91 protein-coding genes, 2 tRNA genes, 8 rRNA genes and 3 pseudogenes are annotated in these 115343 nt (G+C 57.7%); 61 read left to right on the top strand and 43 right to left on the bottom strand.

Annotation, left to right across the window (positions count from 1 at the left end; translation table 11 throughout):
* Positions 1–444 (top strand): pyridoxamine 5'-phosphate oxidase family protein, encoded by a 444-nt coding sequence (locus DV706_RS20870; RefSeq protein ID WP_083902028.1) that lies wholly within the window; start codon positions 1–3, stop codon positions 442–444.
* Between the two features lie 91 nt (positions 445–535).
* Here DV706_RS20870 and DV706_RS20875 read toward each other — a convergent pair whose 3' ends face one another.
* A complete protein-coding gene (locus DV706_RS20875; protein ID WP_006065860.1) occupies positions 536–1000 on the bottom strand; it encodes a pyridoxamine 5'-phosphate oxidase family protein in 465 nt (154 codons plus the stop codon).
* Positions 1001–1230: 230 nt separating this feature from the next.
* On the opposite strand from DV706_RS20875, the gene DV706_RS22205 reads away from it, so the two are divergent.
* From DV706_RS22205 to DV706_RS20895, 9 genes and pseudogenes are all read left to right on the top strand, one after another.
* Positions 1231–2043, top strand: coding sequence for a hypothetical protein (locus tag DV706_RS22205; protein WP_240756965.1), 813 nt, complete (start codon positions 1231–1233; stop codon positions 2041–2043).
* Positions 2016–2552 (top strand): annotated as a pseudogene (locus tag DV706_RS22210) (type II/IV secretion system ATPase subunit); the annotation flags it as partial. The gene DV706_RS22205 and the pseudogene DV706_RS22210, both read left to right, overlap by 28 nt.
* A gap of 209 nt (positions 2553–2761) precedes the next feature.
* Positions 2762–2809, top strand: a pseudogene (locus DV706_RS22610) (hypothetical protein); the annotation flags it as partial.
* A 733-nt stretch (positions 2810–3542) separates the two neighbouring features.
* Positions 3543–4796: a type II secretion system F family protein gene (locus DV706_RS22215; RefSeq protein WP_240756967.1), complete on the top strand. Its 1254-nt coding sequence runs from the start codon at positions 3543–3545 to the stop codon at positions 4794–4796.
* Complete coding sequence (locus DV706_RS22220) at positions 4789–5013, top strand: hypothetical protein (RefSeq protein WP_240756969.1); 225 nt, start codon at positions 4789–4791, stop codon at positions 5011–5013. The genes DV706_RS22215 and DV706_RS22220 overlap by 8 nt, the downstream gene beginning before the upstream one ends.
* The gene (locus DV706_RS22225; RefSeq protein ID WP_240756971.1) at positions 5010–5177 is read left to right on the top strand and encodes an archaellin/type IV pilin N-terminal domain-containing protein; all 168 of its coding nucleotides are present in this window, start codon (positions 5010–5012) and stop codon (positions 5175–5177) included. Before DV706_RS22220 ends, DV706_RS22225 begins: the two co-directional genes overlap by 4 nt.
* 98 nt (positions 5178–5275) lie before the next feature.
* Entirely contained in the window at positions 5276–6118 is an 843-nt protein-coding gene (locus tag DV706_RS22230; protein WP_240756973.1) for a hypothetical protein, read from the top strand.
* Between the two features lie 49 nt (positions 6119–6167).
* The gene (locus DV706_RS22235) at positions 6168–6575 is read left to right on the top strand and encodes a hypothetical protein (RefSeq protein ID WP_240756975.1); all 408 of its coding nucleotides are present in this window, start codon (positions 6168–6170) and stop codon (positions 6573–6575) included.
* Positions 6576–6653: 78 nt separating this feature from the next.
* The gene (locus DV706_RS20895) at positions 6654–8171 is read left to right on the top strand and encodes an RAD55 family ATPase (protein WP_006065856.1); all 1518 of its coding nucleotides are present in this window, start codon (positions 6654–6656) and stop codon (positions 8169–8171) included.
* Between the two features lie 222 nt (positions 8172–8393).
* Here DV706_RS20895 and DV706_RS20900 read toward each other — a convergent pair whose 3' ends face one another.
* Positions 8394–8744 (bottom strand): cupin domain-containing protein, encoded by a 351-nt coding sequence (locus DV706_RS20900; RefSeq protein WP_006065855.1) that lies wholly within the window; start codon positions 8742–8744, stop codon positions 8394–8396.
* A gap of 113 nt (positions 8745–8857) precedes the next feature.
* Here DV706_RS20900 and DV706_RS22615 point away from each other — a divergent pair, with 113 nt between their 5' ends.
* Positions 8858–9553 (top strand): hypothetical protein, encoded by a 696-nt coding sequence (locus DV706_RS22615; RefSeq protein WP_240756980.1) that lies wholly within the window; start codon positions 8858–8860, stop codon positions 9551–9553.
* The gene (locus DV706_RS22620; protein ID WP_240756977.1) at positions 9499–9972 is read left to right on the top strand and encodes a transposase; all 474 of its coding nucleotides are present in this window, start codon (positions 9499–9501) and stop codon (positions 9970–9972) included. The genes DV706_RS22615 and DV706_RS22620 overlap by 55 nt, the downstream gene beginning before the upstream one ends.
* Positions 9973–10504: 532 nt before the next feature.
* On the opposite strand, the gene DV706_RS20915 is transcribed toward DV706_RS22620, so the two are convergent.
* Positions 10505–11149, bottom strand: a complete 645-nt coding sequence (locus DV706_RS20915) for a nitrous oxide reductase accessory protein NosL (protein WP_006065854.1) — start codon at positions 11147–11149, stop codon at positions 10505–10507.
* Between the two features lie 213 nt (positions 11150–11362).
* Between DV706_RS20915 and DV706_RS20920 the strand changes: the two genes are divergently transcribed.
* A complete protein-coding gene (locus DV706_RS20920; RefSeq protein WP_006065853.1) occupies positions 11363–12178 on the top strand; it encodes an SDR family NAD(P)-dependent oxidoreductase in 816 nt (271 codons plus the stop codon).
* A gap of 142 nt (positions 12179–12320) precedes the next feature.
* On the opposite strand, the gene DV706_RS20925 is transcribed toward DV706_RS20920, so the two are convergent.
* Both DV706_RS20925 and DV706_RS20930 read right to left on the bottom strand, forming a co-directional pair.
* Positions 12321–13118, bottom strand: a complete 798-nt coding sequence (locus tag DV706_RS20925; protein WP_083902027.1) for a DUF429 domain-containing protein — start codon at positions 13116–13118, stop codon at positions 12321–12323.
* Between the two features lie 1333 nt (positions 13119–14451).
* Complete coding sequence (locus DV706_RS20930; RefSeq protein WP_006065851.1) at positions 14452–14766, bottom strand: hypothetical protein; 315 nt, start codon at positions 14764–14766, stop codon at positions 14452–14454.
* A gap of 338 nt (positions 14767–15104) precedes the next feature.
* Between DV706_RS20930 and DV706_RS20935 the strand changes: the two genes are divergently transcribed.
* On the top strand, positions 15105–16307 hold the full coding sequence (locus tag DV706_RS20935; RefSeq protein ID WP_006065850.1) for a Cdc6/Cdc18 family protein: 1203 nt from the start codon (positions 15105–15107) through the stop codon (positions 16305–16307).
* Positions 16308–16618: 311 nt separating this feature from the next.
* Here the strand turns inward: DV706_RS20935 and DV706_RS20940 are convergent, their stop codons facing one another.
* On the bottom strand, positions 16619–17779 hold the full coding sequence (locus DV706_RS20940; protein ID WP_006065849.1) for a tyrosine-type recombinase/integrase: 1161 nt from the start codon (positions 17777–17779) through the stop codon (positions 16619–16621).
* 721 nt (positions 17780–18500) lie between these two features.
* Here DV706_RS20940 and DV706_RS20945 point away from each other — a divergent pair.
* Complete coding sequence (locus DV706_RS20945; protein WP_006065848.1) at positions 18501–19760, top strand: orc1/cdc6 family replication initiation protein; 1260 nt, start codon at positions 18501–18503, stop codon at positions 19758–19760.
* Positions 19761–20067: 307 nt separating this feature from the next.
* Here the strand turns inward: DV706_RS20945 and DV706_RS20950 are convergent, their stop codons facing one another.
* Positions 20068–21129: a zinc-dependent alcohol dehydrogenase family protein gene (locus DV706_RS20950; protein WP_049889756.1), complete on the bottom strand. Its 1062-nt coding sequence runs from the start codon at positions 21127–21129 to the stop codon at positions 20068–20070.
* 376 nt (positions 21130–21505) lie between these two features.
* On the opposite strand from DV706_RS20950, the gene DV706_RS20955 reads away from it, so the two are divergent.
* Together DV706_RS20955 and DV706_RS20960 are read left to right on the top strand one after the other, a co-directional pair.
* Positions 21506–22393 (top strand): ParA family protein, encoded by an 888-nt coding sequence (locus DV706_RS20955; protein ID WP_006065846.1) that lies wholly within the window; start codon positions 21506–21508, stop codon positions 22391–22393.
* Entirely contained in the window at positions 22390–22773 is a 384-nt protein-coding gene (locus DV706_RS20960) for a hypothetical protein (RefSeq protein WP_006065845.1), read from the top strand. The genes DV706_RS20955 and DV706_RS20960 overlap by 4 nt, the downstream gene beginning before the upstream one ends.
* A gap of 211 nt (positions 22774–22984) precedes the next feature.
* Here the strand turns inward: DV706_RS20960 and DV706_RS20965 are convergent, their stop codons facing one another.
* Positions 22985–23851 carry an EamA family transporter gene (locus DV706_RS20965; protein WP_006065844.1) on the bottom strand — a complete coding sequence of 289 codons (867 nt, stop codon included), beginning with the start codon at positions 23849–23851 and terminating at the stop codon, positions 22985–22987.
* A gap of 250 nt (positions 23852–24101) precedes the next feature.
* Between DV706_RS20965 and DV706_RS20970 the strand changes: the two genes are divergently transcribed.
* Entirely contained in the window at positions 24102–24593 is a 492-nt protein-coding gene (locus DV706_RS20970; protein WP_006065843.1) for a pyridoxamine 5'-phosphate oxidase family protein, read from the top strand.
* 310 nt (positions 24594–24903) lie between these two features.
* Here DV706_RS20970 and DV706_RS22530 read toward each other — a convergent pair whose 3' ends face one another.
* Complete coding sequence (locus tag DV706_RS22530; RefSeq protein WP_083902026.1) at positions 24904–25281, bottom strand: bacterio-opsin activator domain-containing protein; 378 nt, start codon at positions 25279–25281, stop codon at positions 24904–24906.
* 80 nt (positions 25282–25361) lie between these two features.
* Between DV706_RS22530 and DV706_RS20980 the strand changes: the two genes are divergently transcribed.
* The 6 genes from DV706_RS20980 (at position 25362) to rrf (DV706_RS21005) (ending at position 33035) form a co-directional block, all read left to right on the top strand.
* A complete protein-coding gene (locus DV706_RS20980; protein ID WP_136350973.1) occupies positions 25362–26408 on the top strand; it encodes an IS630 family transposase in 1047 nt (348 codons plus the stop codon).
* Positions 26409–27749: 1341 nt separating this feature from the next.
* A 16S ribosomal RNA gene (locus DV706_RS20985) occupies positions 27750–29224 on the top strand.
* A gap of 152 nt (positions 29225–29376) precedes the next feature.
* Positions 29377–29448 (top strand) — tRNA-Ala (locus tag DV706_RS20990).
* A 226-nt stretch (positions 29449–29674) separates the two neighbouring features.
* Positions 29675–32592, top strand: a 23S ribosomal RNA gene (locus DV706_RS20995).
* Between the two features lie 125 nt (positions 32593–32717).
* Positions 32718–32839, top strand: a 5S ribosomal RNA gene (rrf, locus tag DV706_RS21000).
* A 74-nt stretch (positions 32840–32913) separates the two neighbouring features.
* Positions 32914–33035: ribosomal RNA gene (gene rrf, locus DV706_RS21005) — 5S ribosomal RNA — on the top strand.
* A 391-nt stretch (positions 33036–33426) separates the two neighbouring features.
* Here rrf (DV706_RS21005) and DV706_RS22250 read toward each other — a convergent pair.
* Positions 33427–33608 (bottom strand): annotated as a pseudogene (locus tag DV706_RS22250) (IS630 family transposase); the annotation flags it as partial.
* 639 nt (positions 33609–34247) lie between these two features.
* On the opposite strand from DV706_RS22250, the gene DV706_RS21015 reads away from it, so the two are divergent.
* The 4 genes from DV706_RS21015 to DV706_RS21030 all read left to right on the top strand — a co-directional run bounded on the left by DV706_RS21015 (position 34248) and on the right by DV706_RS21030 (position 38568).
* Positions 34248–35351 carry a rhodanese-like domain-containing protein gene (locus tag DV706_RS21015; protein WP_049889860.1) on the top strand — a complete coding sequence of 368 codons (1104 nt, stop codon included), beginning with the start codon at positions 34248–34250 and terminating at the stop codon, positions 35349–35351.
* A 292-nt stretch (positions 35352–35643) separates the two neighbouring features.
* Complete coding sequence (locus tag DV706_RS21020; RefSeq protein WP_083902049.1) at positions 35644–36816, top strand: NAD(P)/FAD-dependent oxidoreductase; 1173 nt, start codon at positions 35644–35646, stop codon at positions 36814–36816.
* Positions 36817–36819: 3 nt separating this feature from the next.
* Positions 36820–37665 carry a DUF1641 domain-containing protein gene (locus DV706_RS21025; protein WP_006066852.1) on the top strand — a complete coding sequence of 282 codons (846 nt, stop codon included), beginning with the start codon at positions 36820–36822 and terminating at the stop codon, positions 37663–37665.
* A 228-nt stretch (positions 37666–37893) separates the two neighbouring features.
* Complete coding sequence (locus tag DV706_RS21030; protein WP_006066851.1) at positions 37894–38568, top strand: peroxiredoxin; 675 nt, start codon at positions 37894–37896, stop codon at positions 38566–38568.
* A gap of 331 nt (positions 38569–38899) precedes the next feature.
* Here the strand turns inward: DV706_RS21030 and DV706_RS21035 are convergent, their stop codons facing one another.
* On the bottom strand, positions 38900–39226 hold the full coding sequence (locus tag DV706_RS21035; protein WP_006066850.1) for a hypothetical protein: 327 nt from the start codon (positions 39224–39226) through the stop codon (positions 38900–38902).
* A 194-nt stretch (positions 39227–39420) separates the two neighbouring features.
* Between DV706_RS21035 and DV706_RS21040 the strand changes: the two genes are divergently transcribed.
* The 5 genes from DV706_RS21040 to DV706_RS21055 all read left to right on the top strand — a co-directional run bounded on the left by DV706_RS21040 (position 39421) and on the right by DV706_RS21055 (position 45001).
* Positions 39421–40485 (top strand): NAD(P)/FAD-dependent oxidoreductase, encoded by a 1065-nt coding sequence (locus tag DV706_RS21040; protein WP_006066849.1) that lies wholly within the window; start codon positions 39421–39423, stop codon positions 40483–40485.
* A gap of 216 nt (positions 40486–40701) precedes the next feature.
* A complete protein-coding gene (locus DV706_RS21045; RefSeq protein WP_006066848.1) occupies positions 40702–41877 on the top strand; it encodes an MBL fold metallo-hydrolase in 1176 nt (391 codons plus the stop codon).
* A gap of 27 nt (positions 41878–41904) precedes the next feature.
* On the top strand, positions 41905–42042 hold the full coding sequence (locus DV706_RS21915; protein ID WP_006066847.1) for a DUF7512 family protein: 138 nt from the start codon (positions 41905–41907) through the stop codon (positions 42040–42042).
* A gap of 3 nt (positions 42043–42045) precedes the next feature.
* On the top strand, positions 42046–43074 hold the full coding sequence (locus DV706_RS21050; RefSeq protein ID WP_136351021.1) for a sulfite exporter TauE/SafE family protein: 1029 nt from the start codon (positions 42046–42048) through the stop codon (positions 43072–43074).
* A gap of 76 nt (positions 43075–43150) precedes the next feature.
* Positions 43151–45001, top strand: a complete 1851-nt coding sequence (locus tag DV706_RS21055; protein WP_136351022.1) for a cation:proton antiporter domain-containing protein — start codon at positions 43151–43153, stop codon at positions 44999–45001.
* Between the two features lie 191 nt (positions 45002–45192).
* On the opposite strand, the gene DV706_RS21060 is transcribed toward DV706_RS21055, so the two are convergent.
* On the bottom strand, positions 45193–46038 hold the full coding sequence (locus DV706_RS21060) for a universal stress protein (protein ID WP_006068058.1): 846 nt from the start codon (positions 46036–46038) through the stop codon (positions 45193–45195).
* 298 nt (positions 46039–46336) lie between these two features.
* On the opposite strand from DV706_RS21060, the gene DV706_RS21065 reads away from it, so the two are divergent.
* Complete coding sequence (locus tag DV706_RS21065; RefSeq protein WP_006068059.1) at positions 46337–47101, top strand: helix-turn-helix domain-containing protein; 765 nt, start codon at positions 46337–46339, stop codon at positions 47099–47101.
* Between the two features lie 73 nt (positions 47102–47174).
* On the opposite strand, the gene tsaA is transcribed toward DV706_RS21065, so the two are convergent.
* The gene (gene tsaA, locus DV706_RS21070; RefSeq protein ID WP_006068060.1) at positions 47175–47609 is read right to left on the bottom strand and encodes a tRNA (N6-threonylcarbamoyladenosine(37)-N6)-methyltransferase TrmO; all 435 of its coding nucleotides are present in this window, start codon (positions 47607–47609) and stop codon (positions 47175–47177) included.
* Between the two features lie 308 nt (positions 47610–47917).
* Here tsaA and DV706_RS21075 point away from each other — a divergent pair, with 308 nt between their 5' ends.
* From DV706_RS21075 to DV706_RS21105, 7 genes are all read left to right on the top strand, one after another.
* A complete protein-coding gene (locus tag DV706_RS21075) occupies positions 47918–49393 on the top strand; it encodes a cytochrome ubiquinol oxidase subunit I (RefSeq protein WP_006068061.1) in 1476 nt (491 codons plus the stop codon).
* On the top strand, positions 49386–50381 hold the full coding sequence (locus DV706_RS21080) for a cytochrome d ubiquinol oxidase subunit II (RefSeq protein WP_006068062.1): 996 nt from the start codon (positions 49386–49388) through the stop codon (positions 50379–50381). The genes DV706_RS21075 and DV706_RS21080 overlap by 8 nt, the downstream gene beginning before the upstream one ends.
* 979 nt (positions 50382–51360) lie before the next feature.
* The gene (locus DV706_RS21085) at positions 51361–52878 is read left to right on the top strand and encodes a methyl-accepting chemotaxis protein (protein WP_006068064.1); all 1518 of its coding nucleotides are present in this window, start codon (positions 51361–51363) and stop codon (positions 52876–52878) included.
* Between the two features lie 151 nt (positions 52879–53029).
* Positions 53030–54373 (top strand): FAD-dependent oxidoreductase, encoded by a 1344-nt coding sequence (locus tag DV706_RS21090; RefSeq protein ID WP_006068065.1) that lies wholly within the window; start codon positions 53030–53032, stop codon positions 54371–54373.
* A 142-nt stretch (positions 54374–54515) separates the two neighbouring features.
* A complete protein-coding gene (gene proC, locus DV706_RS21095) occupies positions 54516–55292 on the top strand; it encodes a pyrroline-5-carboxylate reductase (protein ID WP_049890010.1) in 777 nt (258 codons plus the stop codon).
* Positions 55285–56124, top strand: a complete 840-nt coding sequence (gene proB, locus DV706_RS21100) for a glutamate 5-kinase (protein ID WP_006068067.1) — start codon at positions 55285–55287, stop codon at positions 56122–56124. Before proC ends, proB begins: the two co-directional genes overlap by 8 nt.
* Positions 56117–57445 carry a glutamate-5-semialdehyde dehydrogenase gene (locus tag DV706_RS21105; protein ID WP_136351023.1) on the top strand — a complete coding sequence of 443 codons (1329 nt, stop codon included), beginning with the start codon at positions 56117–56119 and terminating at the stop codon, positions 57443–57445. The genes proB and DV706_RS21105 overlap by 8 nt, the downstream gene beginning before the upstream one ends.
* 14 nt (positions 57446–57459) lie before the next feature.
* Here the strand turns inward: DV706_RS21105 and DV706_RS21110 are convergent, their stop codons facing one another.
* From DV706_RS21110 to DV706_RS21125, 4 genes are all read right to left on the bottom strand, one after another.
* Entirely contained in the window at positions 57460–58704 is a 1245-nt protein-coding gene (locus DV706_RS21110; RefSeq protein WP_240756979.1) for an MFS transporter, read from the bottom strand.
* 179 nt (positions 58705–58883) lie between these two features.
* Positions 58884–59273 (bottom strand): ArsR/SmtB family transcription factor, encoded by a 390-nt coding sequence (locus tag DV706_RS21115; RefSeq protein WP_006068069.1) that lies wholly within the window; start codon positions 59271–59273, stop codon positions 58884–58886.
* Between the two features lie 93 nt (positions 59274–59366).
* Positions 59367–59969 carry an HdeD family acid-resistance protein gene (locus DV706_RS21120; RefSeq protein ID WP_006068070.1) on the bottom strand — a complete coding sequence of 201 codons (603 nt, stop codon included), beginning with the start codon at positions 59967–59969 and terminating at the stop codon, positions 59367–59369.
* 249 nt (positions 59970–60218) lie between these two features.
* Positions 60219–60695: an Lrp/AsnC family transcriptional regulator gene (locus tag DV706_RS21125; RefSeq protein WP_049890011.1), complete on the bottom strand. Its 477-nt coding sequence runs from the start codon at positions 60693–60695 to the stop codon at positions 60219–60221.
* Positions 60696–60900: 205 nt separating this feature from the next.
* Between DV706_RS21125 and DV706_RS21130 the strand changes: the two genes are divergently transcribed.
* On the top strand, positions 60901–61176 hold the full coding sequence (locus DV706_RS21130) for a HalOD1 output domain-containing protein (RefSeq protein ID WP_006068072.1): 276 nt from the start codon (positions 60901–60903) through the stop codon (positions 61174–61176).
* Between the two features lie 140 nt (positions 61177–61316).
* On the opposite strand, the gene DV706_RS21135 is transcribed toward DV706_RS21130, so the two are convergent.
* The 4 genes from DV706_RS21135 to DV706_RS21150 all read right to left on the bottom strand — a co-directional run bounded on the left by DV706_RS21135 (position 61317) and on the right by DV706_RS21150 (position 65811).
* Entirely contained in the window at positions 61317–61877 is a 561-nt protein-coding gene (locus DV706_RS21135) for a TATA-box-binding protein (RefSeq protein ID WP_136351024.1), read from the bottom strand.
* Between the two features lie 322 nt (positions 61878–62199).
* On the bottom strand, positions 62200–64488 hold the full coding sequence (locus DV706_RS21140) for a heavy metal translocating P-type ATPase (RefSeq protein ID WP_049890013.1): 2289 nt from the start codon (positions 64486–64488) through the stop codon (positions 62200–62202).
* Positions 64489–64807: 319 nt separating this feature from the next.
* Entirely contained in the window at positions 64808–65164 is a 357-nt protein-coding gene (locus DV706_RS21145; protein WP_006068074.1) for an SHOCT domain-containing protein, read from the bottom strand.
* Between the two features lie 167 nt (positions 65165–65331).
* Positions 65332–65811, bottom strand: a complete 480-nt coding sequence (locus DV706_RS21150) for a hypothetical protein (RefSeq protein ID WP_006068075.1) — start codon at positions 65809–65811, stop codon at positions 65332–65334.
* A 283-nt stretch (positions 65812–66094) separates the two neighbouring features.
* On the opposite strand from DV706_RS21150, the gene DV706_RS21155 reads away from it, so the two are divergent.
* From DV706_RS21155 to DV706_RS21165, 3 genes are all read left to right on the top strand, one after another.
* Positions 66095–67345 (top strand): tyrosine-type recombinase/integrase, encoded by a 1251-nt coding sequence (locus tag DV706_RS21155; RefSeq protein ID WP_006068076.1) that lies wholly within the window; start codon positions 66095–66097, stop codon positions 67343–67345.
* 589 nt (positions 67346–67934) lie between these two features.
* On the top strand, positions 67935–69062 hold the full coding sequence (locus DV706_RS21160; RefSeq protein WP_006068077.1) for an ABC transporter ATP-binding protein: 1128 nt from the start codon (positions 67935–67937) through the stop codon (positions 69060–69062).
* 2 nt (positions 69063–69064) lie between these two features.
* Complete coding sequence (locus tag DV706_RS21165) at positions 69065–70267, top strand: ABC transporter ATP-binding protein (protein ID WP_049890014.1); 1203 nt, start codon at positions 69065–69067, stop codon at positions 70265–70267.
* A gap of 35 nt (positions 70268–70302) precedes the next feature.
* On the opposite strand, the gene DV706_RS21170 is transcribed toward DV706_RS21165, so the two are convergent.
* The 3 genes from DV706_RS21170 to DV706_RS21180 are packed head-to-tail and all read right to left on the bottom strand — an operon-like array spanning position 70303 to position 72536.
* Complete coding sequence (locus tag DV706_RS21170; RefSeq protein ID WP_006068079.1) at positions 70303–70749, bottom strand: DUF3830 family protein; 447 nt, start codon at positions 70747–70749, stop codon at positions 70303–70305.
* The gene (locus tag DV706_RS21175; protein ID WP_006068080.1) at positions 70746–71519 is read right to left on the bottom strand and encodes an SDR family NAD(P)-dependent oxidoreductase; all 774 of its coding nucleotides are present in this window, start codon (positions 71517–71519) and stop codon (positions 70746–70748) included. The genes DV706_RS21170 and DV706_RS21175 overlap by 4 nt, the downstream gene beginning before the upstream one ends.
* Positions 71520–71552: 33 nt before the next feature.
* Positions 71553–72536 carry an asparaginase gene (locus tag DV706_RS21180; protein WP_006068081.1) on the bottom strand — a complete coding sequence of 328 codons (984 nt, stop codon included), beginning with the start codon at positions 72534–72536 and terminating at the stop codon, positions 71553–71555.
* A 154-nt stretch (positions 72537–72690) separates the two neighbouring features.
* Here DV706_RS21180 and DV706_RS21185 point away from each other — a divergent pair, with 154 nt between their 5' ends.
* Both DV706_RS21185 and DV706_RS21190 read left to right on the top strand, forming a co-directional pair.
* On the top strand, positions 72691–74019 hold the full coding sequence (locus DV706_RS21185) for a spermidine/putrescine ABC transporter substrate-binding protein (RefSeq protein WP_240756962.1): 1329 nt from the start codon (positions 72691–72693) through the stop codon (positions 74017–74019).
* A gap of 47 nt (positions 74020–74066) precedes the next feature.
* Positions 74067–74975, top strand: coding sequence for an ABC transporter permease (locus tag DV706_RS21190; RefSeq protein ID WP_006068083.1), 909 nt, complete (start codon positions 74067–74069; stop codon positions 74973–74975).
* A gap of 123 nt (positions 74976–75098) precedes the next feature.
* On the opposite strand, the gene DV706_RS21195 is transcribed toward DV706_RS21190, so the two are convergent.
* Positions 75099–76868: a TCP-1/cpn60 chaperonin family protein gene (locus tag DV706_RS21195; RefSeq protein ID WP_006068084.1), complete on the bottom strand. Its 1770-nt coding sequence runs from the start codon at positions 76866–76868 to the stop codon at positions 75099–75101.
* Positions 76869–77037: 169 nt separating this feature from the next.
* Between DV706_RS21195 and DV706_RS21200 the strand changes: the two genes are divergently transcribed.
* Together DV706_RS21200 and DV706_RS21205 are read left to right on the top strand one after the other, a co-directional pair.
* Positions 77038–77853, top strand: coding sequence for an ABC transporter permease (locus DV706_RS21200; protein WP_006068085.1), 816 nt, complete (start codon positions 77038–77040; stop codon positions 77851–77853).
* A gap of 183 nt (positions 77854–78036) precedes the next feature.
* Positions 78037–78798: a polysaccharide deacetylase family protein gene (locus tag DV706_RS21205; RefSeq protein WP_049890015.1), complete on the top strand. Its 762-nt coding sequence runs from the start codon at positions 78037–78039 to the stop codon at positions 78796–78798.
* A gap of 18 nt (positions 78799–78816) precedes the next feature.
* Here the strand turns inward: DV706_RS21205 and DV706_RS21210 are convergent, their stop codons facing one another.
* The gene (locus DV706_RS21210) at positions 78817–79443 is read right to left on the bottom strand and encodes an SHOCT domain-containing protein (protein ID WP_136351025.1); all 627 of its coding nucleotides are present in this window, start codon (positions 79441–79443) and stop codon (positions 78817–78819) included.
* Positions 79444–79710: 267 nt separating this feature from the next.
* On the opposite strand from DV706_RS21210, the gene DV706_RS21215 reads away from it, so the two are divergent.
* The 3 genes from DV706_RS21215 (at position 79711) to DV706_RS21225 (ending at position 82534) form a co-directional block, all read left to right on the top strand.
* Positions 79711–80277 (top strand): MaoC family dehydratase, encoded by a 567-nt coding sequence (locus DV706_RS21215; RefSeq protein ID WP_049890028.1) that lies wholly within the window; start codon positions 79711–79713, stop codon positions 80275–80277.
* On the top strand, positions 80274–81716 hold the full coding sequence (locus tag DV706_RS21220; RefSeq protein WP_006068089.1) for an acetyl-CoA hydrolase/transferase C-terminal domain-containing protein: 1443 nt from the start codon (positions 80274–80276) through the stop codon (positions 81714–81716). Before DV706_RS21215 ends, DV706_RS21220 begins: the two co-directional genes overlap by 4 nt.
* Positions 81717–81796: 80 nt before the next feature.
* A complete protein-coding gene (locus tag DV706_RS21225; RefSeq protein ID WP_006068090.1) occupies positions 81797–82534 on the top strand; it encodes an aspartate/glutamate racemase family protein in 738 nt (245 codons plus the stop codon).
* Positions 82535–83557: 1023 nt separating this feature from the next.
* Here the strand turns inward: DV706_RS21225 and DV706_RS21230 are convergent.
* Positions 83558–84763 (bottom strand): acyl-CoA dehydrogenase family protein, encoded by a 1206-nt coding sequence (locus tag DV706_RS21230; protein WP_006068091.1) that lies wholly within the window; start codon positions 84761–84763, stop codon positions 83558–83560.
* Positions 84764–84891: 128 nt separating this feature from the next.
* Here DV706_RS21230 and DV706_RS21235 point away from each other — a divergent pair, with 128 nt between their 5' ends.
* Together DV706_RS21235 and DV706_RS21240 are read left to right on the top strand one after the other, a co-directional pair.
* Positions 84892–86991, top strand: a complete 2100-nt coding sequence (locus DV706_RS21235) for a hydantoinase/oxoprolinase family protein (RefSeq protein WP_006068092.1) — start codon at positions 84892–84894, stop codon at positions 86989–86991.
* Entirely contained in the window at positions 86988–88820 is a 1833-nt protein-coding gene (locus DV706_RS21240) for a hydantoinase B/oxoprolinase family protein (RefSeq protein ID WP_006068093.1), read from the top strand. The genes DV706_RS21235 and DV706_RS21240 overlap by 4 nt, the downstream gene beginning before the upstream one ends.
* Positions 88821–88879: 59 nt before the next feature.
* Here the strand turns inward: DV706_RS21240 and DV706_RS21245 are convergent, their stop codons facing one another.
* Positions 88880–90313 carry an amidase gene (locus DV706_RS21245; protein ID WP_006068094.1) on the bottom strand — a complete coding sequence of 478 codons (1434 nt, stop codon included), beginning with the start codon at positions 90311–90313 and terminating at the stop codon, positions 88880–88882.
* A 174-nt stretch (positions 90314–90487) separates the two neighbouring features.
* On the opposite strand from DV706_RS21245, the gene DV706_RS21250 reads away from it, so the two are divergent.
* The 3 genes from DV706_RS21250 to DV706_RS21260 all read left to right on the top strand — a co-directional run bounded on the left by DV706_RS21250 (position 90488) and on the right by DV706_RS21260 (position 95091).
* On the top strand, positions 90488–92512 hold the full coding sequence (locus DV706_RS21250) for a hydantoinase/oxoprolinase family protein (protein WP_006068095.1): 2025 nt from the start codon (positions 90488–90490) through the stop codon (positions 92510–92512).
* Between the two features lie 2 nt (positions 92513–92514).
* Positions 92515–94488 carry a hydantoinase B/oxoprolinase family protein gene (locus DV706_RS21255; RefSeq protein WP_006068096.1) on the top strand — a complete coding sequence of 658 codons (1974 nt, stop codon included), beginning with the start codon at positions 92515–92517 and terminating at the stop codon, positions 94486–94488.
* Positions 94489–94632: 144 nt separating this feature from the next.
* Positions 94633–95091, top strand: coding sequence for a GNAT family N-acetyltransferase (locus tag DV706_RS21260; protein WP_006068097.1), 459 nt, complete (start codon positions 94633–94635; stop codon positions 95089–95091).
* A 21-nt stretch (positions 95092–95112) separates the two neighbouring features.
* Here the strand turns inward: DV706_RS21260 and DV706_RS21265 are convergent, their stop codons facing one another.
* Together DV706_RS21265 and DV706_RS21270 are read right to left on the bottom strand one after the other, a co-directional pair.
* Positions 95113–95628 carry an Lrp/AsnC family transcriptional regulator gene (locus DV706_RS21265; protein ID WP_006068098.1) on the bottom strand — a complete coding sequence of 172 codons (516 nt, stop codon included), beginning with the start codon at positions 95626–95628 and terminating at the stop codon, positions 95113–95115.
* A gap of 103 nt (positions 95629–95731) precedes the next feature.
* The gene (locus DV706_RS21270) at positions 95732–97078 is read right to left on the bottom strand and encodes an aminotransferase family protein (protein ID WP_006068099.1); all 1347 of its coding nucleotides are present in this window, start codon (positions 97076–97078) and stop codon (positions 95732–95734) included.
* A gap of 177 nt (positions 97079–97255) precedes the next feature.
* Here DV706_RS21270 and DV706_RS21275 point away from each other — a divergent pair, with 177 nt between their 5' ends.
* Positions 97256–98737, top strand: a complete 1482-nt coding sequence (locus DV706_RS21275) for a CoA-acylating methylmalonate-semialdehyde dehydrogenase (protein ID WP_006068100.1) — start codon at positions 97256–97258, stop codon at positions 98735–98737.
* A gap of 91 nt (positions 98738–98828) precedes the next feature.
* On the opposite strand, the gene DV706_RS21280 is transcribed toward DV706_RS21275, so the two are convergent.
* The 3 genes from DV706_RS21280 to DV706_RS21290 form a co-directional block, all read right to left on the bottom strand.
* Positions 98829–99866 carry an LLM class flavin-dependent oxidoreductase gene (locus DV706_RS21280; RefSeq protein ID WP_006068101.1) on the bottom strand — a complete coding sequence of 346 codons (1038 nt, stop codon included), beginning with the start codon at positions 99864–99866 and terminating at the stop codon, positions 98829–98831.
* Positions 99863–101101 (bottom strand): Zn-dependent hydrolase, encoded by a 1239-nt coding sequence (locus tag DV706_RS21285; protein ID WP_049890016.1) that lies wholly within the window; start codon positions 101099–101101, stop codon positions 99863–99865. Before DV706_RS21285 ends, DV706_RS21280 begins: the two co-directional genes overlap by 4 nt.
* A 79-nt stretch (positions 101102–101180) precedes the next feature.
* A complete protein-coding gene (locus tag DV706_RS21290; RefSeq protein ID WP_006068103.1) occupies positions 101181–101948 on the bottom strand; it encodes an IclR family transcriptional regulator in 768 nt (255 codons plus the stop codon).
* A 237-nt stretch (positions 101949–102185) separates the two neighbouring features.
* On the opposite strand from DV706_RS21290, the gene DV706_RS21295 reads away from it, so the two are divergent.
* A complete protein-coding gene (locus DV706_RS21295; protein WP_049890029.1) occupies positions 102186–102815 on the top strand; it encodes an isochorismatase family protein in 630 nt (209 codons plus the stop codon).
* A gap of 8 nt (positions 102816–102823) precedes the next feature.
* On the opposite strand, the gene DV706_RS21300 is transcribed toward DV706_RS21295, so the two are convergent.
* Positions 102824–103576, bottom strand: a complete 753-nt coding sequence (locus tag DV706_RS21300; RefSeq protein ID WP_006068105.1) for an SDR family NAD(P)-dependent oxidoreductase — start codon at positions 103574–103576, stop codon at positions 102824–102826.
* 137 nt (positions 103577–103713) lie between these two features.
* On the opposite strand from DV706_RS21300, the gene DV706_RS21305 reads away from it, so the two are divergent.
* Complete coding sequence (locus DV706_RS21305) at positions 103714–105129, top strand: dihydroorotase (RefSeq protein ID WP_006068106.1); 1416 nt, start codon at positions 103714–103716, stop codon at positions 105127–105129.
* A 142-nt stretch (positions 105130–105271) separates the two neighbouring features.
* On the opposite strand, the gene DV706_RS21310 is transcribed toward DV706_RS21305, so the two are convergent.
* From DV706_RS21310 to DV706_RS21340, 7 genes are all read right to left on the bottom strand, one after another.
* The gene (locus DV706_RS21310; RefSeq protein WP_006068107.1) at positions 105272–107047 is read right to left on the bottom strand and encodes a nitrite/sulfite reductase; all 1776 of its coding nucleotides are present in this window, start codon (positions 107045–107047) and stop codon (positions 105272–105274) included.
* Positions 107048–107181: 134 nt separating this feature from the next.
* Positions 107182–107496 carry a hypothetical protein gene (locus DV706_RS21315; RefSeq protein WP_006068108.1) on the bottom strand — a complete coding sequence of 105 codons (315 nt, stop codon included), beginning with the start codon at positions 107494–107496 and terminating at the stop codon, positions 107182–107184.
* Positions 107497–107729: 233 nt separating this feature from the next.
* Positions 107730–107851: ribosomal RNA gene (gene rrf / locus DV706_RS21320) — 5S ribosomal RNA — on the bottom strand.
* Between the two features lie 74 nt (positions 107852–107925).
* Positions 107926–108047: ribosomal RNA gene (rrf, locus tag DV706_RS21325) — 5S ribosomal RNA — on the bottom strand.
* A gap of 125 nt (positions 108048–108172) precedes the next feature.
* A 23S ribosomal RNA gene (locus DV706_RS21330) occupies positions 108173–111090 on the bottom strand.
* A gap of 225 nt (positions 111091–111315) precedes the next feature.
* Positions 111316–111387, bottom strand: a tRNA-Ala gene (locus tag DV706_RS21335).
* A 152-nt stretch (positions 111388–111539) separates the two neighbouring features.
* Positions 111540–113014, bottom strand: a 16S ribosomal RNA gene (locus DV706_RS21340).
* Positions 113015–113347: 333 nt separating this feature from the next.
* Here DV706_RS21340 and DV706_RS21345 point away from each other — a divergent pair.
* Positions 113348–113647, top strand: coding sequence for a DUF6360 family protein (locus DV706_RS21345; protein WP_193787984.1), 300 nt, complete (start codon positions 113348–113350; stop codon positions 113645–113647).
* A 45-nt stretch (positions 113648–113692) separates the two neighbouring features.
* Here DV706_RS21345 and DV706_RS21350 read toward each other — a convergent pair whose 3' ends face one another.
* Both DV706_RS21350 and DV706_RS21355 read right to left on the bottom strand, forming a co-directional pair.
* Positions 113693–114034 carry a CBS domain-containing protein gene (locus DV706_RS21350; protein ID WP_049889758.1) on the bottom strand — a complete coding sequence of 114 codons (342 nt, stop codon included), beginning with the start codon at positions 114032–114034 and terminating at the stop codon, positions 113693–113695.
* A gap of 515 nt (positions 114035–114549) precedes the next feature.
* Positions 114550–115284, bottom strand: a complete 735-nt coding sequence (locus DV706_RS21355) for an MBL fold metallo-hydrolase (RefSeq protein ID WP_006065862.1) — start codon at positions 115282–115284, stop codon at positions 114550–114552.
* Positions 115285–115343: the final 59 nt, after the last annotated feature.

Raw genomic sequence — 115343 nt, forward strand, 5'->3', positions numbered from 1 at the left:
ATGAGAGAATTATCACGCGACGAAATTGATGAGATGCTCGTTCGGAACGGAATCGGAGTCCTAGCGGTGGTTGACGAGGGGATTCCGTACGCGATTCCAATGTCGTTTGGGTATCAGGGTGACGAAATGACGTTTGCGATGCAGTGGGGAACCGGGTATGGAGGACGGAAAAGCAAAGCAATTCGATCAAATTCGAACGTCTGCTTCACCATCTACGAACAGGATTCAGACGTACCTGAGACATGGCGCAGTGTGGTTGTTACTGGCGAAATATACGAGATTTCTGAGGAGAATCAGGTTGAGGCGTTTTCGAGTTTAGCCACAAATGCTGAGTTCGCTTCTGATTTAGAAATGTGGGGAATCCCATTTGAAGAGATTGAGATGAGCCTATTTGGGTTGAACACCGAAGACTGTGAAGGGCGTGAGTTTTCATCGATTAAGTAGAGCGGCTTCTTGTGACATCCTCCCACCGACTAAAGTCGTGGGTTTTCTCGCCTAATGTGTATAAGCATCGTCCGTCAGGGCAAGCAGTATGTCAATTTTCTTGTGTCGGCACGTTTTCACCGCGACGGCCGGACAGCGTCTCGATTTCGATTTCGTACCAGGATTTGTCAAACGTCTCTTTGTCCATCCAGCGGACATCACCCGCAGCGTCGTCGGCGCGACTGAAAAACAGGGCAGCAACTCGGTTCGAGACTTTTTCTGGCGGGATACGGTGAATCGACCCAGTTACGATGACACTCGCCCATGTCGTCTGATCTTGGAAGTCGTATGTCGAGAGCGTTACCTCTTCGCTCGTTGAGGCGAACTGCTCTTTTTTGCTCGAGTCAGTCGAGACGAACTCTATTACGATTCGATCGTAGGCCTCGTCGTAGCCATACGAGATTGGTAGTCCGTACGCCCGGTTTTCGTTCGCCAGAGAGAGCGTTCCGTTCCCTCGCTGCTCGAGAAACGCGATCGCTTCAGCAGTCGACAGCGAGTAGCCAATTTGGTCGTGCATGCCACTAGCGTATCAGCAAGGCAGAAAAAGACCACGGTGGTGGTGTCGGTGCAACGACTTACAGAAATTCGAGGCAAAAGCCTCGTCGTTCACTGAGAAGAGAACGCTGATCCGTAGAGTGACTGTTTGTTTGGTCTCAAACGGGTTTAAGTCTATAAGTTAGTAATCGACACTATTCAACTCCCTGTTGATTGTGATGCGACCCAACTGCATGGACTCTACATACGAACATGGCTGACGAGACGCCCGCATTCGAGCGTGAACACGACGACAATGGGACCGACAGGGAAGAGAGTGTGTCAACAGAATCGACTGTATTTGAGTCGATCACCAACGGTGCGACAAGCGACGCTATTGATGAGATTCTCTCATCGGCACAAACGCACTCGAGACCGCTGTTCGAGAAGGACCCGCTCGAACCGCCCCATGAGCCAACAATCGACGAGACGTTTTTTGAGTTCGACTACCTCGAGCAATACCGCTGTGAGGAGTGGACTTGGGTCAACGAGCCCTACGCCTACCTTGCAACCGTCTTCGACAGTTCGACAGAGGAGCCTCATCTCTGGGTCGTCGAACCAACCTTAGATCAGTTCGAGCAGTACGTTCGTGACGACCTCGAGGAGACACTACGACGCAAACTACTGTACGCCGACGAGACCGGCGAAGGACCGTCTCAGCAGGTTTTCGACAAAAAAGCGAGACAGCTTATTCAAAAACAGGCTGAATCGGTCTCAGAGACATCGCTGCACAAGATTCTCTACTATCTGCGTCGGGACTTCATTGGCTACGGGACTATCGATCCGTTGATGCGTGCCGAAGCAGTCGAAGACATTTCGTGTAGCGGCGCAGACATTCCGTTGTACGTCTATCACCGCGAACACGGAAACGTGGCGACAAACCGTCGACTCGGTGCAGACCAACTCGATTCGTACGTCCTACGACTCGCCAACGAGCCGGAAAACATCTCTCAGTATCGACTCCGCTCGTCGATGCGAGTCTTCCTGATGGGTCTCGCATGCAGGCAACGCTGGGTGGCGACGTGACGACACGAGGATCGAACTTCACGATCCGAAACTTTACCGACACGCCGTTTACTCCAGTCGAGTTGGTCGACTTCGGTACGTTCAGCGTCGAGCAGATGGCCTTTTTCTGGTTTGCCGTCCAGAACAACCGTTCGTTGTTGTTCGCCGGGGCGACAGGATCGGGAAAGACGACGAGCATGAACTCAATGTCGTTTTTTATCCCACCGCAGAGCAAGGTCGTCTCTATCGAGGATACGCCCGAGCTGTCGTTACCACACGACAACTGGATTCAAAGCGTCTCACGAGAGCCGACTGGCGATCGGGAACGCGGCGAAGTGTCGATGTACAACCTCCTAAACTCGAGTCTACGACAGCGACCCGAATACATCCTTGTCGGAGAGATTCGAACGGATCCGCGGGTCGCCTCGACGTTTTTCCAGGCGATTTCGACTGGCCACACGGCGTATACGACGTTCCACGCGAACTCGATACAGGGGCTATTGAGTCGGATGCAAAACGAGCCTCTGGCCGTTCCCGGACAGATGCTTGCCGAACTCGACCTCGTCTCGATCCAGAAGCAGGTCCGTGTCGATGGACAAACCGTCCGCCGAAACGACGAAATCGTCGAGATCATCTCCCGAAATGACGACCCGGGACGTTACAGACCAGTGCGGTCTTCGAGCGTGATCCGGCTGCCGACCGGTTCGACCAAGCACGGACCTCACGAACACTCGAGGACATCCGCGAGGAACGTGGCTGGTCATCGAACCGCGTCGAAACCGAACTCCAGCGGCGACGGGACGTCCTCGAGTATCTACTCGAGAACGGTCTCGATGACTACGATGTGGTCGTCCGAGCAACGACGATGTTCGCCCGCCAGCCCGATACCGTCGTCGACCTCGTCCACGACAACGTCCTCGAGACCAGACTTCGTGAGTCGATGGAGGAGCCAACGTGAGCGGAGACACGTGGCGTGTCGACGACGATCAGTCGCTCGACGGGACTGCTGGCGATGACGAGCCGAACGGCGTCGACGACAGGTCAACGGCAGCTGAGCGAGGCCGAGCTGCGTTCAGTAACGACCACGGTCGGCTACGTTCGTGGTTCAAACGGCGTTCGGAGCGGTATACTGGATTGGAGCGACAGCTCGCACAGGCTCGGCTTTCAACGGCCGTCGATGCGTACCTCGCAGAGAGTGCCGTGGCGAGTCTGAAAGCCGCTCTCGGCGGCGCGATGCTCATCACTGTCGTACTCACCGTTGTGGCCCTGGCTGATGCTTTTATATTTGAGGGGGCTGGCCTCACATCGGTGAACGGCAGCGCTGGCCGTCGGCTCCGTCTCGGCCGGAGCGCTCGCTTGTGGCAGCGCAGTGTGGGCCTTTCGGGTTCATTACCAGCCACGTCGCCTCGTTGCAGCGCGTCGAAGCGAGATTGGGCTTGGACTGCCCTCAGCAGTTACATTTCTGTATGCCATGACCGGCGGCGGCGTCGATATCATCACCGCGATCCGGTCGCTGGCGGATGAAGACGAGGTATGGAGAGATTGCAGCTGAGTTCAGCCAGATCGTTCGCGAGATGGATCTCCTCGGTGCCGACTTCCAGACTGCGATTGCTCGAGCAAGCGATCAAACGCCGAGCGAGAATCTTCAACAGTTCTTGGACAATATCCTCGGTGTACTGGAGTCGGGCGGAGACGTCAGCAGATTTCTCGAGGATGAAATCGACGAACAGGCCGAGCTCGCCCTCCAGCAACAGGAGACGTTTATCGAACGGCTCGGTTTACTGAGCGAGGTGTTCATCGCCGCGTTCGTCGCCGGGCCGTTGTTTCTGATCATCACGCTGTTAGTCATCGGCCTACTCGGCGGGATCAGCGTTCTCGAGATCATCGTTGTGATCTATGTCGTCTTGCCGTTGTGTGCGGCTGGATTCTTCCTGCTGGTCGATCTGGTCGCACAACCACAGCAGCTGACCCCATCAGTGTCGAGTGACACATCACAGCGAACGAACGGTCACAGTGAGGGCAGCCCGGTCACAACCGATTCGTCGCTGGACGACGACCCTCGATATCAGGCGTACCAACAGACCCGCTTCCGGGCGAGAGTCCGCGAGCGACTCTCGAATGCAGTCGAATACGTTACCCGACAGCCGGCATACGGATTCGGCCTGACAGCGCCACTTGGGATTCTTTTTGCCGCCGGTGTCATCCTCGCCGGCGTGGTTCAGCCAACGGCCACCGAAACCGTTGCACGACCAGTGTGGACGACGGTCTGGCTGGCTATTCTCCCGGGCCTCATCACGACTGTTCCCATCTCATTACTGTACGAACGCAACCGCCGGCGTGAGCGCGCCGTTATCGACCAGTTCCCGGACGTCCTGGAGACACTGGCGAACGCAAACCGCATGGGCGTTCCGCTCACTGCCGCGTTCAAACAAGTATCACGTTCGGGCGGCAGTCCATTGCAGGGCGAACTTACGACGGTTCGAAACGATATTGTCTGGAACCAAGATCCCTCGAAGGCGTTCCGTCGCCTCGCTGATCGGTTGCCGATCCCTCGAGTCGCCCCGACGTTGACGATCGTCGCCGAGGGTAATCGAATCAGTGGCGAACTGCACGAGGTCCTCGAAATCGCAGGCAAGGAGTTGCGGATTTACGCACGTCAGGAGTCGGCTCGACGAAGTGAAGTGAGCCCATACCTGGCGATCGTCTTCATCGGATCTTGTCTACCTGTTCGTCATCGTCGTATTGAACGCAAGCTTCCTTGGACCGATGGCTGAGACTACTGTTCCCGACACTGACCAAGCAGCGATGGCGCCAGCAACACTCTCGATCGACGTCGACGTGTATCGAACGGTCTTCTTTCATTCGGCACTTATTCAGGGGATCGTGGCCGGACTGATCGGTGGCAAGCTCACCGAAAACAGCCTTCTGAGTGGCCTGAAGTATGCGATTGCGCTGACGGTACTCATCACCGGGGTGTTTCTCATCGTATGACCTTCCACAACGGATTCGACGATCGTGCCGTCTCGCCGCTTATCGGTGCCATTCTCTTACTCGCGATCCTCGTCGCCTTACTTGGTCTGTTACAGCTAAATGCGGTGCCCGCCCTGACGGTCAGACAGAGTTCGAGCACAACCAACACGTCCAGGGCGAACTGAAAGACCTCACAGCAGGCATCGAGCGAACGGCGACGACCGGGACAGGTGAGTCCGTCGCGATCACCCCTGGCGTGCGCTATCCGTCTCGAGTGGTGCTGGTGAATCCACCACCGGCATCTGGCACTATCAGAACAGCGTCGGCGAGCAATCTAACTATCGACGGCGCCCACGCGAACGGTGCGACGGGCGACTACTGGAACGGCTCGAACAAGTCGATCCCGACGCGTCAGATCATCTACGAGCCACACTACAACGAGTACGACAACGCTCCGGAAACGGTGCTCGAACTGGGTGCCGTGTACAACCGAGTTGATGACACGACGATCGCAACCGGAGACCGCGGCGTCATCGACGGTCGAACACTCTCACTCACGAGCGTTTCGGGTGAGTACCGCCACACTGGCGTCGATCGAACGCTCGTCGATCTCACTCCCTCGAGCACCGAGACCAGAACGGTCACCGTTACCGACCGCGAGAACCCGATCACGCTGACGCTCCCAACCGACCTCGACGAATCCGAGTGGGAGTCACTGCTCGAGTCCGAGTACGATCCGGACGGTGACGAGGACAACGACCGCTACGTCACCGACTACAGCTGTACGAGCGAGGCGCCTGGGTCGTGTGGCGAACTCACCGTGACGTTACAGCCAGATGCGACCTATGAACTCCACCTCGCTCAGGTTGGCGTGGGCCACAGCTCGGTGGCACAGACACCGACATACCTCACCGATGTAGTAGGAACGAGACGAGTATCCGTGCGGGAACCCAGCAACGACTCGTCACTGAAGCCCGAGACGAACTCGACAATCCGGTTAGCGGCGTCTCGGTCACCGCCGATGTCGTCTCCGGTCCGGGTACGGTTCGAACACCCGATCAGCGCTCGGATACCGACGGCCGGACGGCCTTCATTTATGACGCACCCGAGATTGTCGACGGTGTGAACCAGTAACTGTCGAGGCAACGTTTGGGGACGGTGCCGCCGAGCGAACAGTGACGTTTACGTTTCATGTCTGGGGTGAGTCAACTGAAGAGGAATTAGAAGATCCTGCTGATGAATCGGAGCCAGATGATCCATCTGAACGGGACGGTCCGACAATACAGATCACGAACGTCGACGATCAGAGCAATCCAGTGTTCGATAGTTACGAGGTGACAGCTGAGATGGAGAGTGTCGAGGCTGATCTCTCACGTGTCGAGTTCGAGCTCATCGATTCGACGACCGGCGACGTCCTCGAGACAGAGATCGATTCGACGGTTTCTGGCACCAGTGCGACGGTCACACAACGACTCGAGCGACGAGCGGGCCCCGGATCCAGTAGCGAGTATCGAATCAGTGCGGTCGTCTACACTACCGATGGTATGAGTACGTCCGACGAGTGGGTGCCTGACTCACCGTAGCGATTCACCGCAATTTGTTCATTCAAACCAGACATTCAACACCCTCGAGATTATTACAACTGGATTCATAGAGACGGTATGGCTGTTTCGACGGGGATCGATAAGTTAGACGAGATCCTCGATGGTGGGTTCCAAGAGAATCGAACGGTCCTCGTTACTGGGCCACCGGGAACCGGCAAATCGACACTCTCGATGAACTTCTTACAGGCTGGACTCGAGGAGGGATCACCCTGTACGTACGTAAGTACCGAACAGACACTTGATGAGTTGCGTGATACATTCGAGCCGTTCTCGTTCGATCTCGAAAACGAGCTGCTGACCGTCATCTCACTCCATGCTCGTCCGGGAAGTGGATCCGAACAGTATGAACGGGGAACGATCGTCGAGACGCACGGCACGGATCGATCTGACGACGGGGAACAGTATCTCCTCCGAACGCTAGAGGGAACCAACGAGATTGACGACCACCGCATTGAGTTCTCCCCGTCGAACCTTCGCGAGTTCTTTCGGTTGAACGTGTCTGGCGATCGTGTAGTCATCGACAGCATCTCCGGCCTCCAAAGCGTCAGTCAAAACGACAACACGTACCGTCGACTCCTGTTGGACCTTATCCAACTCCTGAACAATCATCACGACGCGACAGCGGTGTTCACTGCGGAATCATCACAGCCACAGTACGACAACAATCCCCTCGGCCAGTTCTCCGCCGATGAACTGACCCAATACAACTTACACGGCGTTATTCGCCTCCATCGCGAGCGGCTCCGCGGGTCAGACCGGCGCTTGCTCGAAGTCACAAAGATGCGCGGTGTCGATTACGATTCTCGACAGTTCGAGTTAGTCTTCGACAACGGCGGTATTCGTATCCTCCCGGAAAACCGGACGTTCAGTTCCGAGTTTCTGGTCGCCAACCACATTCCAACCGGCATTGACGGATTGGATTCATTACTTGGCGGCGGATTCTTAGCTGGCGAGAGTACGGTTCTCCAGCACGATGGAAAGGCCGAGGTCGGTGGGATTCTCTACATCATTCTCTCGAATCTACTTTCATCGGACATGTCGGTCGCGCTCTTGCCCCGTATCGACTCACAGCCACTGTTCCCACAGTCGGTTTTCGAGCGCCTTGGCACGTCGATGGACGACCTCCTTGATGCCGATCGGCTGTTCGTCTTCGACCACAACGGCGTATGGGAAGACCACCAGAATATCTTCAAATCTATCGCGGACGAGCGTGGCATCAAAGACGCAATGACGACGGTCCATAACCGTTCCCGTGGCGACGGGGTCGTCATGGCACTCGATACGAACACGCTGGCACACATGCTCGGCGCGGAACCAACGCGACGGGTTTGCTCGTGGCTCCAATCAACTGTCCTCTCCCCGTCTGATACCGTCGTCGACATTCATAATCCAGCACTCCTACAGGAAGATCTCACAACGTTTCATGTCGATACCGCATCACAGGTTCTCGAGACGTGGTTGAACGACAGCGGACTACAGTACGTCCAACTCCGGAAGAGTTCGACCGGGGATGTTGGGGCCGTTCGACTCATCGAATATCTCGATAGGTCGCCGTACGTCAGAGTCGTCACGTGATCAGAGTCGAGGACTTCCGCTATTTTATATGCGGAGCAGGCGCAAAACACCGCCGTTCACTCTAGAAGAGTGTCATAGAAGTCTTCCCACAGTGGCGATTCCACTCGCTCTTTCGGTGAACTGGTCCCCAAGAAGATCTGTGAACTGACTTTCAATTGGTCAACTGCCCCGATCTCAAGGGTCAGGGTTTCCGCCCTGTACCGCCTATGAATATCCTAATATTCAGGTGTCTTTCTCACGAATACTGTACGAGGTGGGGTTAATCGTCGGCCCCAACATAATCAGGACGGTAATATCTTCGGTAATCTTGAAAAAGTCGTGTTCGAGGGCGGGTTCGACGTGGACGAGGTCGCCCGCTTCGATATCATAAGTCTCATCGCCGATCCTCATTTTGCCCGACCCCGAAAGTACGTAATACAGTTCCACCTCGTTGTGAGGGTTCTTCGGGGCAGCGGTGTCGGCGGGGTACTTACCAACTTCAACGGTGATCGGCCCAGCATCGAGGACATCTCTGTGTTGGAGTGCGTCCGGTTCAAGATCATTGATTGTCTCAGTAATTGAAACGCAAGTCATGCAATATCGCTTCAGGACTGGATCGGCTTAACGCTTCTACGACAGTTGACATCCTCCCCGCTCTGAACAGTAGACGCCGAACCTAATTCACAATGCTGCTGGTGAGGGTGTCTATGGTGAAGACAACCGAAGCAAAACAGGTCTGTCACGCCGCATCGCCCCTTCTTTATCCAGAACTTGACTTTGAGATCAAATCCTGTGGGACGTACACGAGAGAGGACTTTCTCGAAGTCCTCTCTCGTATCGCTTTCGAGCAGGAATTTGCCAACACAGGCGGAAAAACACACCAGTTGAATCGGAATGAGCCGGTTGACGTCACATCCACAGCTCGAAACCCACTTGGAAAATCACTCCTTTACCACCTTCGAAATCTGGAAGCGGACGCCATCGACGAGCAGTTCGATGGCGTCCGCGATGATCTCTTCGAGGTCCTTCGGAAACGTCGACTGTTGACCAGCTGTGTCGACGTCGCGATCGACCTTCACGAATGGCGGTTCTATGGCTCAGCCGAGACAGATCATGTTCTCGTCACTTATCCTGACCAGGAAACGAATCGGACGTATTGTTTTGCAACACTGTGTATCGTGGCACCTAGAACACGATTTACGCTTGCGGTGCTCCCGCTCGAAGAGAACGGCTTTCGCGCCAAGCGCGAAGCCGTTCGAACGCTGCTGGATACCGCCCAGCAGTACATCTCACTCAGACACATATCTATCTCGACCGTGGCTTCTACCAGGTCCACGTTGTCGCAGAATTGGAACAGCTCGGTGTCGATTACATCGTTCGTGCGCGTCCGAGCAAAGGAATGAAAGACCGTCTCAGCGCCGGCGCTGAGACTGTTGTCGACGACTATCTCATGCAGCGCAAGCGGAAACCGACCGCATCGGCACCTGTAACAGTCTTTGCAGTCCCTCATCGCTCAAAAGAGGACGAGCACGTGTGGTTTGTCACGAATCGAGAGATAGCACCTGAGGCCGCTCGAGCGTACGCGGCGGCGTTCCGCCGCCGCTGGGGAATTGAAACCTCCTATCGCCAAATCGGAGACTTTCTTCCGAGAACGTCGTCGCCGACGTTCTCGGTGCGGCTGTTCTACTTTCTATTCGCAGTTGCGCTGTACAATCTCTGTGTTCTGGCGAACGTTCTCGTTACAGAGGGAGCGATTCCAGGAAAACCATCGATCTCGACGAGGACCTTCCGTGAATTCGTGCTCCTGACCGGCTACGGATAGACCGCTCTCTGAGTCGACCGAGCAGATCGGTCAGGAAGAAGCAAAGCGAGTGACAACGCTTCGGAGCGCCGCTGTACGGCGCTCCTTCGCTTCTTTGATCGTGACGCTTCAGCTATCGCATGCTGGTACCACCAACTACTGGAACGAACAAAAGATTCTCAGATTGTTTGGACCGTTGCTTCGGCAACTACTGTGAAGGGCGGGGTTTTGCGCCTGTTCATCCCATAACCGGCACGGTGGGCAGTTCGAGTGCCAATCGTGTGGGAAGTCGAACTACGCGGATTACCAGAAATGAGGCGAAGAACGTTGCGGAGTTGTATCTCCGGCGGGGCCATCAGCCGTCCAGTCGGAGGAGCGTCAGTCAATACGCTCTGAAGTCAGGAGCGAGGACGCCGAGTCAGTCGGATACACCGACTCACCCTTTAGGGGTTAGAGGCCGAGTTCACTGACAAGCCCCGCACCACCGTGCGCGGGGCAGTTGACAGCGAAAAACAGACCCGGCTGCTGACGCGATCTGGCTCACCGAGGATGCTCAACCGCTCATCTCCTCGAGGCGGGGCTCCCTGTAGAACTCCGCGACCTCACGGTCGACGTCCTCGAGGGTGATTACGTGATCGTCCTCGTTGAGGTCGTCGTAGTCCTCGACGTAGGAAACGGCGTCCTCACGATCGCTGAAGGCGAGGGGGCTCCCCATCGGCATCGGGAAGTCCTGACGGTCCCTGTCCTGTTCGTAGACGAAGTACGCCTCGGTGGCGTCGATGAGTTCGCCACTCAGGAAACACGTCGCCCAGACGCCGGCGATTTCCTCGTCGGGGTCACCACTGGTGAATTTCTCGGGGGCGAAGTAGTAGGCCGTCAGGCAGCCTTTCGAACACATGTACTCCCGGTGGCCGTCCTCGTGGACGACCTGTGCGTTCCAGTCGGGGTACTCCGCGGCGACCATACTGCAGACCGCACACTCCCCTTCGTCCTCGTCTTCGGGAAAGTCGACGGGTTCGGAGAGGGTCGACTCGTCGCCGTTGGCCTCGTCACCGTTCCTGTTGTCGTCACCATCGTCGATCCCTTCGGTGTCGTCGTCATCGTCGTCGCCGAGGCAGCCAGCGAGCCCGGCCGCTGCACCGATACCAATCGTTCCGAGTACCCAGCGTCTGTCGACTGCGCGTTCCCCAGATGTCATACACTGTCCAGTATCCACCGATGCGGTAAATCGAATATGGTCCACACGTCGAACGATTTCGAGGAATGAACCACAACTGTTTCACGCTACTTGTGGAAATATTATGGTTTGTCGCATCTCGAGTTGGTAATCCTCGTTCAAACGAGGGGGTGCCCGCCACTAGGACACGCCCACTGGAGGAAGTATTAGGTCGGCCCACGCACAGTCCTACCCATGAACGATCGATCCGCAGGTTCGAGTCGGCCCGAACGGCTCGGCGTCGCGCTTGTGACCGGCGCGGCTTCCGGTATCGGTCGCGAGTTGAGCCGGCAGTTTGCCCGAAACGGCCACGATGTGATCGCCGTCGATCTCGACGAGGCGGGTCTGGCCGCTCTCGAGCGCGATCTCGCGTCCGAACCCGGGACCGTCGTGGCAACTGTCGCACTCGACCTGACTGATCCGGACGCGCCCGCTCGCATCGCTGATCGAGTGGCGGAGACGGGTCGTGTGGTCGACACGCTGGTCAACAATGCCGGCGTCCCCGTCTACGGACCCTTCGCCGAGACCGACTGGGCCGACGAGCGCGCGATGATCCGACTCAACGTCGAGGCGCTGACGTCGCTGACCGACCACTTCCTCGAGGGGATGTGCGAGCGCGGCCGTGGACGGATCCTCAACGTCGCGTCGATGGCAGGGGTCGTCCCGACGCCGACGGCAGCCGTCTACGGTGCGACGAAGGCGTACGTCCGCTCGTTCTCGCTGGCGCTGGCCGAGGAACTCTCTGAGGAAGGGATCACGGTGACAGCGCTCTGTCCCGGCGAGACGGATACGGCGTTCATGCAACGCGGCGGGATGGAACGCTCGGCGGTCGCCCGCGGCGACTTGCTCGAGGCCGAGCTCGTGGCCAAGGCTGGCTACGAGGGAGCGATGGCCGGGAAACAAATCGTTGTCCCCGGCCGACGGGATCGGCTTCGTTATTACCTCTCCCGGCTGCTCCCCCGTCGACTCGCCGCCAAGATCACCCGGCGGCTGTGGTCGGGTTCCCAGTGATCACGTCACGAGCTGAGCATCGGCCGCCAGATCGATGCGCCCATCAGGTGGACGCAGTGAACACGGAGGTACTAGTTAGCTGAATCGAGGCGCTAAGCCCCCTTTCTGAGCGAGCGAAGCGAGCAGGGAGGGGATACAGCGCCTACTCGTGAGTGAGTTGAGTTTCACTTCGGTAGACCATTTGCATCGGCAGCCCTTCGGCGTCAGTACGTGGCGGGTCCGATGGGAGTCGGCGGAACTCCGCTACTGGAGCACAGGCTGTGAGTGCGAGCACAAATGCATCTAACACGTCATCGAGGCCGATTCTGTGCCCCTCTCTTCCAAGCTCTCGAGCAACCCTCTGCCAGTCTTCACATGTGTACTCATCGACGCCTCTAAGCACAGCAAGTCGTTCCTCGACACCAGCTGCGGTATGTTTGCTGTGCTCGAGTGGTGAGCCACTCAGTGCACGAAAGCACACTTCCGGATGTCCTTCGACCAGAACCTCTGGGTTGCCATCGCACAGGAGGAGGTCATCCACCTCGACGATTCCCGCTGAGATACTGGCTGCCTGTTGTGTCAGCCGTTTTCCGGTCAGTTCTTCGTTCCTATCGCTGATTTCGCTATGATCTGCACCAGCTGCGGCTAACTTTGCGGCTTCTCGTGCCGGCGCAGTGAACACCGACCTGTATCGTGATCCGATAACGGTCCTGGCGAGGTCGTCACACCGCCGAGAGAGTTCTCCGTCTTCCTCGACGCACGAACACGCATCTGATTCGAGCGATTCACAGAGCCCGATCGGGACGTCGACGACAATGCGACGCGCGGATGTGCCATAGTGATCCCACACCTCAGCAATTTCATCGAATACCGCAACTGATGGGGGGTCTGACTCTTCCGTATACGCTATCGAAACCCACTCACCAGATGACCAGTCAACCCCAACGTATTGTGAACACATCCGTACCTTGACTCTATGGCTAACTGACTTCTATCTATGGCCGGGCAACAGATTATTCGACGGTGTTCGTCCGTGTGCTACAGATTCTCATCGAGAACCTCGACGGTGAACTGAATCTGGATGGTCCGAACACGCTCGCGGAACGACTCACTGATAGTCGAAGGAGGGTTGCAGATGGCAGCAGAACCGCAAGCAGATGTTTTTATCAGTTCCCCCAACTAGTACATTACCAGGTTTCTTTATTCAGATTGAGGAACCACTGCTCGTGAACGCACATCTCCGTCGGTGAAATTGTCTGATCAGTAAGATATTCAATAGTCAGCACCTCTCGCTACCGCTCGTTCTATTGCAATGCACTGACTGGCACTGTTTTTCAGTCCAACAAACCGTCCTCAAAGAGACCGTAGTAACAGTTCGAAGATCCTCGAGGTTCACACAGCGGCGCGGCCACTCTTCAATCCACCGGCCATCATTAGTCCAACAGGAGTCTCTAGTTCTTTCTCACTGAACCGTTTTTTCCGACGGATTGAGTATCTTGCTGGTCTTGGATTGTGACTTCCTGGTGAGAACAGACAACAAACATCGCCGCAAATCGCATCACAATTCTATGGGTGACTTCTGATATTTTGAGTTCGGATTCTCATCGTTTGATAGCCCATCGGTTAGAGAGAGACAGCGGCGTTTGCACCGTTGTACCCTAGCCTTTCTTTGGATGATTCTGGAGGTACAGGACAGCCTAAACGGCTTCAAATAAGCTAATAGCCCCGTCGGGCACTTCTTAGGACGTAATAAGGAGGTCGACGTGATTCAGAATACAGTCTAAGCCAGGAATTGTACCCGACGGAGTAGTAAAACCCTTGAAATCGAAAGAGTAGAGATCAGAACGAGACTGAAATTTGTCACTACAAAATAATCGCAAATGACGGCACCTATGCCGTTACTGCTGGAGCTCCGCTTCTTCTGTCGAAACTGAGCAATACAGCGGCTGAAAAGTGCACGACGGACCTCTGAGCACATTGACCCATCTCCCTCACCGAATATGTAGAAAATATTATAATAATTCTATGTATGTCTGTATTCTAGTTATATCAAAGATTTGGTTAGAGCCAGTACAATTGAACTGAGTCAAACCCTTACTATTACGTTTTCAGAGATTATAACAGTATTGTGAGCTATAATATTTGTAATTTAGAAAACTGCAAATAAGTACACGTAGTTATCGAACTGCCCGATTGAGTTTAATGTATGATTCTAAGTAAAGTGATTGTACTACTAGCTACTGTTACACAACCTCATGGAGAATCGTTTCTAACTCGTTCTCCAACTCAGAAGCCTAAAGAATGGCAATCTCGCGATCAGATTGTTTTTCGAGTGAGGCAGTCTCCTCAGCGAGATCTTGAACCACCAGAAGACTGTTCCACTCAGAGCCGAAGTAATCCCCGTCCTCGTTGGAACCATTCTTCACCTCGACGATCAGGTACTCGCACTCACGCTTGTCCTCCGAGATGATCTCGAGGACGATGACGTCGGAACGACCGTACCTGGTCGGTCCGAAAGGGATTATCTTTGTCTTCGCTCGGGACGGCGACGAAAGAGGGTTTCCGATCTCGAAGTGGAAGTAACGTGAACACCCGAGTCGAGACGACACGACGCTGGATTTCGCCCCCTCCCCCCACTTTTCACGAGAGTTAGAAACAGAAGGTTAGAACAGAAACAATGTCTGAGAGTTCTTTTAGAGACTTTCGTCTGGTGAAAAAAGAATTATATCGTTACTACGTGTCTGGTTGTCTTCATAGTGTCTTATAATTTTCCCAGATTAAATATCTCTGATCCCAAAGTTTCCCCTCCACTCGGTGCTAAACACTCGTGAAATGTGGGGGGTGGGGGTGGAGTAAGATGGTATCCCGTTCATCGAATGAGACTCGTGAAACTCGTGAAACTCGTGAACAAGTGGTTTTATTATAGAGAGGTTGAATGTTATTCGCAATGGGACTTGAGCCGTTTACTCGTGACTCGACCATTTTTCAAGACGAGAACGTCCTCCGCGATAGTCACACCCCACAGACGTTAATCGAACGAGATGAGGAGTTGATGGCTTATCAATCCGCTCTCCGGCCAGTCGTGAATGGTGCCCAACCGAAGAACCTCTTTCTCTACGGACAGACCGGCGTTGGGAAGACGCTCGCAACAAAATTGGTTCTCGAGCGCCTTTCCACTGATCTCGAGTCGATGAAAGATGTCGATCTACACACTGTCTTTCTCAACTGCAAATCGCTGTCTTCAAGCTATCAAGTCGCCGCAAATCTCATAAACGAGTTTCGGCAACCCGATGACAAGATAAAGACTACTGGCTACCCCACGGGGATGATCAATCAGATGCTCTGGGACCATCTAAACGATCTCGAGGCTACTCACTGCCTGATTGTGTTAGACGAAGTGGACTCGATTGGAAACGACGACGATATTCTCTACCAGGTTCCGCGGGCAAACGACAATAATCTCGTTGAGAGTACCCAGATCGGCGTTATCGGAATCTCTAACGATTTCACATTTCGAGATAATCTCTCGGCTCGAGTGAAAGACTCGCTTTGTGATGAAGAGATTTTGTTTTCACCGTACGACGCGAATCAGCTTCGGCGCATTCTTGAGCAGCGATCTGGCAAAGCGTTCCATGAGGACGTCCTCGACGAGAACGTAATCCCGTTAGCTGCGGCATTCGCCGGGCAGAGTAGTGGATCGGCACGGCAGGCGCTTCGCCGACTGTATAAAGCGGGAGATCTCGCTCGAGATGAAGACGCAGAAATGGTGACTGAGCGTCATGTGCGAGAGGCCGATCGAGCAGTAGAACGCGACAAGGTATGGGAGGAGTTGTTGCGAGTACCAACACATTCGAAGCTTACATTATACGCATTGTTGGTGCTCGAAGCCGAAGACGAACTCCCAGCGAAGCGATCAGCGATTTACAAGCGGTATCGGATCGCAGCGAACCAGATCGATATCGATCCCCGTACCGATCGGACGGTTCACGATCGTCTCTCCCAGTTGACGTTGAAAGGCTTCCTTGATGTCGAAGAAAAGAACAAGGGTCCGAAAGGCGGCTCATACTACCAGTATCAATTTTCGATTCGGTCAGAACTGGTTACTGAAGCGCTCTCTGAAGACTCTCGAGCCAGAGATCTTTTTGAGTGACATCCTCGCCCGTTGAGCAAACCGGAGGTTTGTGATGCCCATCAGAACGCTTGCGTTCTGAGGACGGCGTGAACGCCGGGGCTTCCACCACGGGTGGAATACCAGCAATGTGCTGGATTGAGAACGCTGTGGGATCTGTTCCTGCAAGTTTTGAGACAGAAACAGGAAGCTCTGTCCTCAACAAGCGAGGACCGAGTAGGCCCGAACGCGGTAGGGCGGAGTGGTTCACCGTACTACCCACAGGCGTCAGCAGTGGGTGCAAGCCATGCTACTCGAGTGTGGACACACCCGAGTTCACACAGGAGAAGCGGTCACTCGTTTTCAAACACGGCAGTGTTGTCCTCAGCTAATTCGCTTGTTTCGATATGCGAGTACATTTCACTCGTCGTCTGGGGATCAGCGTGTCGAAGCGTCCGCTGGGCCTGCTCGTGGCTCACCTCTCGATACAGGAGTTCGCCGACGCCACGCCGCCCACCGTGGAGCGTGAGATACTCGCCGTCCTCGAGCGCTAACCCGGGGACAGCCGCCTGCCTGCTCAGTCGCTTCAGCACGGATCGACCACCCTCAGTCGTGATCGCAGGCGGCGTAACGCCATACTCGAGCGCGATCTCCCAGTGATGGTGCTGTGCAACCAGCTGATCGCGTTCGTCGGCGCCAAGCGCCGTCCGAATCCGTCTCGAAAGCGTCGGGACATGCATCGAAGGAAAGACTGGCCACGCATCGCTTGGCGGATCGTACGCACCACGCCAGCGCTCGAGCGGCGCTACGACCTGGCCCGGAAGCTGGGCCGGCTCACGGTTCTGGTTTTTACCGAGGATCCAGCAGACACCCTCCTCGAGGTCGACGTCGCTCCACTGCAGTCCAGTTCGGCGCGAGTCGGCCGGATCCTTCAGGACCTCACCTCCACGGACGCCCGAAAAGGCGATCATCGCAACGAGTGCACGATCCCGAAGGCGCTTGTGCAAGATCGGTTTCGGGGCGACTGGGTCCTGGTAGGCGCTGGCAGCACGCTGTTGGACGTATTCTAAGATGGCCTGTCGCTGCTCGGGCTGCCAGAACTGTCGATCGTACTCGCCACTCGAGGGACGGTCGGGCATGCTATCTCGAGCCTGTGCTTTCTCGGCTGGGTTGTCAGCGATGTAGCCCCATTTGACTGCCCACGACAGGAACGCCGAGACGTAATCGTAGTACGTCCAGGCCGTCGTCTCAGTGATCCCACCGTCGACATCGTTGGATTTGCCGGCCTCGATACGCCGTGCGAGGTAACTCGCATAGCCAGCCATCGTTCGATCGGTGACAGCGCCAATCGTCTCGACGTCACGGCGTTCACAGAATCCGATCCAGTCAGTGACGACCCGCTCGAAGTTCTGGCGATAGTTCGGCGACAGTGTCCCTTTGTTCTCGAGACACGCCACGAGAACGTCCTCGAGCGGATCCCCCTGAGAAAGTGGTCCAGAGCTGCTTGGTGCCATCAGCTACGGTGACTCAACGGAATTGTAGACAATAAGCGTGCATGTACCCATGCGTAGCGATCAGCGTCCAACGGACGAGTCGTCTCGGAACCGAGTCTCGAGTCGCCCGCTCAATGGGAGCATGAAATAAAAGAACACACCATCACGTCCGCTGTTCTTGACACGATTTGGGCTCTGTCACGAAGAACAGCGGACATAGTGGTGTGTTGAGAGAGATGAGAGAACGGTAATTCGATCTGGAATTGGACCACTCATCTATAGAGAGAACAAGCGTATATGGCCTCGAGATGTGCTTTGGTCGGGAAAGAGCTTGAGGGGGAACCGAGACAAAAGAACGAGAGAAGTCACCGGGAGTTCGAGAAGGTATAAAAAGATGCGGACGACAACACCCTCCCCCCACTTTGTCCGCTGTTCTTGCGAACAAAGGGGGGACCCCCGAGAAACGATCTGCTTTCTAGCTAGGATTGGTTTGATCTAGTACACTAGTCTGTAGCAACTCAGCTGTAAAACTGCATTACGGACTAACTCTCTTTGTGGTGTCTTAAAACCTTCCCTATTCAAAGACCTCCGCACACCCCCACCCCCACCTTCGCAGCTAGTTACTGCGGACAAAGTGGGGGGAGGGTGTTTCGAGAATTGTTATAAAAGAATAGAACAGCGGACACTCCGGACAGGGTGGTTTTATAAACACTCCCGAAAAACACTCACAGAGTGACCACGAATGGGGTTGTTCGAACGAGATACTGAAATCTACAAAAACCGCGATGCGTTGCGGGAAGACTATCAACCGGAGCGGCTCGTCGGTCGTGACGAAGAAATTCAGATGTATCAGACCGCACTCCAACCGGTGATCAACGGTGAACAACCGAACAATGTCTTTCTCTACGGCAAAACTGGCGTCGGAAAGACTGCGGCGACCCGGTATCTCCTCTCTCATCTCGAGGAAGATGCGAGCCAGTACGACGATATCGATCTGCATCTCACGTTTCTCAACTGTGATGGGCTCACATCGTCATATCAGATCGCAACACGCCTCGTCAACGAACTCCGTGACGAAACGAATCAGATCAGCACGACTGGCTACCCACGCGCAACCGTCTACGAAATGTTGTGGGACGATCTCGACGAAATCGCCGGCACCAATCTCATCGTTCTCGACGAAGTTGACCACGTCGAGGATGACTCGATTCTCTATCAGCTCCCTCGTGCACGCGCGAACAACAATCTCTCTGCGGCGAAGATCGGGATCATTGGGATCTCGAACGATTTCTCCTTCCGCGATGATCTCTCACCTAAAGTGAAGAGTTCGCTCTGTGAGCAGGAGATCCATTTCCCTGCCTACGACGCCGGCGATCTCCAGAAAATTCTCGAGCAACGTGCTGCTGTTGCGTTCCACGACGACGTCCTCGACGACGCAGTGATTCCACTCTGTGCTGCCTACGGAGCGAAAGACGCTGGCGACGCCCGACAGTCGATCGATCTCCTGATGAAAGCTGGCGATCTCGCTCGAGAAGAAGAAGAGACGACCACCGTCACAGAAGACCACGTTGAGGCAGGTCGTCACGACTTGGAACGGGGCCGTATCGAAGAGGGGATTAGCGGACTGACTCAGCATGGCCACCTCGTTTTGTACTCGTTGCTTACACTCCATCTTCAGAACGAAACTCCGATTCGGTCTCGAGATGTTCGACCGCGGTACACGAGCTTTGCTCAGCGAGCTGGTCGTGATCCGCTTGTCCCACGGCGGATGCGCGATCATCTCTCTGAACTCGCCATGCTCGGTCTCGTCTCGGTCACCGAGCGAAACGAGGGTCGCCGGGGTGGCACCTATCGCGAGTACACACTCGATATGGATCTCGAACTCGTGCTCTCTGCGTTAGATGACGTTCTTGACGACGTCGGTGTTCACGATTCTCTCCAGAATCATTTCGACGAACTCGATTCGATTAACGGGAACACGTCGCTAACCGAATTTCACTAACTCCCTTGGCTCGCTGCAAACGTGTCTTTCGATTTGACACCACGATGTCCGCTGTTCTTACCCCATGAGAACAGCGGACATGGTGGTGTTTGGGGAAGCGTTGACAAAACTTCTCAGTTGTCGTGACTCTACTGGCCAATAGCGTCATTGCCGGCTTCAGCTGGTGTTCTTCGACAGGAACGGTTTGCGCGGCCAAATTTGTACGGACTCTCTGTGGGCCGTATCCGTTCTATGCTTGGATTCATCTGCTGTCCGACACCTACACCAGCGTAATCAGCTTGTTAAAATAAGAGACGATGCCTGGCTCTCAAAACTCGTTACAGACTGGAATCCCCATTGTGTCGTAATCACTCATCGCCGCGAGTTTGTCCGGCACCGCCTCGATGGCGATCGTTTCGGAGACGAGTTCCTTGGGATCGATTTTTCCGGTTTTGATCATGTCGAGCATCTCGGGGTAACGGGACGGTTGTAGTCCAAGCGATCCCCGGAAGTCGATCTCTTTTGCGACGAACTCATCAGTCGGAAGCGACACTTTCCCTTCCTCTTCGGACGTGGTCAACCCGATCTGAACATGGCGACCACCTTTTCCAAGTGAGTTGACCGCATTCTGGCACGTCGTCGCGATTCCGAGTGCGTCAACCGAGCAGTCTGCACCTCCGTCGGTAATATCACGGACCTCCTTCGCTGGATCGTCTACTTCCGAAGCGTTGACCGTCGTAACGGCACCGAGCTGTTCGGCTTTCTCTAACTTCTCCTCGAAGAGGTCGACGCCGATGACGTTCGCACCGAGGGCATTCGCGATGTGAACCGCTGACAGCCCGATACCGCCCAGTCCGTGGACGACAACATCTTCGCCGTTACCCACGTTACCTCGGTGGGCCATCCCGTGGTACGACGTCATGAAGCGACAGCCAATTCCGGCAGCTGTATCCGGGTCGATTTCGTCCGGCAGCGGGACTGCGTTTATATCGGCGTTTGGGACATGGACTTCTTCTGCGAAGGCTCCTGGTGCCTCGTTCATGAATCCAAGTCCGACGTGATTTTCGCAGATGTTTTCGCGTCCGTTCCGACAGAGTTCGCACTTTCCACACGCGAAATTAAACGGAATGGCGATGTGATCTCCTTCGGAGACCGTTTCGACGTCTTCGCCGACTTCTACGATGGTTCCACAGGGTTCGTGGCCCAGAATGTGTGGTGGGTCGGGTCTGTATCCGAACCAGTCCCAGTCACCTTGCCAACAGTGCCAATCACTCCGACAGACGCCACAGCCATTGACTTTCGCTACGACCCCATCCGGCTCTGGTTCTGGACGCTCGACGTCCTGGACTTCCAGGGGCTCTTGGAACTCTTCTAACATTACTGCTTTCATGATGCGTCAACATTTACCATGACATTCTATATAATGTTAGGGGGATGGATCGGACTCGAGTGAGCCGCCGATAGATGTCGGGTGACTCCATCCAACAGTCGTCTCTCTGCTTTCGGTAGGAGAACATTGATCTTACTGACGGCGTCGATAAACCTCAATATGGTGCAATAGGTACAATAGGTGCAATAGGTACCTTGCCTAACTCACCTGTCTTGCCTGGCTCATCTAAGCCACCTTGCCCACACGAGGTAGCTAAGCTACCTATTGCAACTACCTACAGTAGAACTAAGTGTGATTGTCTGAATATACGAACTGTCCGCTAAAACAGGCATTCGCTGTACAATAGGTGCCTATTGTTGGCGGACGGAGTCACACTATGGCAGCAGAACACGAGCCACGCGCAGTAAGTGTCGTTATCCTCAAAGGCGGCGTTGGCAAATCAACGACCTCGATGAACCTCGCCCGACAGCTCGCCGAGCGGGGCGAAACGTTGTTCGCGGACCTCGATCCGAACGGTCATGCAACGAATGGTCTCGGCTTCGAGGACGCGTACCAGGGCGAGGTAAACCTCGGCGATGTCATCCTCGAGGGAACGGCGACGCCGCATGATCTTATCCAGCCAACCGAGTACGAGTTCGATCTGCTGCCGTCGTCGAACACGCTCGAGGACGTCGAGAACGATCTCGCCGGTGCGATGCAAGGATCGGCCCGTGTCAAATCAAAGATTGTCGACCCACTTCTCGGCGACGAGTACGAGTACATCGTTTTTGACTGCCCGGCATATCCAGGAATGTTGAACAACAATGCGCTGGTCGCGACGGGCAACGTCATGATTCCGATCGAACCGGGTTCGAGTGCGATCGGGGGCTACAAACGAACGATGGAACGACTCATCGAACCGGCTCGCGAATACATCGATGTCGACGTGCTTGCAGTTGTCCCGAACAAACTCTCGGACCGTATCGACCAACAGACCGAAGACCGGGAACTGCTCGAGAACCTGAACACGGCGAGCTATGAGGTCAACCCGGGCCAGCCACTCAAGGAGGCTGTGCCGGAGTTTGCCCGGATCACGGCCACCGAGTTCGAACGGATCGACGCAGGCGAGATATCCACACCGAAACCGGGAATCCGATACCGATCCTCGCTCTCGCGGTCGCTCCAAGAAAACAAGCCACTTCAGGAGTACGACCCAGAAAGCGATCAAATCGAGTGCTACGAGGAACTCGCGGCGATCGTTGCCAACGGAGGGATCGATCGATGACGAACCCCTTCGATGATCTTGGAAGCGACGATGCCGACGGCGACGAGCCGGTCGACGACCCTGCGACAGCCGATGACTCGAGTCAGTCGGAGACGACGACCGCTCAAACCGCATCCACACAGGCACACGACAATGACAAAGCGGCGTCGACCGGCCCAGCCTTCGAATACAGCGATGTTCGTCAGAAGCCACTGTACGCCCGTGGCGAGACGTGGGATGATCTCGAGGACCAACTCGGGATCGTCGTGACGCCCGAACTTCGACGGATGGGTATTCGTGACGACGAAACTCGCGAAGTCCACGACGCGCTTTTGAAAGTCGCTCTCGAGCATATTGACGAAGTCCCAGAACAGATCCGCAAGACGCGCCGACAAGCGTAGCTTCCCGTCCTGTTTTCGTGTCGCTATTCGGCAGCTGGTCCTGAAGATAACTGGCCACGGGAAGGAAATGTAGTCGGCACGGACACCACCGTGTCCGTTGTTTCTGTCACTGTTGTCACTGCTCTCGATAGAACGTGGTGATGTAGAACTGCGGACATGGTGGTGTTTTCAGGGTGTCGATTTACTCTCGCTCTCGTTATGAACTCACGTGTCAGGATCCCTCGAGCTGGATGAGGATAACGCCTATAATAACGAGTAGCCCACCGACGGCCGTTACGATTGTGACTGCCTCTCCTAACACGAGTACCCCGAGTGTGACTGTAACGACCGGTTCGGCTGTGCTGATAATGCTTGCACGACTGGCTCCGATTTTCGCGATGCCAGCGAAGAAGGTGAGAACGGGAACTACTGTCGCGAAGATCGCGATCGCGAGGATGACTCCCCAGGCGGAGACGCTGCCCGGCATCGCGAGTGTGTCTGTGCCCACACCGAATGCAATGAAACTGCCGGCTGCAGCCGGTAGCACGAACGCTGTTAGTACCTCGGCGTCGGTCGTCACAAGCGCTCGCTGGCTTACGACGATGTACAGTGAGTACGCAACCGCTGCTCCAAGTACGATCGCGATCCCGCGAGGGTCGACGCCGACGGGATCTGCACCGGTAATGAGCACGACGCCGCCGATCGAGAGACCGAGTGCGATCAACAGTCGTTTCGTAACTCGACTCGGGTTCGTGATCGCGACGATACAGACGACGAACGCCGGATAGGTGTAGAGCACGATCGCAACCATCCCGGCTGTCAGAAACTCGAGGCCGAGAAAGTAGAGCCCGCTCTGAGTGGCGTACCCAACTCCGCCAAGTGCGAGTGCGATCCCGAGCGTTCGACCGGTAAGTAATCGAAATCGGCCCCGCAGTCGGAGAACCATCCAGAGGACGACTGTTGCGAGCCCAAACCGCAACGCGAGTACCGTCGGAATCGAGACCCCTTCTTCGGCAGCGAGCATCCCGAAGATGCCGAGCGTGCCGAACCCAATCGCAGAGATCAGCACGAGAACGATCCCGACCGTTTCATCGTTCATACTCTGTGACTATTTCAGACCGCAAAAAGCGCTCTGTCTTGGAGAATGTTGACTCCGTCCACAGGCCGATTAAGGCGCATTTCGGTGTTTGGCCTCGAGGCGTTTCACGGTCCTGTCGCCGTGCTATTTCAGTCAGATCGAGAGACCGCTGTCGCCGAACCGTCGTGGCCGTCTGTGAGGGATCAGCGCTCTGAACAGTATGTGAGAATCCAACAAACAGCTTAGGAGGCCCATCTCATTTTTTCATCCGATGACCGTTGACGAGCTCAGCGACTATGGCATGGTTGAAATGGATGATGATGAGATACAGGGGTTTCTGTCGAGCCAGACCGTCGGGGTGCTTGGACTCTCGACAGATGACGCACCGATTATGCGTCCCCTGTCTTTTTCTTTCGATGGGGAGTCATGTCTCTACATCCTGTATGTCCTCGGCTCCAGTAGTCGGAAAGCAGAACTGACCGATCATGCGGACGCCGCTCGATTTCTCGTCTACCGAGCGGACACACCGTTTAATTGGTCGAGCGTCCTTCTTACTGGTACCATCGACGAGGTCTCAGCGGACGAACGAGACGAGATTCAGGACGACATTGAACTCCGGTGGCGTCCGGATGTGTTCGAACGGGCCAGTGCATCGGAGAACACCAAACTGTATCAGTTCACGATCGAAGATCAGGTTGGTCTCAAACATATCGGCCTTCCCCCCGAGCTTGAACCTGACTCCGAAGAAGAGTCGTCTGGCTAGTATTTCCAACACCATTCTAGCCAGCTGATCAAACTACATACCACTTCGTCGCCTCCCATGACTGGAGACGCGATAGGCCATCAGCTGGCAATTACGTGTTTGTCGCATCCGAACAACTGCTCGAGAAATCACTGCTACTCCGTTTGGAGACGGCGGTTGGCTATCGTTGGCTATTTTTTGCACCTCCCAATCTCTTCGCCTGTACTCTTCTGTAGCCGGTCAGAAACCCAGTGCAGTCGGCAGTTTTGAGTGTCTCGAGCAGACCTTCTATCAGATAGACTAACACTATGTCACAAGTTCTTTTTTGGTGTTAATCTCCGCTGGCCGCCACGTTTGCGGATAAGTTCGACGCTTGGTGCTGGTCGGCCAGCGTCTCAACGAACACCGGCATATCACCCACCTGTGAACCGTCAGCCACCGTCTCGAGACCTGTTTCGATGGTCCCTATCGATCGCGGATGTACACCATGTCGCCCGTATTTCGAGGCGGTGGCGACACCGGCGACCATTGTCTCGAATCGACACCGGTCACCCGACTCGTTGCTCAGGTCGTGGTTCCGCACGGAGACGTGGTTTTTGAAAACTGTGTCGGCATCTTCCTCGCTCGTTATAAAGAATAAGCGCGGTTTCATCGACCGAATGCGTCGCGAGCTCTTTGTCCTCGAGATAGCGAGCGTTGCGGTTGACATCCTTCTGCGCCTGAAGACGTCCCCAGAACGCGGGAGTGGTCGGCGCTATGTTTGAATCTGCAGGGTGCGTATAGACTCTGATGAAGACAACCCGTCGGACTGAAATGGTGAAGCATCTGTCGGAAAAACAGCTTGACGAAGCAATCAATGAAGCCCAGAAGGCGGACGAGACCCGTCTCGTCCGACGACTCTGCTTCATCAAGAACGTCTCTCTCGGCGACACTGACAAAATGGCTGCACGACGTGTCGGTGCGTCCCAACCAACCGGTGGACGCTGGCTCAAAGCCTGGAACGAAGGTGGAGTCGATGGACTTCGACCGAGCTTCGCGGGCGGCCGCCCCGCGAAGCTCTCCTCTGAACAGTTTGACGAGTTCTTTACACTCCTCGAAGACGGTCAACCGTGGACACCACAGGAGATCGACGATCTTCTTTGGGACCGATACGGCGTGACGTACGATCGATCCCACCTTGCTCGAATTCTCCGTGGTGATGGAATGCAGTACGCAAAACCACGACCGATGGACCCGCGACAATCACCGGATGCTGAGAAGGATTTTCGTGAGCGCCTGGGAGAGGCGCTCACGAAAGAAAATGGTGATGAACCACTCGTTCTCGGCTTCTTCGACGCTTCGTGGCCACAACCGTTCGAGAACTCCCAGCGAATGTGGTCGTACGATCGAACCGTGGAAATCGACAAACCACTGGTGACAGTCCCCTGGAAAACGCTTGGCTTCTACGCATTACTCGGCAAGAGTACGCTCATCTTTCGGAAACGAACGACGAAAGAGAGTATTTGCGCAGCGTTAGAGGCAATCCGTGAGCAGAATCCGGTTGGGCGGATTCTGCTCATCGCAGACAACGATGGCGGTCATCATGCGAAACTCACCCAGCAACGGGCCGACGAACTCGGCATCGAGTTCGTCTTTCTCCCGCCGTACTCGCCGATGTTCAATGCCATCGAACCGCTCTGGAAGACGCTCAAACGGAAGATTTCGCCAGAAGTCTTCGAAGGAAAGGACCACTTCAAGCAGTTCGTTACTAACACCTTCCTGGACCTATCCAAACGCGTCAGCTTCGCCGACAACTGGATCAAAACATTCCTCCCGGATATTCAAAAGTTATGCTGACCACTCGAGCGTTCTGGTGTACGAACGAGACGCAAGAGTGATCGGGGTTTGGTTTGAATACTCGTTTCAGACGCGTTCGCTCGAGTCGCCGGATTCGAATAGCGTACCGGCGTAGCCACGATTCAGCAGTGATGCAGACCACTCACGCGTCTCGTTAACGCAGGAATCCCGAGCGGTGGGAGTTTCAGGTTTGCAACCATGGACGCCGCCACTTCACGGGGCCCGTTTAACCCAGTCGTCGTGGTCGGTGGCTGACTGGCGTTCACGAGAACGGAGTTCTCGTGCAGCCCATCAGAAATCGGAGATTTCTGAGGACGGTGCCAAACCGCTGTTACTCCTATCCTCCGCGTCGTTGACTCCCATCTGTTGTTTTTGCCAGTAGGGGGATGCTGACACTTCGACGGATTCAGAGGTATCGTGGATTTTCTCGACCGACGGGCACCGAGACGAACCCTTCAAGGGTTCGCGTTCACCACGTCGGCGTTTCGGATACTGCCTCGTTGAACGGGCGGGCAGGCCGCCTCCGAAGGTCGTTCGGAAACCGCTCCGTTCCAACCTGACCTTGTCATCGTGTAGTTTTTATAACTTGAAGGTTTGGATTGGAAACTCGGTCTATGCTCTCGTCGGTGGAAAGCGCCATCAAGTGACGGCGCGTGTCCACGCCGTAAACGACGTGGTATTGCGCCTGTTCAGCGTATAACCTGTTTGAGGACCGCCCCTGCCGTGTCAACCTAGGATGTGGATTCAGTTGGATGTATAATCTCAGTTACTCCAATTGTCCGCGCGTGCGCGCGAGTATCCGGCAGAAAGGATGCCAGAACCAAGATGTGCTCGTGTCGAATCGGATCCCAGGTCGAGCCAGTGAATTCGGTATACTTCGTCTGTGGCCATTGTACTGTCGGATGAGACGGTTTGTACGTCTCGTTCTCCGGCGACTCGTTTCGTACTATCTCGTGCTTACTGAACTTAATAGTGTGGTCGCTCGAAAAGCCGATGTTGTCTGTTCCACTATTGGATCGGCTTATTTTTCCTGTTAGTTGAGTGGTCCGAGTACATACTGCTGTAAATGTCTTTTAATCGTGGTTGGTACTCACTCTCGTTGGACGGTTGGTTCGCAGGCCTTATATAGGAACCGGGGATTATGGATTAATACGCAGAAGATGAGGACTCCACACCTGCGGTCCGCCGTATAGATGGGGTCTGATGTTAGCCTTGGTAGTTCGGTGACGCCTGATCGGTCGTCGATCGTGGTCACCGAACGTGGACCCATTTATGTGTGAGTGTGTATTCGAACATTCACCGCCAAATGAACCCTCCCAACAGTGGTTGGGAGTAGATAGCATTCCGGTTGATCCTGCCGGAGGTCATTGCTATTGGAGTCCGATTTAGCCATGCTAGTTGTACGAGTTTGTACTCGTAGCAGATAGCTCAGTAACACGTGGCCAAACTACCCTATGGATCCGGATAACCTCGGGAAACTGAGGCCAATCCGGAATACGATTCCCAAGCTGGAACTGCTGGGAATCCGAAACGCTCAGGCGCCATAGGATGTGGCTGCGGCCGATTAGGTAGACGGTGGGGTAACGGCCCACCGTGCCAATAATCGGTACGGGTTGTGAGAGCAAGAGCCCGGAGACGGTATCTGAGACAAGATACCGGGCCCTACGGGGCGCAGCAGGCGCGAAACCTTTACACTGCACGCCAGTGCGATAAGGGGACTCCGAGTGCGAGGGCATATAGTCCTCGCTTTTCACCACCGTAAGGAGGTGGTAGAATAAGTGCTGGGCAAGACCGGTGCCAGCCGCCGCGGTAATACCGGCAGCACGAGTGATGACCGCTATTATTGGGCCTAAAGCGTCCGTAGCTGGCCGTGCAAGTCTATCGGGAAATCTGTGTGCCTAACACACAGGCGTCCGGTGGAAACTGCTCGGCTTGGGACCGGAAGACCAGAGGGGTACGTCTGGGGTAGGAGTGAAATCCCGTAATCCTGGACGGACCACCGGTGGCGAAAGCGCCTCTGGAAGACGGATCCGACGGTGAGGGACGAAAGCTCGGGTCACGAACCGGATTAGATACCCGGGTAGTCCGAGCTGTAAACGATGTCTGCTAGGTGTGACGCAAACTACGAGTTTGCGTTGTGCCGTAGGGAAGCCGTGAAGCAGACCGCCTGGGAAGTACGTCCGCAAGGATGAAACTTAAAGGAATTGGCGGGGGAGCACTACAACCGGAGGAGCCTGCGGTTTAATTGGACTCAACGCCGGACATCTCACCAGCATCGACAATGTGCAGTGACGGTCAGTGTGATGAGCTTACCTGAGCCATTGAGAGGAGGTGCATGGCCGCCGTCAGCTCGTACCGTGAGGCGTCCTGTTAAGTCAGGCAACGAGCGAGACCCGCATGCCTAATTGCCAGCAGTACCCTTGAGGTAGCTGGGTACATTAGGTAGACTGCCAGTGCCAAACTGGAGGAAGGAACGGGCAACGGTAGGTCAGTATGCCCCGAATGTGCTGGGCGACACGCGGGCTACAATGGCCACGACAGTGGGATGCAACCCCGAAAGGGGACGCTAATCTCCGAAACGTGGTCGTAGTTCGGATTGAGGGCTGAAACTCGCCCTCATGAAGCTGGATTCGGTAGTAATCGCGCCTCAGAAGGGCGCGGTGAATACGTCCCTGCTCCTTGCACACACCGCCCGTCAAAGCACCCGAGTGAGGTCCGGATGAGGCCGCCGCAACGGCGGTCGAATCTGGGCTTCGCAAGGGGGCTTAAGTCGTAACAAGGTAGCCGTAGGGGAATCTGCGGCTGGATCACCTCCACAGACCGGGACTGGGGCGATGCCCCAGCCCAGAAGTCATAGCGCTTTGCGCTATGCAATCCACGTTCGATTGACCCATCGCTGGGCCGATCGGGCACCTTAGAACTACCGAGGCTAACACGTATATCTCTGTCCGCCCGTCTGGGCGGACGTGGGCCCATAGCTCAGTGGTAGAGTGCCTCCTTTGCAAGGAGGATGCCCAGGGTTCGAATCCCTGTGGGTCCATGACTCGTACCGGTCACAGATCCGTGCCCTTAAGTGGGAGACGGGATTGTGATCGAGTACGACTGAACTGATGCACCACCCCGCGTAAGTGTGGGTGGGAAGGGTCAATGCAGGCCGGCCGTCTACCGGCGTGCAGATGAGACCGTGTGTACGTGTAGTCCAGGCGTCCACTGGACCCGTTCCCGGGTCACTATAACGTTGCGACTTTGTCGCAACGCCGATCCGATGAACGTGGCTACTGTGCCAGCTGGTGGATCGCTCGGCTTGAGAGCTGAAGAAGGACGTGCCAAGCTGCGATAAGCCCAAGGGAGCCGCACGGAGGCAAAGAACTTGGGATCTCCGAATGGGAATCCCCACCGCAATTGCTTCGCGCAATGGGGAACGTCGAGAATTGAAACATCTTAGTATCGACAGGAAAAGAAAACGAACGTGATGTCGTTAGTAATGGCGAATGAACGCGACACAGTCCAAACCGAAGCCTTCGGGCAATGTGGTGTTCGGACTGACGATCACTTCTCGAAAGACGACAGGAAGTCTCTTGGAATAGAGCACGAAACAGGGTGACAGTCCCGTAGTGTCGTCGAGTACGGAACGAGTCAGCTCCAGAGTATCGGGGGTTGGATATCCCTCGTGAATATCGCGGGCATCGACCGCGAAGACTAAACACTCCTCAAGACCGATAGCGAACAAGTAGTGTGAACGAACGCTGAAAAGCACCCCACAAAGGGAGGTGCAATAGGGCGTGAACTCAGTTGGCGATAGAGCGACAGGGCACAAAAGGTCCCGTATCAAATGAATCAGGCGCGAGCCTGTAGTAAGCCGTATGGGAAGCCGGTGTTCTGTCGTACGTTTTGAAAAACGAACCAGGGAGTGTGCCTGTTTGACGAGTCTAACCTGATCATCAGGGAAGGCGCAGGGAAACCGATATGACCGCAGTGCTTTGCACCAGGGTCACCGTGTTCAAGCGCGGGGAGTCAAACGGGCACGACCCGAAACCGGACGATCTAGGCGTGGACAAGGTGAAGCGTGCCGAAAGGCACGTGGAGGCCTGTTAGAGTTGGTGTCCTACAATACCCTCTCGTGATCTACGTCTAGGGGTGAAAGGCCCATCGAGTCCGGAAACAGCTGGTTCCAACCGAAACATGTCGAAGCATGACCTCTGCCGAGGTAGTTCGTGGGGTAGAGCAACGGATTGGGGGACCGCACTCCGAGAGGAGTGCGCCCCCCTGTCCAACTCCGAACCTACGAACGCCGTTTGACGCAGGGAGTCCGGTGCGCGGGGTAAGCCTGTGTACCGTGAGGGAGACAACCCAGAGCTGGGTTAAGGTCCCCAAGTGTGGACTAAGTGCGATCGAAGGTGGTCTCAAGCCCTAGACAGCCGGGAGGTGAGCTTAGAAGCAGCTACCCTCTAAGAAAAGCGTAACAGCTTACCGGCCGAGGTTTGAGGCGCCCAAAATGATCGGGGCTCAAGTCCACCACCGAGACCTAGCGGCATCCTTGATCGGATGATCCCGTAGGTTGGCGTTCTGTTCGGGCGGAAGCATGGTCGAGAGATCATGTGGACCGTTCAGTAACGAAAATCCTGGTCATAGTAGCAGCGTTAGTCGGGTTAGAACCCCGACGGCCGAACGAGTAAGGGTTCCTCAGCAATGCTGATCAGCTGAGGGTTAGCCGGTCCTAAGTCAGCCCGTAAGTCGAAGCTGACAACAGGGAAATAGGTTAATATTCCTATGCCAGTGTGCACTCAAAGCCAACGCTTTGGGGCCGCCTGAGCTGGGCTTTCGCCCAGTCGAACTGTCAAAGTTCGTGGAAGCCGTAATGGCACGAAGCGAGCGAACGGCAGGATAGCGCAAGTCAGGTCAACCCAGAGCCCGTGAAAAGGCGAGCACACTGTCCGTACCGAGATCCGACACAGGTACTCGTGGCGGCGAAAGCCAAGGTCTGTCGGGAGCAACCGACGTTAGGGAATTCGGCAAGTTAGTCCCGTACGTTCGCAATAAGGGATGCCTGCCTCGCGAAGAGGCAGGTCGCAGTGACTCGGGCGCTCCGACTGTCTAGTAACAACATAGGTGACCGCAAATCCGAAAGGACTCGTACGGTCACTGAATCCTGCCCAGTGCGGGTATCTGAACACCCCTTACAAGGGGACGAAGGACCCGTTAACGGCGGGGGTAACTATGACCCTCTTAAGGTAGCGTAGTACCTTGCCGCTTTAGTAGCGGCTTGCATGAATGGATCAACGAGAGCGCCACTGTCCCAACGTTGGGCCCGGTGAACTGTACGTTCCAGTGCGGAGTCTGGAGACCCCCAAGGGGAAGCGAAGACCCTATAGAGCTTTACTGCAGGCTGTCACTGAGACGTGGTCGCCATTGTGCAGCATAGGTAGGAGCCGTTACACAGGTACCCGCGCTAGCGGGCCACCGAGGCAACATTGAAATACTACCCGATGGTGACTGCGACTCTCACTCCTGGCGGAGGACACTGGTAGCCGGGCAGTTTGACTGGGGCGGTACGCGCTTGAAAAGATATCGAGCGCGCCCCAAGATTTCCTCACTCGGGTCGGAGACCCGAGAAAGAGCGCAAGAGCATAAGGAAGTCTGACAGTGTCCGGCACAACGACGGACGCTGACGCGAAAGCGTGGTCTAGCGAACCAATTAGGCTGCTTGATGCGGCCAATTGCTGACAAAAAAGCTACCTTAGGGATAACAGAGTCGTCACCCGCAAGAGCACATATCGACCGGGTGGCTTGCTACCTCGATGTCGGTTCCCTCCATCCTGCCCGTGCAGAAGCGGGCAAGGGTGAGGTTGTTCGCCTATTAAAGGAGGTCGTGAGCTGGGTTTAGACCGTCGTGAGACAGGTCGGCTGCTATCTATTGGGGGTGTGAGGTATCTGACGGGAACGTTCGTATAGTACGAGAGGAACTACGAATGGGTGCCACTGGTGTACCGGTTGTTCGAAAGAGCACGTGCCGGGCAGCCACGCACCACGGGGTAAGAGCTGAACGCATCTAAGCTCGAAACCCACCTGGAAAAGAGATACCACTGAGGCCACTCGTAGAAGACGAGATCGATAGACTCGGGATGTACGCGCCAAGGCAACGAGGCGTTGAGTCCGCGAGCACTAATCGGCCAAGCCACACATTCATATCACATCGCATTGGATCCGTGACGCGAGAACGGGTCCGGACGCAAACTGGACTACACATACACTCGGTCAGAGAGACCACCGATTACGGTTTGACGACGGTTCGATTCCGTTGATCGGCGTTACGGCGGCCACAGCGGCGGGGTTCCTCCCGTACCCATCCCGAACACGGAAGATAAGCCTGCCTGCGTTCCGGCGAGTACTGGAGTGCGCGAGCCTCTGGGAAATCCGTTTCGCCGCCTCCATTCATATCGCGTGATACCCAGATGGGTATCGACCGACAGTGGGCTGACGGCGGTTCGATTCCGCCGGTCGGCATTACAGCGGCCACAGCGGCGGGGTTCCTCCCGTACCCATCCCGAACACGGAAGATAAGCCCGCCTGCGTTCCGGCGAGTACTGGAGTGCGCGAGCCTCTGGGAAATCCGTTTCGCCGCTTTCATTCATACTTCATTTACCGCAGACAGCTACAGCTGTAGCCGTCTGCGGTTTTTGTATTTATGACAAATGCTAGTCTTATTTTCATATAAGCCATATTCAGCAACGATATCTTCTCAGTACGCGGCCGGTCCATCATCACCATCAAAACAGTGACATAGATTTCCGGATTCTGTCCGAATCGGTAAGCGTTGCACAAGGCGATGGAGGAAGGCTTCTGGCGAGCATACGGCATGTATGCCGATCGCACTGCGAACGTTAGACGACGGTGCGTGGATCAGCGTCAACGATTCTCGCCAGGTGAGCGTAAGCGACGTCTGGACACTTTCTCGAGGGGTGTTTTGTAACTGCGAACCTGCGTACGTTCTTCTCGAGGGGTTTCTTGATGTTCGTGTCGTTCCGGTTGATTCAGACTTGCCAACCCGGTTAGCTGCTTCTTCAAGCGTATCTCTTTCATAGAGATTCTTCACGAAGGTAAGACGGCGGATGACCTTGGACCGTCCGCCTCAGTCAGGAGTCGATCAAGGTCCTCATCAGAAAGATGTCGAACAACATCCTTTCGACGATCGCTGCTCACTGTTCATCAGTCATCTCACTCCAGCCCCAAAACTTCTCTCACGTACTAGAGCAGGTTCGCGGCGCTCGTCTCCGAACGAAACACTTCAACTGGGAACATAGTTGGGTGATGCCGACGCATCACCCTTGCCCGCTACGCTTTCACAGCGCCAGCTCTGTTCGACCAACAATCTGCTTCCGAAGAGCGATTCTCGAAGTAGACAATGGACGCCGCTCTTCGGATTTATGATGAAGGTGAAGGGCCGTTGTTGGCCCACGAGCAGTCGGTGATTACTGCTCGTAAGAGGTGAATACGTTCAACGGCAGTTGTTTATTTGTGCGATGTGAATATTAGCATAATGGTTTAGTATTCGAACGCCTAACATTGAGAAAATGATCTACCACAGAGTTAATTACTACAGTTCTTAATTTGATATAATATTTGATAGATACAATCCCCATCGCGGCTTAGGAAGGTGAAATTATTGCGGGAACAAGTATCGGATTACATGGGTGTGCGTGTAAAGAGATTCGCAATATTTCCGTAAGTTGGTAAGCTAACGATCGAATCAATGTGAAAGCAGTTCGTGATCGTAGCTGTGGTTGGATCGGGGACGAAAGAATTGTATATGCGGACGCACTAATCCGCTATAGACCAGCCATGGCGGATAACCACACTAAAGCCGCACTCGAGGATTTGCCGCCGAGCTCAAAATTTATTTATAAAACACTCGAAGACGCCGGCCCAATGACACTTAAGGGATTGACGGAGGAGACGATGCTCTCTTCGCGAACGGCGCGATATGGGCTGGATCAACTCGACGAAGCTGATCTTATCGATTCATCTCCTGCGCTTCACGATGGGCGCCAGACTTGCTACAAACTCAATACCGATTCTTGCGGTGCTGGGAGTGATACCGGATCCTCAGTTCTTGTTTCGCCGGAGTGGGTGGAAGACCGCCTCTCGGAATTTGAACAGGACGATCCGGAACTTCGACTTGTAGAGGCAGACGCCGAGTACGATCAGGGACACATCCCAGGGGCTATCCAGGTCGATATCCTCGGTGATCTTGTCGACGTTGATGGCTGTGGAGTCGCTGACAAGCGGTGTTTCGAAAAGTATGTCGGTGCGCGTGGAATCACACAAGAGAGTACGGTCGTAATCTACAGCACCCACCACAATCAGTATGCGGCGTATCTCTACTGGCTCTTCAAGTATTATCGCCACACCGACGTTAGACTCCTCGATGGTGGAAAGCAACGGTGGACCGAGTCTGGCTATCCGATGACGACTGAAGAGCCTGAGATAACTCCACAGGAGTACAGCGCACACGCTCCCGATGAGCGGATTCGTGCCTATCGAGCTGACATCGAAACGGCGCTCGCACAGGATGTCGCTATCGTTGACGTACGCTCCTCACCGGAGTATCATGGTGATATAACACAACCGCCAAACAAGGATCTGCCCGAGGCTCGCACTGCAGGTCATATCCCAGGCACGATCCACATAACGTGGTCTGAGGTAATTGACGAAAACGGACAGTTCAAAGATCAATCAACGCTCGAGCAACTGTTCCGAAACCACGGTAGCACCCCCGAGACGGAGACCATCGTCTACTGCCATGTCGGGGAACGATCGTCGATCGTCTGGTTTGTGCTCTCAGAACTGCTCGAGTACCAGATAGTTTCTAACTACGATGGCTCGTGGATCGAGTGGGGGAACCTGATCAATGCGCCAGTCGAATCCGATACCGAAGAGTCCTAGCGGGTTCGAAGCGAGCGTTTGAACTGCTTGAAAACCACCTGTGAATATCCGCTGTGGACGTAGCCTATAGTAGCTACTGGCCGTCACGGCATACCTATTCGCCCGACGGGAGCGCGGCCAGTGCGGTGGGTGTGTCAACCGGTTCAGTTGTTACTATAGCCAGCAACTGCCACGTCGACGCGACGGATGACTAGGCAATATTTTCGGTATAATCGTCGCTTCGCTCTTTCTCACACAATTGTTTCTCAAAGACGTGTGTTTAGATGCCCTAGACTGTAATATTCATGTGTACATGGTTAAAATAGCCATACTGGGTGCCGGTTCCGGCGGAGCCATGACGGCAAATATCCTCCGTCGCAAACTGGATGACGACGAAGCTGAGATCACTGTAGTTGATAAAAGCACTGACCACTTCTATCAGCCGTCGTTCTATCTGGTTCCGTTCGGGTACCTCGAGCCTGACCAGTCTCGGAATATCAATGACCTTCTTAAGCCGGGTGTCGAGTTCGTTCACGACGCCGTAACGGGTGTCGACCCTGACGGACAGACCGTTTCCCTCGCGGACGGTGACGAACTCGAGTACGATTATCTCGTTGTTGCGACTGGCCACCGACTCGATCCGAGCGCGATGCCCGGATTGACCGAGGCTTGGGAAGACCACGACGATGTCTACCCGTTCTACCACTACGAGGCGGCGCTCGAGATGCGCGACGCACTCGAGAACTTCGACGGGGGGACGTTCCTCGTCACTCAGCCCGACACGCCGATCAAGTGTCCTGGCGCGCCGCTGAAGATGGCGATGCTCGCGGAGGACTACTTCCAGCGACAGGGCATTCGTGACGATGTCGAGGTCATCATGACGCGAAACGCCGAACACCACTTTGGTGTCCAGCCGTATCGTGACAAGCTCTACGAGATCTGGAACGACCGTGATATCGAGTTTAAGGAGAACTTCTCGGTCGAAAAGGTCGACCCCGACGCGGGCGTCGTCTACGGTGCGGACGGTGAAGAGATCGAATACGATCTCTACGCACCAGTTACCCCGCAGTTCGGCCAGGAGCCGATCACCGACAACTCGCCGCTGACCGAGGGCTCCGAGGATGGCGAGTACGTCACCATCGATCAGCACACGTGCCAGCACGATGAGTACGACAACGTCTTCGCGCTGGGTGACTGTGAGAACGCACCCCACTCCAAGACGGCCGCAGCCGCCCGCAAACAGGCCCACATCGTCGGCAAGAACCTCACGTCGGCTATCCGTGATATGCCCCTGCGCGCAGAGTACGACGGCTACGCTGCCTGTCCACTACTGACGAAGAAGGGGAAGGCCCTGATCGCCGAGTTCGATTACGAGGGCCCCATCTCTGCGCCTGTCGAGAGCAAGATGAACTGGATCATGGACGTCAACGTCCTTCCATCCGTCTACTGGGATGCCTGGATGAAAGGCTACGACCCCCTTCCGTAAACAATGGCACAGAAAGATCAATCGGTCGACGGCGACTTCGATGGCACCGCCTTCGAGTCCGCCGAAGTAAACAAACTCGCTCGGACGCTCGAGGAAAACGACGAGGAACTCGCGGAACTCCTCGAACTCCTCGTCGTTGTCCAGGACCTCTCCGAGGATCTTGCGCCAGAACTTCGCGAGGCCGCACACGACTCTCGGGAGCCGATCGCGGAGTTACGTATGGCCTTGGAGAGCGAGGACACGCTCGTCCTCGTCCAGCGTGTCGGTGAGAACGCTGACATGCTCGTCGAACTCCTCGAAACGCTCGAGGTTGCAGACGACCTCGTGAGCGATCTTGCTCCGGAGTTTCAGACGATCGTTCGCGAGAACCGTGAGACGCTCGCTCGACTGCGGGTTGCCTTGGAGCGCGAGGAGACGCTCGTCTTGCTCGAGCGACTCGGTGAGAACACCGACACGCTCATCGAGTTGCTCGAGTTGCTCGACGTCACCTACGACCTAGCCGAAGACATCATCCCGGAGGCCGTCAACGTCGCTCGTGAGAACAGAAAACCGATCGCGGAGCTGCGGATGATGGTCGCCGGCTTCGCCAGCACCTATGCTGAGGCCGACCTCGAGCCACACCAGCTCGGACAGAACCTCGGAAACATGCTCGTGCTCGGCTGCAAACTCGGCGATGAGGAACTCATCGACGCCGTCGAGTCGGGGCTCGGTGCATTCACCGAAGAGGAACCGCCGAAGAAGGTCGGTATGTTTGGGATGCTCGGTGCGCTTCGAGACGACGATGTCAAACAGGGACTCGGTGTGCTCATCGAGTTCCTCCGACGCATGGGTGCCTCGAAAGCGAAGTGACCGACCACGGGTCGAATGACTTAGAGCGCCTCCCGGAGCCGATCGGGACGCTCGACCGAATTGGTTGCCACTTTTTTGCTGGCCGTGGTGTGTGTATGGTACTCTATAGTATGTCACTCGAAAATAGCAGAGGGATTTTTTCACCATTCTCCGCTCTTCTCTTCGGAATACGAAAAAATATCTTTTTGAAAAGGGATTATAGTTGCTAGGGTCCTAACCGTAGATGTAATGTCCGAAGACGAAAGCGACACGAGTGGATTTCCGCTTATTGGGGATCAGTTCCCTGAACTCGAGGTAGAAACGACGCACGGATCCAAGACGATCCCTGACGACTACGAGGGTCAGTGGTTCGTCCTCTTTAGCCACCCTGGCGACTTTACGCCGGTCTGTACAACTGAGTTCGTCGGCTTCGAGCAGCGACGTGAGGAGTTCGAAGCACTCAACGCTGAACTGATCGGTCTCTCGATCGACCGCGTTCACTCCCACATCAAGTGGACCGAGTGGATCGACGAAGAACTCGACGAGGATATCGGCTTCCCGATCATCGCCGACGAGAGCGGCGACGTCGCCGACGCGCTCGGTATGGTCCACCCTGGACAGGGCACCTCGACGGTTCGCGCCGTCTTCATCGTTGACCCCGAGGGAGTTACCCGTCAGGTTCTCTACTACCCCAAGGAGATCGGCCGCAACGTCGACGAAGTCCTTCGCTCGCTCGAGGCACTCCAGACCTCTGACGAAGAAGGTGTCGCGCTGCCGGCTAACTGGCCAGAGAACGACAACTTCGGCGACAAGGCGCTGCTTTCGCCACCAGGAACCGTCGACGAGGCGGAAGCGCGGACGGCCGAGGCTAGCCAGGAGGGGTATGAGTCGTACGATTGGTGGTTCACGCTGAAAGAGATTTAAAGCCACCCGATCGCGTCACATCAACTCATCTCCTGAGGAGCATGCCGTCTGGCTATCGGACTCGCACTCGCGATCGTCCGTGCTGATGGACTGTCCCTCCTCGACATCAAGAGCCTGGGTTTCGAATACACGGTACTCGTGGGCTACCTGTGCCGTTCAACGGAGCAGACCCTGGTTCTAATCCGATTTCGACGCGACAAACCACGATCCGTTCCGTTTTGCCACCACAGAGAGTCTGTCCGACGGATCGGATCTCCCGTTTTGAGTACTCAGTACTCAATCTAGTGGCAGCTCCTTGCTAGACCTCTGCACTGCCCAGTGACGTCTAATCTCAGACTGCCGCGTTTTGTTTGATGTATTCTACGACAGTTTCCTCTGAGATATCGTTCCGTCCCGTTACGGTCATGATCAGTGCGGTCCCAGCCGGGGTGACGTCGGCTTCGGCGAGTGCGAGGGCTTCTGCCTCGGCGTCTGAAAGATCGTGTTCGTAGTACAGTTCGTTGATCCGGTCGTGGTGTTGCTGGACGAGTTCGAGTGCAAGCTGTTTCGTCGACTCCTCGTTCTGATCGTCGACAGCGAGGTGAACACCATCAGCCGCCAGTTGGTTGAGCTGTTCGGATAACTGGAGGGAGTCACTGCTATCGGTAGCGTCTGACATACGCAAAACTCGGTAGAGGAGATACTTATATGCTTTCGATGGGTCCCATTGGCCGTTGTCGCCGGTGAACTGATCAGAACCCTCGTCCAATCTGCGCTCCAGTTGTCTGTCAGGAGCGCGGTTGCTCCTCTTTGTGTGTGAAACGTACGCTGAAGACACATTTTTATCCGCCGGTCAACAGCCTCTAAGCACGAATGCACACGGAAAACGGGTTTGACTACGACGTTGCGGTCGTCGGCGGTGGGCCAGCCGGCCTGACGAGTGCGCTCTACACCACGCGGCTGGGGCTCGATACGATTGTCATCGATCGTGGCGGCGGTCGCGCAGCGATGATGCGCGAGACGCACAACGTCATCGGAATCGGCGAGGAAATATCCGGAAACGAACTGTTACAGACCGCTCGAGAACAGATTCAGGGCTACGGGGCGGAGTACCAGCGAGGGCTCGTCGAGGACGTTACGCCACTCGGCGACGATGTGGACGACGGCTACCGTGTGTCGACGGGTGAGGAGAGCTACGATGTCTGTCGCGTCGTCCTCGCAATGGGCTTTACTGACAACCGCCCAGAGCCGCCGCTGCCCCCGACTGGCAGGGGATTGCACTACTGTCTCCACTGTGACGCGTACATGTTCGTCGACAACCCAGTCTACGTGATGGGGACCGGCGATGCTGCCGCATACGTCGCGATGATTATGCTGAACTACACCGACGACGTGGATCTCCTCACCCGTGGCGAAGAGCCCGAGTGGAGCGACGACACCGCCACGATGCTCGAGCATCACCCCGTCGACGTCGTCACCGCAGAGATCACCGGGATGAACAAAGGCGAGAACGGCTGGCTCGAGTCGTTCGAGTTCGACGATGGGCAGGTCCGAGCGTACAGTGGCGGCTTCCCGATGTACGGCTCTGACTATCACGACGATATCGTCGACTCGCTCGATCTCGAGCGCACCGACGATGGAGCCGTCGCCGTCGACGAGCACGGCCAGACCTCCGTTGCGGGAGTGTACGCGGTCGGCGATCTCACGCCCGGTCACAACCAGATCCCAGTCGCGATGGGTGAGGGAGCAAACGCGGGGATCGCCATCCACAAAGAGTTGCGGGCGTTTCCGCGATCGCTCGAGGAAATCGAAGCACAGGGAAGCGTTACGGATGCGGACGTTCCGTCGATCTCGTCGACTCTTGCGTCGACGGCTGTCGACCACGAGAGTAACGCCGGCGCCTCTGACGACCGGTCCAAGACTGCTGCTGACGACTGAACGCAGCGACTGGATCCGATCTCTCTCGAGTAGTTTGACCTGTTTTCGACTGTCACTGCTGCCCTCGGTTCGGCGATCGAGAAGCAGATCTCTCCAGCCAGTGGTGGCGGCAACTTATGCAGATTCTTTCCGGCAGACGACCTGTGGTGCTCCGAAGGGAACAATTATTCTGGGTGCTCGAACCCTTAATATTGGACATCTCAAAGGCTCTCTCGTATGGTTGAGACCATTTCGGCAGCGGACCTTCGCGACCGAATCGAAGCGGCAGATTTTGATGTGCTCTTTGACACGCGAGCGCCAGAAGACTTCGAAGACTGGCGGATCGCCGAAGCGAAAAACGTCGAATACTCGGGCTCGGACGACAAACTCATCGGCGAGTTCGATCCGAGCGAGTACGAGACAGACGACGAAGTCGTCGTCACCTGTGCAACTGGCCGCTCCGCTGGAAAGTTCGCTGCGTTTCTCGAGGAGGTCGAAGGGTTCGAGAACGTCGCGCACGTCGAAGGTGGAATGGAAGACTGGAGCTTAGTCTACGACGTCGTCCCGATCGCAACCGAGCGTGAGGACCTCGAACTCCTGCAGCTCCAGCGTCGTGCAAAGGGCTGTCTCGGCTATCTCATCGGTTCGAAACGAACTGGAAAGGCCGCACTCGTCGACGTTACTCGTGCGACGGATGCCTTCGAAAGAGCCGCCGCAGACCGCGGCTACGAGATCGACCGCGTTTTCGATACCCACATCCACGCAGATCACATCTCCGCGGGCCGCGACCTCGCCGAGAAACACGGCGTCCCGTATCACCTCGGCGAACCCGCAAGCACGCGTGATCCACAGTTCGAGTTCGACGGCATCGAGCCCAACGAGACGGTTATGGTCGGCGACATTCCCGTCAAGGCGGTTCATACGCCGGGTCACACGACCGGCATGACCTCCTATCTCGTCGACGGTGAGGCGCTGCTGACCGGTGACACGCTCTTCGTCGAGTCGATCGGCCGAACTGAACTCCAGTTTGCCGGCGACGACGCGAAAGCCGGTGCTCGCGTCCAGTACGAGACGCTCCACCACAAGATCGGAACGCTCCCGGACCACGTCAAGATCCTGCCTGGACACTTCTCGCTGACCAACTGCGGCGAGTACATCGACGTCGAGCCCGGCATGCCGATGTTCTCGACTGTCGGTGAGATCTGGGCGAAAAACGAGATCATTCAGCTCGATGAAGACGAGTTCGTCGAGCACATGTTCAACAACCTTCCATCGAAGCCACCGAACTACGAGAAGGTCATCAAAACGAATCTCGGCGTTTACGAGCCCGAGGACGAAGACGAGCGCAACGAACTCGAGCTCGGACCGAACCGCTGTGCAGCAACTGAAGACAGCGCCGTGGCTGACGACTGATACGAGGATACGCCTATCTATACGACTATGCTCGGAATCGAAGGTGGATTGACCGGCGCGTTCGCTGTCGTCGGTTTCATCCTCGTACAGGCGGTCGCCCTCTACGTCGCCTACGGCGTGCTCGAGTCGATCGCCAAGCGGGTGCGCTCTGAACTGGTGAACTAACTGATGGAGATACTCGGACTCACCTTGCCGCTGCTCGTGTTGTTCGTGAGCTTCGGCTTCATGGTGGGGGTGTTGTTCGGCTTCTTCGGAATGGGCGGCTCATTCCTGATTACGCCAACTCTCCTGATCCTTGGCTATCCCGCTTCCGTTGCGATCGGGAGTGGGCTGGCATTTTATTTCGGCACCTCCGTCATCGCCGTGATCAAACATTACGACGTGGGGCAGGTAGATTATAAACTCGGTGCGATCCTGTTCGTCGTCCTCTCTATTGGGATCGAACTTGGCAGTCGGCTCGTGTTCGGCCTCGAGGCACTGGGGATCGCCGAACTCGTCACAGGAATCGCGTACATCGTCCTGTTGGCAGGTATCGGCCTGCTGTTCCTGCGACGAGCTTACAACCTCGAAGACGACGATGACGACGAGGCTGACGAGGACGCCAGCGACGATATTCCACCGATCGGTCAGAAGATCCAGTCGTACAACGTTCCGCCGATGATCTCACTGACCTCCGGCGGTCGGGCCTCGGTGTGGACGATATCCGGAGCGGGCGGCGGTGTCGGCCTTGTCTCGGGGCTGATCGGCGTCGGTGGCGGCTTCATCCGGATGCCAGCGATACACTACCTGATCGGGACGCCACTGACTGCAGCGGTCGGGACAAGCCTGTTCGCCGGGTTGTTCTCGGGTGCATTCGGGACGTTCACCTACGGGATGTCCGGCAGCGTCGACCTGACGGTCGTCTCTCTGCTGTTGGTCGGCAGCGCCCTTGGTGCGAAGATCGGCTCGGCGGCGACCACGATGGTCGAGGAGAACGACGTCATCGTCTATTTCGGGATGATGATGCTGTTTGCCAGTGCGGGGATCGCACTGAGCGAACTCGCCGACTGGATCGGCATCGGTGGACTCGAGATGCTGAGTGTCCTCCTGTTGGTCGGCTCGTCGTTCTTCGTCGCCTTGATGATCCTGTATCAGGTCGCTCAAACGGTCAGTACGGACGGATCGCACGCGCAAACCGCTCCCGAAGGGGGTGACTGATGTCACCTGGGGAGCGACAGCACAGCGCCGAAAAAACCAGTAATTCCATCAGCACACTGCTGCGTGTTTCGCCGTGATGCTCGTCGCAATCGTCGCTCTCATCCTGGCACTCGGTGTTGCCTCCCGCGTACTCGCGGACCGACTGCGGATCCCGAGTGTCCTCTTCCTGATCTTCGCCGGGATCGCGATCGGTCCCGAACTGCTCGGTCTCGTCTCTCAGGAGACGTTTGGAGACGGGCTCCCGGCAATGGTCGGCGTTAGTGTCGCGATTATCCTCTTCGAGGGCGGCTATCACCTCCGTCTCGACAAACTCCGAGAGAGTCCAACAGCGCTGTTCCGGCTCACCACCGTCGGCGCAGTGATCACCTGGCTCGGGACGGCTGCCGCCGTCGTTTTCTTCCTCGAGACGAGTCTCGAGGTTGGATTACTTGTCGGCGCGTTGCTGATCGCGACCGGCCCAACGGTTATCGGCCCGATCTTGCAGGTCGTCACCGTCCGGGATCACGTCGCTTCCGTCCTCGAGGGTGAGGGTGTGATCAACGACGTGACGGCGGCGGTGTTAGTGGTCGTCGTCTTCGAGGTCCTCATCGCAGGTGACGGCGGTCTCGGCCACCTCGTCGTGAATTTCGTCGGGCGGCTAGTCATCGGACTGGCGTTCGGCGCACTGGTTGCCGGGCTCGTCTGGCTCGCGCTTAGCCGTAGCACCCTCACGCCGAGAACCGGGCCGCTGCACGCGCGATTGATCGTCCTCGCTGGGATCGTCGTCGCCTACAGCGGTGCCGAAATCATCGCCAGCGAGACGGGGATCGCCGCCGCTGCCATGGCGGGATTCGCCCTCGGGAACGTCGATCTCCCACACCACGAGGAGGTGATCGACTTTCTCGATGATCTCTCCGTTGTTGTCCTCTCGTTTGTCTTCGTCGCGCTGGCGGCGCTGATCGACTTCGGAGACATTCTCCAACTCGGCATTGCCGGCATCGCCATCGTCGCCGCGATTACGCTCGTTCTTCGCCCGGCAGTGATCTATCTCTCGACGACCGCCGAGCGCTTTACGCGCAACGAACGGCTCTTTCTCAGCGCTGTTGGCCCGCGGGGAATCATCCCTGCCAGCGTCGCAACGCTGTTTGCCGTCGAACTGCAGGCGCTTGGCCGCACACAGGAGGCTCAGCTGCTGGCTGGCACCGTTTTCTTGATTATCTTCGCGACGGTTGTCCTCCAGGCTGGCCTCGCACGACAGATCGCGAACTACCTCGAAGTTTCACCAATGCGTACACTCATCGTCGGCGGGGGACGGGTCGGCCTCTCCCTCGCAGAACGACTCGAACAGGATGGAGAGAACGTACTGCTTATCGATTCGGACTCAGAGGCGGTTGAAACGGCGCGCAAACGAGGGTTCAGAGCGGTTGAGGGCGACGGCACCGACGCCGACGTCCTCGAGCGCGCCGGTGCGTCGAAGGCGAAAACGGTCATCGCGACCACGCCCGACGACGACGTCAACCTGCTGGTATGCCAGCTTTCGAAGACGACTTTCGGAACGTCGAAGGTCGCCTCGCGGGTCAACCAGCCCGACAATCTCGACGCCTTCGAATCGCTGGGCGTCCGGGCGATCGACCTCTCGATGGCGACGGCGTGGTCGCTCGAGAACGTCTTAGAGCGGCCGTCGCTGTCGGCGTGGATGAACGAACTCGGTCGAACTGGCGACGTCCAAGAGATTGAAGTTACAGCCGGCGACCTCGTCGGAAAGACGATCGCCGAACTCAACGCCGAAATTCCCGACGGCTGCATCGTCGGCTTGCTCACCCACCGGAACGGAACGACCGAGGTCCCGACTGGCAACCACCGGCTCCGAGATGGCGACCGTGTGACGTTCCTCGGCCAAACGGAGGCGGTCGACCGAGCCAGCAAGCGGTTTCACCCACACGACTGATACGGACTGCTGTCGTCAATTCCCGCTGATCACCGGCCCCATCTCTGGTGATCGGTACAGCAGACCGTATGAGACCGCTCGATCCGCTGTTGATCACAGCGACACAACACGGATCTCACCCGCTTTTGAGTGGAGGCAAGGTGTCCGTTCCGTTGTACAGCCCACGAAGCACATGAAAAACAGCGACCGGCTCAGACGATTCGGTTCGGCGGCACGATGAACACGTTTCCGGCTGCGTTTGCAACGATCGATTCGGAGACGCTGCCAAGGAGGAGCCGTCGGAGTCTGCTCTGTCCGCGTGAGCCAACCAGTGTCGTCGTCGGCTCGTGGGCTGTCTCTGCTGCGAGAATTTCGTCAGCTGGACTGCCCTCTCGGATATCGATGGTGACGTCCATCTCCCACTCCTCGAGGCGATCTGCGAGTTCGGCGAGTCGTTGCTCAGGGTCGCCGTCGCCGTCAGGGCCCGGGCTCCCAGGTGTTTGGACGTGAACGAGCGTCGCTTCTTGGGTCGCGTGACGGAGATAGGAGAACGCCTCGAAGGCCCGGTCGGCGTTCCCGGAGAAGTCGGTCGCATACAGCATTCGTTCGAACAGGTGTTTCTCGACGAGTTCCGGCTCGTCGGTGTCGCGCTCGATACGGTTGACGAGCAACGGAACGACCGAGGTTCGTGCGAGATTCCGTGTTGTCGAGCCAATGAGACGGTTCTCGAGCGGGCTCTTCCCGCGAGAGCCGACGATGGACATGTCGGCATCGATCATTTCGGCGATCCCATTGATGCGCCGGTGGGGTGTCCCCCGGACGACGTACGTCTCGACATCGAAGCCGGCGTCCTCGATCGACTGCTGGTAGCGCCGAAGCGCCCGCCGCCGTCGTTTCTCGTGGTCAATTCCAGGTGTTCCGGCATGGACGTTGTCCGGAACGACCGTAACGAGGTGGAGTTCTTCGACACCGATTCGTCCGAGACAGTCGAGGCAAGTCTCAGTCTCGATGGCGGCTTCACTAGCCGCAGATAGGTCTGTTGCATAGACCGCTTTCATACGTATCGCTCCATTCGGACGGCTAATATTGTTGGTGGTTTGGTTGCCGAACGCCCATGACAGCGGCTGAGAGAGCGCCTACTGTCTGTCCACTATGTGTGAGCAATATTTTCTGATAGCGGTATCGTTCATCCCTCACCCCTTCGAAAATCGTCCGGTTCGAGCCCTTTAGGCGTTGTAAGCGACTAGCTTCGAATGGGATGGTCACTACCGCTACGTTCGCCGATGGGTCGGATCGAACGACACCTCCGCTGTCGAACCACGCCCCGACTGCGTTACTGCTCCAACGGATAGTACGATGAGTGTCTCAACAGACCGCCTCCGCGAGTTTACGTTTACACTCGAGTACGAGCCCGGTGAAGACGAGGTTGCGGACCTCTTTCGCGACCATCCGAATCTCAGGGCATCGATGATCGACATCAACACTGGCGACCGGTCGTACGTTCGCCTCGTGCAACTCACTGGCCCACCCGAAGCGACCGATCACCTCCAGACGATGCTCGAGGACCGAGAGTACCTTCCGCGTGCGGTCGGCTCCGACCGGTGTTGTGGTACGAGCACGGCCTATCGCCTCGAGTGTGCGCCGAGACAGCGACTCGTCTATGCGTACGTCGATAGAATCTGTGACTGCCAGTCGATCCACAACATTGCCTCGGCGTATCTCGATCGGGGGACCATCTTCGAGTGCAGACACCACGCTGGTCGAGAGCGGTGGCGTCTGTTGATGCGTTCCGACGAGGCAGTCGGTGAACTCCTCGAGCATATCGAGGCTGCCTGTCGAGATGGCGTCACCGTCGAAGTCGGCCATCTTGGGGAGGCGACAGAGTGGCACGGTGAGGCGTTCGTCGATGCTGATCTGACGGGCTCACAGCGGGAGGCGATCGCGCAAGCGGCTGCCAGAGGCTACTACGAACGTCCCCGCGAAGTCACGATCGGCGAACTCGCGGATGAACTCGACATTCCGGAGTCGACGCTTTCCTACCGGCTTCGAATGGCCGAGTCGCGACTCGTCAAGCGATGTCTGAATCGGTACGCCGAAAACGACGACGCCCTGCACACGTGAGCGATGGAACAGAGACACGCCAGCGGCGTGCCACCGAACTCTGTCCGTTGTACTTTGAGACGTGGGTCACTCCTCAGTTCTCGAGCCATCCGAGCTCGAGGTGTTCGTTGTCGACCGACGGCACGTACGGTTTCACATCGAGGACCGGTGTTCCATCGAGGAGGTCGAGACCCTTGACGGACAGTCGTCTTCCGTCTCGGTCACACAGTTCGACGACGGTCTCTGCGATCGGGTTCGGGCGGTGTGGACTCCGCGTTGCGAACACCCCAACCTCGACATCGTCGGCGTGTGGCGGTCGGGAGGCCAGCTGTGCCACTTCGACTTCGTCAAGATGGGCGACGATGACGATGTGAGAGAACTCCTCGAGTCCGTCGAGGCCGCGTTCGTACTCCATCTCGAGGACGATTTCACCCGTCGTTTCATCGACCTCGTCGTGTGAAACGTCAGCGGGGGAGTCATAGGGCGAGCGAACGTGTCCGATCGGCGTGTAGTTAACATCGACTGTCATAACTGAACGTAGTCAGCAGCTCCAGATAAACATCTGGTTGGTCCCCAATATGATGTCTTCGAAGACGGGAGCGGAAAGAACTGACAATTTGTGGCAGAAACGGCTGCTTTGCTAGCGTCACTCCCCGCCGGTTGAGCCGTCATCGAGCCGCGAGAAGTAACGATTTGTGAAATATAGTTGTAGTCCATACCTCGAATATGAACTCTTTTACCAGTATTAGTTCTGGTTTATGCATCGAAACTTGGCGATGACCGAAGCGCTGCTTACCGTCCCTGAACTCCTATCGGTGACTAGCAGGTGAGCATGATATGCACGCGAGTCGAACGATAGTGGCAACCGATCCGACACTCACAGCAGTGATAACCGAGCTTGGGCCGCTGCTGGCGTTTCTCACGCCGGAGTTAGCCAGCAGGATCCAGTTCGGCTGGACGATCACGATCCATATTATTTTTGCAGCACTCTCCGTCGGACTTGCGCCGTTTCTCGTCTATTTTACCGTCCAGGAGGTCAGAACTGGTGAGAACCGATACGCACGTCTTCGGAAGTTCTGGACGAAAATCTTCGCGGTCGGCTTCATTATGGGTACCGTTACCGGTATTCCGATGGGCTTTATGTTCGGCACGAACTTCGCGGCGTTCTCGACAACCGCCGGTGAGATGATCGGTGGGCCGCTCTCGTTCGAAGCGAAGATGGCGTTTATGCTCGAGGCCGTCTTCCTCGGTGTGTTGCTGTTCGGCCGTGAGCGTGTCTCCGATGGGTTCTACGCGCTCTCGTCGTTTTTCGTCGCGCTCGGCGCGTGGCTCTCTGCGTTCTGGATCCTCGTCGTCAACTCCTGGATGCAGACGCCACGTGGGTACGAGGTCGTGATGGAAGACGGTGTTCCAATCGCACAACTCACCGACCCGATGGCGGCGTTTTTCAACCCCCGATTCCCGTGGATGTACGTCCACATGCAAAACGCCGCGATCATCTCCGTCACGCTCCTCATCGCGGGGATTGCCGCCTACTTCGTCTGGAAAAACCGCGAGAGCAAGGTGTGGCGGACCGCGCTGCAGGTCGCCGTCGTCGTCTTGCTGGTTTCGTCGGCTTTCCAGGCAGTCCACGGCGATATGTACGGCCGACACGTCGCTGAGACACAGCCACACAAGTTCGCCGCCATGGAGGCCCACTACGAGACCGGCCAGGCTGACCTCCACATCATCGCGATCCCGACCGACCTCGAGGCGATCACTGACCCTCGAGCTGATAACCTCTATACAATAAGCATTCCTCAGCTTGGGTCGTTCCTCGCCAGCGGGGGTGATCCGACCGCCGAGGTAACCGGCCTTAACGACTTCGAGTACGAGTCCCCGCCCGTGGCGTGGGTGTTCTGGTCGTTCCGGATCATGGTCGGGCTCGGCTTCTGGTTTATCGGGCTGGGTGCCTGGGGCACGTACCGACTCTGGAAGGGCGGTCTCTACGATGACGAGCGCTACCTGCAGGCGCTGATGCTCTCTTCGCCGCTGGGCTTCGTTGCGCTGATCACTGGCTGGTACGTCGCTGAGATCGGCCGTCAGCCGTGGATCATCCAGGACGTGCTCACGACTGCAGACGGCGTCTCCCCACCGTTGTCCTCGACGGAAGCGACGCTCACGCTGATCGCGTTCGTGATCGGCTATCTGCTGTTGTTCGGCGTCTTCCTGTACGTCCTCAAGCGGATCATCGACGAGGAGGCCGACCGACACACGGTCGGCATCGAGGAAGACGACCGACCCGACACACCGGGGGTGATCGCTGATGACTAACATCCTCTCTGATTCGGCGTACGTCGTCGAATCGCTGCCCGAACTCTGGTTCGGCCTTGTCATGATCAGCCTCGGCGTCTATCTGCTGCTCGATGGCTTCGATTTCGGCCTCGGCATGCTGTTTGTCGAGGCCGACGAGACCGAACGGGAGCGCATGCTCGCTGCCTTCGGCCCGCTGTGGAAGGCCAACGAGGTCTGGCTCGTCCTGTTCGGGACAGTGCTGTTTGCCGGTTTCCCGGCGGTCTACGCCAACATCCTGTCCCGTCACTACCTGCTGGTTTTTGCAATCTTGCTGGCACTCAGTCTCCGTGGACTGGGGTCGAAACTCCGTGAGGAGCGCGACGACGACCAGTGGGTTCGCTTCTGGGACGCCTGTTTCGTCGTCGGCAGCACCACCTCGCCGTTCTTGCTCGGGGTGTTCGTTGCGAGTTGGGTACTCGGTGAACCGTCAGCGCTCGCTGTGGCCCCGATCGTCGTCGGTGTTACCGTTGTCGCGCTTTCTATCGTCCTCGGAGCGACGTTCCTTGGCATCAAGACCAGAGGAGCACTTCGCGAGCGAGTCGTCCGCCGGGGCCAGGCGGCGACTGCGGTCTACGTCGGGCTGTTCGCACTTACAGCGGCCGTGTTGTTCGTTCGCTATCCCGAACTGCAACCGGTGCTACAGTCGATCCCGACTGCGGCGATGGTTCTCGCCACGCTCGTGTTTGCTACGCTCAGTGTCGGTGCCATGTCCAACGGCTACTACCACGGTGCGTTTCTCTCGGCAGCAGGGCTGGCAGCCGTGTTCGTCCTCTTTATCAGCACTCTCCTGTATCCCGCGGTCGATCCCGCAGCAGGGCTCTCGATTACCGACGCAGTTGTCTCCCCGCTTTCGCTCAATCTGACGGCCGTTTTTGCAGCCGTGTTCCTCCCGATTATTGGCTTCTACTTCGTATTTCTGTATACGCTGTTTAGCGGCCCAGCAAGCCCCGAAACCAGCTATCACTGACACAGCTTTCGCTCTCGACTGTTTTTGAACTGTGCTGATCAGTTCTCTGACCCACCTCGTGGTCTCCTTGCTTGCAGTCTGCGCTTGGCTGTTGTGCTCGAGGATGCTCTTGGAGTTTGCCAACCACGAGGCAGGTGGGTCGACGACCTACATGCTGATTGACTGGCAACAGTTCGTATGTCTCTTTGCGACGATTGAACTGTAGACTAACAATTCTCACAACTACTCAGATCAGAAAACAGTTTGAAAAGTAGAGAAACTGATGTAGCAAACAGTGTCTTCTAGCTCTGTAAACATGTCCCATAGCTTGTCCGTGGAGTTGACCCAGCTCACATCTCGCTCGAGCAGAGTATGATCTGAGGTGATCGACACTAGCTGAATGGTGCCGACGATTCGAAACCGGATAGTACCGCTCATAAGCGGCTGCACTCGAGTTTTTGGGCGCTTTTACCGAGAATTAGCCGTTTAGCGCAACTCAAGACAGTGTGCCGAGGTGACGGCGGTGCTTGTTGAAACTCCGTGCCAGCTTCAGACTGGATCTTGACGGTGAACACTCTGGTTTCGGGCTGGAAACAAAAGAGTTGGAACGCAACCAACCAAACAGATAACTGATAAGATAGTAAATATGTAATCTACCAAGGTATATAAATTTTCCTACATTATTCACTCTTGATCTGTACTCCAGAATGCTTAGAAGTCACTCAAATTGATAAATCAACACCATTTCTCTGAGAATATATGATGCTTTACTCTTCTCAGAGTTGAAATAATACTATTTTCCTCTTGCTAATCTGTTCGATCTTCCCAACAAAAATAAGTATGAGTATTGTGATATGTGCTACATACTGATGTTCGAACAAGCGCTTTCGGGGGCACTCGAGGCGGGGGGAAAACGGTGTTCGATGGCAGTGCGGTCGAAGGGAACAACGGTGCACAGATCGTCTACGCGTAGGGCTGTCAATAGTGGTGGAGCATAACGATGGATGTGTCAGTGCTCGTCTCGTTGCTGATCGTCTCGGGTTCGATCGTGATGCTCGGTTCGATTCTGTATACGAGAACGCTGCTTCACCAGCTTACGGAGACCACGTATCGACGACGGTGGCGAGGACTGTTCGCACTGATGGCACTTTTTTTGGTTGGATACGTCGCTGCGATTTGGATCTCAGTTACTGGACACGAGGTGCTTTTCCAGATCCTTACTGGACTCGTGTTCCTGTTCGGTGCGATGTTCGTTTTTCTTGTGGTCAACACTGGGCTACTGACGATCAGCGACCTTCAGGAGAAAAGCGAGTCACTCCAGACGAAGATGGAAGATGCAGAGGCGGCGCGACGTGAGGCTGTTCGCCTGCGCGAAGAAACGGATCAGCTCAACACTCATCTCGAGCAGAAAGCCGACGAGTACGCCGACGTGATGCAAGCGTGTGCAACTGGTGACCTGACTCGCCGTATGAGCCCCGAGAGCGAAAATGATGCAATGTGCCAGATCGCAACCGAATTCAACGAGATGGTCGACAGAATCGAGTCGACTGTCGAGAATCTCAAGCGGTTCTCGGACGACGTTGCCGTCGCCTCCGAGCAAGCGACAGCCAACTCCGAGGAAGTTCGATCGGCGTCAGCGCAAGTCACGGAGTCTATCCAATCGATCTCGACCGGTGCAGAGCGACAACACGAACGACTGCAGTCAGTCGACCACGAGATCGGCGGCCTCTCGAGTACGATCGAGGAGATCGCATCCTCATCGAATCAGGTGGCAGATATTGCAGAACGAACCGCCCAGACCAGCGACGACGGGCACGAAGCTGCCCAGTCGACGATCGACGGAATGAACGAGATCGAAGCTGAATCCGAACAGGCACTCGAGGAAATCGAACTGCTGCAGTCCGAAATCGACCAGATCGACGAGTTAGTCGAGGTTATCACAGCAGTCGCAGAGCAGACGAACATGCTGGCGCTCAATGCGAATATCGAGGTTGCCAGATCGGCTGACGCTGGCGGTGATGGGTTCGGTGCGGTCGCAAACGAGGTCAAAGATCTCGCCGCGGAGACCAAAGACGCGGCCGAGGACATCGAACTGCTTATCGACGAAATCAAAGGCCAGACCGACCGCACGGCCGAACGGGTTCGGGCAACTCGCGAGACAGTCGGCGACCACTGTGAGTCGGTCGAGAACGTCGCAGACTCACTCGAGGAAATCGCAATGTACGCACAGACCACGAACGATGGCGTTCAGGATATCTCCGCGGCGACCCAACAGCAGGCTGCCTCGACTCAGCAGGTCGTCGCGATGGTCGACGAGGCGACTGTGATTTCGGAGACGACCACCACTGAGGCAGAGACCGTTGCTACAGCAGCCGAAGAACAGACGGGCGCGCTCTCTGAAATGTCACAGACTGTTAGCGACCTCGCCCAGCAAGCGTCACTGCTCTCCGAGGAACTCGAGACGTTCACGACCGGTACCAGCGTGGCTGCGACACCGAACGCACCGCACTCGACTTAATTGGTCGTTTAATGGGGGTCAAACGCTGTTCTATCCCATTTTGTCCTCGAGCCGTCGACGCGTCTTTCGACGGTTGTCGAAAACCCGATCGAAAAAATATGAGTTATCTGTTTCGAGTACACTGGTCGAAATAGCTACCCGAAAAATAACAATGTCTGGCAAATATGACCTCGTCATCGTCGGTGGCGGTATCAGTGGTGCATCTCTGTTGTACACGACCGCCAAGTTCACTGATATCGACTCCATCGCGCTGATCGAGAAGGAACCCGAGATCGCGGCGATCAACTCCCACCACACGAACAACTCCCAGACGCTCCACTTCGGAGACATCGAGACCAACTACACCCTCGAAAAAGCCGAAGAGGTCAAAGAGGGTGCAGAACTCCTCGCGGGCTATCTGGAGAACTACGACCCCGACCGAGAAATGCACGCAAAGCGCTCCAAGATGGTTCTTGGAGTCGGCGACGAGGAAGTCGCAGAGCTAGAAGAGCGGTATGAGGACGAAGGCTTCGGCGACCTCTTCCCGAAACTCCGACCGATTGGCCGCGAGGAAATCGGCGAACTCGAACCCAAAGTCGTCGAGGGCCGCGATCCAACCAAGGAGATGCTTGCGTTGCAGACACCTGACGGCTACGTCGTCGACTACGGTGAGACGACGAAATCGTTCGTCAACGAAGCGAGCGAGGAAGCAAACGTCGACGTCTACACCGGCACGGAAGTCAAAGACATCACGCCGACGCTCGACGGCTACACGATTGAGACGACCCACGGCCGGTTCGACTGTGACGCCACCGTCGTCGCTGCTGGCTCACACAGCCTGCAGATCGCAAAGGAGCTTGGCTACGGCCAAGACAAGGTCTTGCTCCCCATCGCCGGGAGCTTCTTCCTCGCTGACGACCTCCTGAACGGGAAGGTCTACACGCTCCAGATGAAGAAACTGCCGTTCGCCGCCGTCCACGGCGACGCAGACGTTCATGACAGCAGTGTCACCCGATTCGGTCCGACCGCGAAGCTCGTCCCGGCGCTCGAGCGCGGCCGCATCTCGACTGTCAAAGACTTCCTCGACGTGTTCGGGCTGAACGCTGCGGCGTTCCTCAGCTACGCCAACATCCTCTCGGACCGTATCCTGCTCCCGTACGTGCTCCGGAACCTCGTCTATGACCTCCCCAACGTCGGACGGAAGCAGTTCCTGCCGAACGTCCAGAAGGTCGTTCCAAGCGTCGAACTCGAGGACATCGAGCGTGCGAAAGGCTACGGCGGCGTTCGACCACAGATCGTCGACACGAAGAACAAGTCCCTCGACATGGGTGAGGCCAAGATCGTCGGCGAAGACATCATCTTCAACATCACGCCGTCGCCAGGTGCGTCGACGTGTCTCAAAAACGCTATGCGGGATACGCATACGCTGATCGACTTCCTCGGCGACGACTACGAGTTCGACGAGTCGGCGTTCCGTGAGGACACGATCGGAAACTTCCCTCGTCTGGACGAGTGAACACGCCCGCGATCTGAGACTGTCGGCAGTCTCGGGTGACTGCCTTTTGAGTTAGCCACGAGTGAACAGTTTCGCGATCGACTCGTGGCCGCGAAGCGAAACCAAAGGTGTATGTCTCTCTTGTCGCCTCAACTGTAATAGGATGACAGATGTTAGCGTCATCGGGTGCGGAAATATGGGGAGTGCCCTCGTGAAGGGGCTCTCGAAGGCAGATGATTACACTCTGACAGCGTGTGATCTGGACCCAGACGCGCTCGACTCGGTAGCTGAGTATTGTTCGACGACGACATCGGACCCCGACGTGGCAGCGGAATCCGATATCGTTATCGTCGCGTTGAAACCTGATATCGTTCAGCACGTCGTTGGCGATCTCGATCTCTCAGCGGACCAGACGCTGGTCACGCTCGCCGCAGGGGTCTCGACGGACACGCTCGAGCCACACACCGATGCGACGGTCGTTCGGGTCATGCCAAACCTCGCGGCTGAGACGGGGAACATGGCGGCAGCTGTGACCCAACACAGTGTCAACGACGACGTCAGAGAAATCCTCGACGCTGTCGGTGAGTTCGTCGAGGTCGACGAACAACAGATGGACATCGCAACGGCCGTCAACGGAAGCGGACCGGCGTTCGTGTTCTATCTCCTGAACGCGATGAAGCAGGCAGGCGTCGAGGGCGGCCTCGAGGACGACGAGGCCAAAACGCTTGCCGCACAGACGTTCAAAGGAGCTGCCGAGACCGTCTTGCAGTCCGACCAGAGCATCGACGACCTGATCGATGCGGTCTGTTCGCCCAAAGGGACGACCATCGAAGGTATGGACGTGCTGTGGGACAGCGACGCTGACGAAGCGGTTGTCGACGCAGTCAGTGCGGCTGAACGCCGATCCAAAGAACTGGCAACGGAGTCGGAAAATGAGTAGCGTAACCGAAATCAACACTGCGGAAGTCGATCAGACGCGACAACTCGCCGCCGACGCCGAGCGCGTAATCGTCAAAGCCGGCACCAACTCCCTCACCGACGAGGAATCGAATCTCGACGACGAGAAACTCGACAAGCTCGTCGATGATCTCGCTGACCTCCTCGAGCGCGGGAAAGAAGTGATTCTCGTCTCCTCGGGCGCGGTCGGCGCGGGCGTGGGGCGAATCGGTTACACCGGTGAGACCGTCGAGGAATCGCAGGCGCTCGCAACGGTCGGCCAGAGCCACCTCATGCGGCGCTACACGGAGAGCTTCGAACGCTACGACCAGAAGGTCGCGCAGCTTTTGCTCACCCAGCACGACCTCGAGAACCCCGAGCGCTTTACGAACGTCCACAACACGATCGAAACCCTCCTCGAGTGGGGCGTCGTCCCAATCATCAACGAAAACGACGCAGTCGCAACTCAGGAGATTCGAATCGGAGACAACGATATGCTCTCCTCGTCAGTCGCTCTTGGCATCGATGTCGATCTACTGGTCACGCTCACCGACGTCGGCGGCGTCTACACTGGGAATCCCAAAGAAGACGCCGACGCAGAACGCATCGAGGCTGTTGGCCGGAACTACGACGAAGTGCAGTCGATCATCGACGAGAGCTCGAGCTCCCAGTTCGGCGGTATCCAGACGAAAGTGCAGGGCGCACGTGAGGTCAGCGAACACGGCGTCCCAGCGATCATCGCCCGATCGACCGAGGAAGACATCCTCGAAAAAATCGCTGCTGCCAAGCCCGTGGGGACACTATTCGTTCCTATAAACGGTGTCACCGATGACTGAGAAATCGACGCAAGCCAAAGTCGACGAGGCACAGACTGCTGCTCTCGAACTCGCAAAGCTCGACGATGACGAGCGCAGTGCGGGCCTGAAAGCGATCGCTGATGCGATCGATGCCCGCCATGAAGAGATTCTTGAGGCCAACGAGAAAGACGTCGAAGAGGCCGAGACACTGCTCGAAGAGGGCAAGTACAGCCAGGCGCTTGTCGACCGTCTCAAGCTCTCGGAATCGAAACTCGAGTCGATCACCGAGATGGTCAGAAGCGTCGCCGAGCAGGATGACCCGCTCGAGAAAACCCTCGCCTCGCGACGCCTCGATGACGACCTCGAACTGTACAAGGTCGCCGTCCCGATCGGCGTCATTGGAACGGTCTTCGAGTCCCGACCCGACGCGCTGGTCCAGATCGCCGCGCTCAGCCTTAAATCCGGCAACGCCGTCATGCTGAAAGGCGGCAGCGAGGCGAGCCACTCGAACCGGGTGCTCTACGAGATCATCGTAGAGGCCACGGCCGACAAGCCCGACGGCTGGGCTCAGCTCATCGAAGCTCGCGAAGACGTCAACGCCATGCTCGAGATGGACGATTCGATCGACCTGCTCATGCCGCGTGGCAGCTCCGAGTTCGTCCGCTACATCCAGGACAACACGAGCATCCCCGTCCTCGGCCACACTGAAGGTGTCTGTCACGTCTACGTCGACACCGACGCTGATCTCGAGATGGCCACCGAGATTGCCTACGACGCGAAGGTTCAGTACCCGGCCGTCTGTAACGCCGTCGAGACGCTGCTGATCCACGAGGACGTCGCCGAAACGTTCCTGCCCGAAATCGCCGCCCGGTATGAGGACGCAGACGTCGAGTTGCGCGGCGACGAAGCATCCCAGGAACTCGTCGAGATGGAGGCCGCGACCGAAGACGACTGGTCGACTGAGTACGGCGACCTGATCCTCTCGATCAAGATCGTCGACTCGCTCGAGGCAGCTCTCGATCACATCACCGAGTACAGTTCCAAGCACACGGAGTCGATCGTCACCGAGGACGCCGACCGAGCCAGTACGTTCATGCGCAGTCTCGACTCGGCGAGTGTCTTCCACAACGCTTCGACGCGGTTCAGTGACGGATTCCGATTTGGTCTCGGTGCGGAAGTCGGGATCAGCACTGGAAAGATCCACGCCCGCGGTCCGGTTGGCCTCGAGGGGCTGACGACCTACAAGTACCACCTCGAAGGCGATGGACAGATCGTTGGGACGTACGCTGGTGCGGATGCAAAGCCGTTTCTCCACGAGGAGTTCGACGGCGAGTGGACGCCGGGCCGTCTCTCCGAGTAGCCTCGAGAGCTGCGCTACTCTCTTGTCACGAGTGCGATCGCGAACAGTGCCCCACTCACGGCACATCCTGCGAGCACGATGAACACGAGCGACGCAGAGCCGTAGGTAAGTACCGTTCCGACGACCGCTGCGCCGAGCGCCCCGATTCCGAAGATCGCGAGGTACGTGTAGCCGAACGATAGTCCTCGAGATTCCGGCATCGAGTACCTTGCGATCGTCGCCTGCGTAAGCGGCTGCATCGCGAACAGAGCGAAACCGAGTATGAAACTGATCCCAAGCAGCCCCCAGAGTCCTGTTCCCGCTGCGGGAACGAACAGGAGCCCGATGATCGTAAGGCTAGTGAGCATGATGATGAGTCCACGCTCGGGCTCGATCAGGTCTGTGAGTCGGCCTCCGAGATACTGGCCACCGATGCCGACCAGTAGCAACCCGGCGTAGAGATACTGGGCGAGATCGAACTCCTCGGCCAGTGGGCTGTCGGGATCGAAGATGCCTGGCTGGACGTCCCCGATGGCTGCTGTCAGGAAGTCACCGAGTAAATCCGGTAAAAACGTCAGCACACCTCGGTAGTACAGCCCGTTGAACGAGACGATAACGAAGACGAGCAGGAAGCCGATGGTGAACAGCCGTCGTGTTTCACTGATGAACTCGCCAGGTGACGATGGCGGCCGTCGTTCACGCTCGCCGTCGGTCAACTCGACTGCAGCGGTTGGATCGAATGTGATGGTCAAGCCAACGATAGCGGCGATCAAGGCGGGAACTGCAAGGATAATCGAGACGATCCGCCAGTCGAACGCGAGCAACAAGACGGCGGTCAAAAGCGGTCCGCCGGCGATGCCGACGTTGCCGGCCATGCCATGATATGCAAACCCTCGACCACGTTCTTCGACACCGTTGCTGATGAGCGTCAGTCCAGCAGGGTGATACACACTCGCTGTGGCTCCCCAGAGAGACAGTGCAACTGCGACCCCCACGATATTCGGTGCAAGACTCAACGCCAGAAACGAGAGACCCATCCCTGCGAGACAGGCACTGATCAGTACCCGTGAGCCAAATCTATCAACTAACAGTCCACCCGGGAGGGCACCAATGCCGAACAGTCCGTAGCCGAGAGCGACCACGGCACCCAACACTGCTGTCGTTGTCGAAAACTCCAGCAGCCAGATCGTCATCAAAATCGGTATCGACAGCTCGTAGGTGTGCACCATCGCGTGACCGACCATTACGAACCCGGTGATAGATCGATCATTGTCGTTCACGGCATCCGATACTCAGTGACGCCGTGATATGTGTTCTGGTGGCCCCTCGAGGGCAAGTCCAAGACGGTTTCCCGAACTGTTCGGAAATCCCTCTGTACAGTGGTCAACGGAACGACAAGCGAGCAGCGTTCACTCGAGGCGCGAACGGCGTCAGCAGTGATCGAGTAGTCGGAAGTGATTCACCGCGATCCGTCGAGAACAGTAAGCAGTGCGCTTGCCCGACTGGTTGCGCGATACTTCCGCCAGCGGCCGTCTTTCCGTTTCGTGACGAGGTCAGCGTCTGCGAGATTTGAGAGCGCATGACTGACAGCACTATCGCTGACGTCGACGAGGGGTGTGATCTCACAGACGCACAGTTCCTCATCTGCTTCGACCAGCAACCGCACGAGCCGATATCGCGTCTCGTTGCCGAGTGCTGAGAGCGTTTGGACGTCGCTCGACATAATCTCCGGATCAAGCACTGCTTCGAGGTCGTCGAGGGCTTCTAGTCGCGCCTTGAGGTCCTCGCTTTGACACTCGCCGAGTTCGTCCTCGAGATAGCGACGAAGCCGATCTGCTGTTTCGGACACTGCAGTGCAATTGTGCATTCTCTCAAATAAGCGTTCCGCAGCTATCGATGTCGCCGAAACGACAGACACCTGATCTGAATCGGAAGCAGGCGTTCAGGCCTTGGGTGAATCGGATATCGATGCGTCGAACTCTTGTGTGAGGCGCTTCCCGGACCGGGAGACGAGCATCATCGAGACGCCCGTCGTCAGGAGACTGATCCCGACCAGAAGGCCGATTGCCCAGGCCGCACTCGCGGGGAAGCCAGCCCAAAGGAGCCCCGCAAGAACCAGCGAGAGAACGCCACTGACAGCGACGTAGAGACTTCCTTCCTGACCACCCATACGAACACTCGCAACGAGTTCTACAACCCCTTCCACCAACAGATATGCGATCACCAACACGGTAAGCGTCGCAAGACCAACGACTGGATTAATGAGCAGACTGAGCCCCGCGAGGACGGCAACGACCCCAAGTACGAGTTGCCAGATCCGTCCTTTCCAGCCACGGGTAGAAAACAGGGCTGCGCCGTGAACGATTCCGACACCGAGGAGCAAGAACCCGAGGAGAACGGTCAGTGACAGTCCCGTCAGATACGGGAACGCGATCGCAATGATGCCGAAGGCGGCGATAATACCACCGGCGACGGTGAGTGTTCCCCAATTCATCTCGAGGAGGGTGTCGTCGACTGCTTCGTTGTCTGCTGGTGTTGTTGCCATATTATTTCCCAAATCAATTAGGTCTTGCAAGTACATATACAGCTCTTCTCGGATTGTGGTAACTCGGAAAAATTAGTGCATCAGATCGCATGATAAATCCGAAGAAACGAGCGTTTTCGAAATATAACCTATCCGAACAGAACGCGATTAACGCTCACGTCTCACCGTGACCGTGGAAAAGTGTCGCTTCCGAAGCTGGGGCTGACGTCACTCCGACTTATAAGTCAAATCGACAGTCTCCCCTTCAGGCTACTCTTCGTCTTCAGCGAACCCGAACTCGGTCCAGGGGCGAGTATGGTGATTGGTGATGATTTCGGAGGACTCGATACTGAAGCCCATCGAAGCGAGTCCGTTGGTGATTTCGGTCAGGTCCCGGGTATCCGTGGCGATGACCTCGATATGGATGTTGCGCGTGCTGGTGAGCATCTCACGGACATCAACCACCCCGTGACAATCCAGTGCGTCGGCGGCCAGCGTCTCGCGCTCGTCAGCGGGGGCACTGCAGACGAACAGCACGTGCAACGGGTAGTTCGCCAGTTCGTAGTTGATTTTCGGGAAGTACCCCTCGATGATGCCTGTTTCCTCTAACTCCTCGATTCGGTTGCGAACGGTGCTAGCAGAGACGTCGACCCTCTCTGCAATCTCAGCGATGGTGGTGTTCCGGGCGTCCTCCTGCAGCAAGAACAGAATTCCGCGGTCGACGTCGTCGAGTGTGATTTGACTCATGGGTCCGTACAGAGCCGCCATCTGCAAGAATCTTCGTTCGCGTCGCGGAAATCAACAACCGGTAGTGCACTATACGGCAAGGAGGCGAGTTGAAGCTGCTCGTCCGAAAGTTGAACTGCGATTTTTGCAGTTTCAGCACCTATATTTGCGGAATGCGTTCTGTAGGGGGCAATATTTATACATCATCATCGCCCCAAGACGGGCAATGGTTTCACACGTCCCATCGTATCGGGTTGTCGAGGCGGTAGCTCAAAAGGAGGGCGTCTTGCCGACCGAGTTATGCCCACCACTGTTTAGCGTCGTCGACCCCGAGGCACTGGATGCGCTCGTCCAGCCAGCCGCAGACTCGAGCACTGGTCAGGTAGAGATTGAATTTACGTATCTGGACTACGTCGTTCAGGTCCAAAACGACCCCAGAATGGGTATCTCGGTCCAGATTGGAGACGCACCGACAGACACTCCTGAGTCCTCGCCCGAATAGTGAGTCAACCTCGAGGAGTTATAATTTGGTTGAATTTTTGGCTCTGCTGAAAAGACACAGGTCGAAACGGCAACTCACTGGCGATGATCCTCCGAGCGTTCACAGAGCCAGTGAAGCGGTTCACCGTAGACGAAGCTGCGTTACTCGAGCAGACCGAGTTCCTCGAGTCGTTTGACGATTACGTCGACGGCCTGTCTGGCGTCTTCGACCTGTTTTCCGCCAGTGACGACCAGTTTTCCGGAGCCAAAGAGCAGAGCGACGACCTCCGGTTCGTCAAGTCGGTACACCAGTCCGGGGAACTGCTCTGGTTCGTACTCGATGTTCTCGAGGCCGAGTCCGATGGCGATTGCGTTCAGGTTGAGGTTGCGCCCGAGGTCGGCACTGCTGACGATGTTCTGGACGACAATCTCGGGATCATCTTCGACCTGAATCTGGAGGTCACGGAGCTCGTCGAAGACGATCTGCAGACTCTCATGAACGTCATCGGTGCTTTTCGCGCCGGTGCAGACGATCTTCCCCGACCGGAAGATCAGCGCGGCGGATTTGGGATTCTGGGTTCGGTAAACGAGACCAGGAAACTGCTCAGGGTCGTAATCGGCCCCTTCTAGGTCCATTGCGACACTCTGCAGATCGAGTTCCTGTCCGATACCGGTCGACGCTACGACGTTTTCAATGTTGATGGATTCCTTCGGGTCCGTCATCAGTCGCTCAAAAAGACGCAAGTATACTTTATAAAGCCCCGTACTACTATCGTGATCATGTCTCGATCTGCGCCACTGTATGGCGCATCGGCACTGACGAGAGTATCAAGTAGTGGTCGCAAGGTGTGATCTCCTCCGCAGCCTAAACCCGCTGCTTCGCAGAGTAGCCATCACTTGACCTTCTCCACGCCCTGAAGGACGTGGAATCATGCGGAGTTTCCTGAGGAGTGTTCGCTCGTGAAACTAGTGCTCACAGTCTGTTTCTGGTGTTTGATGGATTGTGGGTTGAACGGTATCGAAACGAAAGGAGAGGTGAGGTCGGCTACAGCTCGAGGTTCCCGAGACGAGCGGAGTTCGTGATGACTGACAGGCTCGAGGTGAACATCGCGATCACTGCGATCACCGGGTGGAGCAGGCCGAAGAAGGCAATCGGGAGTGCCAGCGTATTGTAGATGAACGCCCAGAAGAGGTTCTGCTTGATCTTCGAGAAGATCCGCTCGGAGAGAGTAAAGGCATCGACGAGTCCCTCGAGGGAGCCCCGAACGAGGCTGACGTCGCTGGCCTGGATCGCGATGTCGGTGCCGGTGCCGATCGCGACGCCGACGTTGGCCTGTTTCAACGCGGGGGCGTCGTTGATGCCGTCGCCCACCATTGCCACGTTCTTGCCCTCCTCTTGGAGGTCACGGACTTTCTCGATCTTGTCCTGGGGCAGGACGCCGGCCATGACGCGGTCGGGATCGATGTCGACCTCTTCGGCGATCGCGCGGGCGGTCCGCTCGTTGTCGCCGGTGATCATCCACGTCTCGATCCCGCGGTCGTGAAGCGTCTCGATGGGGATGTAGGAGTCGTCTTTGATCGTGTCCGCCGTACTCACGATGCCGACGACCTCGTCCTCGACGCCGACGAGTATCGTCGTTTTCCCCTCACCCTCGAGTTCGTCGAGTCTCGACCCGTAGAACGGCGGGATCTCGATCCCGACTTCCTCGAAGAACGTCACGTTCCCGACGTACACTCGGCTACCGTTGATGGTTGCCTCGACGCCTTTCCCGGGAACGCTATCGAACTCCTCGAGTTCGGCGAGTTCGATGCTCTCCTCCCCGGCGTACTCGATGATCGCCTGGCCGATCGGGTGTTCGCTCCCACGCTCGGCCGACGCCGCGAGGCGGACGACCTCGCGTTCATCGAGGACATCTCCTGATTCGACGACGCCGCCGTCGCTCTGAACGCCGGCCTCGCCGGCGACCACGTCCGTCACGGAGTGATCTCCTTCCGTGATCGTCCCTGTCTTGTCGAGCACGACGGTGTCGATGTCCTTCATTGTCTGAATCGCCTCGCCGTCCCGGAAGAGGACGCCGTTTTCTGCGGCCTTGCCGGTCCCAGCCATTAGTGCAGTCGGCGTCGCCAGCCCGAGCGCACACGGACAGGCGATGACCAGCACCGCCACCGAGGCGAAGATGGCGAGCGTCAGTGGCTCCAGTGCCAGGTCGACCCACGGCAGGTACGGCGCGCCGATTCCAGCGACGACCGCCATCGCGTCGGGGAACAGATACCACGCCAGAAACGAAAGCGCCGCGATTGTCAGCACGGTTGGGACGAAGACGTTCGTGACGCGGTCGGTGAGCGCCTGTATCGGTACTTTCGTCCCCTGGGCTTCCTCTACGAGATCGACGACCTGCGAGAGGAACGTGTCGTCGCCGATCTTCTCCGCCTCGACTTTGAGCATCCCGGCTCCGTTGACCGTGGAGCCGATGACCTCGTTGCCTTCCGCTTTCGTGACGGGATCGGACTCGCCGGTCACCATCGACTCGTCGACGCTGCTGCGGCCTTCGACGACGACGCCGTCGACGGGAACCTTCTCGCCCGGCCGGACGACCAGCACGTCGCCGACCTCGACCTCCTCGATCGGGACCTCGATCTCCTCGCCATCACGGAGCACTCGAGCGGTCTCGGCTTGCATCGAGAGCAGCCCCTCGATAGCGGCACTCGCCCGGCCTTTTGCCCGATCCTCGAGGTACGAGCCAACGAGGTGAGAGGCCATGATCATCGCGCCGACGCCGGCGTAGTTCTCCATCGGTGTGACGAAGACCATGACACCGGTCGCCCACGCGACGATCGTTCCGAGCGCAATCAGCGAGTCCATGTTGAACGTGCCGTTGCCTAACGCACGCAGCGCCGACGCGATCGTGGTTCGGCCGTAGTAGAACACCACGGGCGTCGCAAAGACGAGCAACAGCACGTCGATCTGGAACCCCGTGAGCGGATCGAGTGGGGTCCACATGAAGACCATCAGGAGGAGGATCGGTGACGTGACGATCCACGCCCGGATCGCCATCTGCCGGCGCGTCTGCAGTTCCTCTTCGCCTTCCATCCCCTTCTCGAGTGACTCCTCGCGGACGCCGTAGCCAGCGGAATCGACAGCCTCGACCAGCGTCTCGGCGTCGACGTCCGGATCGTGATGGACGTCGGCCCGCTCGGTCGCGAAGTTGACCGACGCCTCCTCGACCCCGTCGACATCATCGAGGTGCTCCTCGATCGTCGAGGCACACGTCGCACACGACATTCCCGACAGGGAGAGGTCGGTGTGCTCGAGTTCTGATTGTGGAGATGTCATTGTGGATCCCTCAGTGTAGAATACGGGCTTGTCCTTCAAGCGGTTTCTCGTTAAAAAACCTCGAGCGAAGACGGAGCAAATCTTCGAATCAAAAGGCTATGCTTCGGCTAGCTCGAGTATAGATGCAATCGCTCGTAACGCAGTTCGTGTTTTCGTGTGCTGTATACGTTGACGTCCTCCTGCGCCTAAAGTCGCAGGAATCCCGTGGTATTGCGCCTGTTCAGCGTATAATACTACCAAGCCACTCCAGTTACAGAGGGGGCTACCAATACGCGTTACCGCACCTTCGAAACCCAAATCCTAATACAGAGTGACAATATTATCTCTCCCGTTCCAGACGCTCTCGGCGTTGCTCAAATTCTTCATCGGAAAGGTCGCCACGTGCGTAAGCTGCTCGTAGCTCTTCAACTGCTGGATCTGTCTGTCGTGACTGTGACTGACGAAGGACACTGTAGAGTAAATATCCGATTCCAAGAATCACGAATAACGGAATGACCGACATCATAAACCACATCCACGTAGCTCCGGTTCCATCCCACATCCCGCCGTTCCACATATGTCCCCCACCCCACAGACCCATCAGCGGTATCATGAGTGCCATCAGGAGAAACGACAAGAAAAGAATCGCAGCGACCACGATAAAAAACGTTCGTACCAGTGAATCGTCAGTTGCCATGTCTACAACCACATTGACTCCAGTCTTGAAACTGTGGGGGGCAGGATTGTGGAAATTTACATCCCGAACTCGTGCTCGCTGAACGGATTGTGTGGTTGCGAATACCCGGTATTTGCTGAACGGGATTGTCTTCAGGTTGCTAAACCACGACACGTATGAGAAGGTCGTTACCGGGTATACGTACAATACACCCTGAGACTGACGGACAGTCCTCCAACAACAGCGGGAGTAAGGACTATTCCGACGAGAAAGAAAAACTGAACTCCGCCAACTTCCGCAGGTGAGACAAACCAATTCCTGTCAAGTACAAAGTAGGCAACACCGTTGAGTAGTGCAACGAACGAAAGGCCGACGAGAAGTAGAATGACAACGGTTCCGATGGTTCCGATGAATGGTAGCCACTTATGTTCGTTTCGGTAGGTGTCTATTTGACTTGTCCCGTTCTTCACGATGTATTTGGTGACAGATAACGATATAGCCCCAAGAAAACAAGTGCCTGCCAGTACCAACGGGATTTCGGCAACCGGGTTACTCATCGCCGATTGTTTGACTCCAATCCACAGCACGACGCCGATTGTTCCGATCAGGAGTAACACGGAAGGCGTTCGTTCGACGAATGGAACGTTATTTTCGATATCTTCTCCCATAGAACTATCTTCCGATAAATAATACAGGCATTAGTAATTTAGGTAAGTTAACGTATTCCGTTCAGCAATCTTGGCATCCGCAACTACAGCAGATTTCTTTAATATAGCAATATAGGATTTATTAAAATTGGACTGGTCTTCATCATCACGTTGTGTATCTTGGTTGTCCCAGTTGCGACAACAAAGTATACAGTATTTATTAGTGATTGTCATGAACACGTAGCTGTACGAAAATGGCGATCTTAGAATCACGACAGCACAGCGGAGTCGGGGTCTCGAGCCCATGACCGGAGAGTCGGACACGATCCGCTGGTCACACAAATCTTTCGAGGAGTTACAGACGTTCTGGAATACACAGATCGAACCGGCACTGCAACGCGCCGGCCACGATCTCGACGAGCGTCCGACCTATCAGGATCTTCTCGACACCGGCTACGGTGGCATTCAGTACACGCTCCGAGAACACCACGAGATGACGCTCGGAGCATTTCTCGAGACTGTCGGCTACGCTGATGGCCCCAGTGCGGACGGCGGCTATCCGTGGATGATCGATGACGAGACGACGATCGATGAACTCGAGTTGTATCTCGAAAGCCTCGAGCGACGACGCAATCTGGCCGAGTCGACGATCAAGAGCAAGCAGGCCCGGTTGGCGACCTACGCGCGAGTGTACCGGGATCTCCACGGACAGGCAACACTCGTGACTCGAGTCGCTGCTCCTGACGACGAAGCTGATGAGATTCAGCGAGTGCTTGCTGTCTTCGATGAACTCAATCAGGAGTTGGGAAGCGATGAGTCCAAACTTCGGTATCTGAGCGATATTCAGCAGTTCTATGAACATCTCCAACGGCGAGCAAAAGCCAGTTTCAACCCGACTGCATCGATTGCGGCCGAATACGGCTGGACGCGAACGAAAAAGGACAATCAGCCGCTTTCGAGTCAGCAGGTTCGGCGGCTGTACGGCGTCACGGAGACGGCCAGTGAACAACTGCTCGTGCTTGCGCTGTGTGCATGGGGACTCCGTCGGAGCGAAGTAGCCGCGTTGCACGTCTCTCAGCTCGTCCTCGAGGGTGAACAACCACATATCGCGTTCGATGACGATCGAAAGAACGGCCCCGGAACCGTTGCGCTGATCTACGGTGTGCCCGAACTATCCGACCGGATTGACGCGCTCAGCAGTGGGACGCAAGAGTGGAACGGGTATCTGTTCCCCTCGAAAGCGTCCTCGAGCGGCCATATTACGGGCGAAACGGTACAGGCACGGTTCAAGCGACTCGCTGATCGGGCAGCCGTTCGTGTCCGTGGTGAGCAACCGACGTCGAAGATGGGGCGTCGGTTCTGGTATACGACGTATAACCAGGCGATGAACGCGTTGCTCGAGAATCTGGACGTGATCGCCACGGAGCAAGGAAGTGCTGACTCGTCTGTGGTGCTAAAGAGCTATCTCTCGGAAGCTGAGCGACGGGAGTATCGGCGCGAATTCATGCGAGAACGGCTCGCAGATGCGTTCGAGCAGCGACCACAGCCGTCGTGAGTACAGAGCTGTCACGGCATGGCGGCCATGCCAGCTGTCGACTGACGTTAGAATGGACGATTTGCTGACGCTTTCGGGGTGACTGTTGACGAGACAACACATTCGTCAGGAAACGGTGTTGGAATGTGTATCCGTTTGTGAGTGGTGTGTGTTCTGTAGAACCACTTATCATATATTTATAACGATTCCAGCCATTAGTATTGTGCCAAACATACAATAAATAACAGGTACAAAACACAGCTACCAATTCCGCATACGGTGAACAGTAGCCCCTATTTACAGATAAGTAATGTTTAAGCCGAGAGCAGTCGACAAATCACCCGCTATTAGATTGGTTTTGATATTATGTCCACTCCCGAGATCAGCTCAGATTATGAATCCCGTGGGAGCGGCTTGCCTACTATTGTGATATTTTTGAATATCCATATGGGGTAGGTATTTTTATAAACTAATCGTATTTCGGTCAGGGTTGCTGTATCGTGTAGAATGCAGCCAACTCAATCTCAGGTCAGAGAGCCGTCGTGTTCGATGGGGTGTACTGACTGCAGAGCAGGTAAAGCTAAATGCTCGCTACACACAGTGTGCATTGATGACGGCTAGCGCAATTTCGATCGAGTCAGTGACTAAGTCATTTCACACCGAGACGGTCCTCCGAGACATCGAGCTAGAAGTTGAGGATGGCGAGTTCTGTGTCGTTCTCGGGCCGAGTGGCTGCGGGAAGAGTACACTTCTCAAATGTATTGCGGGGTTGATCGAATCGGATGCAGGCACGATCACACTTAGCGGCCGCGACACAGCGAGCATGTCGGTTCAGGATCGGAACCTCGGCTACGTGTTTCAGGAGTTCGAAGAGACGTTGTTCCCGCACAAGACGGTCGCCGAGAACATCGCGTTTGGACTCGAGCAAGGGGAGAAAGAACGCTCGGAGTCGGAGATCGAGACGACGATCGACGAGATGCTGGCGTTGTTAGCGATCGAGGAGACGCGAGATGACCTTCCGGGTTCGCTCTCGGGTGGGCAACAACAGCGCGTTGAGCTAGCGCGTCAGCTAAGCCGTGAATGTGAGGTCATGCTGTTCGATGATCCGCTGGCCGACCTCGACTACAAATTACAAAAGCGAATGGAACTCGAGATGCGGAGCCTCCATTCGACGTTCGAGAGCACGTTCCTCTACATTACGCACAACCAGGACCAAGCGCTCAAACTCGCCGACAAACTAGTCGTGATGAACGAAGGGATGATCGAACAGGTTGGGACACCCGAGACGGTGTATCACAATCCACAGACAGCGTTCGTCTGCCGGTTCGTCGGTGACTCGAACGCACTGGTTACAGACGGGAAACCGACTGCAGTCGACGACGGTGTTATTGAAGTCTCGACTGAAATCGGGCCGATCATGGCAACCGCACAGAACGGGGCCGAAAAAGAGGAGGGCATGGTCATCGTTCGTCCCGAAGCCGTCTCACTTGCCACGGACGACTGCGATGTGACGGTTACTGGTGTCCTCGAGGGACAGACGTACACTGGTGAAACGACCGAGTTTGCGATATCACTCGACGGACTCGACCGGGATTTCTACGTTGTCGCCCCGAACAACCCTGATATCGGGGCTGTTGGTGAATCAATCGAGTTGGGGTGGGATGTTGACGATGCCCTCTACTTCGACAAGCTCAGTGTAACCGATACTGTTACCACCGCCGACCTCATTGACGAATGACAATGTCTGACACAGAATCCTCCGAGGCGGATGCCTCGACAGTCGAACCGTCATTGGAAGACAGCACGCAGGAAGTCGCACTCGACGTCCGTGGGCTGACGAAAATCTACCCCGACGGGACACTTGCCGTCGATGACATCGATTTCAGTATCAACGATGGTGACTTCTGCGTGTTGATCGGTCCCAGCGGCTGTGGGAAGTCGACGACGCTGCACTCGCTTGTCGGCAAAATTCCGGTGACCGAGGGCGAGATACGACTCGGTGGCGAAGAGATCACCGACGCACCCACGTATGAACGCGATATCGGGCTCGTGTTTCAGGACTTTCAGCTGTTTCCACATCTGACCGTCGGAGAAAACATCGAGTACGGACTGCAACGTCTCCAGTTCGACGCGGACGAGCAAGAGAAACGTGTCACCGATATTGTCGAGATGATGCGCCTCGAGCCGCTTATCGACCGCCAACCAGAGGAGCTCTCCGCCGGGCAAAAACAGCGCGTCGCACTCGCTCGGAGTATGGTCCTCGAGCCGAAGCTGCTCCTGCTCGACGAGCCACTGGGGGACATGGATTACAAGCTCCAGAAACACATGGAGCGAGAACTGCTTCGGCTCCACCGCGAGCTCGATACGACGTTCGTCTACGTGACCCACGATCAGACACAGGCGATGCGACTTGCCGACCAGATCGTCGTCATGAATGATGGGAAAGTCGAACAATCCGACTCCGTTGAGCGCGTCTACAACGAGCCGGCGACAGCGTTCGTTTCGGCGTTCGTCGGCGACTCGAACACGTTCACTGGTGAACTAACCGACGTCACCGACGATGGTCGCTACGCGCACATCGATACGCCACTTGGGACGTTTCTTGCGACGACGGCGAACCTGCGATCCGAACCGACAGCGCTCGTCGGTGAGCAGGTCCCCTTCTCGGTCCGTCCACAGTATCTCGAAGTCGATGACGAACTTGACAACAGCGTCGACTGCCAGGTTGACGACGTGATTCATCAACCTGGGTCGGGGACGCAGGTAATTCTCGAGGCGACGACGGCCGACGGAACTGCACACGAACTCCAACTGAAGTCGTTCGACCGAATCGAGCCATCGGAGACCGTCTCCATCGGGTGGAGTGCAGATCACGCGACGTTACTCGAGCAGACCAGCGTTGTCGACGGAATCGACCTCGAGAAAGATATCCTCGGCGAGTAGGCGGCAGGCAGCCGAGTCGCAGCCACCTTCGACTGTCACACTCTGTGTGTGTCCGACGCTTCGATCCGTACTGTAACCGGCTGGACACCGTCTCTGAGTGTTCGTTCTTCCAGTGCGGTTAGTTCCTCACGCGTTGCCTCGAGGGTGCCGATATGGTTCCCAGCGAGTTCGCCGGCCGGGCTTTTGAAACACGTCGGACCACACGCGATCAGAAGTTCCTGTTCGTTCTTGTATCCCGGATACAGTAGCACATCGCCACGAGATGGGTAGACGGTGTGGTTTTCACGGGGAAGATCTGGCAGTTTGACCTCGTCAATGTTGATCCACGTGGCGTGGCCACTCCACCGGACATGCATCAGTTCGGAGGTCAACGGGAGGACCACTTTTAATGCGCGAATCGACTCAGGAGCCTCCGACTCGAGCAGTGGTGCGACGTACGTGTCCTCGCCGACGGTGAGATGCAGTTCACTCACGGCAGTCACCACGCTGTCCAGCCACCATCGACACGCAGTACATGGCCGGTAATGAACTCGCTTTCGTCACTTGCCAGAAACAGGGCGGCGTCTGCAACGTCCTCGGGCAGTCCGAACCGAGGCCACGGCGTCGACTCCTGCCAGTCGGCGAGCAGTTCCGGATCGGTTTCACGCCACTCGGCGTTCTGTGCCGTCTCGATGATCCCCGGTGCGAGCGCGTTGACGTTTATTTCGTCAGCCGCATAGTCGAGCGCCAGCTGCCGGGTCAGATTAGAGACTCCTCCTTTCGACGCACAGTAGGCTGCACTGTTCTCTCCGCCAACCAGCCCATAGATCGATGAGAGGTTGATGATCGTTCCATGGTTGCTCTCTTTGAGCGCTGGAAGGGCGTGCTTGCTCGTGAGAAACAGCCCTCGAAGATTGACGTCCATGATCGCATCATACTCGTCGATGGGTGTCTCGTGGGCTTGATTCTGAAAATAGACCCCCGCGTTGTTGACGAGGATATCCAGTCCACCGAACTCGGTTTCCGCTGTCTCGAGGGCGTCGATGATGTCGGCTTCGTCCGTGACGTCCATCTCGACGAACTCGTAGTCGGCACCGACTTCCTCGAGTTGGTCGAAAACGGACTGTTCGTCCTCGAGTTTTGGCTCACGCCTGACGTCAGCGACGACGACCTCTGCCCCCTCGGCCCCAAATCTCGCTGCAATCGCGTTTCCAATACCTGAACTCGCCCCCGTGACGAGTGCGACACGTCCCGCTAAGCGTCCTTCTGACATTCGGTATCAGCAACCATGGCAGAGGCCAAATAGCTATCGCTCGGGGTCCTCGCCGACGAATAGTCGCTGTCGGTCCGCAAAGTCGTCGGTAAGGGCACAGACGACCGCGAGTTTGATTCGGGCCTTGTGAGCCGGCAGATCGTCGCCGTGGATCGCTCCGTGTGACTGTAAGGTGGTCCCGCCACCACCACCGCCGTACACTGGTGCCGTTGTGCCAGCCTGACACCGTGAGACGACAACAACTGGTGTGTCCGCGGCGACTGCATCGGCGATCCCATCGCCGAGTTCGCTGGTCGTATTGCCGAGTCCAGTTCCGTTGACGATGATCCCGTCGACATCGTCCTCGAGCGCGTGATCGATCTGGCGACGGCCCATATCTGCGCCGCTGGCGACGATTGCGATATCACTCGTCACGGAGCCGACATCGAACGTCGCCGAGTAGCTTCGCGGCTCACGGATAATTCGTACGCCCGATCGGGTCAGCGTGGCAATCGGACCCGTACTCGGTGAGCCAAAGGTCTCGAGTGCGCTCGTGTGCGTCTTCGTAACATCGCGTGCGGCATGGACGTCGTCGTTTGTGGCCACGTACACGCCGTCGTCAAACTGCTCGTGGCTCGCGGCTCTGACTGCTGCGAGCAGGTTTGCTGGGCCGTCCGGACTGGTTTCGTCGGGCCGGCGCTGTGCACCGGTGAAAACGACCGGAATCGCACAGTCGAGCGTGAGGTCAAGAAAGTACGCAGATTCCTCGATCGTATCCGTGCCATGAGTGACGACGACACCGTCCGCGCCAGTAGCTGCGACACGTCGAACGGCTGCGGTGAGTTCCGCCATCGTGTCGAACGTCATATCATAGCTTGGCACCTGCGCGATCTCTTCGACTGTGAGGTTAGCGTGTGTCTCGAGTTCTGGAACGGCCTCGACCAGTTCTGCCCCTCGTTTGCTTGGCGTTGCACCTGCTTCGGAACCTGTACTCGCAATTGTCCCACCCGTGCTGAGGACAGTGATTGTTGGTAGCATATGTTATGATCGTTCTCCGACTGGATATCTCTTTTGTACATGCGGTAGATAGTTAGGAATATTCAACCTATACGCGTTTGAATATAGAAAATCCCCGATTTACGTCTGCATAAGAGGAACGTTTAATACGGCGCAGGGTATGTGACTGCTTGTAATGCCAGACGGTATCAGTAGACGAAACTTTGTGGCGTACGGTGGCGCAGCAGCGGGTGCAGCACTTGCTGGGTGTATTGGTGGCGACGATGGTCCAGCACGACCACTCGAGTGGATTGGGCCAGACTGGGCGGTCAGTGACGAGCAAGCCGAAAAGATGGAAGAGATGTCGGATGTCGAGGTGAACACGACGATTGCGACAATCGGTGACACACAGGCACAACTCCTCGGCGGCGGATCCGAAAATACGGACGTGTTCACGTCGGATACGACCGGCTCTGGGGCACTCACTCGAGATAACCCGGTAACGATTCCGATGCCGGTCGAAGACCTGGAAAACTGGGACGAAGAGCAGATTTCCGACCTGTTTACCGACCCAGCCGAGCGGCTGAGTCATCTCGGCGAGCAAGTCGACACAGTCAACCAAGAGCTGTGGGTCGACGGAGACACCCGCGAAGAGATCCTGTTCTCGCCGTATGCTTACAACTTCGACGCGATGGGGTACAACCCATCGTTTGTCGACGACGTCTCCCTGTGGAGTGCACAGTTCGACGAACAGTACGAGGGAGAGGTCATCGTCGGCGAGACTGCAGCGATCACGATCCCGCAGGCGATCATGCACTTACTCGACAACGACATGATCGACGGCGACATCGGCCAGTTGAACAACCCGACGCAAGACCAACTCGATACGGCGATCGATTTCCTTATTGAGGAGAAAGAAGCTGGGCAGTTCCGGTCGACCTGGGAAGCCTACGGCGAGTCCGTGACGCTGATGGCCGGCGAAGAAGCGGTCATCGGAGACATCTGGCAGCCAGCAGCGATGGACGTCCGCCGAGAAGGGACACCGTGTACCTACGCCACGATGAGCGAAGGCATTCAAGGCTACCGCTACTGGTACGGTGGGATGGCGACACTCGAGGGCGCACGCGAGCGGCAGAACGTCGAGCAGGTCACGTTCCTGTACGATCAGGTCCACCTCGGCGCGTGGTTCCCCGGCTTCGTTCAGGGTCGTGGCTACTCCGTGCCCCACTACGAAAACGAGGAACTCGTCCGCGACGGCTCGGACGACTCGGGCGAGGGAATGGGACCAGAGTACTACGACTGGGCGTACCGCGGCGAGGCCACGTACGAAGAGATCGACGAACCGGCGCTGTTCGATCCGCTCGACTACGACTGGTCGATGGAGGAAGGCTCTCCCGACTCGAACGGCGGCACTCGTGACAGTGGGCCGATCGAAGAACGGATCGACCGCATCGGCTTCTTCCAGATCTGGCCCGAGGAGGCAGACTACATGGTCTCACGCTGGGAGGACTTCCTGGCTGCCTAACTCGAGTATGGTACGACCATCTTCCCGCAGTCAGAAACACGTATCACATGAGTTCTGAACCAAAAACCGGCATATCAGGCCTGTTGAACAGCGACAGGGATGACCTGGTCAACGAAGTGACTGGGCTAATAGCGCCGACCGTACTGTGGTTTGCCGTCTTTCTGTTGCTTCCGTTGCTCGTTATTCTCTACTACAGCTTCCTCACGTATCAGTCGTTCAATGTGGTAAACGAGTTTACGCTCTCGGCGTGGATCGATGGGGTGTTCGGCTCCGGTGCGGTTCGGGGCGCGTTCGTCCGAACGATCGGCGTTGGAATCATCGTGACGATCATCACACTCGCGTTCGGCTACCCGCTCGCGTACTATCTCCGATTCCACACCACGCCGATGGTCGGACTCGTCTTACTGTTGTTCCTCGTCATCCCGTTCTGGACGTCGGAGCTGATCCGAACGTTCGGCTGGTTTCCGATTCTGGGACGAAACGGGATCGTCAACGGGCTGTTGATGAATCTCGGGCTCACCAGTGGGCCGATCGGCTGGCTGCTGTTCTCGTCGTTCTCACAAGCGGTCGGCTATCTGCAAAACTACGTCGTGTTCATGGCGGCACCGATCTACATCTCACTGTCACAGATCGATGAGGGGCTGCTCAACGCATCCGAAACGCTGCGTGGAGACCCGGTTGAGACGTTCAAGAACGTTACGTGGCCGCTAAGCCTCCCCGGTGTCGCGATTGGCTGTATGTTCACGTTCGTGCTGACGATCGGGAACTTCACCGTGCCATCGTTCCTCAGTGGCGGTGCCAACACGGTGCCGACGCTGATCTTCAACCGCTACAGTCAGGGACTCAACTACCCTTCGGCTGCAGCACTCTCGATCACACTGCTCGTCGTGATCTTCGCGTTCGTCTTCCTGCTGTTCAGAGTCGTCGATATCACCGAGATTGCCAGCCAGGACTGAGTTCGAATACTCGACACACTGTTTTTTGACCGGTACAATCACACACACTGCGTGGCGCTGGAACATTCTGTCTGGTTAAACAAAACCATAGACGAAGTTCCCACGCCTATGACGAGAACGGTGTCACTGATGCCAGATCGTATCGTCTCGCTCGTCGAGATACTCCTGGTGGTTCTCCGCATGTTCGTCGTAGATCGCATCTCCCGGATCCGTCGGCTCGTCGGTAAACGTCGCGTCGATCGCATCGTCGACGCGAAGCACGAGCAACGCGACGTCGACGGCATGTCGATAACATCGGAGACGGATCCCTGTCGGATCGAGCAAGCCTGCCTCGAGGACATCATCGACCTGCTTGTCGGGCAAGACAAGTCCCGGAGTGGTGCCGTTCGTTGCGTTCGTCGTCGCCTCTCGAAGGTTCGTTAGCGTCGTCAGCGGATCCATTCCCGCGTTCCGTGCGAGCGTCGACACGAATCGCTCCGTCGCATCGGCAAACGCCTCGAGAGCGAGTTGCTCGCGTCCGTTTGCATCGAGCGCGGCGTCACGCAGCGCGTTCGCGAGCTCGAGTTCGGTCGCCCCACCACCGGGGAGCACTCCCGGGGGCCCTCTGGTGTCTCCGTTCGCCGTCGCAACCGCAGCGACGGCTTTTCTGATCTCCGTTGCTGCCTGTTCGCCAAGCTGGCCGTGAACTCCGTGGAGCAGAAACGTCACGGAGTCCGGATCGAGACACTCGCTGAACACCATCATCCGTCGGCGTTTTCGGCGGTCCTGGCGCTGATCGATGACCTGCTGTTCGACAAGCCCCGCGTAGCCGAGATCAGCCGGTGTCACGTCCGTCGGGTCGATGACTGGTGTTGCACCGGTTGCACTCGCCAACTGTGCGAGTTTGAGGCGGTTGACGCCGCGGATCCCCATGATCCCACGTTCGACGAGCAGTTCCTGATAGGCGTCGGTAATGCCGGTCCTGGTCACGACGACATCGACACCGGCCTCGACGAGGCCATCAACGACCTGTTCGCGGCGACTTACGAACACGTCGTCGAATGCTTCGATTTCATCGGGCGAATCAACGATGATCCGCTCGCCGTCTTGCTGGAAATCTGGATCCTGCAGCCCGCCAGTTTTCCCGTCGTTCGCTTTTCCGCGTTTGAATCCACTGAGCACGAGCACGTTCGCATCCTCGACTCGGCGGGGCATCCGATCGTCACAGATTTCGTTTCGATCGAGCACTGACCCGAAAACGAGCCGCGAATCTGCGATCGATCCCGAGCGGATCTGCCGGACAGCAAGCGTTTCCTCGTCTGGCATCCCGACCTGTCCGGCTGCCTCGACGGCACCCGATGCCCACGCTGCTCGCGCATTCCCAATATCGTTGCCAGTCATGGCCGATCGGGCAACCATCTCCGCAGCAGCAGTCGGCTCCGCAAACGAATCGAGTGGCTTCGAGAGCGACTGCATCGTTTCCTCGACGTGCTCGAGGCCCACGCTGTATCCCTGCTCGATCGTCGTCGGATGAACACCCATCTCGATTAGTCGTTCACCCTCCTCGAGTAGCGCACCAAGTAAAACGACAGTCGTTGCGATCCCGTCTGGGACGATTTCCCCGACGACATCCGTCGTTCCCGGCCGTTCCGGAGCGATAAGCCGACGGATAATCGGCCCCATTGGATGTTCAATTGGGAGTTCCTCGAGGATAGTCGCGCCATCGCTGCTGATCGTATCCACCCGTGTTGGAGGCTCTCCCGGCTCTCGGTCTCCGGATGGTCGACCCGCAATCAGCGTGTCGTGAGATAGTGGGCCGACCGAGCTCTCGAGGACACCAGTTACCGCTCGAGCAGCGACGATGTTTGCGTGTGGAAACTGTAACTCCCCACCAGTTTCGGTTCCGTCTTCCATGTGTAACACTGTCATTCCGACGGGCAGCGAATAAAAACCTATCCACGGATAGCCGCGTTTTCGTCGCTGAGTTAACCATGTTGACACAAGCCATGCGCAGTATCTTTATATGATATGCCACCAGTACTCAGGGTAGATGGCAACAAAGCACTCTTCGGTCGACGCACAGATGGATCAATCTGTGTTAACACGACTCGTTCAGTGGTTCGATATGAAACGCCTGCTGGCAGCGTATTTCATCCTGATTTCGCTGTACATCTACGCCCCGATGATCGCGCTGATTGTCTTTTCGTTCAACGCAGGCGGTATCTCGCCGCCGTATCAAGGGTTTACGTTGGCGTGGTACAGTGAGTTGGCAGGCAATCGGGGCATTCTCATCTCGGTCTGGCGATCGATCCAACTTGCACTCGTTGTGACGGTGATCACGACGATACTGGGCACTGCCGCGGCGCTTGCATATCGCTATGACTTCCGTGGTCGGAAGCTGTTCCTGTATCTGATCGTCCTCGGGATCATCACACCAGGGATCGCGTTCAGCGTCGGTTCGACGCTGTTTCTCAACGAGGTGCTCGGACTCTCGCGGTCGATGTGGCTTGCTCTCCCAGCTCACGTCGTCTGGACGCTCCCGTTTGCCGTCATCGTCTTGCTCGCCGGCTTCCCGCCGAATCTGGCACAGAACGAAGAAGCAGCGCGAGTGATGGGGGCAAGTCGAGTCACCACGTTCCGAGAGATTATCCTGCCACAGATCGCGCCAACCGTTCTCGGTGCAGCCGTCTTCGCGTTTACGCTCTCGTACAACGAAGCCGAACGTGGTCTCCTCCTCGTTGGCCGAGACCGAACCATGCCAATGGAAGTGTTCAGTATCGCCTCTGCAGAACGTGCAACTCCGGAACTGTTCGCCCTCGGGAGCATGACGACGGTGTTTTCGACGATTCTCCTCCTTATTGCCGGTGGCCTCGTCGTCTACGGTGCCAGACAGACCTGACGAAGTCTTGTGACTCGAAAATGCGTTTCCGTGGTTTCTGGTGTGGGTGATACTATCAACCAAACACAAGAAAAGGCTTTTTAGATACCCCTCGAACTCGAATTCGCAATGACGTCCAAAGTATGCCTTACGTACGACTTTGACGCGGTATCGACGTGGCTGTGGTCATATGACTCCTGGGATATGCCAACACGGCATTCTCGAGGTGTGTATGGGGCGAACGTCGGTGCCCCGCGCCTGCTCGACCTCCACGACAAACACGACATCCCTGCGACCTGGTTCATCCCTGGCCACACGATCGACAGCTTCCCAGAGATCAGCGCCGAAGTCTGGGATCGCGGGTACGACATCCAGCACCATGGCTGGAGTCACACCGGTCCCGCAACGTACGACACCAAAGAGGACGAGATGGCGGACGTCGAACGAGCGATCGACTCGATCGTCGATCTCACCGGTCGCAAACCCACCGGCTACCGCTCGCCTGCGTGGGACTACTCGGCGAACACACTCGACATTCTCGACGAAGTCGGCATCGAGTGGGACTCGAGCAAGATGGCTTCCGACTTCGAACCCCACTGGCTCTACGGCGACTGGAGCGCACCCGAGGACGGCCCGTACGACCGCGGTGAACCCACGGATATCGTCGAACTCCCCGTTTCCTGGCAGCGTGACGACTGGCCTGCACTGACGTTTACCTGGGCACGCCCACACCGTATGGGCTACGTGAGCGAGGATTCGCTGTTCCAGCGCTACTACGACCAGTTCGACTGGATGCACGAAAACGTCGACGACGGCGTGTTCATCCTGACTCTGCACCCACAGGTCATCGGGCAGGCCCACCGCATCTCGCGACTCGAAGAGTTGATCGAGCACATGATGGATCACGACGATGTCGAGTTCGAAGAGATGGACGCCGTCGCCTCCGAGTTCCGCGAGAACAACTGATCGATCAGCGGATCACGATCAGATCCGATCCAGCAACTCCCGTTTTTTGGCCTCGAACTCCTGTTCCGTGAGATGTCCCTGCTCGAGTAAGGTCGCCAGCCGCTCGAGTGTCTCGAGCGGATCGTCAACGGGCTGGTCGTCAGCAGGCTGGGCACCGATCTGTTGGCGAAACTGTGTGCAGGCAGCGCTGGCGACGTCGGTTGGGCTTCGACCGACATCGATGTAGTACCGGCTGGCCCCCCGAACGACCAGCCGCTGGTTGCCGTTCGCTGTTTCGAGCGTCACACGCTCTACATCGGTACTGGGAACTGAGCGATACTCGTGATCGGCAGGTGAGTTCCGCTGAACCACGACCAGCAGTCGCTGGCCAGTCACGACCGTCAACAAGTCTCGGCCGTGACTCGCCACTTTTCGGGTGCGACTCTCCTCACGTTGCTTACGGTCGTCGTCGTTGGATTCGGAGTCCATGAGCCGCCCACGAAGGACGTACTGGACATGCTCGTCGCTGTCCAGTTGCTCGAGGAGCAAACGGCGGTCACGCTCGTCAAATTCGAGTCGCTCGAGTGTCTCGGCGGCCGACTCAGAGAAAACATCGCCACGGGATACCGAGGTCTCCTGTCGGCCAGTCTCGTCATCTGGTGCCATACTGGTCAGAAGCCGGGCACGCATATAAATTCCCGAGCGCCACCACGGCTCGTGACACTCGAGAGAACGCCACGTTACAGTTCGTAGCGATAACAGCTATAGCGATTCGACGAGAACGAGTATCACACCCACAGCGCGGAGTGATGCGACCGACGAACTATCGACAGCCAGCGACAGCACAGCGACGACAACACGGCACGCATGGTGTTGATCGCCGTCCGTGACCGAACTGCTAGCGGCTGGCCGATAGCCTCGTCAGAGAAATCCATGACAACAGATGAACACACAGACGGAGAGAACCGCATCGTCGAGGGCTGGCACGGCCGCTACTACGAAGATTTCAGCGTCGGCGATATCTACAAACACCCGTTCGGACGCACCGTCACCGAGACGGACAACGTCTGGATGACGAACGTCACAATGAACCTCAACCCGATGCATTTCAACGAGGCCTACGCAGCCGAGACGGAGTTCGGCGAACGGCTCGTCGACGGCACGTTCGTCATCGCGCTCGCAGTCGGCATGAGCGTCATCGATATCTCGGTCAACGCAACGGCCAACCTCGGCTACGACGACATCAGACATCATGGCCCCGTCTATCACGGTGATACCATCTTCGCCGAAAGCGAGGTCCTGCACAAACGCGAACTCGAGTCCCGCGACCATGTCGGCATCGTCACGACCGAACTCCGGGCGTACAATCAGGACAACGACCTCGTGCTCTCGCTCGAGCGAACGCCGATGGTCCTCAAACGGAGTCACGCCGAGCCCTCGGCCGCACAGCCACCGGGCTGGCCCGAGGGGGTCGGCACGCAGCCGGAGCCCGATCAATGAGCGACAGACTAGAGAGCGCGATCGAACCGGTCGACGCCGAGACGGCCGCCGCACACGTCGACAGCGATGCGGTCGTCGCCGTCAGCGGTTTCGGCGCGGTCGGCTATCCGAAGGCGCTCCCGCTGGCGCTTGCCGACGACGATCGAGCGCTCGAGCTGACGATCATCAGTGGGGGTAGCGTTGGCAAGGAGATCGACACGGCACTCGTCGAATCGGGGGCGGTCGCCCGCCGCTATCCGTATCAGTCGCGGCCCGCAGCTCGAGCAGCGGTCAACGACGGCACGATCGCGTACCAGGATCGGTTCATTTCGGCGGTCGGCGACGAGGTCGCGCTGGGCTCTCTTCCAGAACCCGATATCGCGATCGTCGAAGCGGTCGCCGTCGGCGATGGCTGGTTCGTTCCCTCCCTGTCGATCGGCCACACTGCAGCGTACGTCAGGGCGGCATCGACGCTGATCATCGAAGTCAACAGCTCGATCCCCCGCGAGATCGGCCAGTTTCACGACATCTACGAACGGGCCTTGCCACCGAACCGGAAGCCGATCCCGCTCGAGCACCCAGCGGACCGAATCGGTGAGACGCGAATCCAGTTCGATCCTGACGAGCTCCTCGCCGTCGTCGAGACCGAGACGGCCGACGACCCCTACAGCTTCCGCGAGCCGTCCGCGACCGACCGGGAGATCGCAGCCAATCTGGCGACGTTCCTCGAGGCCGAACTCGAGCGTTGTTCGATCTTCGACGACCGGATCGCGCTGCAGTTCGGCGTTGGCAGCCTTGGCAACGCGCTCATGGGCGCACTGTCGGCGATCGACTTCGGTGAGCGCGACGTCTACTACTACGGCGAGGTGTTCCAGGATGGCTTGCTCGAGATGATCGAAAACGGGACGCTCGAGGGGGCCAGCGCGACGTCGTTTGCGCTCTCTGCTGCAGGCCAGCAGCGACTGTTCGACGACATCGACCAGTACAGCGACTCGGTCGTCCTTCGGACGGCAGCACTCTCCAATAGCCCGGCGCTGATCGATCGCTTCGGCGTCGTTGGGATCAACAGCGCCGTCGAAGTCGACCTCTACGGCCACGCCAACTCGACGCACGTCAGCGGCTCACGCGTCCTGAACGGAGTCGGTGGCAGCGGCGATTTCAACCGCAATTCCCCGCTCACGATTACGACATTGCCCTCGAGACACGGGACAGAGACGTCGTGTCTCGTTCCGATGTGTCCCCACGTCGACCACACGGAACACGACATCTCGGTCGTGATCACCGAACAGGGCGTTGCTGACCTGCGAGGCAGTTCCCCACGCGAGCGCAGCCGGCTGCTCATCGAGCAGTGTGCCCATCCGCAGTTCGTCGACGACCTCGAGACATACCTCGAGCGGAGCGAGGTGAGTGGCGGCCATATCCCGCATCATCTCGAGTCTGCGTTTTCCTGGCAATCCTGACTGCTCGCTGTCATCAGCCTCGAGCCGACCGGAGAAACAGCTTTGCTCGCTCCCGTGAACTTCTCGTCGTGGCGCGAGCTATGAAGATCAAAGCTATCAATCCGAATACGACACTCGAGATGACCGAGAACATCGGTACTGTCGCGAACAAGTACACGAGCGACGAGACTGAGGTCGTCGCCGTCTCGCCCGAGCGTGGCCCGATCAGTATCGAATCGTACTACGACGACTACCTCGCTGTGCCGGGCATTCTCGACGAAATCCTCAAAGCCGAAGACGGCGACGAGGAGTACGACGCGTTCGTCAACTCCTGCTGGGGTGACCCGGGACTCGACGCCTGCCGAGAAGTCACCGAGAAACCGGTCGTCGGCATCGCCGAGGGCTCGATGTACGTCGCGAACATGCTGGGGGCAAGCTTCTCTGTCGTCACGATTCTCCCCCGAGCGCGTGATTTCATCGAGGAAGCCGTCCGAAAGACGGGACTCGAGGGCCACTGCGCGTCGGTCCGCTGTACCGAGCTGACCGTCGTCGAGACTGAAGATACCCGTGACGCAGCAGCAGAGGCGCTCCTCGAAGCAAGCTGGCAGGCGATCGAGGAAGACGATGCCGAAGTGATCTGTCTTGGCTGTGCCGGCATGGGTGGCCTCGACGAACCGCTCGAGGCGGAACTCCCAGTCCCCGTTATCGACAGCGTCGGGGCCGGTGCGGTCCTCGCAGAAGCGCTCGTCAAACTGGGCAAGCAGACGAGTACGATCCGGACGTACAAGCCGCCAGAATCGAAGGAGATCATCGGCTACCCCGACCGCTATCAGCGGTAAACACGGCCTCGAGCGGCGCTGTTCTCAGTAATACTGTGCGACTGTGAGCGACTGCCTTTGAGACGACCTGTCGGGACAGAATTCAGTCGGAGACAGCTGCTGTGTGTCCGCTACTGCCGAATTATATATATGGGACGAGCCAGACAGATATTTTCAGTTGAGTGATGCAAGAATAGACCGTTCACACGGTGAAAGGATTACACCCGTATGGTTGTAATAGTGTAGCAATTATCGTAGATGGCCGACCGAACAAGAGTATGGCAATCGTGACCAACACACATTATTTACAATAATACGGATGTAATCGTATCTGTGGAGCGCGTCTCGGCGAGGAGTTGGTGCTACCACCATAGCTGCCGATCGACGGAGAAGAGGCCACAGTCGTGCGGCTTTGAGAGAGCCGCAGCAAATCAGATGCGTTCAGCGATACCGAACGTTATATAAAGAGAGTCTACACACATAGTTACGTTTTCCAGACCGTCCGGATTTCAGTACAAATGTGACGATATCCCACTAATTCGCCAACAGTCAGATTTTTATCGAGCTCATGCACCCGTAACAACACAAATTAGTATATATCTCGCCGATCCCAATACAAGTGTGCATTCTTCACTTGAGTTTGTAATCACATACTACGGATAGGTGACAGAAATAGCACAACTCCAACTCGAACACGCGCTTTTGTTGATAGTATATCTATCACTGAAAAATGTATTAGTCCGGCGATAGCGGTCTTTATATACGGATTCAGAACGAATCAGCGGCAAACGAGATGGTCGAATACAGTAGCCACTGCAAGTCAATGCACACCTGATCGCACGACGGCTATGCGATCGGTGTGTGAATAGTTGCAGTTGTTACGATAGCAGTGAACACGACAACAGTGGCGGGTACATCCAATCGGGTAGTTGAACCCCCGGCGCTAATACGGTCTGTTGTAACGATGTACCGCCGATCACCGATCCCGTCTCTGGTGATCGGCGGCAATTGACTACAACAGTCCGTATGAAAGAGAGGACAGTATCAGTACGAGCGCGGCAGTCCCAACACGTTCTCTCCGATATAGTTGAGCACGAGTTCCTGTGTGATCGGAACGAGTCGGGTGAGCCGTGCCTCCCTGAAGTACCGTTCGACGTCGTACTCTCGAGCGACACCAAAGCCGCCGTGGGCCTGAACAGCAGCATCGGCGGCCGTGAAGGCGGCCTCGGCAGCGAGATACTTCGCCATGTTCGCCTGTGACCCAACTGCTGCCCCCGACTCACCCTCGACGGCGGTCGCAGCGTTGTACGTCAGTTGCTTTGCAGCCTGAATCTCTGCATAGGCCTTCGCTAGCGGATGTTGTATCGCCTGATTCTGGCCGATCGGCCGGTCGAACACCACGCGCTCGTTTGCGTAATCAACTCCTTTCTGAATCGCCAGTTCGCCGAGGCCGAGACACTCTGCGGCGATCACCAGCCGCTCTTCGTTGAGCCCATCTAGCAGATGATAGAAGCCGTTCCCACGCTCGCCGATGAGATTGTCGACGGGGACATGTAGTTCGTCGAACCAGAGCTCGTAGGCGTGGACGGCATTGCTCGCCGTCTTTGGGATCGATTTCATCTCGAGCGTTGCAGCCTCGAGTGCGTCTTGCACGTCGACGAGGAACATCGAGATCCCTCGTGTTCGTTTCTCGACCTCGGATTTCGGCGTCGTTCGAGCGACGACGAGCAGGTAGTCGCTCGCATCGACGCGTGACGTCCAGATTTTCTGCCCGTTGATGACGTACTCGTCGTCGTGTTTTTCAGCGACCGTTTCGATCGACGTCGAGTCCGAACCAGCGTTCGGTTCGGTGAGACCGAGCGACTGAATCGCGACGTCGCCAGCGGCGACGTCCGGCAGCAGCTGTTCTTTCAGTTCGTCGCTGCCGTGGCGAACGATCGGCACGGAGTTGTAGATACCGCCGTGGATCGCCTGTGCCGCCGCAAAGCCGCCGCCGCTTGCTGCAATCTCTTCCATCATGACGACGACTTCGGCGGTCCCCATGCCCGCTCCACCGTACTCCTCGGGAATGAGCACACCGAGCCAGCCGTGTTCGCCAAGCGTTGTGACGAACTCGTCAGGGTAGTCGCCAGCGCGGTCTTTCTCCCGCCAGTACTCGTCGTCGAACTCGCTACAGATGTCACGGATGCTCTCTCTGACGAGCTGTTGCTGTGCTGATAGCTCTACGGTATCCGTCGCTACTGTGACCATCACTGTCTCTTCTGAGTTTGGCCAGATAAAGCTACGCCCTCTCAACAATCTTGCAGTTACCTGCCGACGGACCAGTCACAAACCGAGGGAAACGGTTAACTCCTCCAGCAGAGAGAAACTGTTTGTGTATGGTTAGCAAGAGCACAGGCAGCAGTAGTGAGACCCGTGTCGGCGTCGACGTCGGTGGCACGAACACCGACGTTATTCTCGTCACCGAGGACGACGAGTTTACGTTCAAAACACCTTCAACGACGGATCCATCGCAGTCGACGCTCACGGGGATCGTCGAAGTCTGTCAACTCGCCGGAATCGAGCCGGCCGACGTTGATCAGATCCTTCATGGCACGACCGTAGCGACGAACGCCCTTATCGAGCACGAAGGGGCAAAAACAGGCCTACTCACGACTGACGGGTTTCGAGACGTGTTACATATCGGCCGGCATCGGAAACCCCACAGTTTCTCTCTCCAGCAGACGATCTCCTGGCAGGAACAGCCAATCGTCAAACGACGACACCGCAAAGAGATCACCGAGCGGGTCTACCCACCTGGGGACGTTGTCATCCCGTTGGATGAAGACGCCGTACTGAAAGAAACCGGCGACCTCGTCGCTGATGGCGTCGAATCGATCGCCGTCTGTTATCTCCACTCCTATCTCAATCGTGAGCACGAAGACCGAACGAAAGAACTCATTCACGAGCAGTTCCCCGACGTTAGCGTCTCGACCTCGAGCGAGGTCGTCGCCCAGTTTCGGGAGTTCGAGCGGTTCACGACGACAGCGATCAACGCCCGCCTCGAGCCCGTGATGTCGACGTATCTGACGCGGCTCAGCGATGGTCTCGCCGACGAGGGCTTCGACGCCGAAGTGCTCATCATGCAGTCCAACGGCGGAATGGCGAGCGTGCAAAACGTCGCCGAACGGCCGGTCACGACGCTCGTTTCCGGGCCAGCCGCGGGCGTGCTTTCGGCGGCGTTCGAGGGCGAACACGTCGACGAGCCGAACCTCGTCATGCTGGACATGGGTGGCACCAGTGCGGATATCTCTGTCGTCCCCGGGCGCGTCCTCGAGCGCGATCCTCGAGACAGCACTGTCGGCGGCTACCCAACGATCACGCCCATGCTCGACATCGAAACCATCGGCGCGGGCGGCGGCTCGATCGCCTGGTTCGACGACGCGATGGGCTTTAACGTCGGCCCGAAAAGCGCCGGGGCGAACCCGGGCCCGGCCTGTTACGCCCGTGGCAACGACCAGCCGACGACGACCGACGCACAGGTCGTCCTCGGCCGGATCGATCCCGACAGCTTCCTCGGCGGCAACCTCGACCTCGAGCCCGAGCGCTCTCGGGACGCCCTGCAGACACAGCTGTGTGATCGAACCGACCAGGCCCAGTTCGAGACGCCCGAACAGGCCGCACTCGCCACGCTCGAGGTCGCAAACACGAACATGTACCGGGCGATTCGCGAACAGACCGTCCAACGGGGCTACGACCCACGCGAGTACACGATGGTCGCCTTCGGCGGTGCCGGGCCGATGCACGGCGCGAGCATCGCCGAGAAACTCGAGGTCTCGACGGTGCTGGTGCCACCGTCACCGGGAATCGCCTCCGCTCGCGGACTCCTGACGGGGAACGTGAAATACGACTACCAGCAGACGGTCAGCAGCCCACTCGAGGAGGTCGATGGCGAGTTTATCGAGGCGGCGTTCGAGCGCCTCGAAGCCCGTGGACGCGAGCAACTCGAGCGCGACGAGATCGATTCCGCACGATGGGAGTTCAGATCGTCGGTCGACTGTCTGTACGACGGGCAGGGCTACGAACTGAACATCGATTTCGACGGAACTGACGGCGACTGGCACGCCAGACTCCGCGAGCGCTTCGAGAAGCGACACGAAGCCGAGTACGGCCACTACTTCGAGGCGGACCCGGTCGAACTGCTCAACGTCCGTGTGACCGCGATCGGCAACGTTGAGTCGTACACCCCACCCGAGATCGCAGCCGATGGCGCGCTCGAGGCAGCCAAAACGACGGAGTCGACGATCGTCTTCGGCACCCCGGACACCCCCAAGGAGCTGACCGTCCCACGATACGAGCGCGAGAAACTGGCAGCCGGCACCGAGATCGACGGGCCAGCGATCGTCGACGAGTTCGACAGCACGGTCGTCGTCAACCCCGACTGGACGGCGACGGTCGAAGCGAACGGCTCGATCATACTGACAACGGAGAAACGATGACCACACATCCAGACCACACGGACCAGACGGCACCGGACGACGAACACGACGACACGACGGCGGCGGACGTTCTCCGCGAACGTGATATCGATCCGGTGACGATGCAGGTCATCGGTGGCGAACTCGATACGATCGCCCAAGAGATGGGGTACAAACTCATCCGCTCGTCGTACTCCTCGATTATTCGCGAAAGCGAGGATATGGGGGCAGGGATCTTCACGACCGACTGTCGCGAACTCTGTGAGAGCGACTCGACGCCGATGCACGTCGGCTCGCTGATCGGCTACCTCGACGGCATGTACAAGACGTTCGAGGAACGCGGCGTCGACCGCGAGGAGATCATCAACGAGGGCGACGTCTTCATCCACAACCACCCCCACTACGGTGCGAGCCACTCGCCGGACATCGCCGTCGCCGTCCCCATCTTCTACGAGGGCGAGCACATCGCCTGGGCGGCGAACACAGCCCACCACCTCGACATCGGCTCGGCAACGCCCGGCCTCGCCATCGACCTCGAGGACATGTACGCGGAAGGAAGCCTGTTCCGGGCGACGAAAGTATACGATCAGGGCGAGCGAGTCGACGGCATCTGGGACTTCATCGAGGACAACGTCCGGACGCCGCGGGAGGTCATCGGCGACCTGCAGGCGCAAATTTCCTCGTGTCACGTCGGTGAGAACCGGTATCTCGACCTCGTCGAAAAGTACGGCTTAGAGGAGATCCAGCAGACCGGCGAGGCGTTGATGGAGTACGCCGAAGCGCTCCTGCGAAACGAGATCCGGACGATTCCCGACGGCACGTACTACGCCGAGGATTATCTCGACGACGACGGGCGAAACCGGGGGCAGCGACTGAAGATCGCCGCGGAGGTGACCGTCGACGGCAGCGACATTACCGTCGACATGAGCGAGTCCGCCGACCAGACGCCGACGGGGTACAACATTCCGTTCCACGGCTCGACCGACGTCTGTATCTACTTCACAATCCGGTCGCTGCTGATGGACACTTTCGTTCGCGATGAGTATCTGCCACAGAACTCGGGAACGTTCGCACCCGTCCATCCGAAGGCCCGACCGGGCTGTATGTTCAACCCGACGCCGCCGACGTCGGCGTTCGCCCGTATCAATCAGGTCGACAAAATGAGCGACCTCATCATCAAAGCGCTTGCCGAAGCGATCCCCGAGAAGGTCTGTGCGGGCACCTGCGGACAGGTGTACTTCGTGAGCTACGGCGGGACGAACGACGACGGCGAGTACTGGGTCTACCTCGAGGTCAACGAAGGCTCCTACGGTGGTCGGCCCGAAGCCGACGGCCTCGACGCGGTCGACGCGCTCGTCCACAACACGAAGAATCGGCCCGTCGAGGACATCGAACTCTCCCATCCGATGCGGGTCGAACGCTACGGGCTCCGCGAGGACGGCCACGGTGCCGGGCGGACTCGAGGCGGCCACGGGATCGTCCGCGAGTCGCAGTTCCTCACGGACGCCGTAATGACGATGGAAGGCGACGGCAACACGTACCGCCCACACGGTCTCTTCGGCGGCGGAGAGGGGACTCACGGCGACCTGAAACATATCAAAGCCGACGGCGAGGTGCTGGATCTCCATTCGAAAGAGTCCGGCTACAAGTTCGAGGCCAACGACCGCGTGCTCATCAAGACAGCGAGCGGCGGCGGCTACGGCGATCCGTACGAGCGGCCGGCCGACACGGTCTACGAGGATTACCTCGATGGACTGGTTTCGGAGACCGACGCTCGCGAGGAGTACGGCGTCGTCATCGAAGACGGCACGCTCGATACAGCAGCGACGGACGAACTGCGGAACGAGTAGTCGGCAACTGTTTTTTGTGGTCGGAGTGGAGCGCTCGAGCGACGGAGCGACGAACCACCTCAGTCAGCAACCCGCTCGAGGGCATGTGCCACGCGAAGTGCCAGTCCGTCCTCGAACTGCGGGGCGACTGCCTGTGCACTCACCGGCAGCCCGTCGAGCGACGTCACGGGCACGGTGACAGCTGGCGTGCCGGCGATGTTGAACGGGGCCGTGTTGCCGAGGACCGGAATGAGGTCCGCACGCGTCGTGACCGTCTCGACGGCCGGCGGCCGAACGCGAAGCGTCGGCATAACGAGCGCGTCGACGGCGTCGAACGCCGCCTTGAGTCGGGTCATAAACTCGATGCCCTCGGCTCGAGCAGCGGCGTACGTTGCCCCACCGCTGGTCATATCGAGGAAGGCGGGCGGCAGAATGCGTCTCGCGACGTGCTCGCCGAGGCCGTCCTCGCGGGCAGCCGCGAACGCCTGCCGCAGTTCTTCGTCGTAGCCCGTTCCTTGCCCTCTGGTGACGCCGTTACCGGAGACGAGCCACGAGAACTCCGCCGCGCCGATGTTCAGGTAGGCCGCTTCGGTGTCGCCGAGATCCAGTTCGACGGGGACGGTCTCGATACCGAGCGTCGAGAGCCGGTCGGTGACCGTCCGAACGGCGTCGGCGACCTCGTCCGAGGATCGCTCGAACGGCGTCTCCGGGATGCCGACGGTCAGCCCGTCGGCGTCGTCTAAATCGTCGAGTGTCTCGAACTCGAGCGAACGATCAGCCGATGTTGGATCGCGGGGGTCCGGACCGGCCATGGCCGCAATCGCACGCGTCGCTGTCGGGACGTCGCGGGCCAATGGGCCGATCGTATCTAACGAGGGCGCGAAGTCGACGAACCCGTTCCGCGGGACGAGTCGATGTGATGGCTTGACGCCGACGATGCCACAGCAGGCCGCCGGAATGCGGACGCTGCCGCCCGTGTCGGTTCCGAGTGCGACGTCGACGGTGCCGGCTGCGACGGCCGCAGCGCTGCCACTCGAGGAGCCGCCGGCGACGATGTCGGGATCGACCGGGTTCGTGACGTGGCCGAAGTCGCTGAACTCCCCAGTTGGCCCCATCGCGAACGGCTCCATGTTGGCCTTGCCGACGAGTCCGATGCCCGCCTCGAGGAGCCGATCGACCGACGGGGCCGTCTCCGAGGGAACGACGGAGTACGCCCTCGAGCCACAGGTCATCTCGAGGTCGGCGACGGCGATGTTGTCTTTGACCGCGAGCGTCGTCCCCGCAAGTGGCCCCGAATCGGTACGCACGCGCGGTTCGTCGAAGACGGCGAGCAGGGCGTTTTCGTCGTCGTCAGCGCGGTGGCCCACACCCTCGGCCGATGGTGTCGCCGTCTCCGTCGCTTCCGAGTCACCAGCCGTCGCCGTCTCGAGGATCTCCTCGAGCAGCGATTCGGAGAGATTGAAACCGAGCCGTTCGGCCTGGGTCCGCATCTCGGCGAGGTCGGCGTCGGTCATCGGCGGTCGCCTCGGTCGTGTCGTCGGGTTCGGCGCTGTCGAGACTGGGTGCTATCGCTGACGCGTCGTATCATGCGTTCGAATGACAGCCAATGTGCTTAGTCGTATCGACAGCAGTTCCGGCGACTAAAACGTTATATACTCCATCCGTGTTCTACAGCGTGAGATGGTACCATGACTCGAGCGGGTATCGATATCGGTGGGACGTTTACCGACCTGATCATCTTCGATGAAGAGACTGGACGTATCGAAATTACGAAAACACCGTCCACGCCGGACAACTCCGCGGAGGGGGTGATCAACGGGCTGACGAAAGCAGAGACGGCGATCAGCGATCTGGACTTCTTCTCGCACGGGTCGACGGTCGGGACCAACGCCCTGATCGAACGCGACCTGCCGCGAACGGGGCTGCTCACGACCGCGGGCTTTCGCGACGTCCACGAGATTCGGGATGCGACCAAAGAAGACGTCTGGGACGCCTACACCGACGTCGCAGACCCCTACGTGACACGGCGTGATCGCCTCGAGGTAACCGAACGAATCGATTACAACGGAGAGGTCGTCACGCCGCTGAACGAAGACGACGTTCGGGAAGTCGTGGAGGTGTTCAAAAAGCGGGGCATCGACACGATCGCGATCTCGCTGATCAACGCCTACGTCAACGGCGACCACGAACGGCGCGTCCAAGAGATCGTCGAGGACGAACACCCCGACGCGTTCGTCTGTTGCTCACACGAGATCCTCCCCGAGATGTTCGAACACGAGCGGACGAGCACGACGATCGTCAACGCAGCGCTGGTGCCGGTTGTCAAGGAGTATCTGACCGATCTCGCAGACCAACTCGAGTCCCGGGGCTACGAAAACGACGTCCTCGCGATGCACTCCGGCGGGGGAATGATGACCACCGAAGCGATCGCCTACTACGCGGCCCGGATCGCAAACTCCGGCCCGACGGCAGGGGCGATCGCCGGTCAGTACATCGCCGAACAGTGCGGGTTCGACAACGCGATCGGCTTCGACATGGGCGGCACCAGCGTCGACGTCTCGCTCACCTACGGCGGCGACATCGAAATGACCGACGAGTGGGCCGTCGAGTACGGCTATCCGATTATGTTCCCCTCGACGGACATCAAGACGATTGGCGCCGGCGGCGGCTCGGTTGCCTGGATCGACGAGGGTGGCTCGCTCCGTGTCGGACCGCGCAGTCAGGGGGCAGACCCCGGTCCTGCCTGCTACATGCGTGGTGGAGACAAGCCGACGATCACCGACGCGAACGTGTTGCTAGGCTGGGTCGATCCCGACAAGTTCCTCGGCGGCGATATGGACGCGACCGCCGGTCCGTCTCGAGAGGTAATCGAACGCGACATCGCCGAGCCACTCGGTCTCGACACGACCGAAGCGGCCTCCGCGATCGAGCAGATCGCCATCGCGAACATGTGCAACGCCGTCAGGCTCGTCTCGACGAGCAAGGGGTACGACCCCCGTGACTTCGCGATCGTCGCCTTCGGCGGCGCCGGGCCGATGCACGCGGCCCACGTCGCCCGCGAGATGAGTATTCCGAACGTCATCGTCCCGCCGTACCCCGGGATCAACTCCGCGCTGGGCTGTCTGCTCGTCGACGTCGAACACGACCTCTCGAAGACGTTCGTCGCGAACGCGACCGAGGCGATCGCCGACGACTTAGAGGCGACGCTCGCCGAGGTCGAGTCGGAGATCCTCGAGCGACTGCGTGCCGAGGAGATCGAAGACGACCAGATCCGCCTCGAGCACGAGATAAAGATGCGCTATGCTGGCCAGTGGCGGTCGCTGGCCGTGCCCTGTTCGCTGCCGATCGAGAGCGTCGACGAGATCCGCGAACGGTTCCACGAAGAACACGAGCGCGTCTACGCCTACTCGGATCGCGATGCGACCGTTGAAATCTACGGGATTCGCGTGACTGGGCGGGGCGTCGTCGAAAAACCGTCGTTCCCAGAGATCGAGTCGGGTAGCGTTGAAGACGCCCACCTCGGCACTCGAGAGGTCTACTTCGAGGATGCGGGTGGGTTCGTCGAGACGGATCTCTACCAGCGCGAGCAACTGGGCGCAGGGGCGACGTTCAGCGGCCCCGCGATCGTCGAACAGATGGACTCCACCGTGGTCGTTCCCCCCGAGGCCAGCGTGGAAGTCGAACAGACGGGGAACCTGATCATCGAAATCTAACCATGTCACAGACTGATGCACACAGCGATATCGACCTCGATCCGGTCACGTTCGAGGTCCTGCGGAGTTCGTTTACGAACCTCGTCGACCGGATGGCCGAACAGATTCAGCGAACGTGTTACTCGTTCGTGATCTACAACCGCGACTTCAGCAACTGCCTGAACGACGCGGAGGGGAACACGGTAATGCAGGGCTCACAGGACATCGCCGTCCACGTCGGCACGCTTCATTACACCTGCAAGGAGACGCTCGAGTACTTCGAGGGCAACATCAATCCCGGAGACGTCTACATCGTCAACGACCCGTATCTGGGGGCAACACACATCAACGACGTCCGGATCATGCGGCCGGTGTTCTACGACGACGAACTGATCGCCGTCACGCAATCGAACGGCCACTGGGCCGACGTCGGCGGGCCGTCGCCGGGCTCGTTCAACATCGAGGCGAACAGCCACTTCGCCGAGGGCCTCCGGATTCCACCGCTGAAAATCTGGGACCGCGGCGAGTTCCAGGACGACGTCGCCAACCTGTTAGTGACGAACATGCGCCTCTCGGAAGACCGCATGGGCGACCTGCGCGCCCAGACCGAAGCGACCAGAATCGCCGAAGAGCGCCTGCTCGAACTCGTCGACAAGTACGGCATCGACACCGTGAAAACGGCGTTCGACGAGTCGAAAGACTACGTCGAACGGATCATGCGCGAACGGATCCGGGACCTGCCAGACGGCACGTGGCGAACGCAGGACTACATCGACGGCGACCCGGCGAAAGAGGAAGGGTTCGTCACGATCGACGTCGAGATGACGATCGACGACGACGAGGTCCACTACGATCTCTCAGGGTCGGACGAATACATCGGTAACTTCCTGAACTCCACGTACGGGACGTCGTTTTCCGCGGTGATCGCCGGGACGAAGATGTTCTTCCCGGACGTGCCGCTCAACTCGGGGATGTACCGAGTCGTCGACGCGACGCTTCCCGAAGGCACCGTCGTCAACGCTCCCGAGCCAGTCCCCGTCACCGGGTCGGTCGCGGGGGCGTACGAGAAGGTGATGAACGCCATTTTCGAGATGTGGTCGGAGGTGCTTCCGGAACGGGCGATGGCCTGTGCGTTCAACCTCGAGTATCTGCTCTCGGGGGGGACGGATCGTCGCCCAGACCGGGACGGCGAGGAGTTCATGTGGTACGACTGGATGGCCGGCGGCTGGGGCGGCCGCGACGGGTTAGACGGGGCGAACGCGACCGCGCCCGTCTTCGGGGCCGGACTGGCCGTCCAGTCGCTTGAGGGTCAAGAGCGGGACACGCCACTGTTGACGAGCCGGCACTCGATTGTCACGGATTCGGCCGGCCCCGGAGAGTTCCGGGGTGGCTGTGGCGTCGAGAAAGGCGGACGTTTGCTCGAGTGTGAAAACAGCGTCATCTCCTACTGTTCCGACCGGGCGTACTCGGTCACCTGGGGGTTGGACGGCGGGCTCCCGGGCGTGCCCCATGGCGTTACCCTCACGCGTGCAGACGGGGATCCCAAAGACCTCGGGACCGTGTTCTCGAACAGGCCAATCGAGACTGGCGATCAGTTCACCCGACCGTCCTCCGGCGGTGGCGGCTTTGGCGATCCGCTCGAGCGCGACCCCGACGCGGTCCGCGAGGACGTCATCGACGACTACGTCTCGATCGAACGCGCAGCGAAAGATTACGGTGTGGTGATCGACGCGATCGATCCAGATCTGTGCGAGTACGAGATCGATTACGAAGCGACGGCGGCAAAACGCGACCACATCCGCGAGCACCGCGAGGGCTGGCTCGAGGAAGACCCCGAGTCGGTCGCCGAACGGTACCGCGCAGGCGAACTCGACCAGCTGGATCTCGTCCGACAGTACGGCGTGATCCTCGAGTGGGAGACAGGCGAACTCCTCGAGCGAACGACGGCCCAGTTCCGCGAGATGCTCGAGCGGCGGGCCGTGGCCGAGTGGCGCTGAGACGGCGCCACTGTCCGTCCTGTCGATACCGCGACGAAATATTTTTTATGATAGACTGTCTCAACCACACTGCCATCGATCGCCTGCCGACGCCGACTCAGTAGCGGTCAGTCAGCCGCGGCAGAGACTCGAGGCGAGACACAGATGACCACCACCACCATCAAACAGCTATCGACCGAGGACGACCTGCACGCAGGGTTTCCGATCCTCAACGAACTGCGGACACATCTGGACGAAGACCTGTTTTTCGAACTGTACGAGCAGATGCACGAGGAAGGGTATCGACTGTTCGGCCTCTACGACGATGACGAACTCGTCGCCGTCGCTGGCGTCACCATCTCGACCAACTTCTATCTGGGCAAACACGCCTACGTCTACGACCTCGTGACGACTGAATCCCGGCGCTCGGAGGGGTTCGGCGAACAGCTCCTCTCGTTTGTCCACGACTGGGCAGCGACGGAAGGCTGTGAGGCAGTCGAACTCGAGTCAGGACTCTGGCGTGACGATGCACACCGATTCTACACCGACGCACTCGGCTACGACAAGTACTGCTACTCGTTTAAATACGAGCTCACGGGCGACGACAGCGAAGCAGGCGAGTAGTCGACGCTTCTGCGGAGACAGTCAGTTGGATCCGTCGACAACGTTCTCGGTCATTTCCTCGGACATGTTGGCGACTGTCCGCGCACTGGTCTGGAGTTCTTTCATCACAAACGTCGACGCGGTCTCGTTGACGCCATCGATCGTCACGATCTCGTCGATAAGGTCGTTCATTTGCTCGCGGTCCTGGACCCGGGAGTGGACGACAAAGTCGACGTCACCCATCGTATAGTACACCTGAAACACGCCGTCGATCTCGGTGAGCGAACGACCGATATCCTCGGCGTACCCACTCTCGTGGGCCACCGACACCTCTGTAATAACCACCATATTGAGTCCGAGCGCAAGCGGGTCGATATCCGCCGACACCGAGGTGATGACCTCAGCGTCTTTGAGCTTGTTCAGCCGATAGTGAACCGCCGATTTCGACAGCTCGAGGTCCGCTGCTAGCTCAGCGAGATTGACATCGGCATCGCGCTCGACGCGCTCGAGAATCGCAATATCCGTTTCATCGATGGCCGGCCGGTCGTTGGGTTCCATAGCAGTCAGTTCGTCGGGGGACAGTTAAATGCGCGATTCGAGTCCGGATGCCTCGCCACGTCTGAGTCGCAACGAACACGCTCACTCGAGCGGACTGTCTCGGTCAGTCCATGGCCGCATCGGAGACCTCGAGTGCGACGTCGAGGGCTGCGACGGCCTCGTCGACATCGTCTTCGGTGATCGGCAGCGGCGGCGCGATGATGAGCGTGTTGATCATGTTGCCGACGTAGACGCCCTCCTCCCACGCGGCGGCGCTGACCTCGTCGACGACAGTCGACCCCATCGAGATCTTATCGGAACGGTGGCCGAACGGAACACGCTCGTCGGGATCTTTCGTCAACTCGACGCCGCGGAAGAGGCCGACACCGCGCGTCTCGCCGACGCTTGGATGCTTTGCCGCGAGTTCCTCGAGGCGCTCCCCGAGATACTCCCCGACACGGTTGGCGTGTGAGATCAGATCCTGGTCCTGATAGCTGGTGACTGCAGCGAGGCCAGCAGCACAGGCGACCGGGTGACCCGCGTAGGTATGGCCGTGACAGAACATCTCGTCTTCGAAGTGGGTGGCGATCTCGTCGGTGACGATCGTCGCACCGAGCGGCGCATAGGCCCCGCTGAGCCCTTTTGCCATCGACATAATGTCGGGTGTCACGTCGAAAACGTCACAGCCGAACCACTCGCCAGTGCGACCGAAGCCGCTCATCACCTCGTCGCAGATGAGCAACGCGCCGTGGTCGTGGGCGATCTCTTTGAGTCGGGGGAGATACTCCTTCGGCGGGGCGAGAATGCCGTTCGAGCCGACGACGGGTTCGACAAGCACCGCCGCGACGGTGTCGCCCTCGAGCATCAGCATCTCGTCGATGTACTCGAGACTCTCCATTGGCTCGAGCGTCGAGCCGTAGGCGTACGGGTCGGGGGCTTTGATCGAACCGGGGACGCCGGGTTCGGACATCAGCCGACGCGGGTCGCCCGTGACACTGATCGAGCCGGCGGTGGCGCCGTGATAGGAGCGGTACCGTGAGATGATCTTCTGTTTGCCCGTGTACATGCGGGCGATCTTGATCGCGGCCTCGACGGCCTCCGTCCCACTGGTCGAGAAGAACGTCCTCGAGAGGTTCCCTGGCGTTACCTCCGCGAGTTTTTCGCCGAGTTTCGCCCGCGGTTCGGTCGTAAATCCTGGGGCGAAGTATGCGCCCTCGCGGGCCTGTTCGGCCATCGCGTCAGCGACAGTATCCGCGGAGTGGCCGAGGTTCGAGCACATGAGCTGGCCCGAGAAATCGATGTACTCACTGCCGTCTGCAGTAGTGAATCGAACACCCGAGCCACCGGTTACCTCCGTCGGGGAAACCTCGCTCTGGTAGGACCAGGTCCCGAACACGTACTGTTTATCGAGCCGTTCAGTCTCGGTTGCGCCCTCTGGGAGCGCATCGTCGGATGATTGTGTATCTGACATTGATATGCTCCACGTTGTCTCTCATACTGCATTAATCTTTATCAAAACCTCACCTCAGTAGACTGTTGTTCAATGAGTGTCGCATCTATGAAACCGTTTTCAGTAGTTTTTGAATATAGCAGAACAGCGTAGAATGAATCCCGAAGAGTTATTTCACTAGTCGTGGTATCCGACCCCATGGTTGAGCTAGAATCACTCTCGGAGACGGGAGACGTACAGAACTACGTCGGCGGCACGTGGACACGTCCAGACGGCAGCGACGGACAACAGGTCATCAATCCAGCGACCGGCGAGGAACTCGCGTTCGTCCCGTTCAGCACCGAATCGGACGTCGACGACGCCGTCGCAACCGGTCTCGAGGCGTTCGAAGAGTGGTCGACGACGCCCGTCGAAGAGCGAATCCAGCCGCTGTTTGCGCTGAAAGGACTGCTCGAGGACCACCAGGACGAACTGGCCGAAATCCTCGTCGAAGAACACGGAAAGACCCTGGCGGAAGCCCGTGGGGAGCTCCGTCGCGGGATCGAGAACGTCGAAGTCGCCTGTGGCATCCCGTCGATGATGCAGAGTGGATCCCTGCTGAACGCGGCTCCCGGGATCGATGAGAGCGCCGTCCGCAAACCACTCGGCGTCTTCGCAGCCATCACCCCGTTCAACTTCCCGGGCATGATCCCGCTGTGGTTCCTGCCATACGCCGTCGCAACCGGTAACAGCTTCATTCTGAAGCCGAGCGAACGCGATCCGCTGGTGGCCCAGCGCATGTTCGAACTCATCGACGAGGCTGGCTTCCCCGACGGTGTCGTCCAGTTTGTCAACGGGAGCGTCGACACGGTAACGGCGTTGCTCGAGCACGAGGACATCGCTGGCATCTCCTTCGTCGGCAGCACCCCAGTCGCAAAACACGTCTACGAGACCGCTGCTGCACACGGCAAACGCGTTCAGGCTCAGGGAGGCGCGAAAAACCACATAATCGTCACCGAAACCGCGGACCTCGAGTTCGCTGCCGAAAAGACGATCGCGTCGGCGTGTGCCTGTGCCGGCGAACGGTGTCTCGCCAACGACGTCGTCGTCGTCGAGGAGAGCGTCTACGACGAGTTCGAGGAACTGGTACTCGAGAAAGCCGAAGCCCAGACGGTTGGCTACGGGCTCGATGAGGGCGTCGACATCGGCGCGCTCATCACGCCAGAACACGAGCAGAACGTCCGCAACTTCATCGAAACCGGCGTCAGCGAGGGTGCCGAACTCCTCCTCGATGGTCGGGACGTCACCGTTGAGGGCTACGAGGACGGCAATTTCCTCGCGCCCACCGTGTTCGGCGGCCTGACGACTGACATGGTCATCACTCGAGAAGAGATCTTCGGCCCGGTGCTCGGACTGATGGCTGTCGAGGACATGGACGAGGCACTCGAGGTGTTGAACCAGAGCAAGTTCGGCAACGCGGCGAGTCTCTTCACGGGCAGCGGCCTCGACGCCCGCAAGTTCCGCCACCGCGCCGACGTGGGGAACCTCGGCGTCAACGTGGGCACCTCTGCCCCGATGGCCTTCTTCCACTTCGGTGGCCAACGGGACTCGTTTTTCGGCGACCTCCACGCCCAAGGGGAGGACATGATCCACTTCTACACGGACAAGAACGTCTACATCGAGCGCTGGCCGGATAACTGATACCGGCTGGCCGATAGCTGTCTCGGGCGAGAATCGTGTCTTCGACGGACTAAAGCGTCGTACTCGTATTCAAAAAAGCCGACCGCTCGAGCTACTCGGCTTTGAACTCGGCGAAGACGTCGATCACTTCCTTGACGTTCGGACCGAGTGAGTACAGCGACGGTTCGGTACAGCCGGCCTCACAGTAGTCGGCGACTTTCTGGACACAATCCTCAGGTGTGCCAGCGGCGACGATGTTCGTGACGACCTCGTCGGGCACCAGTCGGCTGGCGCGCTCGATATCCTCGGCCGAAGCGGGCCAGCCACCGAGTTCCTCGCCGACCTGTTCGCCCACTTCGGGGTCGATCCCCGACGCTTTCGTGATGTGGGGCTGTTGGCCGATGTACTGAGTGACCAGCCCGCGAGCGTTGTCGATGGCGACATCTGCGTCCTCGTCCATCGAGACCGCGATAAGCTGTGGGCGGTCGACGTCGTCGATCGTCCCACCCTGTTTCTCGACCCCCTCGGTGAGCTTCTCCATCGCCCGTTCGTTGTGTGACGGCGGGATCAGGTAGTTCATGTACACACCGTCGATGGTGCCGTTACCGACCAGTTCGCCGGACATCTTGTTCATCGTTAGCCCGGTCGCACCGATGTAGATCGGCACCGTCCGTGGCTCGGCGTTGGCTCGCACCAGATCGAGTTCGATATCCTCGACCTGGATGTACTGTCCGTCGTAGGTAACAGTCTCGAGGTCGAGTAGCTTCCTGAGCACGGTACAGTACTCCCACATGTAGCGAAGCGGGTTCTGGCGGTCGATACCCACTTTGCTCGCAAGCGGATCCCACCACGCGCCGATGCCGAGCATCGCCCGGCCGCCGGACAGTTCATGAAGCGTCGAGAACGTCTGGGCCATCAGGGCGACGTTTCGCGTGTAGCAGTTGGTCACGCCCGGCCCGAACTTGACCGAGTCAGTCACCTGCGTGTACGCCCCCATGATCGTCATGGCGTCGCGAACCAGTCGCGACTCACCCTGCCAGACCGAGTCGAACCCCTTCGATTCGGCGTACTTTGCGTACTCGATCTCGTCGGCGACGTTCTCGCTCTCCCAGTTCCAGATGCCGAGTCGATCGAACGTCGGATCGCTCATTTCGCACCCCCGGCGAGGTCAACCGCAGCGTTCGCAATCGTCGACGCCGCCGCATAACAGTCGTCCCAACTCGTGTACTCCGACTCGTTGTGGCTCTTGCCGTTCTCGCTCACCGCGAACACCATTCCCGTATCGCAGATGCTGTGCATATGTGTTGCGTCGTGTCCCGCGCCGCTGAAGATTTGCATGCTATCGTACCCAAGGTCGTCCGCAGCCGTCTGGACCGCATCGACACACCCGTCGGCGAACTGGACCGCCGGGGCGCGCATTCGGTCTTCGTACTCCCACTCGAGGCCCTCCCGCTCGGCGGCCCACTCTGCCTCCTCGAGGACGCGCCGACGAGCCTCCTCGATCACGTCGTCGGAGGGATCACGGAACCCCCACGTGAACGTGACTTCCTCGGGGATGATGTTGATCGAGTTCGGCTTGGCGTCGATATACCCCGTGGTGCCGACGGTGCGCTCGCCGAGCGTGCTTGGAATACGCCGGATCTGGCTGATGACGTCGGCAGCCGCGACCAGCGCGTCCTGTCGGTAATGCATCGGCGTCGGCCCGGAGTGGTCGGCTTCGCCGTAGAACGTGATCGCACCCCACGTGAAGCCAACGATCCCCGTGACGACGCCGACGTCTTTCTCGTTTTCTTCGAGATACGGCCCCTGCTCGACGTGGAGTTCGAGATACGCCTCGTACTCCTCGGGCGGCTCGCAGGGTTCCTCGCCTTTGTAGCCGATGCGCTCGAGTTCGTCTTCGAAGACGTCGCCGTCGACGTCGGTCTTGGCGTACTCTTCCTCGAGGTCGTGTGCGCCGGCCCAGACGCCGCTGCCCTGCATTGCGGGCTGGAACCGCGACCCTTCCTCGTTGGTCCAGTTGACGATCTCGATGGGGTGGGTGGTCTCGATCTCGTTGTCGTTGAGCGTCCGGATCAACTCCAGGGCTGCGATGACGCCGAGTGCACCGTCGTAGATACCGCCGTAGGGCTGCGAGTCGAGATGGGAGCCGACTAACACCGGCTTCGCATCAGGATCGGTCCCCGCACGGCGTCCGAACATGTTTCCGAACTCGTCGACACGGACTGTCAGCCCCGCTGTAATCATCTGGTCGGCGAACCAATCACGAATCTCCTTGTCCTCGTCCGAGAGTGCGAGCCTGTGTAAGCCACCGTCATCAGTCGCGCCGATCTCGGCTTGCTCTTTCATTGTCGATACAAAGCGCTCTCGCTGTAACGAAATGGGCATACAGCTACCTCTCGGGAGTTACAGATAAGCCTTTGTGTGAAAACAACACGCACATTCATGACGAACGGAAACGTCGTCGCTACGAAAACGTAATATCGAGTTCGAGTTCGTTGACCGTACCCAACAGCATCGACGGCACTTCTTCAGTGAACCAGTCGCCCTGCATTCGATACGTCGGCCCCGAGAGGCTGATTGCACCGAGCACCGCTCCCGACTGTTCCAGTACCGGCACGCCGACGGCGGTCAACCCCTTCGTATACTCCTCCTCGTTGAATACGTAGTTCTGTTCCCGCGCAACCTCCAGTTCCGTCCGTAGCTCGTCGACGTCCGTGACTGTATACTCGGTGAACTGCTCGAGTTCAAGTTCCGCGAGCAACGCTTCCATGTACGGCACGGGAAGCGCGCTGAGAATCGCCTTTCCTGCGGCAGTCGCATGGAGAGGGACGCGTTCGCCGATATCCGAATTCGTTTTCACGCCATACTCACCCGTCTCGCGGTGAACGTAGACTCCCTTCCCGTGTTCTTCGATGATGAACTGCGCGCGTTCGCCGGTCCGTTCGGCCAGTCGGCTCACTTTGTCGTAGGTGAGTCGATACGCCTCCTTTCGCCATCTGGCGTGCTCGCCGAGTCTGAGAAACTGGAGACTGAGATAGTACTCGTTTCCCTCTTTGACGACGTACTCGTGCTGGTGCATCGTCGACAGATGGTCATGAACGGTGCTTTTTGGCATATCGAGTCGCGTCGCAACTTCGGTCACGCGTGCGCCGTTGAGTTCGTCCAGAACGTGGATGATCTCGAACAGCCGATCAACGGACTTTACTGACGAACCTGGTTCGACGCTTGCCATGTTATGTTATACAATACCACTATACCTAAATGACCGTTTCGCTGTTCAAGTCGATGATATTGGGGATTTCCTTATATAACTAGAGCAGAATTCACGGCGACCAGTACACACCGAGTTGGACGATCCACCGGTTTCGTCGGTCCCACCAACGCGAATCTTTTTGCCGCTCTCGAGCGACGTCGTGGTATCCACACGGGCGAACCGACGCGCAACTCGTCCGCGATGGACCACCCAACCATGCCAGCTGAGACACCAGACGTTTACGATCGTGCAGGACTGGACAATGAAATCGGCTACGGCGACACGCCCGCACTGATCGTCGTCGATCTGCAACAGGGGTTCACCGATCCGTCGTGTCCGATCGGCGGCGACCTCACAGCCGTCGTCGAGCGAACGAACGCGCTCCTCGAGGCTGCCCACGAGGCCGACTGCCCCGTCGTCGCGACCCGCGTCATCACCACCCATCCGGAGGCAGCCGATCTCGGGACGTGGGTAGAGAAGATCCCCACACTCGAGATACTGGCTGCAGGCTCCGAGTGGGTCGCATTCGACGACCGACTCGAGCTTCGGGCCGACGATCACCGACTGGACAAACGACAGGCGAGCGCGTTTCACGAAACCGAACTCCACTCGATGCTGTCCGCGTGGGGCGTCGATACGCTCGTCGTCGCCGGCTGTACGACCAGTGGCTGCATCCGCGCCACGGCCGTCGACGGCTGTGCTCACGGCTTTCGCGTGATAGTTCCCGAGGAGAGCGTCGGTGATCGGCTCGAGGAGCCACACGCGGCGAATCTCTTCGATATCCACGCGAAATACGGCGACGTTAAACCAGTTGACGAGGTGTGTGAGTATCTTCGCGACGCCTGAAAACCGAGCTAGTGCATCGCGTCCCCGCCGTCGGGGCTGAGCGTCTGTCCCGTATAATAGCTGCTCTCGTCGGAGGCGAGGAAGACGACCGTTGGGACGATGTCCTCGACCTCGCCGAGTCGATCCATCGGAAGCTGTGCCGCTTTCGCCTCGCGCCACTCCTCGCTGATGTCATCCAACAGCTCGGTCTGGACCGGCCCCGGTGCAACGGCGTTGACCCGGACCGTCGGCGACACCTCGCGGGCAAGCGCTCGAGTCATCGCGATCACGCCACCTTTGGCGGCCGAGTAGTGAACCAACTCCTCACCACCGACGATCCCGAGCTGTGAAGCAACGTTGATGATCGAGCCGCTGCCCGACTCGAGCATTCCCGGGAGGGCAAACCGAGTCGGAAGAAACGTCCCGCGCAAGTCCACGGCAATCGTTTCGTCCCACATCTCGACTGGCATCTCCGCAAGCGGAGACTGTGTCAGAATCCCCGCGTTGTTGACGAGGACATCGATCGTTCCAAACGCAGCTTCGAACGCGTCGACCATCGATTCGACGGCGGCCGCGTCGCTGACGTCGGCTTCGAACGTTCGTGCGTTTCCACCGTTCGCTTCGATCGTCTCAACGACATCGTTGGCGTGTGTCGGCTCCTCCTGTGGTGGATAGTTGACGCCGACGGTCGCTCCCTCCGCAGCCAGTCCCTCGGCGATACCGCGACCGATACCTTTGCTCGCACCCGTAACGAGCGCCTGTCTACCGTCTAATCGACCCATGCAAAACAGTCCCACACGAACCGTATAACTGTTTACGTCGATGGAAGATGTAGTGGTTCAGAACCGCTCGTGCGCCAATATCATATTTTTGAATTTTTCCTTTACAGTTAAGCCCCTACTCGCTCTCTGTAGTGAGTATGGCAGAGCATAGCATTAGAGTTGTTAACGCACGTGTCGTAACGCCATCCGGAACCATAACCGGCGGAATAGCTGCAAGTGACGGGAAAATTACTGCAGTCGGGTCGAACAGTTCACTTCCTGAGGCCGAACAGACGATCGACGCCGAGGGGAACTACCTCATCCCGGGAATCATCTGTCCACACAACCACATGGGCATCTCCCGATACGAGCATGACTATCACACCCAGTACGAACTCGACATGGAGACCGAGACAAAAGCCTGTCTCGCCGGCGGTGTGACGTCGTTCTTTACGTTCCTCCTTCAGGAGGAGCCGTACGTACCCGATATGGACTTCTTCGTCGACACCGGCGAACAGGAGTCCTACATCGACTTCGGATTCCACGCAATCGTTCATCAGGACCACCACGTCGACGAAATCGACGATCTCGCTGCGGAAGGGATCCGGTCGTTCAAGCTGTTTTTCAACATGTACAAGACATCGGCTCCGGAGTTGGGAATCGGTCACTCCGACGCCGGGCGCGTCTACACCGTCTTGAAAAAGACAGCCGAGATGGAGAACGCAGTCGTCATGTTCCACGCCGAAAACGACGATCTCGGGCCGGTGAAAGTCGAGGAGATCAAAGCGGAGGGCCGGGACGACCTCAGCGCATGGGCCGACGCCTCACCGGGGATCAGTCAGGCGATGCAGATCGAACAGATCGGCATGCTCACCGAACACACCGGCGCGACGACGTACGTCGTCCACAACAGCATGGAAGAAACCGTCGACGCCCTCGGCCGGTACAACGAGCGCGGCGTCAGCATCCACGGTGAAACCCTGCCGAGTTTCCTCGCCAACCACTGCGAAGACGAGGACGTCGGCCTCTGGGGGAAGATTTCGCCCCCAATCGGGTACAAAAAGGATCAGGAGGCGCTCTGGAAGGCCCTCCGAAACGGCACGTTCGATCACGTCGGCACCGACCACTGCCCGTACCAACTCGAGTTCAAAGGCCCTCGCGACGGCAGCGTCTGGGAGGCACCGCCGGGCGATCAAGGTCTGCAGACGTTCCTCCCGCTCATGCTTAGCGAAGGCGTGAACAAAAATCGGATCTCGATGGAGCGGATGGTCGAGGTTTGCTCGACGAACAACGCGAAACGGTTCGGCATCTATCCACGGAAAGGCGCACTCGTCGAAGGGGCAGACGCCGACGCCGTCATCGTCGACCTCAAAAAGGAGTTCACCGTCGATGAGGACTACCTCTACGGACTGGACAACCGCTGGTGTTCGGCGTTCGGCCGCGAACTCACCGGCGCGCCGACACACACGATCAAAGGTGGCGAACTCGTCGTCGAGGACAACGACGTACTCACCGAAGGCGGGATCGGATCGTACCTGCCACGCTACGAAGACGGCGTCCCAGTGACCGAGTGAACCAGTTCGAAGCCGACCGAAAGCCAGCTTGGAAACCTCATCTCGAGACACACCAGTACTGGTGCCAAGAGTTGAAGTCGACTCTGGGCAGAAACTACCGGCAACAGTAGCCGCCACGCGTTACGCGTGAGTCCTTTCGCGACTAGTCGTCGGACGAGATCGGCGTTCCGTCTGCCCGTGAAGGTGCCGGACTCTCATCGAGGCCGTCGTCTTCGGCGTATGGATACCACGTTCGCTTCGTATTGTGCATGTACGGATCGTCATAGGCCGTCTCCTCGGGTTCGATCAGCTCGGCGAGTTCGTCGTCGTCTCGAGCAGCAACGAACTCACGGAAGCTCTCTTCGCCATCGCGAGCCTCGGCGAAGTTCTCGATCAAGTTCGCAATCGCTCCGGGGACTTCGTCCGCCGGGATGCGTTCAGCGACCCAGGAAGCAAACTGCGGGTTCTCCCCGAGCCCACCACCAAGTCCGATATCGAGTGCTTCGACCGGCTCGCCGTCCTTGCGCGTTTTCATCCCACGGAGGGAGACGTCGGCGATCTGTGGCTGGGCACACGAGGCCGTACAGCCCGAGAGATGGATATGGAAGTTCTCGACACCCGCAGGGAGGGTGACATTCTCCGTGAGCCACCGGCCGAATCGAACCTGCCGATTTTTCGTCTCCACGATCGACAGCGAACAGAACTCGGTTCCCGTACAGGCAATCGAACCGCGCTGGAACGGATTCGGGTCGGGACTGTAGTCGTCGAGCACCGACTCCGCACGCAAGTCGTCGAGGTTCTCTGCAGGGACATCAGTGAAGATGATGTTCTGGCGCTGCGTGAGTCGCACTTCGCCCGAGCCGTACGTCTCCGCTGCGTCAGCGAGGTCGTAGGCGTCGTCGACACCAATCCGTCCAACGAGGACGTTTAAGCCGACGTAGTAGTTTCCATCGACCTGCTCGTGGACACCAACGTGGTCGTGTTTCCCGTCAGCCTCCCCTGCATTGTAGGAGTAGGACTCCCGGAGATCCTCTCCAGCCGTCTCGAGTTCGAAGTCGATGTACTCATCTTGGAGCGCCTCTCGGACCTTCTCTGGCCCCCACTCATCGACGAGGAACTTCATGCGAGCGTTGTAGCGATTTTCGCGGTCACCATAGTCGCGGAACAGCGCCGAGATACCGCCTGCAACCTCGACAGCCTGTTCTGGCGTCGCAAAGACATCGATGTTCCGAGCGAAACGCGGTTCGTTACGCGAGAGCCCGCCGCCGACGCGGATGTTGTATCCCGTTACCAACTCCCCATCAATCACCTTCTCGGCGGGCTCGAACGCCAGATCGTTGATATCACCCTGTCCACAGCCTTCGTCACACCCCGTCACCGCCACCTTCCACTTCCGTGGGAGGTTCGAATGCGCCTCATTTCGCTTGAACGTGTCATGAAGCTCAGTCGCAAGGGCATCCGCATCGACATGCTCGTGTTTGTCCTTGCCAGCAACCGGACAGCCCACGATGTTCCGCCACGAGTCACCACAGGCCTGCACCGTCGAGAGACCAACCTCCTCGAGTCGATCGAAGATCTCGGGGACATCCTCGAGTCGAATCCAATGGAGCTGAATTGCCTGTCTCGTCGTCACGTCGATCCAGCCGTTCCCGAACTCAGGATTCTCGGCCGGCCCGCGTGAGAAGTCGTCCGCGATTTCGACGAGCTGTCGGAACTGTCCCGGCTCGAGCACGCCACCCGGCGGCCCGATTCGCATCATGAAATACGATTCCTGACCCGCTCGCTGGTGATACAGGCCATACCATTTGAACCGCTCGAACCACGCGTCTTGTTCGTCGTCAGGGATCGCTTCCCAGCCCTCCTCAGCGAAGCGCTCGATCTCCGTGCGGATATCAGTCCCATAGAGTTCGTCCTTCCATTTCTCGACGTCGGTGACCATTCTATCCGACCTATGACGGTGATACCATAACCATCTCTCTCTTCCGTCAGTTCTCCCCGCATCTCACTTCTCTCGGCAGTTCTCCCCGCTATTCGTCACACCCGGAAGATTTTGCCACGGTGGCTATTGGGATGTTAGTCCCCCGGCTCGAGCACCGACTGGACCGCTTCGGGATCATAGGGCTTGAACGCCCCATCGACGATCCGACCCACGGGCAGCCGATCAATCGACGCCCGTTCACCACACTCGAGACACTGTCCCACTGTCTTTGCAAACACGATCGAGCCGTCGACACGAACATCAAGAAACCCCTCGAGAAGAACGTACGCAGGTTCGCAGTTACAAAACACCCCTCGAGAAAGTGTCCAGACGTCGCTTACGCTCACCTGGCGAGAATCGTTGACGCTGATCCACGCACCGTCGTCTAACGTTCGCAGTGCGATCGGCATACATGCCGTATGCTCGCCAGAAGCCTTCCTCCATCGCCTTGTGCAACGCTTACCGATTCGGACAGAATCCGGAAATCTATGTCACTGTTTTGATGGTGATGATGGACCGGCCGCGTACTGAGAAGATATCGTTGCTGAATATGGCTTATATGAAAATAAGACTAGCATTTGTCATAAATACAAAAACCGCAGACGGCTACAGCTGTAGCTGTCTGCGGTAAATGAAGTATGAATGAAAGCGGCGAAACGGATTTCCCAGAGGCTCGCGCACTCCAGTACTCGCCGGAACGCAGGCGGGCTTATCTTCCGTGTTCGGGATGGGTACGGGAGGAACCCCGCCGCTGTGGCCGCTGTAATGCCGACCGGCGGAATCGAACCGCCGTCAGCCCACTGTCGGTCGATACCCATCTGGGTATCACGCGATATGAATGGAGGCGGCGAAACGGATTTCCCAGAGGCTCGCGCACTCCAGTACTCGCCGGAACGCAGGCAGGCTTATCTTCCGTGTTCGGGATGGGTACGGGAGGAACCCCGCCGCTGTGGCCGCCGTAACGCCGATCAACGGAATCGAACCGTCGTCAAACCGTAATCGGTGGTCTCTCTGACCGAGTGTATGTGTAGTCCAGTTTGCGTCCGGACCCGTTCTCGCGTCACGGATCCAATGCGATGTGATATGAATGTGTGGCTTGGCCGATTAGTGCTCGCGGACTCAACGCCTCGTTGCCTTGGCGCGTACATCCCGAGTCTATCGATCTCGTCTTCTACGAGTGGCCTCAGTGGTATCTCTTTTCCAGGTGGGTTTCGAGCTTAGATGCGTTCAGCTCTTACCCCGTGGTGCGTGGCTGCCCGGCACGTGCTCTTTCGAACAACCGGTACACCAGTGGCACCCATTCGTAGTTCCTCTCGTACTATACGAACGTTCCCGTCAGATACCTCACACCCCCAATAGATAGCAGCCGACCTGTCTCACGACGGTCTAAACCCAGCTCACGACCTCCTTTAATAGGCGAACAACCTCACCCTTGCCCGCTTCTGCACGGGCAGGATGGAGGGAACCGACATCGAGGTAGCAAGCCACCCGGTCGATATGTGCTCTTGCGGGTGACGACTCTGTTATCCCTAAGGTAGCTTTTTTGTCAGCAATTGGCCGCATCAAGCAGCCTAATTGGTTCGCTAGACCACGCTTTCGCGTCAGCGTCCGTCGTTGTGCCGGACACTGTCAGACTTCCTTATGCTCTTGCGCTCTTTCTCGGGTCTCCGACCCGAGTGAGGAAATCTTGGGGCGCGCTCGATATCTTTTCAAGCGCGTACCGCCCCAGTCAAACTGCCCGGCTACCAGTGTCCTCCGCCAGGAGTGAGAGTCGCAGTCACCATCGGGTAGTATTTCAATGTTGCCTCGGTGGCCCGCTAGCGCGGGTACCTGTGTAACGGCTCCTACCTATGCTGCACAATGGCGACCACGTCTCAGTGACAGCCTGCAGTAAAGCTCTATAGGGTCTTCGCTTCCCCTTGGGGGTCTCCAGACTCCGCACTGGAACGTACAGTTCACCGGGCCCAACGTTGGGACAGTGGCGCTCTCGTTGATCCATTCATGCAAGCCGCTACTAAAGCGGCAAGGTACTACGCTACCTTAAGAGGGTCATAGTTACCCCCGCCGTTAACGGGTCCTTCGTCCCCTTGTAAGGGGTGTTCAGATACCCGCACTGGGCAGGATTCAGTGACCGTACGAGTCCTTTCGGATTTGCGGTCACCTATGTTGTTACTAGACAGTCGGAGCGCCCGAGTCACTGCGACCTGCCTCTTCGCGAGGCAGGCATCCCTTATTGCGAACGTACGGGACTAACTTGCCGAATTCCCTAACGTCGGTTGCTCCCGACAGACCTTGGCTTTCGCCGCCACGAGTACCTGTGTCGGATCTCGGTACGGACAGTGTGCTCGCCTTTTCACGGGCTCTGGGTTGACCTGACTTGCGCTATCCTGCCGTTCGCTCGCTTCGTGCCATTACGGCTTCCACGAACTTTGACAGTTCGACTGGGCGAAAGCCCAGCTCAGGCGGCCCCAAAGCGTTGGCTTTGAGTGCACACTGGCATAGGAATATTAACCTATTTCCCTGTTGTCAGCTTCGACTTACGGGCTGACTTAGGACCGGCTAACCCTCAGCTGATCAGCATTGCTGAGGAACCCTTACTCGTTCGGCCGTCGGGGTTCTAACCCGACTAACGCTGCTACTATGACCAGGATTTTCGTTACTGAACGGTCCACACGACCTCTCGGCCGTGCTTCCGCCCGAACAGAACGCCAACCTACGGGATCATCCGATCAAGGATGCCGCTAGGTCTCGGTGGTGGACTTGAGCCCCGATCATTTTGGGCGCCTCAAACCTCGGCCGGTAAGCTGTTACGCTTTTCTTAGAGGGTAGCTGCTTCTAAGCTCACCTCCCGGCTGTCTAGGGCTTGAGACCACCTTCGATCGCACTTAGTCCACACTTGGGGACCTTAACCCAGCTCTGGGTTGTCTCCCTCACGGTACACAGGCTTACCCCGCGCACCGGACTCCCTGCGTCAAACGGCGTTCGTAGGTTCGGAGTTGGACAGGGGGGCGCACTCCTCTCGGAGTGCGGTCCCCCAATCCGTTGCTCTACCCCACGAACTACCTCGGCAGAGGTCATGCTTCGACATGTTTCGGTTGGAACCAGCTGTTTCCGGACTCGATGGGCCTTTCACCCCTAGACGTAGATCACGAGAGGGTATTGTAGGACACCAACTCTAACAGGCCTCCACGTGCCTTTCGGCACGCTTCACCTTGTCCACGCCTAGATCGTCCGGTTTCGGGTCGTGCCCGTTTGACTCCCCGCGCTTGAACACGGTGACCCTGGTGCAAAGCACTGCGGTCATATCGGTTTCCCTACGCCTTCCCTGATGATCAGGTTAGACTCGTCAAACAGGCACACTCCCTGGTTCGTTTTTCAAAACGTACGACAGAACACCGGCTTCCCATACGGCTTACTACAGGCTCGCGCCTGATTCATTTGATACGGGACCTTTTGTGCCCTGTCGCTCTATCGCCAACTGAGTTCACGCCCTATTGCACCTCCCTTTGTGGGGTGCTTTTCAGCGTTCGTTCACACTACTTGTTCGCTATCGGTCTTGAGGAGTGTTTAGTCTTCGCGGTTGATGCCCGCGATATTCACGAGGGATATCCAACCCCCGATACTCTGGAGCTGACTCGTTCCGTACTCAACGACACTACGGGACTGTCACCCTGTTTCGTGCTCTATTCCAAGAGACTTCCTGTCGTCTTTCGAGAAGTGATCGTCAGTCCGAACACCACATTGCCCGAAGGCTTCGGTTTGGACTGTGTCGCGTTCATTCGCCATTACTAACGACATCACGTTCGTTTTCTTTTCCTGTCGATACTAAGATGTTTCAATTCTCGACGTTCCCCATTGCGCGAAGCAATTGCGGTGGGGATTCCCATTCGGAGATCCCAAGTTCTTTGCCTCCGTGCGGCTCCCTTGGGCTTATCGCAGCTTGGCACGTCCTTCTTCAGCTCTCAAGCCGAGCGATCCACCAGCTGGCACAGTAGCCACGTTCATCGGATCGGCGTTGCGACAAAGTCGCAACGTATAGTGACCCGGGAACGGGTCCAGTGGACGCCTGGACTACACGTACACACGGTCTCATCTGCACGCCGGTAGACGGCCGGCCTGCATTGACCCTTCCCACCCACACTTACGCGGGGTGGTGCATCAGTTCAGTCGTACTCGATCACAATCCCGTCGCCCACTTAAGGGCACGGATCTGTGACCGGTACGAGTCATGGACCCACAGGGATTCGAACCCTGGGCATCCTCCTTGCAAAGGAGGCACTCTACCACTGAGCTATGGGCCCACGTCCGCCCAGACGGGCGGACAGAGATATACGTGTTAGCCTCGGTAGTTCTAAGGTGCCCGATCGGCCCAGCGATGGGTCAATCGAACGTGAACCGCGTAGCGCAAAGCGCTATGACTTCTGGGCTGGGGCATCGCCCCAGTCCCGGTCTGTGGAGGTGATCCAGCCGCAGATTCCCCTACGGCTACCTTGTTACGACTTAAGCCCCCTTGCGAAGCCCAGATTCGACCGCCGTTGCGGCGGCCTCATCCGGACCTCACTCGGGTGCTTTGACGGGCGGTGTGTGCAAGGAGCAGGGACGTATTCACCGCGCCCTTCTGAGGCGCGATTACTACCGAATCCAGCTTCATGAGGGCGAGTTTCAGCCCTCAATCCGAACTACGACCACGTTTCGGAGATTAGCGTCCCCTTTCGGGGTTGCATCCCACTGTCGTGGCCATTGTAGCCCGCGTGTCGCCCAGCACATTCGGGGCATACTGACCTACCGTTGCCCGTTCCTTCCTCCAGTTTGGCACTGGCAGTCTACCTAATGTACCCAGCTACCACAAGGGTACTGCTGGCAATTAGGCATGCGGGTCTCGCTCGTTGCCTGACTTAACAGGACGCCTCACGGTACGAGCTGACGGCGGCCATGCACCTCCTCTCAATGGCTCAGGTAAGCTCATCACACTGACCGTCACTGCACATTGTCGATGCTGGTGAGATGTCCGGCGTTGAGTCCAATTAAACCGCAGGCTCCTCCGGTTGTAGTGCTCCCCCGCCAATTCCTTTAAGTTTCATCCTTGCGGACGTACTTCCCAGGCGGTCTGCTTCACGGCTTCCCTACGGCACAACGCAAACTCGTAGTTTGCGTCACACCTAGCAGACATCGTTTACAGCTCGGACTACCCGGGTATCTAATCCGGTTCGTGACCCGAGCTTTCGTCCCTCACCGTCGGATCCGTCTTCCAGAGGCGCTTTCGCCACCGGTGGTCCGTCCAGGATTACGGGATTTCACTCCTACCCCAGACGTACCCCTCTGGTCTTCCGGTCCCAAGCCGAGCAGTTTCCACCGGACGCCTGTGTGTTAGGCACACAGATTTCCCGATAGACTTGCACGGCCAGCTACGGACGCTTTAGGCCCAATAATAGCGGTCATCACTCGTGCTGCCGGTATTACCGCGGCGGCTGGCACCGGTCTTGCCCAGCACTTATTCTACCACCTCCTTACGGTGGTGAAAAGCGAGGACTATATGCCCTCGCACTCGGAGTCCCCTTATCGCACTGGCGTGCAGTGTAAAGGTTTCGCGCCTGCTGCGCCCCGTAGGGCCCGGTATCTTGTCTCAGATACCGTCTCCGGGCTCTTGCTCTCACAACCCGTACCGATTATTGGCACGGTGGGCCGTTACCCCACCGTCTACCTAATCGGCCGCAGCCACATCCTATGGCGCCTGAGCGTTTCGGATTCCCAGCAGTTCCAGCTTGGGAATCGTATTCCGGATTGGCCTCAGTTTCCCGAGGTTATCCGGATCCATAGGGTAGTTTGGCCACGTGTTACTGAGCTATCTGCTACGAGTACAAACTCGTACAACTAGCATGGCTAAATCGGACTCCAATAGCAATGACCTCCGGCAGGATCAACCGGAATGCTATCTACTCCCAACCACTGTTGGGAGGGTTCATTTGGCGGTGAATGTTCGAATACACACTCACACATAAATGGGTCCACGTTCGGTGACCACGATCGACGACCGATCAGGCGTCACCGAACTACCAAGGCTAACATCAGACCCCATCTATACGGCGGACCGCAGGTGTGGAGTCCTCATCTTCTGCGTATTAATCCATAATCCCCGGTTCCTATATAAGGCCTGCGAACCGATCCCCTCAACGAGTGTGTGTACCACCCTCGTCTATAGCTATGCGGAGACGATTACAGCAGTGATATAAGTATGTTCGAACAGTCTAGCCCGGCAGATAGATGGCTGACCGACTAATGAAAGTCAACGCGTACACGACGCTCGACCTCGTCGATGCTGTCGCAAAAGGACACGACTTCGAAATGGAAGCATTCGCTGTCGTGAACGCAACAGCAGCGAAGAAGAATCCTGATTATGTGGAGTTGCAGTTCGAACTCGACAACATGACCGAGGAGCATCTCCCCGCGCACATGGAAACAGTTCAACTAACTCCCGCGCAGGCGCGCGAGATCGCAACAGATCTCGAGAAACACGCGAAGCGGGTCGAGGAAGCAAGCGGGGACGACGAAAAGACGGCTTGAGCGCCATCAACAGCTGAACGAGTTCGTCTGCCGAGTCGGCAGTAGCTAGGACAGTTGGGCGGCAACGTCGGTCGAAGAGACCATACCAATGTAGTCGTCGCCGTCAGTAACTGGAAGGTGTTTGATACCGAAATTGGTCATCATCGCAGCAACCTGCTGGAGGTAGAGATCTGGTGGGACAGTCTCGACTGACTTCGTCATCACGTCAGAGACCAAGAGGTCAGCTGGTGCATGTCCATCAGCAGCAGCAGCGACGATATCAGTACTCGTGATGATAGATGCCGGATCAGTCGAGACAACGAGCGCACTGATCTCACGATCAGTCATCAGTGTCGCAGCTTCCTCGAGTGTTGCATCTTTAGAGATCATCTCTAACGGTGTCGACATCACGTCGTCCACAGTTTTGTTCGTGGTAGTCACGCATGCCTATACGAAAGCCATAGTGATGTTTTTTCCGAATGGAACAGCTCGGTCGGACTATCCTCTCGACGCCACCCTATTTTTGTCCGTGTATTAAGAAAGATAGCCAATATCTCGACCATAGTGACCAATCAGGCAGTTTTGATTCAATCTTAAAGAGATTAAGTAATAACAGATGAGGAGAGAATGGGCTCCAACGGACGTGGCGTGTCCCTCAACAACTTACTACTGTCCGTGACTGCGACGATTGGGCCTCTAATACACATTGATACCGCTGAGTGAGATTTCATCGTTCCTTCATTATCTGTTAGTACTGATGGTTCCTTACAGCCGGTTCCGGGATGCTCTCAGCAGTGGCCGGCATCTTAGTAGTTGCATATGGAATCGAGAACGGGGCCGTCAAGCTACAGTGATCGGTGTCGTTGTGGTCGTCGTTGGTGCCGTTGGGGTGGTTGTCGACATCCAACGCCTATTACCCGATCTCAGAGGGTGACTTGTTCCCCGTCTTCAGGAACGTGGACGTCCTCCGTCACCGACCGCAACTCATCTCGTGTGAGGAAGCAATGGTTGATCGCCTCCATGTGGACGACGACAACTGTGGCATCGGTGGCAGCGCGGACAGCGGCGATATCCTCAACCCCCATCGTGATGGGGTCGCCTTGATTGAATCGTGCCTCGCCGCCGTTGAGGATGACCATATCGGGCTCAAACTGCTCGAGCGTTCGTTCGACCGCATCGTACCAGACCGTGTCGCCAGCGAGATACAGCGTCTCGTCGCCTTCGAAGACGAATCCGGAAACAGGGCCCATCTCCTCCGCTAACTGTCCGTGCCCGTGGCGTCCGGGTGTCCGGTGGATGGTGATGTCATCGAACTTGGCTTCGTCGTCGACGGATCGCACGTCGGTAAAACCCTCGTCGGAGAAGGCATCCACCTCCTCGAGCTGGCAGAACAACGGGGTATCGGCTTCGAGTGCTTCTTTGGCCGCCTCGTCGAAATGGTCCGGATGACGGTGGGTGACGACCACGGCATCGGAAGACAGTTCGATGTCAGGCATCGAGACAAGTGGGTTCTTGCGGTCGTTCGGCGTATCCGGGATCGGCGGTAGCTCACCTCGAGACGCGAAGAGTGGATCGACGAGGAATGTTGTCTCATCGATGGTCACGATCACGGTGGCGTTCCGCACAAGACGGACTGCGGCGTCGGAATGTGTCGACATACAAGAAAGCATTCGGGAAGCAATGGATTATGGTTTGCTTCGAGGTGCTCTGTGGTTTC

The organism is Natronorubrum bangense (genome assembly GCF_004799645.1).
Classification (GTDB): domain Archaea; phylum Halobacteriota; class Halobacteria; order Halobacteriales; family Natrialbaceae; genus Natronorubrum; species Natronorubrum bangense.

What these genes read in the sequence shown, in the direction of transcription:
- DV706_RS21355 (WP_006065862.1), bottom strand. Translation starts at nt 115,284, where the DNA reads ATGTCGACACATTCCGACGCCGCAGTCCGTCTTGTGCGGAACGCCACC.
- DV706_RS21345 (WP_193787984.1), top strand. Translation starts at nt 113,348, where the DNA reads ATGGCTGACCGACTAATGAAAGTCAACGCGTACACGACGCTCGACCTC.
- DV706_RS20895 (WP_006065856.1), top strand. Translation starts at nt 6,654, where the DNA reads ATGGCTGTTTCGACGGGGATCGATAAGTTAGACGAGATCCTCGATGGT.
- DV706_RS21205 (WP_049890015.1), top strand. Translation starts at nt 78,037, where the DNA reads ATGCCAACACGGCATTCTCGAGGTGTGTATGGGGCGAACGTCGGTGCC.
- DV706_RS20955 (WP_006065846.1), top strand. Translation starts at nt 21,506, where the DNA reads ATGGCAGCAGAACACGAGCCACGCGCAGTAAGTGTCGTTATCCTCAAA.
- DV706_RS21045 (WP_006066848.1), top strand. Translation starts at nt 40,702, where the DNA reads ATGGTTGAGACCATTTCGGCAGCGGACCTTCGCGACCGAATCGAAGCG.
- DV706_RS21025 (WP_006066852.1), top strand. Translation starts at nt 36,820, where the DNA reads ATGGCACAGAAAGATCAATCGGTCGACGGCGACTTCGATGGCACCGCC.
- DV706_RS21060 (WP_006068058.1), bottom strand. Translation starts at nt 46,038, where the DNA reads ATGAAAGCGGTCTATGCAACAGACCTATCTGCGGCTAGTGAAGCCGCC.
- DV706_RS20945 (WP_006065848.1), top strand. Translation starts at nt 18,501, where the DNA reads ATGGGGTTGTTCGAACGAGATACTGAAATCTACAAAAACCGCGATGCG.
- DV706_RS21030 (WP_006066851.1), top strand. Translation starts at nt 37,894, where the DNA reads ATGTCCGAAGACGAAAGCGACACGAGTGGATTTCCGCTTATTGGGGAT.
- DV706_RS21280 (WP_006068101.1), bottom strand. Translation starts at nt 99,866, where the DNA reads ATGAGCGATCCGACGTTCGATCGACTCGGCATCTGGAACTGGGAGAGC.
- DV706_RS21015 (WP_049889860.1), top strand. Translation starts at nt 34,248, where the DNA reads ATGGCGGATAACCACACTAAAGCCGCACTCGAGGATTTGCCGCCGAGC.
- DV706_RS21165 (WP_049890014.1), top strand. Translation starts at nt 69,065, where the DNA reads ATGTCTGACACAGAATCCTCCGAGGCGGATGCCTCGACAGTCGAACCG.
- DV706_RS21315 (WP_006068108.1), bottom strand. Translation starts at nt 107,496, where the DNA reads ATGCCGATCGCACTGCGAACGTTAGACGACGGTGCGTGGATCAGCGTC.
- DV706_RS20980 (WP_136350973.1), top strand. Translation starts at nt 25,362, where the DNA reads ATGAAGACAACCCGTCGGACTGAAATGGTGAAGCATCTGTCGGAAAAA.
- DV706_RS21220 (WP_006068089.1), top strand. Translation starts at nt 80,274, where the DNA reads ATGAGCGACAGACTAGAGAGCGCGATCGAACCGGTCGACGCCGAGACG.
- DV706_RS21130 (WP_006068072.1), top strand. Translation starts at nt 60,901, where the DNA reads ATGGTTTCACACGTCCCATCGTATCGGGTTGTCGAGGCGGTAGCTCAA.
- DV706_RS21225 (WP_006068090.1), top strand. Translation starts at nt 81,797, where the DNA reads ATGAAGATCAAAGCTATCAATCCGAATACGACACTCGAGATGACCGAG.
- DV706_RS22205 (WP_240756965.1), top strand. Translation starts at nt 1,231, where the DNA reads ATGGCTGACGAGACGCCCGCATTCGAGCGTGAACACGACGACAATGGG.
- DV706_RS21300 (WP_006068105.1), bottom strand. Translation starts at nt 103,576, where the DNA reads ATGGGTCGATTAGACGGTAGACAGGCGCTCGTTACGGGTGCGAGCAAA.
- DV706_RS21065 (WP_006068059.1), top strand. Translation starts at nt 46,337, where the DNA reads ATGAGTGTCTCAACAGACCGCCTCCGCGAGTTTACGTTTACACTCGAG.
- DV706_RS21255 (WP_006068096.1), top strand. Translation starts at nt 92,515, where the DNA reads ATGTCACAGACTGATGCACACAGCGATATCGACCTCGATCCGGTCACG.
- DV706_RS21105 (WP_136351023.1), top strand. Translation starts at nt 56,117, where the DNA reads ATGACTGAGAAATCGACGCAAGCCAAAGTCGACGAGGCACAGACTGCT.
- DV706_RS21305 (WP_006068106.1), top strand. Translation starts at nt 103,714, where the DNA reads ATGGCAGAGCATAGCATTAGAGTTGTTAACGCACGTGTCGTAACGCCA.
- DV706_RS21075 (WP_006068061.1), top strand. Translation starts at nt 47,918, where the DNA reads ATGCACGCGAGTCGAACGATAGTGGCAACCGATCCGACACTCACAGCA.
- DV706_RS21250 (WP_006068095.1), top strand. Translation starts at nt 90,488, where the DNA reads ATGACTCGAGCGGGTATCGATATCGGTGGGACGTTTACCGACCTGATC.
- DV706_RS21230 (WP_006068091.1), bottom strand. Translation starts at nt 84,763, where the DNA reads ATGGTCACAGTAGCGACGGATACCGTAGAGCTATCAGCACAGCAACAG.
- DV706_RS21145 (WP_006068074.1), bottom strand. Translation starts at nt 65,164, where the DNA reads ATGGCAACTGACGATTCACTGGTACGAACGTTTTTTATCGTGGTCGCT.
- DV706_RS21195 (WP_006068084.1), bottom strand. Translation starts at nt 76,868, where the DNA reads ATGGAAGACGGAACCGAAACTGGTGGGGAGTTACAGTTTCCACACGCA.
- DV706_RS22530 (WP_083902026.1), bottom strand. Translation starts at nt 25,281, where the DNA reads ATGTCAACCGCAACGCTCGCTATCTCGAGGACAAAGAGCTCGCGACGC.
- DV706_RS21175 (WP_006068080.1), bottom strand. Translation starts at nt 71,519, where the DNA reads ATGTCAGAAGGACGCTTAGCGGGACGTGTCGCACTCGTCACGGGGGCG.
- DV706_RS21140 (WP_049890013.1), bottom strand. Translation starts at nt 64,488, where the DNA reads ATGACATCTCCACAATCAGAACTCGAGCACACCGACCTCTCCCTGTCG.
- DV706_RS21055 (WP_136351022.1), top strand. Translation starts at nt 43,151, where the DNA reads ATGCTCGTCGCAATCGTCGCTCTCATCCTGGCACTCGGTGTTGCCTCC.
- DV706_RS21135 (WP_136351024.1), bottom strand. Translation starts at nt 61,877, where the DNA reads ATGACGGACCCGAAGGAATCCATCAACATTGAAAACGTCGTAGCGTCG.
- DV706_RS21200 (WP_006068085.1), top strand. Translation starts at nt 77,038, where the DNA reads ATGGATCAATCTGTGTTAACACGACTCGTTCAGTGGTTCGATATGAAA.
- DV706_RS21285 (WP_049890016.1), bottom strand. Translation starts at nt 101,101, where the DNA reads ATGCCCATTTCGTTACAGCGAGAGCGCTTTGTATCGACAATGAAAGAG.
- DV706_RS20960 (WP_006065845.1), top strand. Translation starts at nt 22,390, where the DNA reads ATGACGAACCCCTTCGATGATCTTGGAAGCGACGATGCCGACGGCGAC.
- DV706_RS20915 (WP_006065854.1), bottom strand. Translation starts at nt 11,149, where the DNA reads ATGACATCTGGGGAACGCGCAGTCGACAGACGCTGGGTACTCGGAACG.
- DV706_RS21185 (WP_240756962.1), top strand. Translation starts at nt 72,691, where the DNA reads ATGCCAGACGGTATCAGTAGACGAAACTTTGTGGCGTACGGTGGCGCA.
- tsaA (WP_006068060.1), bottom strand. Translation starts at nt 47,609, where the DNA reads ATGACAGTCGATGTTAACTACACGCCGATCGGACACGTTCGCTCGCCC.
- DV706_RS21235 (WP_006068092.1), top strand. Translation starts at nt 84,892, where the DNA reads ATGGTTAGCAAGAGCACAGGCAGCAGTAGTGAGACCCGTGTCGGCGTC.
- DV706_RS22615 (WP_240756980.1), top strand. Translation starts at nt 8,858, where the DNA reads ATGGTGAAGACAACCGAAGCAAAACAGGTCTGTCACGCCGCATCGCCC.
- DV706_RS21215 (WP_049890028.1), top strand. Translation starts at nt 79,711, where the DNA reads ATGACAACAGATGAACACACAGACGGAGAGAACCGCATCGTCGAGGGC.
- DV706_RS20870 (WP_083902028.1), top strand. Translation starts at nt 1, where the DNA reads ATGAGAGAATTATCACGCGACGAAATTGATGAGATGCTCGTTCGGAAC.
- DV706_RS21265 (WP_006068098.1), bottom strand. Translation starts at nt 95,628, where the DNA reads ATGGAACCCAACGACCGGCCGGCCATCGATGAAACGGATATTGCGATT.
- DV706_RS21050 (WP_136351021.1), top strand. Translation starts at nt 42,046, where the DNA reads ATGGAGATACTCGGACTCACCTTGCCGCTGCTCGTGTTGTTCGTGAGC.
- DV706_RS20950 (WP_049889756.1), bottom strand. Translation starts at nt 21,129, where the DNA reads ATGAAAGCAGTAATGTTAGAAGAGTTCCAAGAGCCCCTGGAAGTCCAG.
- DV706_RS21310 (WP_006068107.1), bottom strand. Translation starts at nt 107,047, where the DNA reads ATGGTCACCGACGTCGAGAAATGGAAGGACGAACTCTATGGGACTGAT.
- DV706_RS21080 (WP_006068062.1), top strand. Translation starts at nt 49,386, where the DNA reads ATGACTAACATCCTCTCTGATTCGGCGTACGTCGTCGAATCGCTGCCC.
- DV706_RS21210 (WP_136351025.1), bottom strand. Translation starts at nt 79,443, where the DNA reads ATGGCACCAGATGACGAGACTGGCCGACAGGAGACCTCGGTATCCCGT.
- DV706_RS21260 (WP_006068097.1), top strand. Translation starts at nt 94,633, where the DNA reads ATGACCACCACCACCATCAAACAGCTATCGACCGAGGACGACCTGCAC.
- DV706_RS21275 (WP_006068100.1), top strand. Translation starts at nt 97,256, where the DNA reads ATGGTTGAGCTAGAATCACTCTCGGAGACGGGAGACGTACAGAACTAC.
- DV706_RS21040 (WP_006066849.1), top strand. Translation starts at nt 39,421, where the DNA reads ATGCACACGGAAAACGGGTTTGACTACGACGTTGCGGTCGTCGGCGGT.
- DV706_RS21150 (WP_006068075.1), bottom strand. Translation starts at nt 65,811, where the DNA reads ATGGGAGAAGATATCGAAAATAACGTTCCATTCGTCGAACGAACGCCT.
- DV706_RS22215 (WP_240756967.1), top strand. Translation starts at nt 3,543, where the DNA reads ATGAAGACGAGGTATGGAGAGATTGCAGCTGAGTTCAGCCAGATCGTT.
- DV706_RS20925 (WP_083902027.1), bottom strand. Translation starts at nt 13,118, where the DNA reads ATGTGTTCACAATACGTTGGGGTTGACTGGTCATCTGGTGAGTGGGTT.
- DV706_RS20940 (WP_006065849.1), bottom strand. Translation starts at nt 17,779, where the DNA reads ATGGCACCAAGCAGCTCTGGACCACTTTCTCAGGGGGATCCGCTCGAG.
- proC (WP_049890010.1), top strand. Translation starts at nt 54,516, where the DNA reads ATGACAGATGTTAGCGTCATCGGGTGCGGAAATATGGGGAGTGCCCTC.
- proB (WP_006068067.1), top strand. Translation starts at nt 55,285, where the DNA reads ATGAGTAGCGTAACCGAAATCAACACTGCGGAAGTCGATCAGACGCGA.
- DV706_RS21160 (WP_006068077.1), top strand. Translation starts at nt 67,935, where the DNA reads ATGACGGCTAGCGCAATTTCGATCGAGTCAGTGACTAAGTCATTTCAC.
- DV706_RS21090 (WP_006068065.1), top strand. Translation starts at nt 53,030, where the DNA reads ATGTCTGGCAAATATGACCTCGTCATCGTCGGTGGCGGTATCAGTGGT.
- DV706_RS21085 (WP_006068064.1), top strand. Translation starts at nt 51,361, where the DNA reads ATGGATGTGTCAGTGCTCGTCTCGTTGCTGATCGTCTCGGGTTCGATC.
- DV706_RS21120 (WP_006068070.1), bottom strand. Translation starts at nt 59,969, where the DNA reads ATGGCAACAACACCAGCAGACAACGAAGCAGTCGACGACACCCTCCTC.
- DV706_RS20875 (WP_006065860.1), bottom strand. Translation starts at nt 1,000, where the DNA reads ATGCACGACCAAATTGGCTACTCGCTGTCGACTGCTGAAGCGATCGCG.
- DV706_RS21020 (WP_083902049.1), top strand. Translation starts at nt 35,644, where the DNA reads ATGGTTAAAATAGCCATACTGGGTGCCGGTTCCGGCGGAGCCATGACG.
- DV706_RS21180 (WP_006068081.1), bottom strand. Translation starts at nt 72,536, where the DNA reads ATGCTACCAACAATCACTGTCCTCAGCACGGGTGGGACAATTGCGAGT.
- DV706_RS21295 (WP_049890029.1), top strand. Translation starts at nt 102,186, where the DNA reads ATGCCAGCTGAGACACCAGACGTTTACGATCGTGCAGGACTGGACAAT.
- DV706_RS22220 (WP_240756969.1), top strand. Translation starts at nt 4,789, where the DNA reads ATGGCTGAGACTACTGTTCCCGACACTGACCAAGCAGCGATGGCGCCA.
- DV706_RS20970 (WP_006065843.1), top strand. Translation starts at nt 24,102, where the DNA reads ATGACCGTTGACGAGCTCAGCGACTATGGCATGGTTGAAATGGATGAT.
- DV706_RS20920 (WP_006065853.1), top strand. Translation starts at nt 11,363, where the DNA reads ATGAACGATCGATCCGCAGGTTCGAGTCGGCCCGAACGGCTCGGCGTC.
- DV706_RS20965 (WP_006065844.1), bottom strand. Translation starts at nt 23,851, where the DNA reads ATGAACGATGAAACGGTCGGGATCGTTCTCGTGCTGATCTCTGCGATT.
- DV706_RS21125 (WP_049890011.1), bottom strand. Translation starts at nt 60,695, where the DNA reads ATGAGTCAAATCACACTCGACGACGTCGACCGCGGAATTCTGTTCTTG.
- DV706_RS21155 (WP_006068076.1), top strand. Translation starts at nt 66,095, where the DNA reads ATGACCGGAGAGTCGGACACGATCCGCTGGTCACACAAATCTTTCGAG.
- DV706_RS21240 (WP_006068093.1), top strand. Translation starts at nt 86,988, where the DNA reads ATGACCACACATCCAGACCACACGGACCAGACGGCACCGGACGACGAA.
- DV706_RS21190 (WP_006068083.1), top strand. Translation starts at nt 74,067, where the DNA reads ATGAGTTCTGAACCAAAAACCGGCATATCAGGCCTGTTGAACAGCGAC.
- DV706_RS22225 (WP_240756971.1), top strand. Translation starts at nt 5,010, where the DNA reads ATGACCTTCCACAACGGATTCGACGATCGTGCCGTCTCGCCGCTTATC.
- DV706_RS21290 (WP_006068103.1), bottom strand. Translation starts at nt 101,948, where the DNA reads ATGGCAAGCGTCGAACCAGGTTCGTCAGTAAAGTCCGTTGATCGGCTG.
- DV706_RS21270 (WP_006068099.1), bottom strand. Translation starts at nt 97,078, where the DNA reads ATGTCAGATACACAATCATCCGACGATGCGCTCCCAGAGGGCGCAACC.
- DV706_RS20900 (WP_006065855.1), bottom strand. Translation starts at nt 8,744, where the DNA reads ATGACTTGCGTTTCAATTACTGAGACAATCAATGATCTTGAACCGGAC.
- DV706_RS21350 (WP_049889758.1), bottom strand. Translation starts at nt 114,034, where the DNA reads ATGTCGACACCGTTAGAGATGATCTCTAAAGATGCAACACTCGAGGAA.
- DV706_RS21915 (WP_006066847.1), top strand. Translation starts at nt 41,905, where the DNA reads ATGCTCGGAATCGAAGGTGGATTGACCGGCGCGTTCGCTGTCGTCGGT.
- DV706_RS21245 (WP_006068094.1), bottom strand. Translation starts at nt 90,313, where the DNA reads ATGACCGACGCCGACCTCGCCGAGATGCGGACCCAGGCCGAACGGCTC.
- DV706_RS20935 (WP_006065850.1), top strand. Translation starts at nt 15,105, where the DNA reads ATGGGACTTGAGCCGTTTACTCGTGACTCGACCATTTTTCAAGACGAG.
- DV706_RS21035 (WP_006066850.1), bottom strand. Translation starts at nt 39,226, where the DNA reads ATGTCAGACGCTACCGATAGCAGTGACTCCCTCCAGTTATCCGAACAG.